The organism is Mucilaginibacter auburnensis (assembly GCF_002797815.1).
In the GTDB taxonomy this organism is placed as follows: Bacteria; Bacteroidota; Bacteroidia; order Sphingobacteriales; family Sphingobacteriaceae; genus Mucilaginibacter; species Mucilaginibacter auburnensis.
This window is the reverse complement of the sequence record NZ_PGFJ01000002.1, coordinates 575,658-691,000: the sequence shown is the minus strand read 5'-3', so window position 1 is coordinate 691,000 and position 115,343 is coordinate 575,658. Positions and strand designations below refer to the sequence as shown.

Annotated in this window: 108 protein-coding genes and 1 tRNA gene (1 of these 109 only partly in view); 59 read left to right on the top strand and 50 right to left on the bottom strand. The window is 41.7% G+C overall.

Features of this window, described 5'->3' with window-relative positions:
* On the bottom strand, window positions 1–687 hold the 5' end (the start) of the coding sequence (gene tamL / locus CLV57_RS13705; protein WP_449560054.1) for a translocation and assembly module lipoprotein TamL. 1,677 nt of this gene lie to the left of the window's left edge; the window shows 687 of its 2,364 coding nt (coding positions 1–687); it begins with the start codon at window positions 685–687; its stop codon lies beyond the left edge, outside the window.
* On the opposite strand from tamL, the gene CLV57_RS13700 reads away from it, so the two are divergent.
* From CLV57_RS13700 to CLV57_RS13690, 3 genes are all read left to right on the top strand, one after another.
* On the top strand, window positions 678–1,436 hold the full coding sequence (locus tag CLV57_RS13700; RefSeq protein ID WP_100341951.1) for a TrmH family RNA methyltransferase: 759 nt from the start codon (window positions 678–680) through the stop codon (window positions 1,434–1,436). The genes tamL and CLV57_RS13700 overlap by 10 nt on opposite strands.
* 26 nt (window positions 1,437–1,462) lie before the next feature.
* Window positions 1,463–1,533, top strand: a tRNA-Cys gene (locus CLV57_RS13695).
* A gap of 36 nt (window positions 1,534–1,569) precedes the next feature.
* Entirely contained in the window at window positions 1,570–1,743 is a 174-nt protein-coding gene (locus CLV57_RS13690) for a spore protein (RefSeq protein ID WP_100341950.1), read from the top strand.
* 137 nt (window positions 1,744–1,880) lie between these two features.
* On the opposite strand, the gene CLV57_RS13685 is transcribed toward CLV57_RS13690, so the two are convergent.
* Complete coding sequence (locus CLV57_RS13685) at window positions 1,881–2,924, bottom strand: quinone-dependent dihydroorotate dehydrogenase (protein WP_100341949.1); 1,044 nt, start codon at window positions 2,922–2,924, stop codon at window positions 1,881–1,883.
* Window positions 2,925–3,051: 127 nt separating this feature from the next.
* Here CLV57_RS13685 and CLV57_RS13680 point away from each other — a divergent pair, with 127 nt between their 5' ends.
* From CLV57_RS13680 to CLV57_RS13640, 9 genes are all read left to right on the top strand, one after another.
* Window positions 3,052–3,813: an SGNH/GDSL hydrolase family protein gene (locus CLV57_RS13680; RefSeq protein WP_100341948.1), complete on the top strand. Its 762-nt coding sequence runs from the start codon at window positions 3,052–3,054 to the stop codon at window positions 3,811–3,813.
* Between the two features lie 6 nt (window positions 3,814–3,819).
* Complete coding sequence (locus CLV57_RS13675; protein ID WP_157799161.1) at window positions 3,820–4,233, top strand: hypothetical protein; 414 nt, start codon at window positions 3,820–3,822, stop codon at window positions 4,231–4,233.
* 55 nt (window positions 4,234–4,288) lie between these two features.
* Complete coding sequence (gene abc-f, locus CLV57_RS13670; protein WP_100341946.1) at window positions 4,289–6,205, top strand: ribosomal protection-like ABC-F family protein; 1,917 nt, start codon at window positions 4,289–4,291, stop codon at window positions 6,203–6,205.
* Window positions 6,206–6,341: 136 nt separating this feature from the next.
* On the top strand, window positions 6,342–6,881 hold the full coding sequence (locus tag CLV57_RS13665) for an AAA family ATPase (RefSeq protein WP_100341945.1): 540 nt from the start codon (window positions 6,342–6,344) through the stop codon (window positions 6,879–6,881).
* 75 nt (window positions 6,882–6,956) lie between these two features.
* Window positions 6,957–7,574: a DKNYY domain-containing protein gene (locus CLV57_RS13660; protein ID WP_169927086.1), complete on the top strand. Its 618-nt coding sequence runs from the start codon at window positions 6,957–6,959 to the stop codon at window positions 7,572–7,574.
* Window positions 7,549–8,844: a type IX secretion system plug protein gene (locus CLV57_RS13655; RefSeq protein ID WP_100341943.1), complete on the top strand. Its 1,296-nt coding sequence runs from the start codon at window positions 7,549–7,551 to the stop codon at window positions 8,842–8,844. Before CLV57_RS13660 ends, CLV57_RS13655 begins: the two co-directional genes overlap by 26 nt.
* A gap of 27 nt (window positions 8,845–8,871) precedes the next feature.
* On the top strand, window positions 8,872–10,542 hold the full coding sequence (locus CLV57_RS13650) for an ArnT family glycosyltransferase (protein ID WP_100341942.1): 1,671 nt from the start codon (window positions 8,872–8,874) through the stop codon (window positions 10,540–10,542).
* A gap of 36 nt (window positions 10,543–10,578) precedes the next feature.
* Window positions 10,579–11,223 carry an HAD family hydrolase gene (locus CLV57_RS13645; protein WP_100341941.1) on the top strand — a complete coding sequence of 215 codons (645 nt, stop codon included), beginning with the start codon at window positions 10,579–10,581 and terminating at the stop codon, window positions 11,221–11,223.
* A gap of 6 nt (window positions 11,224–11,229) precedes the next feature.
* Complete coding sequence (locus CLV57_RS13640) at window positions 11,230–11,889, top strand: MBL fold metallo-hydrolase (protein WP_100341940.1); 660 nt, start codon at window positions 11,230–11,232, stop codon at window positions 11,887–11,889.
* Window positions 11,890–11,893: 4 nt separating this feature from the next.
* Here CLV57_RS13640 and CLV57_RS13635 read toward each other — a convergent pair whose 3' ends face one another.
* The 6 genes from CLV57_RS13635 to CLV57_RS13610 form a co-directional block, all read right to left on the bottom strand.
* The gene (locus CLV57_RS13635) at window positions 11,894–13,324 is read right to left on the bottom strand and encodes a serine hydrolase domain-containing protein (protein ID WP_100341939.1); all 1,431 of its coding nucleotides are present in this window, start codon (window positions 13,322–13,324) and stop codon (window positions 11,894–11,896) included.
* Window positions 13,325–13,855, bottom strand: coding sequence for a hypothetical protein (locus CLV57_RS13630; RefSeq protein WP_100341938.1), 531 nt, complete (start codon window positions 13,853–13,855; stop codon window positions 13,325–13,327).
* Window positions 13,856–13,870: 15 nt separating this feature from the next.
* On the bottom strand, window positions 13,871–14,797 hold the full coding sequence (locus CLV57_RS13625) for an aspartate carbamoyltransferase catalytic subunit (RefSeq protein ID WP_100341937.1): 927 nt from the start codon (window positions 14,795–14,797) through the stop codon (window positions 13,871–13,873).
* A 141-nt stretch (window positions 14,798–14,938) separates the two neighbouring features.
* A complete protein-coding gene (pyrR, locus tag CLV57_RS13620; protein WP_100341936.1) occupies window positions 14,939–15,484 on the bottom strand; it encodes a bifunctional pyr operon transcriptional regulator/uracil phosphoribosyltransferase PyrR in 546 nt (181 codons plus the stop codon).
* A gap of 222 nt (window positions 15,485–15,706) precedes the next feature.
* Window positions 15,707–17,677, bottom strand: coding sequence for a 30S ribosomal protein S1 (gene rpsA, locus CLV57_RS13615; RefSeq protein WP_100341935.1), 1,971 nt, complete (start codon window positions 17,675–17,677; stop codon window positions 15,707–15,709).
* A gap of 165 nt (window positions 17,678–17,842) precedes the next feature.
* Window positions 17,843–18,517: a hypothetical protein gene (locus CLV57_RS13610; RefSeq protein ID WP_100341934.1), complete on the bottom strand. Its 675-nt coding sequence runs from the start codon at window positions 18,515–18,517 to the stop codon at window positions 17,843–17,845.
* 156 nt (window positions 18,518–18,673) lie between these two features.
* Here CLV57_RS13610 and tyrS point away from each other — a divergent pair, with 156 nt between their 5' ends.
* The 3 genes from tyrS to CLV57_RS13595 are packed head-to-tail and all read left to right on the top strand — an operon-like array spanning window position 18,674 to window position 20,956.
* Entirely contained in the window at window positions 18,674–19,957 is a 1,284-nt protein-coding gene (gene tyrS, locus CLV57_RS13605; protein WP_100342854.1) for a tyrosine--tRNA ligase, read from the top strand.
* A 52-nt stretch (window positions 19,958–20,009) separates the two neighbouring features.
* Entirely contained in the window at window positions 20,010–20,501 is a 492-nt protein-coding gene (parS, locus tag CLV57_RS13600; protein WP_100342853.1) for a type II RES/Xre toxin-antitoxin system antitoxin, read from the top strand.
* A gap of 2 nt (window positions 20,502–20,503) precedes the next feature.
* Entirely contained in the window at window positions 20,504–20,956 is a 453-nt protein-coding gene (locus CLV57_RS13595; RefSeq protein WP_100341933.1) for an RES family NAD+ phosphorylase, read from the top strand.
* A 97-nt stretch (window positions 20,957–21,053) separates the two neighbouring features.
* Here the strand turns inward: CLV57_RS13595 and CLV57_RS13590 are convergent, their stop codons facing one another.
* Both CLV57_RS13590 and CLV57_RS13585 read right to left on the bottom strand, forming a co-directional pair.
* Window positions 21,054–21,710, bottom strand: coding sequence for a PH domain-containing protein (locus tag CLV57_RS13590; RefSeq protein WP_245857072.1), 657 nt, complete (start codon window positions 21,708–21,710; stop codon window positions 21,054–21,056).
* Between the two features lie 60 nt (window positions 21,711–21,770).
* Window positions 21,771–22,757: a LuxE/PaaK family acyltransferase gene (locus tag CLV57_RS13585; RefSeq protein WP_100341931.1), complete on the bottom strand. Its 987-nt coding sequence runs from the start codon at window positions 22,755–22,757 to the stop codon at window positions 21,771–21,773.
* 292 nt (window positions 22,758–23,049) lie between these two features.
* Here CLV57_RS13585 and CLV57_RS13580 point away from each other — a divergent pair, with 292 nt between their 5' ends.
* Window positions 23,050–25,509 carry a glycoside hydrolase family 31 protein gene (locus tag CLV57_RS13580; RefSeq protein WP_100341930.1) on the top strand — a complete coding sequence of 820 codons (2,460 nt, stop codon included), beginning with the start codon at window positions 23,050–23,052 and terminating at the stop codon, window positions 25,507–25,509.
* A gap of 125 nt (window positions 25,510–25,634) precedes the next feature.
* Window positions 25,635–27,674: a 1,4-alpha-glucan branching protein GlgB gene (gene glgB, locus CLV57_RS13575; protein WP_100341929.1), complete on the top strand. Its 2,040-nt coding sequence runs from the start codon at window positions 25,635–25,637 to the stop codon at window positions 27,672–27,674.
* A 57-nt stretch (window positions 27,675–27,731) separates the two neighbouring features.
* On the opposite strand, the gene CLV57_RS13570 is transcribed toward glgB, so the two are convergent.
* The 4 genes from CLV57_RS13570 to CLV57_RS13555 form a co-directional block, all read right to left on the bottom strand.
* Window positions 27,732–29,039 carry an NAD(P)/FAD-dependent oxidoreductase gene (locus tag CLV57_RS13570; protein WP_100341928.1) on the bottom strand — a complete coding sequence of 436 codons (1,308 nt, stop codon included), beginning with the start codon at window positions 29,037–29,039 and terminating at the stop codon, window positions 27,732–27,734.
* An 85-nt stretch (window positions 29,040–29,124) separates the two neighbouring features.
* The gene (gene secDF, locus CLV57_RS13565; RefSeq protein ID WP_100341927.1) at window positions 29,125–32,079 is read right to left on the bottom strand and encodes a protein translocase subunit SecDF; all 2,955 of its coding nucleotides are present in this window, start codon (window positions 32,077–32,079) and stop codon (window positions 29,125–29,127) included.
* 113 nt (window positions 32,080–32,192) lie between these two features.
* Window positions 32,193–32,675, bottom strand: coding sequence for a dihydrofolate reductase (locus CLV57_RS13560; protein WP_100341926.1), 483 nt, complete (start codon window positions 32,673–32,675; stop codon window positions 32,193–32,195).
* Window positions 32,676–32,788: 113 nt separating this feature from the next.
* Window positions 32,789–33,583, bottom strand: a complete 795-nt coding sequence (locus CLV57_RS13555) for a thymidylate synthase (RefSeq protein ID WP_100341925.1) — start codon at window positions 33,581–33,583, stop codon at window positions 32,789–32,791.
* Between the two features lie 173 nt (window positions 33,584–33,756).
* Between CLV57_RS13555 and ispE the strand changes: the two genes are divergently transcribed.
* Complete coding sequence (ispE, locus tag CLV57_RS13550) at window positions 33,757–34,560, top strand: 4-(cytidine 5'-diphospho)-2-C-methyl-D-erythritol kinase (protein ID WP_100341924.1); 804 nt, start codon at window positions 33,757–33,759, stop codon at window positions 34,558–34,560.
* Here ispE and CLV57_RS13545 read toward each other — a convergent pair whose 3' ends face one another.
* Window positions 34,561–35,907, bottom strand: a complete 1,347-nt coding sequence (locus tag CLV57_RS13545; RefSeq protein WP_100341923.1) for a PhoH family protein — start codon at window positions 35,905–35,907, stop codon at window positions 34,561–34,563. It lies immediately after the preceding gene.
* A gap of 289 nt (window positions 35,908–36,196) precedes the next feature.
* On the opposite strand from CLV57_RS13545, the gene CLV57_RS13540 reads away from it, so the two are divergent.
* The 3 genes from CLV57_RS13540 to CLV57_RS13530 all read left to right on the top strand — a co-directional run bounded on the left by CLV57_RS13540 (window position 36,197) and on the right by CLV57_RS13530 (window position 38,370).
* The gene (locus tag CLV57_RS13540; RefSeq protein WP_100341922.1) at window positions 36,197–36,505 is read left to right on the top strand and encodes a hypothetical protein; all 309 of its coding nucleotides are present in this window, start codon (window positions 36,197–36,199) and stop codon (window positions 36,503–36,505) included.
* An 88-nt stretch (window positions 36,506–36,593) separates the two neighbouring features.
* Window positions 36,594–37,430 carry an SDR family NAD(P)-dependent oxidoreductase gene (locus CLV57_RS13535; protein ID WP_100341921.1) on the top strand — a complete coding sequence of 279 codons (837 nt, stop codon included), beginning with the start codon at window positions 36,594–36,596 and terminating at the stop codon, window positions 37,428–37,430.
* Window positions 37,431–37,449: 19 nt separating this feature from the next.
* The gene (locus CLV57_RS13530; protein WP_100341920.1) at window positions 37,450–38,370 is read left to right on the top strand and encodes a helix-turn-helix domain-containing protein; all 921 of its coding nucleotides are present in this window, start codon (window positions 37,450–37,452) and stop codon (window positions 38,368–38,370) included.
* 132 nt (window positions 38,371–38,502) lie between these two features.
* Here the strand turns inward: CLV57_RS13530 and CLV57_RS13525 are convergent, their stop codons facing one another.
* Window positions 38,503–39,054 carry a hypothetical protein gene (locus CLV57_RS13525; protein WP_100341919.1) on the bottom strand — a complete coding sequence of 184 codons (552 nt, stop codon included), beginning with the start codon at window positions 39,052–39,054 and terminating at the stop codon, window positions 38,503–38,505.
* A 108-nt stretch (window positions 39,055–39,162) separates the two neighbouring features.
* Window positions 39,163–39,624, bottom strand: coding sequence for an Lrp/AsnC family transcriptional regulator (locus tag CLV57_RS13520; protein WP_100341918.1), 462 nt, complete (start codon window positions 39,622–39,624; stop codon window positions 39,163–39,165).
* Between the two features lie 173 nt (window positions 39,625–39,797).
* Here CLV57_RS13520 and metE point away from each other — a divergent pair, with 173 nt between their 5' ends.
* Both metE and CLV57_RS13510 read left to right on the top strand, forming a co-directional pair.
* Entirely contained in the window at window positions 39,798–42,089 is a 2,292-nt protein-coding gene (gene metE, locus CLV57_RS13515) for a 5-methyltetrahydropteroyltriglutamate--homocysteine S-methyltransferase (RefSeq protein WP_100341917.1), read from the top strand.
* A 130-nt stretch (window positions 42,090–42,219) separates the two neighbouring features.
* Window positions 42,220–42,795, top strand: a complete 576-nt coding sequence (locus CLV57_RS13510) for a hypothetical protein (protein ID WP_100341916.1) — start codon at window positions 42,220–42,222, stop codon at window positions 42,793–42,795.
* Here the strand turns inward: CLV57_RS13510 and CLV57_RS13505 are convergent.
* Window positions 42,792–43,430: a tetratricopeptide repeat protein gene (locus CLV57_RS13505; RefSeq protein ID WP_100341915.1), complete on the bottom strand. Its 639-nt coding sequence runs from the start codon at window positions 43,428–43,430 to the stop codon at window positions 42,792–42,794. The genes CLV57_RS13510 and CLV57_RS13505 overlap by 4 nt on opposite strands.
* Before the next feature lie 319 nt (window positions 43,431–43,749).
* On the opposite strand from CLV57_RS13505, the gene lon reads away from it, so the two are divergent.
* The gene (lon, locus tag CLV57_RS13500; RefSeq protein ID WP_245857070.1) at window positions 43,750–46,251 is read left to right on the top strand and encodes an endopeptidase La; all 2,502 of its coding nucleotides are present in this window, start codon (window positions 43,750–43,752) and stop codon (window positions 46,249–46,251) included.
* A gap of 63 nt (window positions 46,252–46,314) precedes the next feature.
* Entirely contained in the window at window positions 46,315–47,280 is a 966-nt protein-coding gene (locus CLV57_RS13495; protein WP_100341914.1) for a lipid A deacylase LpxR family protein, read from the top strand.
* On the opposite strand, the gene arfB is transcribed toward CLV57_RS13495, so the two are convergent.
* On the bottom strand, window positions 47,277–47,687 hold the full coding sequence (gene arfB / locus CLV57_RS13490) for an alternative ribosome rescue aminoacyl-tRNA hydrolase ArfB (protein WP_100341913.1): 411 nt from the start codon (window positions 47,685–47,687) through the stop codon (window positions 47,277–47,279). The genes CLV57_RS13495 and arfB overlap by 4 nt on opposite strands.
* A 114-nt stretch (window positions 47,688–47,801) precedes the next feature.
* Between arfB and cmk the strand changes: the two genes are divergently transcribed.
* A complete protein-coding gene (gene cmk / locus CLV57_RS13485) occupies window positions 47,802–48,476 on the top strand; it encodes a (d)CMP kinase (RefSeq protein WP_100341912.1) in 675 nt (224 codons plus the stop codon).
* 4 nt (window positions 48,477–48,480) lie between these two features.
* Here the strand turns inward: cmk and CLV57_RS13480 are convergent, their stop codons facing one another.
* Together CLV57_RS13480 and CLV57_RS13475 are read right to left on the bottom strand one after the other, a co-directional pair.
* Entirely contained in the window at window positions 48,481–49,278 is a 798-nt protein-coding gene (locus CLV57_RS13480) for a hypothetical protein (RefSeq protein WP_100341911.1), read from the bottom strand.
* Window positions 49,279–49,356: 78 nt separating this feature from the next.
* Window positions 49,357–50,004, bottom strand: a complete 648-nt coding sequence (locus CLV57_RS13475) for a TetR/AcrR family transcriptional regulator (RefSeq protein ID WP_211290075.1) — start codon at window positions 50,002–50,004, stop codon at window positions 49,357–49,359.
* Between the two features lie 229 nt (window positions 50,005–50,233).
* On the opposite strand from CLV57_RS13475, the gene gatB reads away from it, so the two are divergent.
* The 3 genes from gatB (at window position 50,234) to CLV57_RS13460 (ending at window position 53,609) form a co-directional block, all read left to right on the top strand.
* Window positions 50,234–51,700, top strand: a complete 1,467-nt coding sequence (gene gatB / locus CLV57_RS13470) for an Asp-tRNA(Asn)/Glu-tRNA(Gln) amidotransferase subunit GatB (RefSeq protein ID WP_100341909.1) — start codon at window positions 50,234–50,236, stop codon at window positions 51,698–51,700.
* Window positions 51,697–52,824 (top strand): TlpA disulfide reductase family protein, encoded by a 1,128-nt coding sequence (locus CLV57_RS13465; RefSeq protein ID WP_100341908.1) that lies wholly within the window; start codon window positions 51,697–51,699, stop codon window positions 52,822–52,824. The genes gatB and CLV57_RS13465 overlap by 4 nt, the downstream gene beginning before the upstream one ends.
* Window positions 52,825–52,919: 95 nt before the next feature.
* A complete protein-coding gene (locus CLV57_RS13460) occupies window positions 52,920–53,609 on the top strand; it encodes a response regulator transcription factor (RefSeq protein WP_100341907.1) in 690 nt (229 codons plus the stop codon).
* A 59-nt stretch (window positions 53,610–53,668) separates the two neighbouring features.
* Here the strand turns inward: CLV57_RS13460 and CLV57_RS13455 are convergent, their stop codons facing one another.
* Entirely contained in the window at window positions 53,669–54,166 is a 498-nt protein-coding gene (locus CLV57_RS13455) for a hypothetical protein (protein WP_100341906.1), read from the bottom strand.
* Between the two features lie 152 nt (window positions 54,167–54,318).
* Here CLV57_RS13455 and CLV57_RS13450 point away from each other — a divergent pair, with 152 nt between their 5' ends.
* Window positions 54,319–55,044 carry an RluA family pseudouridine synthase gene (locus CLV57_RS13450; RefSeq protein ID WP_100341905.1) on the top strand — a complete coding sequence of 242 codons (726 nt, stop codon included), beginning with the start codon at window positions 54,319–54,321 and terminating at the stop codon, window positions 55,042–55,044.
* A 238-nt stretch (window positions 55,045–55,282) separates the two neighbouring features.
* On the opposite strand, the gene CLV57_RS13445 is transcribed toward CLV57_RS13450, so the two are convergent.
* The 7 genes from CLV57_RS13445 to lpdA all read right to left on the bottom strand — a co-directional run bounded on the left by CLV57_RS13445 (window position 55,283) and on the right by lpdA (window position 61,230).
* Window positions 55,283–56,071 (bottom strand): PhzF family phenazine biosynthesis protein, encoded by a 789-nt coding sequence (locus CLV57_RS13445; RefSeq protein WP_100341904.1) that lies wholly within the window; start codon window positions 56,069–56,071, stop codon window positions 55,283–55,285.
* Between the two features lie 11 nt (window positions 56,072–56,082).
* Window positions 56,083–56,739, bottom strand: a complete 657-nt coding sequence (locus CLV57_RS13440; RefSeq protein ID WP_100341903.1) for an ATP-binding cassette domain-containing protein — start codon at window positions 56,737–56,739, stop codon at window positions 56,083–56,085.
* A complete protein-coding gene (locus CLV57_RS13435) occupies window positions 56,727–57,047 on the bottom strand; it encodes a hypothetical protein (RefSeq protein ID WP_169927085.1) in 321 nt (106 codons plus the stop codon). The genes CLV57_RS13440 and CLV57_RS13435 overlap by 13 nt, the downstream gene beginning before the upstream one ends.
* Before the next feature lie 16 nt (window positions 57,048–57,063).
* Window positions 57,064–57,807, bottom strand: coding sequence for a deoxyribonuclease V (gene nfi, locus CLV57_RS13430; protein ID WP_245857066.1), 744 nt, complete (start codon window positions 57,805–57,807; stop codon window positions 57,064–57,066).
* A 67-nt stretch (window positions 57,808–57,874) separates the two neighbouring features.
* Window positions 57,875–58,735 carry a sigma-70 family RNA polymerase sigma factor gene (locus tag CLV57_RS13425; RefSeq protein WP_100341901.1) on the bottom strand — a complete coding sequence of 287 codons (861 nt, stop codon included), beginning with the start codon at window positions 58,733–58,735 and terminating at the stop codon, window positions 57,875–57,877.
* Window positions 58,736–58,873: 138 nt separating this feature from the next.
* Window positions 58,874–59,719 (bottom strand): MBL fold metallo-hydrolase, encoded by an 846-nt coding sequence (locus tag CLV57_RS13420; protein WP_100342850.1) that lies wholly within the window; start codon window positions 59,717–59,719, stop codon window positions 58,874–58,876.
* A 119-nt stretch (window positions 59,720–59,838) separates the two neighbouring features.
* A complete protein-coding gene (gene lpdA, locus CLV57_RS13415) occupies window positions 59,839–61,230 on the bottom strand; it encodes a dihydrolipoyl dehydrogenase (RefSeq protein ID WP_100341900.1) in 1,392 nt (463 codons plus the stop codon).
* A gap of 339 nt (window positions 61,231–61,569) precedes the next feature.
* On the opposite strand from lpdA, the gene CLV57_RS13410 reads away from it, so the two are divergent.
* Window positions 61,570–64,938: a TonB-dependent receptor gene (locus CLV57_RS13410; protein WP_100341899.1), complete on the top strand. Its 3,369-nt coding sequence runs from the start codon at window positions 61,570–61,572 to the stop codon at window positions 64,936–64,938.
* Between the two features lie 38 nt (window positions 64,939–64,976).
* Window positions 64,977–65,546, top strand: a complete 570-nt coding sequence (locus CLV57_RS13405; RefSeq protein ID WP_100341898.1) for a hypothetical protein — start codon at window positions 64,977–64,979, stop codon at window positions 65,544–65,546.
* Between the two features lie 65 nt (window positions 65,547–65,611).
* Here CLV57_RS13405 and CLV57_RS13400 read toward each other — a convergent pair whose 3' ends face one another.
* Window positions 65,612–66,304, bottom strand: a complete 693-nt coding sequence (locus tag CLV57_RS13400) for a sterol desaturase family protein (protein ID WP_100341897.1) — start codon at window positions 66,302–66,304, stop codon at window positions 65,612–65,614.
* 8 nt (window positions 66,305–66,312) lie between these two features.
* Window positions 66,313–67,494, bottom strand: a complete 1,182-nt coding sequence (locus CLV57_RS13395; protein ID WP_100341896.1) for an AIR synthase related protein — start codon at window positions 67,492–67,494, stop codon at window positions 66,313–66,315.
* Between the two features lie 61 nt (window positions 67,495–67,555).
* On the opposite strand from CLV57_RS13395, the gene CLV57_RS13390 reads away from it, so the two are divergent.
* Window positions 67,556–68,962, top strand: a complete 1,407-nt coding sequence (locus CLV57_RS13390) for a chloride channel protein (RefSeq protein WP_100341895.1) — start codon at window positions 67,556–67,558, stop codon at window positions 68,960–68,962.
* A gap of 36 nt (window positions 68,963–68,998) precedes the next feature.
* Here CLV57_RS13390 and CLV57_RS13385 read toward each other — a convergent pair whose 3' ends face one another.
* Window positions 68,999–71,173 carry a glutamine synthetase III family protein gene (locus CLV57_RS13385; protein WP_100341894.1) on the bottom strand — a complete coding sequence of 725 codons (2,175 nt, stop codon included), beginning with the start codon at window positions 71,171–71,173 and terminating at the stop codon, window positions 68,999–69,001.
* 566 nt (window positions 71,174–71,739) lie between these two features.
* Here CLV57_RS13385 and CLV57_RS13380 point away from each other — a divergent pair.
* From CLV57_RS13380 to CLV57_RS13325, 12 genes are all read left to right on the top strand, one after another.
* Window positions 71,740–72,831, top strand: a complete 1,092-nt coding sequence (locus CLV57_RS13380) for an outer membrane beta-barrel protein (protein ID WP_100341893.1) — start codon at window positions 71,740–71,742, stop codon at window positions 72,829–72,831.
* 70 nt (window positions 72,832–72,901) lie between these two features.
* Window positions 72,902–73,492: a DUF4468 domain-containing protein gene (locus CLV57_RS13375; RefSeq protein ID WP_157799159.1), complete on the top strand. Its 591-nt coding sequence runs from the start codon at window positions 72,902–72,904 to the stop codon at window positions 73,490–73,492.
* 357 nt (window positions 73,493–73,849) lie between these two features.
* Entirely contained in the window at window positions 73,850–74,677 is an 828-nt protein-coding gene (locus tag CLV57_RS13370; protein WP_157799158.1) for an energy transducer TonB, read from the top strand.
* A gap of 362 nt (window positions 74,678–75,039) precedes the next feature.
* Complete coding sequence (gene purL, locus CLV57_RS13365; RefSeq protein ID WP_100342849.1) at window positions 75,040–77,262, top strand: phosphoribosylformylglycinamidine synthase subunit PurL; 2,223 nt, start codon at window positions 75,040–75,042, stop codon at window positions 77,260–77,262.
* A complete protein-coding gene (gloA2, locus tag CLV57_RS13360) occupies window positions 77,259–77,651 on the top strand; it encodes an SMU1112c/YaeR family gloxylase I-like metalloprotein (RefSeq protein ID WP_100341890.1) in 393 nt (130 codons plus the stop codon). The genes purL and gloA2 overlap by 4 nt, the downstream gene beginning before the upstream one ends.
* Before the next feature lie 142 nt (window positions 77,652–77,793).
* Window positions 77,794–78,417 (top strand): hypothetical protein, encoded by a 624-nt coding sequence (locus tag CLV57_RS13355; protein WP_100341889.1) that lies wholly within the window; start codon window positions 77,794–77,796, stop codon window positions 78,415–78,417.
* A 4-nt stretch (window positions 78,418–78,421) separates the two neighbouring features.
* Window positions 78,422–79,621, top strand: a complete 1,200-nt coding sequence (locus CLV57_RS13350; RefSeq protein WP_100341888.1) for a beta-ketoacyl-[acyl-carrier-protein] synthase family protein — start codon at window positions 78,422–78,424, stop codon at window positions 79,619–79,621.
* A gap of 1 nt (window position 79,622) precedes the next feature.
* The gene (locus CLV57_RS13345; protein ID WP_211290074.1) at window positions 79,623–80,681 is read left to right on the top strand and encodes a beta-ketoacyl synthase chain length factor; all 1,059 of its coding nucleotides are present in this window, start codon (window positions 79,623–79,625) and stop codon (window positions 80,679–80,681) included.
* A 1-nt stretch (window position 80,682) separates the two neighbouring features.
* Window positions 80,683–81,039 (top strand): hotdog family protein, encoded by a 357-nt coding sequence (locus CLV57_RS13340; protein ID WP_100341887.1) that lies wholly within the window; start codon window positions 80,683–80,685, stop codon window positions 81,037–81,039.
* A gap of 200 nt (window positions 81,040–81,239) precedes the next feature.
* Window positions 81,240–81,902 (top strand): response regulator transcription factor, encoded by a 663-nt coding sequence (locus CLV57_RS13335; RefSeq protein ID WP_100341886.1) that lies wholly within the window; start codon window positions 81,240–81,242, stop codon window positions 81,900–81,902.
* 133 nt (window positions 81,903–82,035) lie between these two features.
* Complete coding sequence (locus CLV57_RS13330; RefSeq protein ID WP_100341885.1) at window positions 82,036–83,235, top strand: PAS domain-containing sensor histidine kinase; 1,200 nt, start codon at window positions 82,036–82,038, stop codon at window positions 83,233–83,235.
* A 143-nt stretch (window positions 83,236–83,378) separates the two neighbouring features.
* Window positions 83,379–84,029 carry a response regulator gene (locus tag CLV57_RS13325; RefSeq protein WP_100341884.1) on the top strand — a complete coding sequence of 217 codons (651 nt, stop codon included), beginning with the start codon at window positions 83,379–83,381 and terminating at the stop codon, window positions 84,027–84,029.
* Here CLV57_RS13325 and CLV57_RS13320 read toward each other — a convergent pair.
* Window positions 84,007–84,372 carry a single-stranded DNA-binding protein gene (locus CLV57_RS13320; RefSeq protein ID WP_100341883.1) on the bottom strand — a complete coding sequence of 122 codons (366 nt, stop codon included), beginning with the start codon at window positions 84,370–84,372 and terminating at the stop codon, window positions 84,007–84,009. The two genes, CLV57_RS13325 and CLV57_RS13320, sit on opposite strands and share 23 nt — an antisense overlap.
* A gap of 286 nt (window positions 84,373–84,658) precedes the next feature.
* Window positions 84,659–85,309, bottom strand: coding sequence for a response regulator transcription factor (locus CLV57_RS13315; RefSeq protein WP_100342847.1), 651 nt, complete (start codon window positions 85,307–85,309; stop codon window positions 84,659–84,661).
* 371 nt (window positions 85,310–85,680) lie between these two features.
* Here CLV57_RS13315 and CLV57_RS13310 point away from each other — a divergent pair, with 371 nt between their 5' ends.
* The 3 genes from CLV57_RS13310 to CLV57_RS13300 all read left to right on the top strand — a co-directional run bounded on the left by CLV57_RS13310 (window position 85,681) and on the right by CLV57_RS13300 (window position 91,647).
* Window positions 85,681–86,067: a hypothetical protein gene (locus CLV57_RS13310; RefSeq protein ID WP_100341882.1), complete on the top strand. Its 387-nt coding sequence runs from the start codon at window positions 85,681–85,683 to the stop codon at window positions 86,065–86,067.
* A gap of 92 nt (window positions 86,068–86,159) precedes the next feature.
* Entirely contained in the window at window positions 86,160–90,512 is a 4,353-nt protein-coding gene (locus tag CLV57_RS13305; protein ID WP_100341881.1) for a CusA/CzcA family heavy metal efflux RND transporter, read from the top strand.
* Window position 90,513: 1 nt separating this feature from the next.
* Window positions 90,514–91,647, top strand: a complete 1,134-nt coding sequence (locus CLV57_RS13300) for an efflux RND transporter periplasmic adaptor subunit (RefSeq protein ID WP_100341880.1) — start codon at window positions 90,514–90,516, stop codon at window positions 91,645–91,647.
* A gap of 64 nt (window positions 91,648–91,711) precedes the next feature.
* On the opposite strand, the gene CLV57_RS13295 is transcribed toward CLV57_RS13300, so the two are convergent.
* A complete protein-coding gene (locus CLV57_RS13295) occupies window positions 91,712–92,866 on the bottom strand; it encodes a PQQ-dependent sugar dehydrogenase (RefSeq protein ID WP_245857062.1) in 1,155 nt (384 codons plus the stop codon).
* A 210-nt stretch (window positions 92,867–93,076) separates the two neighbouring features.
* Between CLV57_RS13295 and CLV57_RS13290 the strand changes: the two genes are divergently transcribed.
* Both CLV57_RS13290 and CLV57_RS13285 read left to right on the top strand, forming a co-directional pair.
* Window positions 93,077–93,832 carry a TerC family protein gene (locus tag CLV57_RS13290; RefSeq protein WP_100341879.1) on the top strand — a complete coding sequence of 252 codons (756 nt, stop codon included), beginning with the start codon at window positions 93,077–93,079 and terminating at the stop codon, window positions 93,830–93,832.
* A 49-nt stretch (window positions 93,833–93,881) separates the two neighbouring features.
* A complete protein-coding gene (locus CLV57_RS13285) occupies window positions 93,882–94,223 on the top strand; it encodes a hypothetical protein (protein WP_100341878.1) in 342 nt (113 codons plus the stop codon).
* Here CLV57_RS13285 and CLV57_RS13280 read toward each other — a convergent pair whose 3' ends face one another.
* From CLV57_RS13280 to CLV57_RS13270, 3 genes are read right to left on the bottom strand one after another with little or no spacing between them, the layout of a single operon-like run.
* On the bottom strand, window positions 94,224–95,696 hold the full coding sequence (locus tag CLV57_RS13280; RefSeq protein ID WP_245857060.1) for a COG3014 family protein: 1,473 nt from the start codon (window positions 95,694–95,696) through the stop codon (window positions 94,224–94,226).
* Window positions 95,697–96,290, bottom strand: coding sequence for a penicillin-binding protein activator LpoB (locus CLV57_RS13275; RefSeq protein WP_100341877.1), 594 nt, complete (start codon window positions 96,288–96,290; stop codon window positions 95,697–95,699).
* 42 nt (window positions 96,291–96,332) lie between these two features.
* The gene (locus CLV57_RS13270) at window positions 96,333–96,746 is read right to left on the bottom strand and encodes a hypothetical protein (protein ID WP_100341876.1); all 414 of its coding nucleotides are present in this window, start codon (window positions 96,744–96,746) and stop codon (window positions 96,333–96,335) included.
* A 215-nt stretch (window positions 96,747–96,961) separates the two neighbouring features.
* On the opposite strand from CLV57_RS13270, the gene CLV57_RS13265 reads away from it, so the two are divergent.
* Window positions 96,962–97,768 carry a mechanosensitive ion channel family protein gene (locus tag CLV57_RS13265; RefSeq protein ID WP_100341875.1) on the top strand — a complete coding sequence of 269 codons (807 nt, stop codon included), beginning with the start codon at window positions 96,962–96,964 and terminating at the stop codon, window positions 97,766–97,768.
* Window positions 97,769–97,824: 56 nt separating this feature from the next.
* Here CLV57_RS13265 and CLV57_RS13260 read toward each other — a convergent pair whose 3' ends face one another.
* Entirely contained in the window at window positions 97,825–98,895 is a 1,071-nt protein-coding gene (locus CLV57_RS13260; RefSeq protein ID WP_100341874.1) for a PAS domain-containing sensor histidine kinase, read from the bottom strand.
* A 734-nt stretch (window positions 98,896–99,629) separates the two neighbouring features.
* Complete coding sequence (locus tag CLV57_RS13250; protein WP_100341872.1) at window positions 99,630–99,872, bottom strand: hypothetical protein; 243 nt, start codon at window positions 99,870–99,872, stop codon at window positions 99,630–99,632.
* Window positions 99,873–100,103: 231 nt separating this feature from the next.
* Between CLV57_RS13250 and CLV57_RS13245 the strand changes: the two genes are divergently transcribed.
* A complete protein-coding gene (locus tag CLV57_RS13245) occupies window positions 100,104–100,898 on the top strand; it encodes a hypothetical protein (protein ID WP_100341871.1) in 795 nt (264 codons plus the stop codon).
* A 73-nt stretch (window positions 100,899–100,971) separates the two neighbouring features.
* On the opposite strand, the gene CLV57_RS13240 is transcribed toward CLV57_RS13245, so the two are convergent.
* The 8 genes from CLV57_RS13240 to CLV57_RS13205 all read right to left on the bottom strand — a co-directional run bounded on the left by CLV57_RS13240 (window position 100,972) and on the right by CLV57_RS13205 (window position 107,334).
* Entirely contained in the window at window positions 100,972–101,235 is a 264-nt protein-coding gene (locus tag CLV57_RS13240; RefSeq protein ID WP_100341870.1) for a phosphopantetheine-binding protein, read from the bottom strand.
* Between the two features lie 7 nt (window positions 101,236–101,242).
* On the bottom strand, window positions 101,243–102,523 hold the full coding sequence (locus tag CLV57_RS13235; RefSeq protein WP_100341869.1) for an ABC transporter permease: 1,281 nt from the start codon (window positions 102,521–102,523) through the stop codon (window positions 101,243–101,245).
* The gene (locus CLV57_RS13230; RefSeq protein ID WP_100341868.1) at window positions 102,523–103,275 is read right to left on the bottom strand and encodes an ABC transporter ATP-binding protein; all 753 of its coding nucleotides are present in this window, start codon (window positions 103,273–103,275) and stop codon (window positions 102,523–102,525) included. Before CLV57_RS13230 ends, CLV57_RS13235 begins: the two co-directional genes overlap by 1 nt.
* Window positions 103,266–104,279 carry a BtrH N-terminal domain-containing protein gene (locus CLV57_RS13225; protein ID WP_100341867.1) on the bottom strand — a complete coding sequence of 338 codons (1,014 nt, stop codon included), beginning with the start codon at window positions 104,277–104,279 and terminating at the stop codon, window positions 103,266–103,268. Before CLV57_RS13225 ends, CLV57_RS13230 begins: the two co-directional genes overlap by 10 nt.
* Complete coding sequence (locus tag CLV57_RS13220) at window positions 104,269–104,676, bottom strand: hypothetical protein (protein ID WP_100341866.1); 408 nt, start codon at window positions 104,674–104,676, stop codon at window positions 104,269–104,271. Before CLV57_RS13220 ends, CLV57_RS13225 begins: the two co-directional genes overlap by 11 nt.
* Window positions 104,677–104,785: 109 nt before the next feature.
* The gene (locus CLV57_RS13215) at window positions 104,786–105,925 is read right to left on the bottom strand and encodes a beta-ketoacyl-ACP synthase III (RefSeq protein ID WP_100341865.1); all 1,140 of its coding nucleotides are present in this window, start codon (window positions 105,923–105,925) and stop codon (window positions 104,786–104,788) included.
* Between the two features lie 10 nt (window positions 105,926–105,935).
* Entirely contained in the window at window positions 105,936–106,835 is a 900-nt protein-coding gene (locus CLV57_RS13210) for a hypothetical protein (RefSeq protein ID WP_100341864.1), read from the bottom strand.
* Between the two features lies 1 nt (window position 106,836).
* The gene (locus tag CLV57_RS13205; protein ID WP_100341863.1) at window positions 106,837–107,334 is read right to left on the bottom strand and encodes a hypothetical protein; all 498 of its coding nucleotides are present in this window, start codon (window positions 107,332–107,334) and stop codon (window positions 106,837–106,839) included.
* 120 nt (window positions 107,335–107,454) lie between these two features.
* Here CLV57_RS13205 and CLV57_RS13200 point away from each other — a divergent pair, with 120 nt between their 5' ends.
* The 5 genes from CLV57_RS13200 to CLV57_RS13180 all read left to right on the top strand — a co-directional run bounded on the left by CLV57_RS13200 (window position 107,455) and on the right by CLV57_RS13180 (window position 111,297).
* Complete coding sequence (locus CLV57_RS13200; protein WP_100341862.1) at window positions 107,455–108,252, top strand: SDR family oxidoreductase; 798 nt, start codon at window positions 107,455–107,457, stop codon at window positions 108,250–108,252.
* A 99-nt stretch (window positions 108,253–108,351) separates the two neighbouring features.
* On the top strand, window positions 108,352–108,822 hold the full coding sequence (locus tag CLV57_RS13195; protein WP_100341861.1) for a 3-hydroxyacyl-ACP dehydratase FabZ family protein: 471 nt from the start codon (window positions 108,352–108,354) through the stop codon (window positions 108,820–108,822).
* Entirely contained in the window at window positions 108,819–110,090 is a 1,272-nt protein-coding gene (locus tag CLV57_RS13190; protein ID WP_100341860.1) for a beta-ketoacyl-[acyl-carrier-protein] synthase family protein, read from the top strand. The genes CLV57_RS13195 and CLV57_RS13190 overlap by 4 nt, the downstream gene beginning before the upstream one ends.
* Window positions 110,090–110,347 carry an acyl carrier protein gene (locus CLV57_RS13185; protein ID WP_211290073.1) on the top strand — a complete coding sequence of 86 codons (258 nt, stop codon included), beginning with the start codon at window positions 110,090–110,092 and terminating at the stop codon, window positions 110,345–110,347. The genes CLV57_RS13190 and CLV57_RS13185 overlap by 1 nt, the downstream gene beginning before the upstream one ends.
* 131 nt (window positions 110,348–110,478) lie before the next feature.
* On the top strand, window positions 110,479–111,297 hold the full coding sequence (locus CLV57_RS13180; RefSeq protein WP_157799156.1) for a DOMON domain-containing protein: 819 nt from the start codon (window positions 110,479–110,481) through the stop codon (window positions 111,295–111,297).
* Window positions 111,298–111,300: 3 nt separating this feature from the next.
* Here CLV57_RS13180 and CLV57_RS13175 read toward each other — a convergent pair whose 3' ends face one another.
* Window positions 111,301–113,202 carry an OmpA family protein gene (locus tag CLV57_RS13175; protein WP_245857057.1) on the bottom strand — a complete coding sequence of 634 codons (1,902 nt, stop codon included), beginning with the start codon at window positions 113,200–113,202 and terminating at the stop codon, window positions 111,301–111,303.
* Window positions 113,203–113,243: 41 nt separating this feature from the next.
* Complete coding sequence (locus CLV57_RS13170; protein WP_100341857.1) at window positions 113,244–113,867, bottom strand: 7-carboxy-7-deazaguanine synthase QueE; 624 nt, start codon at window positions 113,865–113,867, stop codon at window positions 113,244–113,246.
* A 259-nt stretch (window positions 113,868–114,126) separates the two neighbouring features.
* Here CLV57_RS13170 and CLV57_RS13165 point away from each other — a divergent pair, with 259 nt between their 5' ends.
* Together CLV57_RS13165 and CLV57_RS13160 are read left to right on the top strand one after the other, a co-directional pair.
* Window positions 114,127–114,894, top strand: coding sequence for a hypothetical protein (locus tag CLV57_RS13165; protein ID WP_100341856.1), 768 nt, complete (start codon window positions 114,127–114,129; stop codon window positions 114,892–114,894).
* A gap of 2 nt (window positions 114,895–114,896) precedes the next feature.
* Window positions 114,897–115,235: a Rieske (2Fe-2S) protein gene (locus CLV57_RS13160; RefSeq protein WP_100341855.1), complete on the top strand. Its 339-nt coding sequence runs from the start codon at window positions 114,897–114,899 to the stop codon at window positions 115,233–115,235.
* Window positions 115,236–115,343: the final 108 nt, after the last annotated feature.

Below are 115,343 nucleotides of genomic sequence, written 5' to 3'. Positions count from 1 at the left end.
ATCAGCCGGATTATCAATGATCATTTTTAAGTCAACTACGCTGTTGTTAAAGGTAGAGTCATAAGTAAAGTTGATGTACTGGCGATAAAAGTCATAATACCCGTTACGCTTCATTACCTGGTAAAAAGCATCGCGGTTATAGGCTACACTATCAAGATCAAAACGTCCGCCGGGGCGCAGGTGGGAAAATTCGGGTGAGGATGAGCGAAATAAAGAACGGACTTTTCCGTCAGGTATGCTGTCGCTTAATTTGCGTATTCTGAATAGCGGTCCCTGGTTGGTGATAAAAACCAGTTCTGCTTTTTTCTTTTTTATAACGATGCTGTCTGTTACCTGTGCTTTTAAATAACCCTTGGTTTGGATGAATTTTTCTATCTGCATGCGCGAAAATTCAACCAGGTTACTGTCTAAAATAGACGGCGGTTCGCCAATTTTTCTTTTTCCGTTTTTACTGAACCAGTAGTAGAACTGCAGGTTTACAACGCTGTTGGGTTGTTGCTGTTTATCAACGTAATTAGCCGCAGCCTCGCTAAATTCCTTGTCCATTCCCTTGATGGTGATTTTACGTACGAGGGACTGGTTAGGGCCAAGCTTTCGGGTTAAACTACATCCGGTAACAATAAAGAGCAGAAGAATACTTAATATTGTAAAGCGACAAAGGTTTGTTTTTATAATATATGCTTTCAAAGTCCCGGATCAGTTTATTACAATCATTACAACAAAAAAAATTCCGCAAACAGCATGGCGTGTTTTTGGTTGAGGGCTATAAATCTGTTATTGAATTTGTTAATTCAGCCTATCAAATTGAGGCAATTTACTACTCACCTGCAAGCGGCTCAAAATTGAGCAAATTATTGCACAATAAAAACACCGCCGAAGTATCATTAACCATTCTGGAGAAAATAAGTTCTTTAAAAACAGCACCAGATGTTGTGGCAGTAGTTAAAATACCCGATTGGGACAATTTAAAGCCGGTTTCGCTAAAAAATAAATTTTCATTGGCATTGGATGGAGTGCAGGACCCGGGCAACATGGGTACCATTATCCGCACGGCAGATTGGTATGGAATACAGGATATTATTTGCTCAGAAGATACTGTTGACGTTTATAACCCTAAAGTGGTGCAAGCTACCATGGGTTCGCTTTCGAGAATAAATTTAAGGTACACTGATTTAGCCTCTGTTTTAACCGATGCCCAAATGCCGGTTTACGGTGCTTTGCTTAATGGAGAAAATATATACTCAACCACCTTTGCATCTGAAGGACTGGTTGTTATGGGTAACGAAGGTAATGGCTTACGGCCTGAAATTACGCGTTTAGTAACCGAGGCTATTACCATACCACGCGTTGGTGAGGCCGAATCATTGAATGTAGCCATAGCTACTGCAATTTTTTGTTCAGAAATAAGCAGAAATAAATTGGCAGGCAATAAATAATTGCTATTTTTGCACTCCTTTAAAAGGGTCGGATGGCCGAGTGGCTAGGCAGAGGTCTGCAAAACCTCCTACAGCGGTTCGAATCCGCTTCCGACCTCAAGGTTAAAAATATTCAATAAATTAAAGAATCGTCATGGGCGTAACTCGTTTAAAAAGAAAAGACAGAAGAAATAAAACTTTCTCAAGACTGGAAGTTCAATTCTTAAAAAATGCAACTAACCTGGAGTTTGGTAGCCGTTCATTCGAGCCAAAAAAGAGCCAGATAGCAAAAAACAATGAAGCCTTAGCTATTGCAGCAGGTAAATAATTGTTAAAAAGATTGTGATTAAAAGCCTTACCGGAAAACGGTGAGGCTTTTTTTGTTGGCATTGTGTGAACTAGGAGTGTAAGATTTAAGGAATAATCCTAAAATTATAATAATCTTATAAATCTTAGTTCAGACAATCATAGTTCAGACAGTATTTTTTTATTGATCTCTTTGATCAACCCTGGCCCTTCATAAATAAAACCGGTATATAACTGTACCAATGACGCACCGGCTTTTATTTTCTCCAAAGCATCATCACCTGAGTGTATACCACCTACACCAATGATAGGGAAGGAGCGGTTAGACTTATCAGCAAGGTAGCGGATAACTTCAGTTGAGCGGCTGTTTAACAAAGCACCACTTAAACCACCGGCTTCGGTTTTTAAATCTTCATTTGTTAAGCCCGATTTATCAATAGTAGTATTGGTGGCAATTATACCGGCGATTTTAGTTTCCTGTACAATTTCTACAATATCGTCCAGTTGTTCGTTGGTTAGGTCAGGGGCAATTTTGAGTAGTATTGGTCTGCTAATGCCGTTTTTATTGTTGCGTTGTTGAAGGGTATTCAATATGTTCATTAGCGGCTCTTTTTCCTGCAAGGCACGTAAACCGGGGGTATTAGGAGAGCTTACATTCACCACAAAGTAATCAACCACATCAAACAAGCGGTCAAAGCATTTTATGTAATCGCTTACAGCTTCTTCATTCGGGGTGTCTTTATTTTTACCAATGTTTCCACCAATGATTAAACCTTTTTGTGCTTCAGGTTGATTTTTACGGTAGGTAGCAATGCGAGAGGCCAACACATCAACCCCCAAGTTGTTGAAACCCATTCGGTTAATAATAGCCTTATCGTTCGGACTACGAAACATTCTCGGCTTAGGGTTGCCCGGTTGCGGTAACGGGGTAACTGTACCCAGCTCAACAAAGCCGAAGCCAAGGTTAGCCATTTCGCTGATCACCTCGCCATTTTTATCAAATCCGGCCGCCAATCCTACAGGGTTGTTAAACGTAAGGCCAAAAACCTCTCTTTTTAATTGGTCATCCCGCAGGTCCCACAATGCACGACTCAACTTGCTGCCACCGGGAAAGCGGTTAAAGCGTTTTAGGTTGCGCGTTACAAAATAGTGAACATTCTCGGGGTCAAACTGAAAAAGGATGGGTTTAATGAGTTGGTACATGGCCGCAAAGTTAGCAGTTTTGCTGGTTCATAGTTCATGGTTGGTAGTTCATGGCGCTTTGTTATTTTGTTTTTTGCAAAGTGGCAAATCATTATATTAGACAACCAATTACTATTAACCAAAAATTATGAACCAAAACAGTAGCCGTCGTAACTTTTTAAAAACAGCGTCAGTGGGTGCCATTGGTGCTATCAGCATCCCGCAAATTGTATCAGCAGCTATGGCAACAGCGCCAAAGGGCAAGAAAGTAACTATCCAAAAAGGTGATGTTATACTATTCCAGGGCGATTCTATTACCGACTCGGGTCGTAATAAAACTACCATGACCGCAAACACTGCATCAGCGTTAGGCAATGGCTATGCTCTGATGGCAGCTGGCGAACTGTTGCTTAAACATCCAGAAAAGGACCTTAAGATATATAACAAAGGTATAAGCGGTAACAAAGTGTATCAACTGGCCGAGCGCTGGGATGCCGACGCGCTAAGCCTTAAACCTAACATCCTGAGCATCCACATAGGGGTAAACGATTACTGGCATACCATTACCAACGGTTATAAAGGAACCATTGATACTTATATAGCCGATTATAAAAAATTACTCGACCGTACAAAAGCTGCTTTACCTAATGTTAAGTTCATTATCTGTGAGCCTTTTGGTGTGTTGGGCGTAAGGTTTGTTGAGCAAAACTGGTACCCAACTTTTGATCTTTTCCGTAAGGCGGCTCGCGATATTGCCGTGGAGTACGATGCTCCGTTTGTACCCTATCAGGCGGCCTTTGATGCTGCGCTTAAGCAGGCTCCTGCCGCTTACTGGACCGGCGACGGCGTACATCCATCAGTAGCCGGTGCAGCCCTAATGGCACAAACCTGGCTGGAAGCTGTTAAGTAGATTAATATGTATAGAGTTATCATATTATTGTTAATGATCATTTCTTTTCCACAGGAAAAGCAGGCTTTACCTGATTTGGTTGGTAAATGGAAGGTCGAATCATTAAATATGGCCCAAGGTGCCTCCAAAACCAATCAAAAAGAAAAAGCAATAATTTATAATCAATTTGTTAAATATTTCTCAAATGCAACTTTTGAGTTTAAGGCCGATTACCATTGCTTTACATCAGTAAAAATGCCTGAAATGCCGCTGATTACTTACTGGAAGTATAACGCTACGAAGAACCAGGTAGAGTTAAAAACAGCAAAAAATGATGATTCTTTAATAATGGCATTCGAGATCATAGAAAAAAATGGCGATGTTTTTTTTGCTATGTCTGATGCTCCTTTAGTAATGAAAATGCGTAGGTTAAGCAATTAAAGATATAATCTTACTGTTTTTAAGCGAAGCTTAAAAACAGTACCTTTGCGCCCAAATGATTGCTATAAATAATTTAACGTTCGAGATTGGTGCGCGGGCGTTGTATGATGAGGCTAACTGGCACATCAAACCCGGAGAGAAAATTGGATTGATCGGCGCTAACGGAACCGGAAAAACCACACTTTTAAGAATAATTACCGGCGAGTATAAGCCAACATCGGGCACGGTATCAATGGCTAAGGACCTTACCATGGGCTACCTTAACCAGGATCTGTTATCGTACTCGTCTGATAAAACTATTGTGCATGTGGCCATGGAAGCTTTTGAGCGCCAGAACCAGTTGCATGATGAGATAGAAACTTTGCTAAAAAAGCTGGAAACAGATTACAGCGAAGATATTTTACATAAGCTAAGCGACAAGCAAAGCGAGTTTGAAGCGCTTGATGGCTATAACATAGAGTACAAAGCCCGCGAGATCTTAGCAGGTTTGGGCTTTAGCGATGAAGATTGCCAACGCAAGCTAAGCACCTTTTCGGGTGGTTGGCGTATGCGGGTAATGTTGGCCAAGATACTTTTACAGGCACCGGATATTTTATTGCTGGATGAGCCTACCAACCACCTCGACTTACCATCTATTCAATGGCTGGAAGATTATTTGAAAGCTTTTCAGGGCGCCATTATTATTGTTTCGCACGATAGGTGGTTCCTGGATAAAGTAATTAACCGCACGGTGGAGTCGCGCAAAGGTAAGTTAACCGTTTACGCGGGTAACTATACTTTTTATTTGGAAGAGAAAGCCCTGCGCGCAGAGATACAACGTGGCGAATTTAAAAACCAGCAATCAAAAATTAAGCAGGAAGAACGCTTGATTGAGCGTTTCCGCGCTAAGGCCTCCAAAGCAAAAATGGCGCAGTCGCGTATTAAAATGCTTGACAAAATGGAGCGTGTGGAAGATGTGGATGATGATAATCCCGAGGTTAACTTCAGCTTCAGATTCAGCAAGCAATCGGGCCGGCATGTTGTTACATTAGAGCATATCACCAAAAAATATCCTGCTATTGACATTTTAGATGATGCCGAAGCGGTTATTGAAAAAGGCGACAAAATTGCGCTGATAGGTGCCAACGGTAAAGGTAAATCAACATTATTACGTATTGTTGCAGGTGCCGATAAAGATTTTGCAGGTAACGCCATAACCGGGCATAACGTAACCCAAACCTTCTTTGCGCAGCACCAGTTGGAATCATTGCACCTGGAAAACCAGATATTACAAGAACTGCAAGCCTTTGCGCCTAAACATACCGATACGGAGCTTCGCTCTATTTTAGGATCGTTCCTCTTTACAGGTGATGATGTATTTAAAAAGATCAAAGTATTATCGGGTGGTGAAAAATCGCGTGTGGCTTTAGCTAAGGCCTTAACTGCCGATGCTAACTTTTTAGTACTGGATGAGCCAACCAACCACCTGGATATGGCTTCGGTGAACATTTTGATACAAGCCTTGCAACAGTATGAAGGTACGGTGATTGTTGTTTCGCACGACAGGTATTTCCTTGACAATGTGGCTAACAAGATCTGGTTTATTGAAAATCAGAAAATAAAACAATATCCGGGGACTTATCAGGAGTATGATGAATGGGCATCAAAACGTAAGTTAGAGCCTAAAGCTGCAATACCTCAACAAAAAAAGGAAGAGAAAAAACCGGAGCCTGTTAAACAGGTGCCAACTGAAAATAAGCACCAGCAGTTGAAAAAACTGAACCAGGATCTTGGTAAAATGGAACAGCAGATTGCTGAGCTTGAAAAGGTGGTAAAAGACTTTGAAGCCAAGCTGGCCGACGATAAAATATACAATGACAGCGCCAAACTGAAAGAAACTAATGCTGCCTACAGCCAGAAACAAGCCGAACTGAAACAACAACAGCAGGCCTGGGAAACATTGGCAGAACAGATAATGGAACTGGAAGGGTAGTAGTTTTACTTCTGATTTTTTTTGTCATCCTGAACGCAGTGAAGGATCTTATAAGTATTGCAACTAAACGCTGTGTTAGTCGCTTTTATAAGATCCTTCACTGCGTTCAGGATGACATTTTTTTAAACTTACCATTATGAAAATTCACATCATGGGTGCATCATGCGCCGGTTCAACAACTTTAGGTAATACGCTGGCTAAGAGGTTGGGATATACTTACCTGGATACTGACGCTTATTACTTTGTGCCCTCGGAAATACCTTTCTCCGTAAAGCGTGAACCAACCGAACGCATTGCCATGATGAAGACCGATTTTGAAGGGAATGAGAATGTTATAGTTGGCGGCTCATTGGTAAGCTGGGGCGATGATTGGTTTAGCAAATTTGACCTCGTGGTGTTTCTTTACCTACCTCATGATATCCGAATGGCCCGCCTTCATGCCCGCGAGGTTGAGCGCTACGGCGACAAAATATTTAACGATCCATATCGCGCAATGCAATACCAGCAATTTACAGCCTGGGCTAAAGGTTATGATGATAACACAACCAATGGACGTAACCTTGGTGTACATTTAGATTGGTTAAGCAAAGTAACATGCCCTGTTTTAAAGATTGAGGGTGATACGACTGTGGAAGAAAGGATTGAGCGGGTGATGAGCCTATTAAAAGTAAGCTAAGCGTCATGCCGGATTTGGAAGCCAAATTTATATATTAGGTAGTAAATTATTTAGACATTATTGTTATTACAATATTTGAAAAACTATACGATATTTTTCGGATTGTTATTGACATCCCTCTTGATTGGTTGTAGGCAGGGGTATGTTGTTGAAAACGGTCATGTATTTTATGAGTATTGGAACGAAGTATCGGGGCAAAACAAGAAACTTTTAGAGAAAGCTGATGCAGGAACATTTCAAAAGATTGACTTTGATTGCGGCTGTAGTTTTACCTTTGGTAAGGATAAAAAGTCAGTATACATAGATGGAAAGCAAATAGAGAACATTGACCCCAATTCGTTTAAGTTTATAGGTAATTACACATTTGCGGACAAAGATTCGGTTTACTTTTTTGGCTTTTACAATGATTTAAACGAATGTGCTATCAAAGGAGTGTCACCTAATAAAATTACATTGTTGAAGTATCCTTGGTCTAAATCAGGTAAAATCTTAATACACGGAAATGATACCATCCATGTTGGTGATATTGAAGAATTCATTCCTGTTGATGAAGATTGGGGTAAAACAAAGAAGAAGGTTATAAATAAAAATAAAATCCTTATAGGCGCAGATCCGGCGACATTTGAGGTCATCAACAGCTATTCAGGCAAGGACAAATATCACGTTTATGAGTTTGGGAAAATTAAAGAATAAGTATTTTTATATACTGATTAGTTTCACGGGATGCATAATTTCAATTTTCTCGTTTGGTAATACGTTCGCCCAAACACCCTATATCAACAATGTTTTCAACCCCGCTATAAAAAGTGTTGAGTTTTACAATACTGCACAGGTCGGCGCGTTCCCTGTAATCGATCTTAATTCTGCAGAGCAGCTATTGCTTGCTTTTGATGACCTGCGCGGTAGTTACCATAACTATTATTACACCTTGGAGCACTGCGACCATAAATGGAACTCATCTAATCTTTCTGTTGGTTTTTACATGCAGGGTTATCAGGATGATCGCATTATTGATTATCAATACTCCACCAATACCATGCGTAAATACACGCATTATGAGGTGAAATTTCCTAACGAAAATATTAAGCCTAAAATATCAGGCAATTACATCCTCAAGGTTTATGAGGATGGCGATCAAAGTAAAATGATACTTACCCGTCGCTTTTTTATTTTAGGGAGTAAGGTTGGCGTTGGTGCCGATGTGGTTACGCCTAACTTAACCCAGCTAAGGCAAACCGGACAAAAAGTTAATGTGCAGATCAATTACGGTGGCCTGGTGGTGCAAAATCCCAACTCAGATATGCGGGTGGTGGTGATGCAAAATGAACGCCCTGAAACGGTACAGATCAATATTCCGCCTACCTATGTACGTAACGGACAATTGATTTATAATGATATTAACCTCAATAACTTTGCCGGGCGTAACGAGTTTAGGCGATTTGATACCCGTACACTTAAAGTTAATTCGGAGCGCATCGGTCGCATTTACAGAGACACTTCATACGCGGTAGTTTTACTGATAGATCCTGTTAGAAACAGCCCTGACTACTTGTTCCAGTTTGATAATGATGGCAGGTTTTACATCCTTAACCAGGATGGTAACGATGCCCGTCGTGATGGCGATTATACGTACGTTTACTTTAATTTAGCTGCAGGGAGTTTACCTTCTCAGGGTTCAGTGCATATTATTGGGAAATTTAATGATTACTGTATTGACGAACGCAGCAAACTCGAATTTGATGCCGCGGTTAACAGGTATTTTATCAAACTATTGTTAAAACAGGGTGTTTACGATTACGAATATACCTGGGTTGACAACGCTGGCAAAGCCGACGATATACCCGTTGAAGGCAGCCATTTTGAAACACAGAACGAATACCAGGTATTGGTGTATTACCGCCCGCCAAGTGCCCGTTGGGATGAGCTGGTAGGCTACCGTTTGCTCAACACTGCCAAAAAGTAGCGTAAACTGTTTACCTTTGGTTAAACAATGAACCGCGCAAACCCCATAATTGATAAGCAATGGCTGTACCTTTTAATAGGTGTTGCGGTTGTTATCAATTTAACAGGCATGTTCATTCCCATAATGGGTCCGGACGGTGCGCTGTATGCCACCATAGCCAAAACCATGGTGTTGCGTAATAATTATGTCGAGCTTTTTTACAACGGTACCGACTGGCTGGATAAGCCGCATTTCCCATTTTGGTTAACCGCGTTTTCTTTCAAGCTTTTTGGGTTTACAACAATTGCCTACAAGCTGCCTGCTCTGCTTGTTATGCTGATGGGAGCTGCTTACACTTATCTGTTTGGTAAGCGTTTGTATAACGAGCAAATAGCTTTGTGGGCGGTGTTGATATTGCTTACTGCACAGCACATTGTTTTATCTAACATGGATGTGCGTGCCGAGCCGTACTTAACCGGATTGATCATAGCATCCGTTTATCATTTTTATCGGGCTCAAAAAGGAAACTACCTACAATTAGTTTTAGGCTGCTTGTTTGCAGCCTGCGCGGTGATGACGAAAGGTATGTTTGCGCTCGTGCCTATTTGCGGAGCCATTGCAGGGCATTTATTTATTACAAGACAATGGAAACAGCTGTTTAACCTGAAATGGTTATTGGCTTTTGTATTGATACTTGTCTTTATTGTACCCGAGCTGTATTGCCTGTACGTGCAATTTGATGCGCATCCGGAGAAAGTAGTATTTGGTACAACACATGTCTCAGGTATCAGGTTCTTTTTTTGGGATAGCCAGTTCGGCAGGTTTTTTAATACCGGTCCTATAAAGGGTCATGGCGATCCCTTCTTTTTTGTGCATACTTCGCTTTGGGCCTTTTTGCCATGGTCGCTTTTGTTGTTTGCAGCCATTTTCCAAGTCATTAAAAAAGGCATCAGGCTACCTTTTCGCACGGAATGGTATTGCCTGAGCGGTGCCATGCTTACTTTTTTGCTTTTCTCGGCGTCCAGCTTTCAGCTTCCGCATTATTTAAATATCGTTTTTCCGTTTTTTGCTATCCTGACCGCGCAATACCTGTATCAGCTACATAACCGCCAAAGCATTAAGACGGTTAAAGTAACCCAAACCATCGTCATAATTCTTATGCTGTTGGTGATAGCGGCCTTGCACTATTTCTATCAGCCCGAAACTTTTAACGCGGTTACAGGGGTATTTATGCTTGCTATTTTAGGGTTAGCGTTTTTGCTTCCGCAGCGGGTGAGCAGAGGAGATATGGCGCAGGTAGTAATACGCACGGCAATGATCTCGTTTGTTATCAACTTGTATATTAACCAAGTGTTCTACAAATCGCTTTTAAAATATCAGGCCGGGAGTGAGGCTGCCATGTGGATTAATCAAAATAATCCTCAAAAATTGTCGGTTATACAGCTTACTGATGATATAACTACGCCCTTTGAGTTCTATATTGATGGAGAAGCCAACACATTGAATACAGATCAGCTGCAACAGGTCAAAAACAAACCTTACATCCTTTACGGCAACAAGGCCATTATTGACGAATTGGCTGCAACGGGCTACGAGGTTAAACCACTTAAAAGCTTTGAAAAATATTGGATAAGCAGGCTGAAGCCGTCTTTTTTGAATAAAGCAACGCGGGATAAAGAACTGTCCGAAATGCAGGTGGCGATAGTAACCCCTAAATGACAGTGGCAAAAAAATAAAACCCTACCTTTGCCGCCTATGAATACATCTTTGAAAAATATTTACGATAGCATAATTTTTGATCTTGACGGTACCCTTTGGGATAGCACCGGCGTTGTTGCCGAAGCATGGCAGGCCGCTAAAAATGAGGTTGATTTTATAAACGAAGATATAACTGCCGATATGGTGAAAGGCATTACCGGTATGACCTATAAAGCCATTTTTGAAAAGCTTTTCCCTTACTTAACCGACGAAAAACGCGAAGAATATAAAGCCATAGCCGCTAAATACGAATTGGAGGTTCTGCACACCAAAGGCGGACAACTTTACCCACGGTTAGAAGAAACGCTGCAATATCTTGTTCAAAAGTACAAACTGTTCATTGTGAGCAATTGCCAAAGTGGTTACATTGAGGTTTTCTTCAAAACCAGCGGATTAAAAAAGTATTTTCAGGGTCACCAGTGTTATGGCACCAAAAACGCGCCAAAAGCAGAGAATATAAAAGATATAGTGAATGATCACGGTTTGAAAGCGCCCGTTTACGTTGGCGACACCATGGGTGACTATAACGCCGCTGTTGGCGCCGGTGTGCCTTTTATTTTCGCTGCGTATGGTTTTGGCAAGGTAGAAGAGGGGCAGGTTGCAACACTTACGCAGGTGAGTGATCTGACAGAACTGGTATAACTCATTATGAAAATATCTAAGTATCTCCATTCCTGTTTGATATTTGAGCTGGACGGTTACAAACTGTTGTTTGACCCGGGCAAATTCAGTTTTGCTGAAGGTTTGGTAAGGCCGGAAATGTTTGCTGATGTTGATGCTGTCATCATTACCCATATTCACCTCGACCATTTAGATATTGAAATCGTAAAACAGATTGTCCAACTGAGTAATGCGCCTGTTTATACCAACGCGCACGTAGGTGGGGAGCTTAGTAAAGCGGGAATATCGCACACTATTTGGACCGATGGTCTCTATCAGCTTGGCACTTTTAAACTACAAGCCATCACAGTAAAGCACGAGCTGATATTGGATAATCCTTTACCGCAGATGACAGGCTTTATCATTAACGATAAAGTGCTGCATCCGGTTGATTCTATGGAGGAAAGTTTGTTGCAGTATAAGGGAATTGAACTTTTGCTGATGGTGACCATGGCGCCATTCACCAACGAATTGCGTATTACAGATTTTGCCGACCGCCTTCAACCCAAACAGATATTGCCTGTTCATGATGGCTACGCAAAGGACTTTTTTATTGAGCAACGCTACGCTGCCTATAAAAAACACTTTGAGCAACGCGGTATTCAGTTTAACGGCGTTTACAAAGTTGGAGATAGCGTAACGTTGTAAACGGCTACTGTAGCTTCTTGATCAATTCGGCACCCAACGCATCGGTGCTTTCTGCCGCGTTAGCTAATACAATTACCGCCAGATTCTTTTCTTTATTAAAAGCCATAAAGCTGCTGCTGCCATAAGTGCCGCCGTTATGAAACGTATAGTCAACACCGCCAATTTTTATAATGTGCCAGCCTAATCCAATTTTGGTATCGGTGCTTGTGTAGGTTATTTGGTGTGTAAGGTCAAAAGCTTTTGACAGTTTGCCTTGACCTTTTACCATGTTGGCCTTTACGTAGGTTGCGAGGTCGCTTACCGAGGAGCGTAAAGCTCCGCAGGCTGCTAATGCGTCAAAATCCCAGGCGGCAGTCATTTCACCATTATCGTCATAAACAGTAGTGAAGCGGTCGTTTTGGATGCGGGACAAGTGTTGAGCTGTATTTTTCATCTGCAAGGGCGTACAGATAACTTCCTGCGCCATCCGCTCATAAGGCTTACCACTTATCTTTTCTAATACAATGCCTAATAAACCCACGCCCAAATTAGAGTAAGCATAAGTTTTACCGGGATCGGTATTTAAACGGCATCGCTTTAAATAGCTGTAGAGTAATTGCTTTGTGTAATTTTTATAGGGATTCTCCCTGTCATATGGCGTTTGAGAACCATAATTTTCGGGTAGCCGTGGTAAGCCTGAAGTATGGTTGCTTAAAGTTTGCAACGTAATATTTTTCAATTGCGGATTAGCAGCTACCGAGTCTGGTAGGTATTTAGTTATCGGGTCGGTCAGTTTTGCTTTACCTTCATTTACATACCAGGCCAGTAAAGTAGCTGTAAAGGTTTTGGTTATTGACCCTATCTCAAAAATGGTATTGCCGGTAGGCAGTTTTTTATTGCCTTTGGCAGTTTCGCCATAATTGTAAATATTCAGAACGCCATCTTTTATTATACCAATACTCAAGCCAACGGTGTTAGCTTTTTGGATGTATTCGCGGGCGGCGGTATCAACTTTTTTATCTGCAAGGGTAGCCAGTTTATTGTCAGTAGCCGCGTGGTCAATTTTTTTTATGGAGTTGTCTTTGTAGGGTTGAAAAAGAAAAACCTCAATTTTATCAAATTGATCAAGACTTAAAAGCAACTGCAAAGTAACAGCCTCAAATTGTAGTTTGTAAGTGGCCAAACTATTGTTTTGGAAACTGATAAGTGTGGATGTTTTGATACTCCCCAACGGAAAAAGCTGCTGTACACATACTTGCTGAAACGCAACCGGACTAAGCGCCGCTCTGAATTTATCTCCAGTTAAAGCATATATGCCGTTTGCATTTTTTAATGCGAAGTTTTGCTTTACCAGCGTAAGTACCGAATCTGTTTTTTGAAGCTGACGATTTTGGGCAGCTAACTTAATGCTAACTACAGCTACTATAAAAAGCGTCAAGATCCATTTTTTACCCATTTACAGCAGCTCTTTTACAGTTGAAAAATGTTGGTTTAATGGGTCTGTCAGGCTGAAAAATCTTTTTTCGTTAACATTCCATCTAAACCTGAACAAGGTTATACCCAATGCAGCACCAGCCAAATAATTTAAACCAATAAATCTGAACATGTCGGCAGGTTCTGCAAAAAGCGCGGTTATAGATTTTTGCATTATAAACATGCTAACTATGCTTGTTAATACCGATAATCCTGCGCCGCATATAATTCCACCGTCGCTAATAGCGTAATTCCAGACACCTTTTTGGCGGGTTGTTTCCCACTCTTTAACAAATTGGATGTTTGCGGCATCTTCTCTGGTAAGTCCTTTAGCTTTTAGCCGTGTTTCAAAATCTATGTCCTTCTTGTAGTTATTATATCCGCTTATAATATTAAACGCGATAACCGCAAGGAGCAGCAACTTTTGATCATAGCCACAAATGAAAGCAATGATGATACATGATAGGATGAGTGCCCGATAGTTGTTTTTTACATATAGCAGAAACGCGTCCATTCAATTCGAGCGTATTTAAGCAGGTGTTTGTCCCGCCAGCAAGTAAAGCACTGCCATACGCACAGCCACACCGTTTTCAACCTGGTCTAATATAATAGATTGTTTGCTATCGGCCACGTCGCTGGTTATTTCCACACCGCGGTTAATAGGGCCGGGGTGCATAACGGTGATCTCTTTATCCAGCGAATCTAATATCTGTTTATTCAGACCGTAAAGCATGGTGTACTCGCGCAGCGATGGAAAGTATTTAATATCCTGGCGTTCTAACTGTATGCGTAACATATTGGCTACATCGCACCAGTTTAGCGCTTTCATCAGGTTATGTTCTACTTTAACGCCGAGTGAGCCAATATATTTTGGTATAAGAGTAGTAGGTCCGCAAACCATTACCTCAGCGCCTAATTGTTTAAGACAAAGTATGTTTGACAGGGCAACACGCGAATGAAGAATATCGCCTACTATTACTATTTTTTTTCCTGCTACATCGCCATATTTTTCACGGATAGAGAAAGCATCCAACAAAGCCTGCGTAGGGTGCTCATGCGCGCCATCGCCTGCATTTACAATTTGTGCCTTTACATGTTTGGAAAGGAAGATGCCGGCACCGGCGTAGGGGTGGCGCATTACCACCATATCCACCTTCATGGCCAGTATGTTATTTACGGTATCAATCAACGTTTCGCCTTTGCTTACTGATGATGAAGAAGCTGCAAAGTTAACGGTATCGGCCGATAGTCTCTTTTGTGCTAACTCGAATGATAAACGTGTACGTGTAGAGTTTTCAAAAAATATGTTGGCGATGGTTACATCGCGCAATGAAGGAACTTTTTTTATCGGTCGGTTTAAAACCGATTTAAAGGTGTCGGCAGTTTCAAATATCAGTTGAATATCTGCTTCGTTTAAATCTTTAATACCGAGTAAGTGCCTTGTGCTTAGTCCCATATTTTATTTCGAATTTTGGATGTTCGATTTCGGATTATTAAGTTGTATGTTGTCATGCCTAATTTGTTTCGGCACCTTGGTTTTGTTATCAGATTCAGCCTTGTTCGAAATCCGAAATCGAACATCCGAAATCCGATATTTTTATTTCTGCTCCGACAAAAGTACTATCTTGTCTTCGCCATCTGTTTCTTTCCAGCTTACCACCACTTTCTGTGATGCGATAGAGTCAACTTCAATGCCTACATAATCTGCCGACACTGGTATGTGTCGCGAGTATCTGCGGTCAACCAAGGTCAGTAATTCCACCTTTTCGGGGCGACCAAAAGCCAGCATGGCATCCATGGCGGCGCGAATGGTGCGGCCGGTCCACAACACATCGTCCATCATGATTACCTTTTTACCTTCTATGATAAAATCAATTTTAGTTTGATTAGGCACCAATGGCGATTCACGGCGACGGAAGTCATCACGATAAAAGGTGATGTCGAGATCGCCTTGTAAAATGGTGCTTTCCGGGAGTATTTTGCGTAGCTCTTCGGCAACACGTTTGGCTAAATAAATGCCCCGTGGCTGAATACCAATTAAAACTGAGCCGGAAAAGTCGTTATGGTTTTCAATTAACTGACGACACAGCCGCTGAATAGTGATCTGAAATTTTTTACCGTCGAGCAGTGTTAGATTTTGCATCGTATGGGTGGATTTGGGCAAAGGTAATAATTTTAGAGATTAGTTGAATGGTGATCAGAGATTAGTTAGTGATTGGATTGCTCACTATTGTAATCTAAACCAAATACACGGCAATTAGCATAGAACTTGACAACTGTTTTTGGTCAATTTTCAGGACGTGGCATCAATAAAAAAAGCCCTGCCAATTGCTCGGCAGGGCTTTGTAAAAACTATGGTTAAAGCTTAGTTAGCTTCTTCTTCTGATTTTTTGTCAGCAGATTTTTTTGCTGCTGCTTTAGTTTCAGCGCCTTCCATTTGCTCTTTCAACTGTGCTAATACGCTCAGATCACCTAAAGTTGATTTCTCAACAGAATCTTTCACTTTTTTCACAGCGTTGGTAGCAGCTTTAGCTTCTTTTTTGCGGTTCTCAAAGTCTTGAACACGGGCTTCAGCACGAGCTTCTTCCCATATACGTGAGTGAGAGATCACAATACGTTTGCTGTCTTTGTTAAATTCAATGATCTTGAATTCAGCAACGTCATCAGCTTTAACGCTTTTGCCGTCTTCTTTAACCAGGTGCTTGGTTGGCACAAAGCCTTCAACACCATAAGGTAAAGCAACAATAGCACCTTTATCAGTTACTTTTAATACGGTACCTTCATGAATTGAATCAAGAGTGAAGATAGTTTCAAAAGTATCCCAAGGGTTTTCTTCTAATTGTTTGTGGCCTAAGCTTAATTTGCGGTTTTCAATATCCAGCTCTAAAACAACCACGTTTAGTTTTTCACCAACTTTAGTGAACTCGTTAGGGTGGTTAACTTTTTTAGACCATGAAAGGTCAGAGATATGGATCAGGCCGTCAATTCCGTCTTCCAGTTCAACAAACACACCAAAGTTAGTCATGTTTTTAACTGTAGCAACGTGCTGAGTACCTACTGCGTATTTCTCGCCTGCGTTTTGCCAAGGATCAGGGGTTAATTGCTTAATGCCTAATGACATTTTGCGCTCGTCGCGGTCAAGTGTTAACACTTGTGCTTCAATCTCGTCACCAACTTTCAGGAATTCCTGAGGGTTACGCAGATTTTGTGACCATGACATTTCTGATACGTGGATCAAACCTTCAACACCCGGAATGATCTCTAAGAACGCTCCGTAATCAGCAACTGTTACGATGCGGCCTTTAACTTTAGAGCCAATTTGGATAGACTCGTCAAGCGATTGCCAAGGGTGTGGAGTAAGTTGTTTTAAACCAAGAGCGATACGTTTTTTCTCATCATCAAAGTCAAGTACAACAACGTTGATTTTTTGATCCAATGATAAAACTTCGCGCGGATGCTCAATGCGGCCCCATGAAATATCAGTAATGTGAAGTAAGCCGTCAACACCACCAAGGTCAATGAATACACCAAAGTCGGTAATGTTTTTAACTGTACCTTCCAATACCTGACCTTTTTCAAGTTTGGCAACAATTTCAGTTTTTTGATTTTCCAGGTCGTCTTCAATAAGCACTTTGTGAGATACCACAACGTTTTTGAATTCGTGGTTGATTTTAACAACTTTGAATTCCATAGTTTTACCTACGTAAACATCGTAATCACGAATAGGCTTAATATCAATTTGAGAGCCTGGTAAGAAGGCTTCTACGCCCATTATATCAACAATCAAACCACCTTTAGTTCTGCTCTTAACAAAACCGGTGATAATTTCGTCGTTATCCAGTGCAGAATTAATTTTCTCCCATGATTTTTGAGTTTTAGCGCGTTTACGAGAAAGTACTAACTGACCGTTAGCATCTTCTTGCGACTCTACAAAAACGTCAACTTTGTCACCAACTTTAAGATCTGGTGTATCACGGAATTCAGAAACAGATACTAAACCGTCAGATTTAAATCCAACGTTCAATACTACATCCTTGTTGTTAACACTTACAACAGTACCGGTGATGATTTCGCCTTTAGTGATAGAGCTGAAAGTTCCATCATAAAGTTTTTCAAATTTTTCACGGTCGCTGTCGCTGTAGTTACCAAATTTTTTGTCGTCAGCGTCCCAGTCAAAATCTGCGTCTGGTGCTGTAGCGATTTGAGATTTGATGTCTTCGATCGATATTAAATCAGCTTCTGATTCAATCGTCTCTTTTTCTGCGTTAGCAGTTGCTGTACCCAGCTCTGCTTCTTTAGCTTTTAATTCTTTTTCTGCTTCTTGTTTTTTTGCCATTAAATAATTTTTCTCCTTTTTCCCAACCTTAATTGGGACTGCAAAGGTAGAACTATAATTCAATCCAAAAAAATTTAATTTGAGTTTATTGGCTGATTTTTAAGGTTTTTTGCGTGTTAATAACCATTTAACAACCGCTTATTACTAACCTGTATCAAAACGCTGCTAAATTGTATCCATTTTCTTAGTTATCTCACTAAAAATCAGCATGAAGTCTGTGAGTAAAGTAGTTCGGTAATTTTCAATAATTTCGGTCATGCCTGCTTCATGTTGAGGGGTGAAAGGATCTTGCCATACCCGCATACATATACGTTTAAGGGCATAGGTTATCTGGCCAGGCTCAGCGTAAGTGTGTAAATATTGGTCTTTTTTAAATTTTTCAAAATACCTTAAAAATATCGATGGATCTTTCAATCCGGCCATACCAAAAAAATGTTCAAGCGCGCTGTGGGTGCAACTGCTTAGGTGCGCGTAAAAACTGTCTACAGATAACTTGCCCGTAGTTATCAATAAATTATCAAGGATCAGCTCTACCGCAATATGTCCCAAAAAAAACGGCTTTACAGGCGAACCCTGTATGGCGGGTAACAGCTCCTTCTTTAATTGATGGCTGTGGGTTTTAAAAAAATCAGATGAATGAAAATGTCTGTCCACCTCCAGGTGTTTGTTCCATCCGGCTATCAGGCTGTTTACATTCTGATTATTGGGATGCTGGAGCTTTTCAGGGTGAAGTACTATGGTTTTGTCCGCGTTTTTTAACAGATCAGGCAAAACTGTGCCTAATATAAAGTAGCAGTCGGTAACGTTTCGGTCAAAGTAATAATGCGATAAAAAATTCATAAGTAAAACCCAGGGGGATGGTTTGCCTTTAAAGCTACAAAAAAATGCCGTATACCCCTAAATGGTTACATATATTTCAATCATTTAAGGGAATGTATAAATCTGTTATCTTTGGCGTCCCGATGGTAGATGCGGGAAGTAAATAAGATACACGAAATGAATTTTGTAGAAGAACTACGCTGGCGCGGCATGCTGCATGATATTATGCCCGGAACCGAAGAATTGTTAAATAAAGGTATGGTTTCCGGGTATATTGGTTTTGATCCAACTGCCGATTCGCTGCACGTGGGACACTTAACCCAGATCATGACGCTGATCCATTTTCAACGCGCGGGCCACAGGCCTTTTGCTTTGGTTGGTGGTGCTACCGGTATGGTTGGTGATCCCTCAGGCAAATCTGCCGAGCGTAATTTACTGTCAGAAGAGGTACTTCAAAAAAACCTCGAAGGCGTTAAGGAGCAGCTTAAAAAGTTTTTGAATTTTGACGGCGGCGCCAACAGTGCTAAAATGGTTAACAATTACGACTGGTTTAAGGATTTTACTTTCCTTGATTTTATCCGCGATGTAGGCAAGCACATTACTGTTAACTACATGATGGCTAAAGACTCGGTAAAAAAGCGTTTAGAGGGTGAAACGGGTATGTCTTTCACGGAATTTACCTACCAGTTGGTTCAGGGTTATGATTTTTATTATTTGTGGAAGCATGAGAACTGCGCTTTACAAATGGGTGGCAGTGACCAATGGGGTAACATTGTTACAGGTACCGAACTGGTACGCCGTAAAGGGGCTGGCGAAGCTTTCGCGCTTACCACGCAATTAATTAAAAAGGCTGATGGTACTAAATTTGGCAAAAGCGAGGGTGGTAACATCTGGCTTGATCGGGCTAAAACATCGCCTTATAAATTTTACCAGTTCTGGTTAAACACCAGCGACGATGATGCTAAATCATACATCCGCATATTTACCCTATTTGATGAAGAAACTATAAAAGCTTTAGAGGCCGAGCAGGATGCAGCACCGCATCAGCGTGCTATACAAAAGGCTTTAGCTAAAGATATTACCATACGCGTGCATAGCGAAGCTGAATACGAAAAGGCCATCAAATCATCAGAGTTTTTGTTTGGCAATACCGGTGTTGAGTTTTTAAATGAGTTAAATGATGACGAGGTGTTAGGCATATTTGAAGGAGTACCTAATTTCAATGTATCGCTTACCGAACTGCAAGAAGGCATTAATGTGGTTGACTTGTTAGCTGCTAACACTGCTGTTTTCCCTTCCAAAGGCGAGGCTAAAAAAATGATACAGGGTGGTGGTGCTGCTATTAATAAAGCCAAGATAGCATCTGTTGATTCTACCTACAGTGCTGACAGCCTGATTAATGGTAAGTTTTTAGTTGTTCAAAAAGGAAAGAAAAATTATTTCTTAATAGTTGCCGAATAATTTTGAAATGCGACAAATTGGTATTAAATTTGGACGAATGTCTGAAATTAATATGAAAAAGTATTCAAAAGAAACACAAACTACAACTGTTGCGGAGCCAATGGTGGCTTATGCTGTACAGCCAAATCTGTTTGCAACGGTTTTTGGGGGCTCGGGTAAAAATGCTTTTGGAGCAAGTAGTTTTGATATGCTTACTTTAAGCAGGCAGGGTTTACCCAAAAGCGGTTTAATGGCTTTGGCTAAAAAAATATCGCTTACCCTTCAAGAGTTTGCCAATATAATGCACATTTCTGAGCGTACACTGCAACGTTATGATGATGATGCCATCATCAAGGTTGAATACGCCGAGAAAGCAGTTGAGTTGGCGCGCCTGTATACCCGTGGTGAGGAAGTTTTCGGCTCTTTAGATAAATTTAAAACCTGGATGAAAACCCCACTGCATGCTTTTAAAGGTGAGGCTCCGGTTTCTCTTTTGGATACCTCTATAGGTTTTGATATGGTTTTTAAAGAGTTGGGCCGTATTGAGCACGGTATTTTTGCTTAATAATGATACTTTACCGGCTTTGTAAATGCGTTTACGCTGATGATCTTAGCGGTAACGGTGCCCGCTTGTATGGTGGCCGGTGGAACAGTGAGGGGAGGGCTATGCTTTACACGGCATCGTCAAGGTCATTAGCGGTTTTGGAGGCATTGGTTCATTTAAGCCCTACCAATATGCCCGATGATTTTTGTATGCTCACCATAGAGGCGCCTGATGATTACACCATACTCGATGTTGAAACCTTACCAAAAGATTGGCGGGAGTATCCTGAAAAACAGATATTAAAACAAACCGGTAATAACTTTTTGAAAGAAGCTAAACACCTGTTATTACAGGTACCCTCGGCTTTGGTTAGTGAGGAGTTTAATTACTTGCTTAACCCTATGCATCCTAACGCATCATCTGTTAAAACTATAAGTAAACGAGCGTTTAGCTTTGATGAGCGGTTATTGAGTTGATCTTAAACATTCTTTGCTATTGCTAATAATGATAAGGTGATATAAAAGCAAAGGGTTGGAATTTTTCCAACCCTTTGCTTTCGTAATTTTTCATTAACTAAAAATCGCTTAAGAGATCTAACTTTTTAGCGTTGTATTCTTCCTGAGATATCAAACCATTCTCAAACAAAACTTTTAGCTTTTTTAATTTCTCGGTAAGCTCGTCAGGTTTAGAAGTTTCAACAGGTGCGGGCGGTGGTGCAACAGGTGCCGGCTGCTCAACAACGGGTGCGGCATGCACAACCGTAGCGGCAACAGGCTGCGACGGCGTTTCAAATTGCACAGAACCCGATTGTGCACGTTTTTCTTCCAGTTCGCGTAAACGGCGTGCTTCGCGCTCTGCTTCTTTGCGCTCCTGTGAATATTGATACAATTTGCGCGCCTGTACTTTAGGCAAATAATCAACGCCCATTTCAGCACCGTTGGTGGTGCGTACGCTAAAAATGGCACCTATTATTTCTTCTTTGGTGTGCACATCAACTATATCCTTCCAAACAAAATCAACAAATTTTATGGAAAGACCCAGGTTGGCAGGTGTAAAGAACAAAACGCGTTTATTGGTTATAGCAATACAATCAGGCAGTAAATTAACCAAAGGTTTTTTTTGAACTGCAATGTAAATTATCTCCTCGCCGGTGGTTAACAGGTCGGTAAGGCGCAGATAAACTTTTTCAACCGCTTTTGGATCTTGTTCATCGTTCAAAAATTTTTCCATCATAATAGGATACGTATTTGCGGCTAAATTAAATAAAATCTGTTAGTTGTACATTAAGTTTTAAGCTATCAACAAATTGCAACCGCGTATATCTGAGTTGTCAAAACGGCCTAATACTTCAAACTCGCCTTCAGCATGCAGTTTGCCCAGATCCTGCGTAGCAATAAATGAGCATGAGTTAATATTGGCAAGGTCAATTACATTGATGCCACCTGTTTTGTTTGAAGGGATGAGACTCAGCGGATCGTTGGTATCTCTTATCAGTATCTTCATCCATGGCGGGCATGCAAATAGGCCATCTCCTTTAGAGTAAGCCTGAGATAGCAGCTCAGTCATCCCATATTCCGAATGGATTTGTTCAACACCAAAACCATTGCATAATATATTGTGCAGTTCTTCGCGTATCATTTCTTTACGGCGGCCTTTCATGCCGCCGGTTTCCATTATAATCAATTCCGGAAAGTTCAATTGATAGGCTTCAACAAAATCAAGCAGCGCAAATGTTACGCCGATAAGCAAGGTAGGCTTACCAGCGCGTTGTTGCTTTAGCAATTGTTGATATAACTCTTCATGATTATATAAATAAAAACCACTATAGGGATTGCAAGAACCTTTTATGAGATCAGCAGCCATATATATTAATGACGAGCCTTCACGCTCTAAATAGGAGGGTAGCAGCGCCAGAACAGTGTAGTTTTTGATGTTGCCATAGAATAACTCAAAGGCATTTCTGAAACTTTCTTCATACCAGCTTACATCGCTGACATAATGCCTGCTGGTTATCATGCCGGTAGTACCCGAACTGGTGAAAACAGTATCGGCATCTTTATCGTCGCTTTTTACCGTATGGTTTTTGAAAAAGCTTATCGGTAAAAATGGTATCTGTTCTACCTGCTGAATTTTTGAAGAATCAACGCTTAAGCCTCTAATAAAATCGCTGTAAACTTGACAATGGTTAGCCTGATATTTAAATACCTGCAAAGCAGCTCGCTCAAATTGAACCGCATTGCTTATTGAAAATATTTCTTCCAGACCTGGTTTCATCATGATGCAAAGGTAAAATTAAAAGCTGAGCAATAGTTGAAAGATAGGTTGCCGAAAAAGTTGAAATAATGTAACCTTAACGTGCTGTTAACCGTTTTTAGATATAAAAGAATGTGAAAATTTTAGAAATGAGCGGTAATTTTTAAAACCCTGTTAATTTTTAAAAATTCATCCAATTTATAGTTGTGCGATAGCTTATTTGTGCGATAAAAATCGTTTATTAGCTGTTGAAACAGGTTGTTGATTACCCGTTTTTAACTTTTACGGGCTATATCATCAGTTTTTTAATTTTTATATGGAAGAGAACACTAAAGATCCGGAAATTGAGCCAACCAACGTTGTAGCTGATGAAGAAGAAGATTTTAAGCACGTCAATAACCCGGTAATAGGTTTAAAACCTATACAAAAAAAATACCTCGGTACGGCCAATAGCTGTCTGCAGCAAACCAATAAATTTTACTTTACTGATGGCGATGCCAAAGTTGAGGTTGTTGTTGTAACCGATCAGATCATCCGGGTGAGGCTTGCTCCGCATGGCGTATTTTTGGATGAATTTTCATACGCCGTACCGAAGTTGGAACAAAAAACCACTGAGTTTGCCTTGTTTGAAGATGAAAATGAGTTCAGGGTATCAACCAATGTGGTAAACTGCCACATCCGTAAAGCAGATTTCTTTATTTCCTTCTCTGATGCCGAGCATCATATTACCAGTTCGGATGCTGTATCCATGCACTGGGAAGAGAACGTATCTTTTGGAGGTTATTACGTATTCTGTACCAAAACATGTGCTCCGCAGGAAAGCTTTTTTGGTTTAGGAGATAAAGCTACAGAACTTAACTTACGCGGCAAGCGCTTTGTTAACTGGAACACTGATGCTTATTCATTTCAGTGGAACCAGGATCCTATTTACCGCACCATTCCATTTTACATCAGCGTAAACGAGAATATTGCTCACGGCATTTTCTTTGACAATACTTACAAATCGCATTTTGACTTTGGTAAAGAACAAAATGACCATACCAGTTTTTGGGCGGATGGTGGCGAGCTGAGATATTACTATATCCACGGTCCGCATATGATGGATGTGGTTAAAAATTATCACCTGCTTACAGGTACCCATGCTATGCCGCCAATGTGGGCCTTTGGTTATCACCAATGCCGTTGGAGCTACTATCCTGAAGCTAAGGTGAGGGCAATTGCCAAAACTTTCCGTGAGCAGCAAATACCTTGCGACGCCATCTATTTAGATATAGATTACATGGATGGCTACCGTTGCTTTACCTGGAACAAAAAGTATTTCCCGGATCCGAAGAAGATGGTAAAAGAACTATCTGATGATGGATTTAAAACGGTAGTTATTATTGACCCTGGGATTCGCGTAGATGATAACTATTGGGTATTTAAAGAAGGCAAAGAGAAAAACTATTTCTGCCGCCGAAGCGATGATTACTTTATGGAGGGCCATGTGTGGCCGGGCCGTTGCCAGTTTCCGGATTTTACAAACCCGGAGGTACGTGAATGGTGGGGCGGTTTGTTCCAGGGCTTAGTTGAAGCCGGCGTAGCGGGTGTTTGGAATGATATGAACGAACCTGCTGTGTTTGGTACCGGTACTTTCCCTGATGACGTTCGTCATCAGTACGACGGGCACCGCGGATCGCACCGTAAGGCGCACAATGTTTATGGTATGCAAATGGTACGCGCCACTTACGAGGGGTTGCGCAACATCATGAAAAATAAGCGTCCGTTCACTATTACAAGGGCAGGCTATTCTGGTGTGCAGCGTTACACATCTGTTTGGACAGGCGATAACGTAGCCACCTGGGAGCATCTAAAATTAGGTAACATACAATTACAGCGTTTATCTATATCAGGCATACCGTTTTGTGGTACTGATATTGGTGGCTTTAGCGGTGAACCAGACGGAGAACTGTTTACGCGTTGGATTCAAATAGGCACTTTTGCACCATTTATGCGCGCGCACTCTGCCGGAGATACTAAAGAACGCGAGCCATGGAGCTTTGGCGAGCCGTATACTTCTATCAACCGTAAGTTTATTGAGTTGAGGTATCGCTTAATGCCTTATTTCTACTCAACATTCTGGGAGCATCACCGTTATGGTTTCCCTATATTGCGCCCTATAGTTATGCAGGAGCAAGGAGAGTATAGCAATCACTACCGTCAGGATGAGTTTAAGTATGGCGATAAACTGTTAGTATGCCCGGTATTAGAACCCGGACAAAAAAGCCGCAAGCTGTACCTACACAAAGGCCAATGGTATAACTTCTGGACAAATGAGATAGTAGAAGGTGGAAAAGAGATCGAAGTGGAAACGCCTTTAGACACTATACCATTGTTTGTTAAAGCAGGTGCTGTATTGCCAGAATATCCGGTAATGCAGTATGTGGGCGAAAAGGAAATTGAAGAAGTAATACTCAACGTTTACTTTAACGATATAGAGACCAATTCCTTCTTCTTTGAAGATTACGGCGAAACTTTTGCCTATGAGCAGGATATTTATTCTGAAAAGAAATTTGCAGTGCGTGGCAGTGTGATCAATTTTGTTATTGAGCAAAGCATGGAAGGTTTATACACGCCGCGTTATGAAACCTATCAGTTCAACGTATTTGGCTTGCCGTTTACGCCAACCAAAATTATGGCTGATGATAAGCCAATAACCGAGTTTACTATCAATGAAAACAAGGTGCTTGAATTTCAAACGAATAAGAAGTTTAAGAAGATAGAAATTGCAGTGTAAACTGTCATAACCCCGGCCAAAACCGGGGTTATTTTTTTTATCATAAACATGCATCACCCTTAAATGTTGAATAATGATATATTTGACATTATTCAATTTCCTAAATTCCCGTAAGGGCAACTCATATGGCTAAAAGATCCGTTAAAAAGGACGCAGAAATTCCCGCATCAAAACCTGTTAAAACAACTAAACCCAAAGCCACTAAAGCTATTAAACCAGTTAGTGAGAACTTGCCGGAGCAACAACCGCAACAGCTTTTAGCAGTTGAGCCTTACAGCCGTTTTACTGATTTTGACGTTTCACTTTTTCAATCGGGTAAACACTACAAACTATACGAAAAATTTGGTTCGCATGTGGTAGAGCATAAGGGCGTTATTGGAACGTATTTCGCTGTATGGGCGCCTAACGCGCAATATATATCGGTTATGGCCAACTTTAATGGCTGGAACAAAGGCTCGCATCCGCTGCATGTAAGGTGGGATGGTTCGGGTATATGGGAAGGCTTTATTCCGAATGTTGGCGTTGGCGAGGTTTATAAGTATTTCATCAAATCATCAAGCGGAGAGGAGTTAGAAAAAAGCGACCCGTTTGCTTTACGCTGGGAAGTACCACCGCTTACCGGCTCAATAGTGGCAGATACTTACCACGAATGGCAGGATGAATTATGGATGTATACCCGCCATAAGCACAATAACCTGGCGCAGCCATATTCGGTTTATGAAGTGCATTTGGGTTCGTGGGCGCGTAATTGGGAAAGCCCTGATGAATTTTATACTTATGAGCAGTTAATTGATAAATTGGTGCCTTACGTTAAAGAGCTTGGCTTTACGCACGTAGAGTTTATGCCTTTGGCAGAGCACCCATACTATCCAAGCTGGGGCTACCAGGTAAGCGGATATTTTGCGGCTTCTGCCCGCTACGGTACGCCACAGCAATTAATGCGACTAATAGAAGCCTTTCACCGCGAGGGCATTGGTGTGATAATGGATTGGGTTCCATCGCATTTTCCGGGAGATATACATGCATTGTACAGGTTTGATGGTACACATTTATATGAGCATGCCGATCCGCGCAAGGGTTACCACCCTGATTGGAAATCGTACATCTTCAATTACGGACGTAATGAGGTGCGCTCATTTTTGATCAGTAATGCTATTTTCTGGCTGGACAGATATCATATTGACGGTTTGCGTGTAGACGCAGTTGCATCTATGTTATACCTTGATTATTCCCGTAATCACGGTGAGTGGGAGCCTAATATGTTTGGTGGTAACGAAAACCTGGAAGCTATTTCTTTCCTGAAAGATTTCAACGAAGCGTGCTACAGCCACTTCCCTGATGTGCAAACCATAGCAGAAGAATCAACCTCTTTCCATGGTGTTAGTCGCCCGGTGTTTCTGGGAGGCTTGGGTTTTGGCATGAAATGGATGATGGGCTGGATGCACGATACCATCAAGTACTTTCATGAAGATCCAATTAACCGGAAATATCATCATAACCAGTTAACGTTTAGTTTGATATACGCTTTTACTGAGAACTTTATGCTGCCATTCTCGCATGACGAAGTGGTTTATGGTAAGGGTTCCATGCTGCGTAAAATGCCGGGCGATGAGTGGCAGCAATTTGCCAACCTCCGTTTGGTTTATAGCTATATGTTTACGCATCCGGGAGCGAAACTGTTATTTATGGGCAGTGAATTTGGTCAGGGAGATGAATGGAACTATCAGCACTCTTTACCATGGCATTTATTGGAATATCCTAATCATGCAGGTATAAAAGAAGCTGTTAAGGCACTGAACACGCTTTATAAAAACGAGCCGGCTTTGTATGAAAAGCAATTCAGCGGTGACGGCTTTGAATGGATTGATGGTGGTAACGTTAATGACTCTATTGTTGTTTACTCCCGTAAAGGAAATAACCCGGAAGATGATGTGGTAGTTATTTTAAACATGACACCTGTTGTGCGCGAAAACTACAGGGTAGGAGTGCCTGACGCCGGTAACTGGCAGGAAATTTTCAATTCAGACGAGATTGGTTTTTGGGGCAGTGGTGTGAACAACAAAGGCGTTACATGCAGCGAAGCCGTAAACTGGCATGGCAGAGAGAACAGTATAAACATTACATTACCACCCTTGGCGGCGAGCGTATTCAAGAGGGTAAAATAAAAAAAGAAACGTCATGCCGAATATATTCGGCATGACGTTAATACATATTTGATTAAGTTAATCAGCTACCGATACCTGCTCATCTTTCTTAGACAATTCTTCCCGTTTAAATCCGCGAATGATTAACCTGGTGCCGCCGTTGTTACTAAAGTAGCTACCCACCCAGTTGACAAATACCACTACCTTATTGCGGAAGCCAAGCAATGAAATAAGGTGTACAAACATCCAGATCAGCCAGGCAAAAAAGCCCTGGAACTTAAGCTTTCCTAAATCGGCTATTGCCTTATTCCTTCCGATTGTAGCTAATGAGCCTTTATCATTATACTCAAATATTTCTGTTTGCTCGCCTCTTAAAATATGAACAATGTTTTTTGCAGCATGCTTACCTTGCTGAATAGCTACCTGAGCTACTCCGGGATGTCCCTTGGGAGTTTTTTCGGTTATCATAGCCGCAACGTCGCCAATGGCAAAAATGTTATTATAGCCATTAATACGTAACGTGCCGTCAACACGTATTCTGTTGCCTCTTTCTAAATGTTCTTTATTCACACCTTCAGGCACAACCCCCATCACGCCGGCAGACCATATCACGTTTTTGGTACGTATTATTTTACCGCCCTCAAATTTGATCTCGTTGCCATCGTAGCTTTCCACTTTCATATTTAACAATACTTCCACACCCATTCCGGTCAGGAAATCTTTGGCAGCGCTTGAGCCCTCGTCAGAGAAAGGTCCTAATACCTTTGGCAGAAAGTCAACCAGGTAAACCTTCATTTCCTCTTTTTGAAGCTCGGGGTAGTCCTTGGTCAAAATATGGTTTCTAAGCTCTGCAAGCGATCCTGCCAGCTCAACACCTGTTGGGCCGGCACCAACCAGAACAAATGATAACAGCGCTTCCCTATCATCTTTATTAGTTGTTCTTACGGCTTCCTCTAAGTTCTGCAACATCAAATACCTAAGGTTCAACGCTTCGGGTATTGATTTCATTGGCATAGCATAGCGCTCAATTTCTTTGTTGCCGAAAAAATTGGTGGTTGAACCGGTGGCTATCACCAAATAATCGTACTTAATATCACCTATAGTTGTAAAAAGTGTACTGTATTCTGTATCAACGCCCGAAACTTCAGCAATACGGAACCGGAAGTTTTTCTGATCACTAAAGTTTTTACGTAAGGAGAAGGCTATTGATTCGGCTTCCAGACTACCGGTAGCAACCTGGTAGAGCAGCGGTTGAAATGTGTGATAATTGTGCTTGTCCAGCATAAGCACTTCAACAGGAGCATCGGCCAGGTTCTTTGCTACCTGCAGGCCGCCAAAGCCGCCGCCAATGATTACTACTAACGGGAATTTTGATGTGTTTTCCATAGTAAGGATGTGTGTGATTTAAGTATAACAAAAAAGGCTCCAAATATTCTTCGGAGCCTTTTTTAATGTTCATTGATCGTCAGTTTTATCTGAGATCTTTCTTTCCGAAGTCAACTATAACCGGTGTAGCAACGCAGATGGACGAGTAAGTACCGAACATGATACCTATCAATAACGCAAACGAGAAGCCACGGATAACGTCTCCGCCGAATAAGAACAGAACGATCAACACGAACAATACGGTCAAGGCTGTAATAATAGTACGGCTTAATGTGCTGTTGATAGCTGTATTGATCACCTCTTCCGGGTTATCAGCTTTAGAGTGGTGCAGGCCAATAAACTCACGGATACGGTCTAACACAACCACGGTGTCATTAATTGAGTAACCAATAACTGTCAATATTGCAGCTATGAAAGCCTGGTCTATTTCAAGGAACGGAATTACGTTTTTAAACAATGAGAAAAATGATAATACCAATAAGGCATCGTGAGCAGTTGCTACTAATGCACCTAAGCTGTATTGCCATTTGCGGAAACGGATCAATATATAAGCCGCAATTACTAATATGGCAAATACCACTGTCCATACAGCTGATTTTTTCAGACCGTCAGCAATAGTTGCTTCAACTTTTTGAGAGCTCACTATGTCTTTTTTAGACATCTGCGTAACTTCTTTTTTGTTAAGAGTAGAGATCAATGTCTGCTCCACCTTAGCATCAGTAGTCGGCAGGTTTTCTTCGATCAGATAGTTAGTTGTAACGCTGATCTTATCAGTACCGTAGGTTTTAACCTGCGTACCACGACCTAACACATCCTCAACAGTTTCACGAACGTCTTCTACAGTTGCGTTTTTATTCTGGAAGTGGATAACATAGGTACGGCCACCCTGGAAGTCAACACCATAGTTAAAGCCCTGGGTAAACATTGATACAAAACCTGCAGCAATGAATATTAATGAAACGGCGTAGAATTTTCTACGGTTTTTAACAAACGCGAAATTGGCGTTTTTAAATGTATGCGCGCTCCAAGGGTTTGAAAATTTGATATCGCTGCCTTTGTCTAACAACCACTCAAATATGATACGGGATATCAATAAAGAGCAGAACAATGAGGTGATAATACCGATCATTAACGTAGTTGCGAAACCCTGGATTGGACCGCTACCGAACACAAACAGTATTAAACCGGTTAAGAAGGTACTAATGTTGGAGTCAAGGATGGATGAAAGCGCGTGTTTAAAACCATCGCTTACCGCTAAACGTAATGATTTACCTAATGCTAATTCTTCACGAACGCGCTCATAGATCAGTACGTTAGCATCTACCGCCATACCCAAGGTTAATACGATACCGGCAATACCAGGCAACGTTAATACCGCGTGTAAGCTGGTTAAAACACCCATCAGGAAGAATACGTTAACTACCACTGCCATTACAGCTACAGTACCTGCGCGGTTGTAGTAAGCTATCATGAACACCAACACCACAACCAGGCCCAGCACGCATGACATTAAACCATCATTGATAGACTGCTGACCTAATGATGGACCTACCACGTCTTCACCAACAATGCGGGCAGGAGCATCTAAACGGCCAGCTTTTAATACGTTGGCTAAGTCTTTGGTGTCATCAACAGTAAAGGTTCCTGATATGGAAGAAATACCGCCCGAAATTTCGTTTTGTACAGTTGGAGCAGAATATACGTTGTCATCCAAAACAATTGCTATTGCTTTTTTAGGAGTTGCAGCAGCTGCATCGGCTGTAATAATGCGCCATTTTTGCGCACCGGCAGCGTTCATGGTCATTTCCACTTCCGGGTTACCACGCTGGTCGGTTACGTTTCTGGCATCGTTGATCACGTCGCCGGAAAGAACAGGGCCGTTCTCTGCACCGGTAAGTTTAATAGCGTATAACTCAAACTGCTTGGTTTTTTCGCGAGGCTTAACGCTCCATAAAAACTTCATGTTTCTTGGAATACTGTTTTTAACCTCGGGGCTGCGTAAATAAGCGTTTACTTTAGCAGTATCTTTTTGTAAAGCAATACCTGCAAGCGGGCCTGGCATTAACTGCGGCTGACCTGATGCATCAGAGTAAACCGGCGGACTAAGCACGCTCATTAAAGGGTGCTCATTAGCAAGTTTTGATCTTAAAGCAGTTGCAGAAGTATCTTTGCTGTTTTTTTGAACTTTATTGATCAATGCTAAACCATCTTTCTTAGCTGTATCTGCAGCTGCAGCGGTTTCGCTTTTTGCAGTATCTTTAGTAGTAGCTTTGGTTTTAGCAGCTAATATATTATCAATGCTTGTTAGCAATGGATATACTTCCTGGCTCTGGTAAGTTTCGTAGAACTCCAGTTTGGCAGTACCCGATAATAGCTTACGTACACGTGCCGGATCTTTAACACCCGGAAGCTCGATCAAAATACGGTTAGTTTTTTTCTCTAATGAGATGTTAGGCTGAGTTACACCGAACTGGTCAATACGTGTATTTAATACGGTGTAAGACTGTTGAACAGCTGTTTCAGCTTCTGCTTTCAGGTATTTTTCAACTTCGCTGTTTGAAGCGTTGTATTTCAGGTTAGCCTGGTTGTCTTTTGTTGAGAAAATAGCAGCTAACTTACCGTTAGGATTAAGTTTTTCGTACTCGCTAACAAACAGTGTAATGTAGTCTGTTTGGCTGGTTTTCATAGCGTTGGTTGCATTAACCAGCGCCTGATTGAATACCGGGTCAGGATTGTTGTTTGACAATCCTTTAACTACTTCCTGCAGAGAGATCTGCATGGTTACGTTCATACCACCTTTAAGATCCAGACCAAGCGCAAGCTCGTTTTCCAGACAGTATTGGTAAGTATGGCCAAGCAACGGATAAACAGGTTGAGTTGAAATAGAATCCAGATAGGCTTTTTCTACGGCAGTATCACCTTTGGCATATAAACGGGCATCGTTTTCAACCTTATGAGCTACCCACGTAAACGAAAGCTGGTATATACAGGCTAAAGCTAATATAACAGCAAAAAATTTAATAACCCCTTTTCCTTGCATTGTGGTATTTGTATATAATTAATTAGTTTATAGCGTTTTTAACAAGACGGCAAATCTAACAAAATTTTATTACCGTAAAATTTTAAATTGAAACAAAATAAGTTGTATGGATGTTACCTGCGCTCAAGCGTAATAAAGGAGTAAGCATACTTGTGTTTTTCATCAGATTGATGATCTTCACGCTCGGTTTCTGTCCAATTATTTCCCTCTATTTCAGGAAAATAAGTATCTGCATCAAAGTCGTGGTGAACAATGGTGAGGTAAATACGATCTGTAACCGGCATTGCCATTTTGTAAATTTCGGCTCCGCCAACAATAAACACTTCCTGCTCGGTTTTGCATAAGTCCACAGCCTCATCAAGCGAATTTACCACCTCGCAACCTTCAATGTTTATTTTTTGGCGTGTGATAATAATATTGCGTCGATTAGGCAGCGGTTTACCAACAGAATCATAAGTTTTGCGGCCCATTATTACGGTGCCCCCTGTTGTGATGTTTTTAAAATGTTTAAGGTCGTTAGGTAAGTGCCATAACAGCTTATTATCCTTGCCAATAGCATGGTTTTGAGCAATAGCTACAACTATGGTGATGGTCATTAAGCAAATATATAATTATAATTAATGTCTGAACTAAGACTTGTGTGGTTAGGTTTTAGAATGAAGTTGCATTGATGTCATTCTTTCAATCCTGAAATTCAATGTTCAAACAGTTACACTGCCACCGCGCCTTTAATATGCGGCCACGGGTCATAATTCTCCAAAGTAAAATCTTCAAATTTAAAATCGAAGATATCTTTCACATCCGGATTGATCCTCATGGTTGGCAATGGGCGTGGCGCACGGCTTAGTTGCAGGCGGGTTTGGTCCAAGTGGTTATTATATAGGTGTGCATCGCCAAAAGTATGGATGAAATCGCCCGGTTCCAGGTTACATACCTGCGCTACCATCATGGTTAACAAGGCATATGATGCTATATTAAATGGTACACCTAAAAATATATCGGCACTGCGCTGATACAACTGACAAGATAATTTACCATCGGCAACATAAAACTGAAATAGCGAATGGCAGGGCGGCAGAGCCATTTGATTCACATCTGCCACGTTCCAGGCCGATACAATGATGCGGCGGGAATCGGGATTGTTTTTTATCTGGTGAATGATCTGTTTGATCTGATCAATGCTTCCGCCATCGGGTGTTGGCCATGAGCGCCACTGATAGCCGTATACTGGACCTAAATTTCCATCGGCATCGGCCCATTCATCCCAAATACGAACGCCGTTATCCTTCAAATATTTGATATTGGTATCGCCCTGCAAAAACCAGATCAACTCATGGATGATTGATTTGAGGTGAAGCTTTTTAGTGGTAACCAATGGAAAACCTTCCTGCAGGTTAAAACGCATCTGATAACCAAACACGCTTATGGTGCCGGTGCCGGTACGGTCGTGTTTTTGCGTTCCGTTTTCCATAACGTGGCGCATCAGGTCGAGATACTGTTTCATTTTTTAATTAGTGAATTAGTGATTGAGTGAATTAGTGATTGGTGCTTAGCTGGTTAGAAAGAAAGCCTTTCGCCTTTAACCTTTTACCTATCATCTCGTATAAAACGCAAATAAAAATAAACTATTTTTGGTATCCTACGGATGTTTAAAAATAACAGCCGTGTTAGTCATTTATGATATTATTCCCCAACGCAAAAATTAACATCGGCTTAAATATAACAGAGCGCCGCCCGGATGGTTACCATAACCTCGAAACCATATTCTACCCCATTAAAATAAATGATGCGCTGGAAGTGGTAGAAAGCGACGAGCTAACTTTTACATCATCGGGCTTGGACATTCCGGGCGATATGGAGGATAACCTGTGCGTTAAGGGCTACCATCTGTTGAAAAAGGACTTTGACCTGCCGCCTGTTGCCATCCATCTGCATAAACATATACCCATCGGCGCAGGTTTGGGTGGAGGGTCATCTGACGCAGCTTTTTTTATCAAGCTGATGAACCAGAAATTTGAACTGGGCCTCAGCATTGAACAACAACAAAACTACGCCCGCATTTTAGGGGCCGACTGCGCGTTTTTCATAGAGAATAAACCTGTGTTCGCGTTTGAGAAGGGCGATGAGTTTGAAAGCATAAAACTGGACCTGTCTGCCTACCATATTGTATTGGTGATGCCACCTGTGCATGTATCAACCGGTGAGGCTTACCGAGGGGTGCAACCTGCACCGGTTAAAGAATCGTTATATGATTTGATTACAGAGCCTGTAGCTAACTGGCGGAAACATATCAAAAATGATTTTGAGGCTAACATATTTAAAAACCATGTTACCATACGTGGTGTGAAGGCGGCTCTATACGAAGCCGGCGCGCTTTACGCTGCCATGAGCGGCAGTGGCGCATCCGTATTTGGTATATTTGAGCAACAACCTGACCTGTCGCATCTGGAAGCAGACAACGAGGTGTTTTACGGCGTTTAACTACAGCAGATCGTTAGCAAGATTGGCCAACTCGCTGCGCTCGCCTTTTTGCAGGGTGATGTGCGCATATAGCGGGTGGCCCTTGGCCTTATCTATCAGGTAGGAGAGGCCGTTACTCTCGGCATCCAGATAAGGTGTATCTATCTGGTAAATATCGCCCGTGAATACAAATTTGCTGTTCTCTCCTGCGCGGGATATAATGGTTTTTACCTCGTGCGGGGTAAGGTTCTGCGCCTCGTCAACTATAAAAAATATTTTGCTCAACGTACGACCTCGGATAAATGCCAACGGCGCGATAGATATTTTATCATTAGCCACTAACTCGTCCAGTTTGGCCTGCATTTTTTCATCATCAGCAAACTGATCTTTTATAAACTTGAGATTATCCCAAATGGGGGCCATGTAAGGGTCAACTTTGGATTTTACATCACCAGGTAAAAAGCCTATATCCTTATTGCTCAATGGAACAATGGGGCGGGTAATAAATATCTGGCGGTAATACTTACGCTGTTCCAGTGCTCCGGCCAGTGCCAGCAGGGTTTTGCCCGTGCCCGCGTTACCTTGTATGGTTACCAGTTTAATATCAGGATTAAGCAGCGCATGTATGGCAAAAGACTGCTCGGGGTTTTTAGGGGAGATATTAAAAATAGGCTGCTCGGTTATGCGCTCCAACTGTTGCAGCCTACTGTTGTAAAATACGGCCACATCACTCTTTTTACTTTGCAATGTATAAAAGTGGTTGCCTGTGTAACCTAACGCTACCACATCGGCATGGAGGGTGTTTTGTTTTTTAAGTTGGTTGATGATGTTGTCGGTGGCTTGCACGCGGGTTTTGCCGCTATACAGTTCTTCCACGTTCTTTACCTTGCCGGTCTCGTAATCTTCTGCATTGAGGTTGAGTGATTTGGCTTTCAACCTAAGACAAATATCTTTTGACACCAATACTACCTTTTTGTTGGGATACTCCTGCTGCAAACCAAGGGCGGCGTTGAGTATGCGGTGGTCGGCTTTGTCTGTGCCGAAAATGGTGATGGCATCATCTGTTAAATGCGGTGGGTCAACCACTACCTTGAAACTGCCTTTATTATGGCCGCCAAGCGGTTGCCAGTGGTTGATCAGATCCTTGCGGAACAACTCGTCAATTAAACGTATAAAGCTGCGGGCTTCAAAGTTGCGGGTATCATTGCCGCTCTTCTTGTCATCCAGCTCCTCCAGCACCTGTATGGGAATGGCCACATCATGCTCCTGAAAGTTTTGAAAAGCGCTATGGTCATACAGTATGACAGAAGTATCCAGCACAAAAATCTTCATTCTGCCGTTAGGCTTGCTTTTATCGTCTTTTTGCATTTCACTAAATTAATAAAGATTAGTGATTAAAGCGCGAAGATTGGTCAATGTGGCGTTGGCGCTGTTACACAAAAATAGATGTAATGTTGTAACAGCCGTAATAGGTTTATCTGTTAAGAATTTAAATTTCAGTTAGTTAAAAATTCGACCTGTAACGCCATGCAACAACTTTTAAGTAAGTAAATTTATGTGTGGGTTGTGTATTTGTAATTCATTGTCAATGTGTTGTGAAAAGTGCAATTTTATAGTGGCGCATGTAACATAAAACCCTCGCCATTGTCAAAATAGCATGATAATCATCGTTCCCTTTTTATGGTATGAAGGCATGGCGCTTTATCCCTTCATCTTGTTAAAGAGGCGCGAACTTGCAAGTAACCCCAGTGTTATACGGCATGAACAGATACATCTGGCGCAACAAAAGGAAATGCTCATTCTTCCTTTTTACGTGGTTTATCTGTTATGCTATTTATATAACCTCTGTCGTTTCCGCAACCATTACGAGGCATATAAACAAATACCGTTTGAGCGTGAAGCTTACAAGTATGAAGCAGAACCTGAGTATTTACATAAACGCAGGTTTTGGGCCTGGGTGAGATAACAATCCTCAATTCGGCTACGCTTACCCTCAATCTGGCTACATCCGCTGCCGCTAACTTGCCCACCTTTGTTTTATAAAAAAAACAATTATGGAAAAGCAAAATAAAGTATGGTTCATTACCGGCGCATCTCGCGGTTTTGGACGTGTTTGGGCTGAAGCAGCCCTGCAACGTGGCGACAAGGTAGCAGCTACCGCACGTAAAATAGAAAGCATATCGGCCTTAAAAGACCAGTATGGCGACAATGTATTATTACTTGAACTGGATGTAACCAACCATGCACAGGTAAAAGAGGCGGTTGAAAAAGCGCATGCGCTTTTTGGCCGCTTAGATATTATTTTGAACAATGCGGGTTACTCACTGGTAGGCACCATTGAAGAGGGCAGCGCCGAAGAGATCCGCGCGCTTTATGAAACCAATGTTTTAGGCCCTGTTGCGGTTATACAAGCCGCGCTGCCGCTCTTAAGACAACAAGGTTATGGGCATATAATGGGTACGTCAAGCAATGTGGGCATTGTTACCATACCGGTTATTGGTTATTACAGCTCGTCAAAATGGGCATTTGAGGCTATTTACGAAAGTTTGGCAGCCGAAGTTAAACAGTTTAATATTAAGGTAACTGTTATTGAGCCGGGTGCATATGCCACAGAGTTTGGTAGCCAGGATTCTTTAAAATTTACTTCTCCGCTGGATGTTTATACCGATTTTAAAACAGAATTCTTTGGCCATTTGAGAGAGATGGAACAAGGCGACCCGGCTGCCACACCACAGGCTTTGTTTAAAATGGTTGATAGCGAAAATCCGCCGTTAAGGTTTAACCTGGGCAGCCATAACCTGCCGCTTACACGTAAAACCTATGCCGAGCGTTTAGCCGAATGGGAAGCCTGGGACGAGGTATCAGCATCGGCTCAGGGAAATACCAAATAAAAATTAAGTACATTTAAACATGAAAAAAGCAGAAAGCCGCCTTCTAAAAGTTGAGTCGTTGTCTGATGCGCACCGCGCCTTTGGTTTACCGCAGCCTAAGCATCCGCTTATTAGTTTGCTTAACGGTGAACACACCCATATTGATATCTCTAAAATTCCTGAACAGCATGTTTTGGGTTTTTATAAAATATCCTACAAGCCACAACTAAAAGGGCGCATAAAGTACGGACAAGGCTATTATGACTTTGATGAAGGCGGCTTGCTCTTTGCATCACCCGGACAAATAATTGGTGGCCCTTTTGATGACGAAACCGTATGCTCTGAGTACACGCTAATTATTCACCCCGATTTCCTTTTAGGATATCCGCTGGCTAAGAACATTAAAAATTACGGTTTCTTTTCGTATTCGGCTAACGAAGCGCTTCATATATCTGAAAGTGAAAAGGAAATTATCATGTCTATCTTCAAAAACATTGAAGCCGAGATAGAGAGCAGGATAGATGATTTTAGTCAGGATGTAATGATAGCGCAAATTGAGTTGCTGCTTAACTATGCCAACCGGTTTTACAAGCGACAGTTCCTCACCCGTAAATCGGTAAACAATAACCTGTTGCAAAAAATGGAGGAGCTGTTAGATGAACATTTTAACAACGAGGCTGCATTAACCGCAGGTATACCTTCGGTTCAGCAACTGGCAGAAAAGCTCAACCTGTCGCCAAGCTATTTAAGCGACATGCTGCGCACCCATACCGGCCAAAATGCGCAACAGCACATTCATAATAAATTGATAGAAAAGGCAAAGGAGCGACTGTCAACCACCAATTTATCCGTAAGCGAAGTAGCTTACGCGTTAGGCTTTGAGCATCCGCAATCATTCAGTAAGCTGTTTAAAACAAAGACCAATTTATCGCCGCTGGAGTTCAGGAAGGCGTTTAATTGAATTGATATACAGTTCTATATAAACCTATGCCAATAGAGGGAACAGAGAAAATGTCGGTCCGGTGTTTTAAAATGCCGGACCAACTTATTTATTCTCTATGTAATTGCCCCAACTTTCTTTATTGGTTCTTCCTCAATACTTCATCTCAGCTACAAAACCAGCAAGCATGTTCTCGTAGCTGTTTTTTGGTCCGCTTATATTGATTTGCCGGTTGTTAAAAATATCGGTTGATGCAGTAATAACGGTAGTGGTGTTATGCGCAACATCTCTTATCTCGGTTTTTTTTGCGCCAAAAATGTCTACAGACCGGGTGATGGAACCTAATAGTTGCCCGTTAGTACCAGTTATTTTTACAGTTTCAGCACCAAAAATATCTTTGGTTTTTTGAAGCTCCAATAATGTTAGTCCCTGGCGGTTGGTAACTGTGGTTACTTTATCGCCGAATATGTTTTTTGATCTTTTCACAGAAAGTAACACCCCACCGGACGGTTTACTGTAGGTTTTCACCTGATCGCCAAAAATATTTGTGCCTATGCTGATATTGGCGTATTCACTGTCTTCGCCTAATGCGCAGTTCCATACATAATTGTCAAAAGCGGTTGATGCACTTGCAGAAGCATCAATATTTTGAGCATTGACAGTTACGGTAAAGAAAAGCAGGATAATGGCGATGCAGGCTTTCATAGCAAACGGTTTGTTGTGGTTGTGCTGGTTTGACGTTTATTATCCTGAAGGTTTAAGCGGAGGATTTATTTTTGCTTAATAACGCAGGTTGGGCCTTGCACCCGATCCTCACAAATTAATATTGTGCGTATTCTTATTCTCGCACATAACAAACGTACTGTGCGTGCTTCCAATGCTGGTTACCGAACCTAATTTGTTAAAAACAAAATCCTGGTAGTGTTTCATATCCCGGGCGTAAACTTTCAGCAGAAAATCAAAATCGCCAGATATGTTATAGCACTCCGTTACCTCGTCCAGTTTCATTATATCGCTCACAAAATCATGTCCAATGCTTTTGTCGTGCTGCTTGAGTTTAATGTTGCAAAAAATTATCAGTCCGTAGTTGAGTTTTTCGGCATCTATTAAAGCAATATATTTTTTAATGTAGCCGCCTGCCTTTAATCTTTTCACCCGTTCAAAAACTGGGGAAGGCGACAGGTTAACCTTTGCAGCCATCTCTTTTATGGTGATCTCGGAGTCATTACCTAATAATTTTAACAGCGCTTTATCGGTTTCGTCTAATTCTTCCATGAAATATTTTTCTGTTTACGCAGATTTATTTAGTTGACTATAGTAAATAATTCTGTAATTTTTTTTAAAAAAAGATTTAAATGCCTAAATAAAAATAAATAAAAGCATTAAAATCTGTATAAATAGTTTTGCGAAGATAAATAATATAGGATCAAAAAACACTACCAATTTAAATGCTTACGCAAAACTTGGGTTACCCACGCATAGGTAGCCAACGACAATTAAAAAAAGCCTGCGAACAATTTTGGGCAGGCAAACTTGAACTACGCGACCTGAAAGAAGTTGCCCGAAAGATAAAAGAAGATAACTGGCAAACGCAGTTGGACGCAGGTATAGACCTGATACCATGTAACGATTTTAGCTTTTACGACCATGTGCTGGATACCAGCCTGATGTTAGGCGTTATTCCGCAACGCTATCAACCGGTGCTTTCGCAGGTTAAAACCAATAATGAGGTTGACCTGTATTTTGCTATGGCGCGCGGCTATCAAAAAAACGGACTGGACATTACCGCCATGGAAATGACCAAATGGCTGGATACCAACTACCATTATATTGTGCCCGAGTTTACTGCCAAACAGCAGTTTACTTTATTTAACGAGAATGTTATTGGCGAATATGTAAACGCGCATAAAATTGTTGGCGACAAAGCTAAACCGGTTTTGGTTGGCCCTGTGAGCTATTTGTTATTGGGTAAAGAAAAAGAAGCGGGCTTTGAGCGGATCGACCTCATAAAAAAACTGGTACCGGTTTATATAGAGATCATTAATCGCTTAAAAAAGCAAGGTGCTGAGTGGATACAGTTAGATGAACCCTGTCTGGCACTTGATCTTACTAAAAAAGAGCAGGAAGCTTTTGAATGGGCCTATCGCGCCATTGCTAACCGCGTAAGCGGGGTAAAACTTTTGGTTGCAACTTATTTTGAAGCAGTGCTTGATAATACCGCATTAGCTGTTAACCTGCCTGTTGCCGCATTACATATTGATTTGGTGCGCGCGCCGGAACAACTGGATGATGTGTTAGCGCTAATTCCTGATAATCTTGTTCTTTCATTAGGTATTGTTGATGGCCGTAATGTTTGGAAGAACGATTACGAAGCATCGTTGAATTTAATAAACAAGGCGGTTGAAAAGTTAAGCAGCAACCGTGTTATCATTGCTCCATCGTGCTCTTTATTGCATAGCCCGATTGACCTTGATCTGGAAACCAATATAGACCCTGAGATAAAAAACTGGATGGCGTTTGCTCGTCAAAAGCTACATGAGGTGGTGGATCTGAAGCATATTGCGCAAGGAGATTTAAGCAGGTTGGAGGCTAATAAAATAGCAATTGCAGGTCGCCGTACATCTCAAAAAGTACACAGGCAAGAAGTTCAAAACAGGGTGGCTGCTATTACAGATACAGACGCTACACGTGATGCTGATTTTTCTACCCGCCAGCAATTGCAGCGAGACCGTTTTAATTTGCCGCTGTTCCCTACAACTACCATTGGCTCTTTCCCGCAAACAGATGATATACGCTTGTTGCGTGCGCGTTTAAAAAAGGGGGAACTCAGCCTTAAAGAATATGAAGAGCAAATAGAAAAAGCCACCATTGAAGTTATCCGCTGGCAGGAGGAGATTGACCTTGACGTTTTGGTTCATGGCGAGTTTGAACGTAACGATATGGTTGAGTACTTCGGCGAACAGTTAGATGGCTTTTTGTTCACCAAAAATGGTTGGGTGCAAAGCTATGGCAGTCGTTGCGTTAAGCCACCTGTTATTTACGGTGATGTAAGTCGCCCCAACGACATGACTGTACGCTGGACTAAGTTTGCCGCCGAACAAACCAAAAAACAAATGAAAGGCATGCTTACCGGGCCGGTAACTATTCTGCAATGGTCGTTTGTGCGGAATGACCAACCACGCGAACTTACTACCAACCAGATAGCGCTTGCTATTCGGGATGAGGTTTTAGCTTTAGAGAAAGCGGGAGTGGGTATTATTCAAATTGACGAAGCCGCCATACGCGAAGGTTTACCATTGCGCAAGGCTAAACGCGCGGCCTACTTAACCTGGGCGGTGAACGCTTTCAGGTTAACCGCCGGCGGTGTGCAAAACCAAACACAGATCCACACGCACATGTGCTACAGCGAGTTTAATGATATTATTGAGCACATTGCCGCAATGGATGCTGACGTGATCACTATTGAAACTTCGCGCTCGCAAATGGAACTTTTACAGGCCTTTGCTCATTTTAAATATCCTAATGAGATTGGTCCGGGGGTATATGATATTCACTCTCCACGTGTGCCTTCAACAGAAGAGATGTCTGCCTTATTGACAAAAGCGGCTGAGCTGTTGCCTGCACAGCACCTGTGGGTTAACCCTGACTGTGGCCTTAAAACCCGTAAATGGCCCGAAACAAAATCAGCGCTCGTTAACATGGTGGCCGCAGCTAAACAAGCCCGGGAAGTTTTATTATAGTATATCAATTGGTGATTCTCTTCTCCGGGTAAGGTGGGAGGGAATCACCTGATTTTATATGTGGTCTGTACTTCAATCATAAAATATGCGCCCGATTATTATTGTTATGATTAGATTTGGTGATTGAAGTATGACTAAACAACCGTTATATAAATATACTAAAGTAAAAGCACCGCTACCGGTGGCGCTTTTTTCAATTGTTGCAATTTTGGCCTTTCTACCATCCTGCAAACCCGAAAACTTAAAAGAGGGCGCGCAAAAGGAATATTTTGACCTAAAAGGCTATTTTGAAAAGAATATTGCGCAACTCAAGGGTCAGCATAAAAAAATAAGTAAAACTGTTGTACACAATGGCGTGAGCGAGACGCGGGACGTGGAAGTAAACAATTGGGAAGCGGAATTAGGTGCTTTTACTGAGTCGGACATTAATAAGCCTGCCTGGAGTGGCATTTATACAAAAAAGGATAGCGCTGGCGCTATAGTTTATACGGCAACCGACCTCGACCTGAAAACCCGTAGGATTATAATTGACAAAACCTCGCAGGGAAAAATACAACACATTTTTATTTACAACGAGGTAAACAATGCTCTATACAATACCCGCGAAGAACTAAACTATTATCCTGATTCCGTTTATTCCATCAATAAATACCAAAAGGTAAAGTTACTGGGAGCAAACACCTACAAAATTACCGGTAAGTTTTAGTGATGCAGTGTACTGACAGTGGAAGTTGAAAGCTTGTCTTTGGTAAACTCCATTATCGAAGCAATATCAGAACGACCCGGATCAGAATCTAAAACCTTTTGCAGATCGCCCATTGCTGCTCTTAATGAGTTAAGTCCGCGTGTTCTGTCAAATTGTTTTCCTGCCGTTTCAAGTTTAAATACACCGTAATCGCGGTATGCAATGGCCCTGTTTTGATAAAAGCTGGCGATTTTAGCGTCGCTTGGGCTTAATGTGATAGCTTTCGTAAAGTCAACTATTGCACCCAGTAAAAATTTTTCTTTGTCGGCCAATACCTGGCTCCCTTTGCCTGAGCGGTACTTTGCCAATGCACGGTAGTAATAAGCCGAAGCATCATTAGGGGTAATGGAAATCTCTTTGGTAAATGTTGCTATAGATTTTGCCAGATTATCGCTATGGTAATAAGAATACCCTAACATCCACAAAGCATTGGCGTTGGTTGAATCAATTAAACAGCCCTTCTCCAATTGCCTTATGGCAGCTTTAAAGTTACCATCAATATAAGCTTGCTGACCTAACTTAAAATAGGCATTTTGCGCAGCTGCATGCTCAATTGAAGAGAAGATCAGAAAAGATGTAATTACCGCTAACCTCATTTACAAACAACTGTGGTGTAAGCAACAGTATACAAATAACTTGCAATTGTATAAATTATTATCAGATGGTGCAATTTTATTTAAAAACAACTGTTTTTTTTAATAACAAGTTTTTCACACCGTGCCTGACTTTTTTGCATATGGAACCCAAAACGGCAAAAAATGTTTTTGTGTTGTAAATAACATGTATTCAGTTTAGTACATGTCAATTATCTAATATTGGGTATATTGGCATATTAGTTGAAACATACGTGTACATAATTTTAATTACGTATGTCAGTAGTTTATGGCGGTTTATGCGCCGTGAAATACTGACAATATGACGTTTAAACAGAAAGGTCCCCTGATGAGTTTTGATCCGTTTGATTTTAAGAATGCGATGCCGGTTATAAATGAAGATTCTGAGTTTTTCCCGCTCATGTCGTCAGAAGATGAGGAGGAAATGAATAATGAGCAGGTTCCTGATGCATTACCCATCTTACCTTTACGCAATACCGTTTTGTTTCCAGGTGTTGTTATCCCTATAACGGTTGGCAGAGACAAATCAATAAAGCTGATACGCGATGCCAATAAAGGTACGCGTATGATAGGTGTTGCCGCCCAAAAAGATGTAGCTGTTGAAGATCCTACATTTGAGCAATTACACCAGGTGGGAACGGTTGCTGTTATTATAAAAATGCTGCAAATGCCTGATGGTAACACTACCGTTATTTTACAGGGCAAAAAGCGTTTTTATTTAAAAGAAGAGGTACAAACCGAGCCTTACATAAAAGCAACTATTGAGCCTTTTAAGGAAGTTAAACCTAAAGAGGATAAAGAATACAAGGCCATGATATCGTCAATTAAAGACATGGCCATGAATATCATACAGCTATCGCCGAATATTCCGAGTGAGGCAGGTATAGCTATCCGTAACATTGAGAGTAATTCTTTCCTGATCAATTTCATATCGTCAAACATGAACGCCGATATGTCAGTTAAGCAGGGATTGCTTGAAGTTGCCAACCGCAGGGAAATGGCCAACCAGGTGTTGGGCCATTTAACTACAGAACTGCAAATGCTGGAGTTGAAAAATCAGATACAAACCCGCGTGAGGGTGGATCTGGATAAGCAGCAACGCGATTACTTTTTAAACCAACAACTTAAAACCATTCAGGAAGAACTGGGAGGTAATACCCCTGATCTGGAGCTCGAAAACCTGCGTGAGCGTGGCGCCAAAAAGAAATGGGACGTTGAGGTAAAAAAACATTTCAATAAGGAACTGGAAAAACTGGCGCGTATTAATCCGGCAGCTGCTGATTATTCTGTTCAGATCAATTACCTGGAGCTGTTACTTGACCTTCCATGGAACGAGTTCACCAAAGATAATTTTGACCTTAAGCGGGCCGAAAAGGTTTTGGATAAAGACCATTTTGGCTTAGATAAAGTAAAACAGCGTATTATTGAGTACCTGGCCGTGCTAAAGCTAAAGCACGATATGAAAGCGCCTATACTTTGTTTGGTTGGGCCTCCGGGTGTTGGTAAAACTTCACTGGGTAAATCAATTGCAAAAGCATTAGGCCGCAAATACGTACGTATGGCTTTAGGTGGTATTCGCGACGAAGCCGAAATACGTGGCCACCGTAAAACTTATATAGGCGCTATGCCGGGCCGTATAATCCAGTCGGTAAAAAAGGCCGGAGCAGCTAATCCTGTTTTTATTTTAGATGAGATTGATAAAGTTGGCAGCGATTTCCGAGGCGATCCATCGTCGGCATTATTAGAGGTGCTTGACCCGGAGCAGAACAATTCTTTTTATGACCATTACGTGGAAATGGACTTTGACCTATCTAACGTAATGTTTATTGCAACCGCTAACTCATTAAGTAGTATTCAGCCTGCCTTGTTGGATAGGATGGAGATCATTGAAGTAAACGGTTACACCATTGAAGAAAAGGTAGAAATAGCCAAACAGCACCTGTTGCCTAAACAACGCGAGGCCCACGGACTTAAAACACGAGATGTGGCCATAAAGCCGGACGTGATTGAAAAGATCATTGAAGATTACACGCGCGAATCAGGTGTGCGTGGATTAGAGAAAAAGATAGGTTCTGTGGTACGCGGGGTAGCTAAAAATATTGCTTTGGATGAGATTTATAATCCATCTGTAAGTAAAAAGGATGTTGAGCGCATTTTAGGCGCACCAATATTTGATAAAGACCTTTACGAAAATAATAACAACGCTGGTGTTGTTACAGGTTTAGCCTGGACCTCGGTAGGTGGCGATATTCTATTTATTGAAGCCAGTTTAAGTCCGGGTAAGGGTAAACTTACGCTTACCGGTAGCCTGGGCGACGTAATGAAAGAATCTGCGGTTATAGCTTTGGCTTACCTGCGTGCTCATGCGGCACGCTTTAATATTGACGGCCGCCTGTTTGACCAGTGGGATGTGCATGTTCACGTGCCTGCAGGTGCTACACCAAAAGATGGGCCTTCGGCCGGTATTACCATGCTTACCGCGTTAACGTCTGCTTTTACTCAACGTAAAGTAAAGCAAAATTTAGCCATGACAGGAGAAATCACGCTGCGCGGACGTGTTTTGCCGGTTGGCGGTATTAAGGAAAAAATACTGGCAGCTAAGCGAGCTAATATTAAAGAGATCATCCTGTGCAAGTCAAATCAAAAAGATATACTTGAGATAAAGGAGAGCTACATCAAAGACCTGCAATTTCACTATGTTACCGAAATGCGCGAGGTAATTGAGCTTGCGCTGTTGAACGAAAAAGTTGATGAGCCGCTTGATCTCACCATAAAACAGCCCGTTAAGGCAGAGTTGAATTAAGTATAATTTATACAAAAGCATAAGCCGGAAACCATTCCGGCTTTTTTTTATTTTTGCCCCTTCATGAAATTAAAAATAAAAAGATCAGTCATCACGCTAAGTTTGGTAGTGTGTTCACTTATTGTAAATGCGCAAACATACAGTAGCGAAGCAGGGTTACAAACAGATAACGATTCCTATCTTTTTCAAGGTTCAGACCGTTATTATACTGATGGACTGTTTCTATTTTACAGGCATGCTTTAGCAACAACTAATAATGCCAAGCTACAAAACAAGGTGTTAGGCTTTGAGGTAGGGCAAAAAATATTTAACCCGCAAACAGGTAATATTCCAACTGCTACGGGGGTTGACAGGCCGTTTGCCGGGTATTTATATGCAGGCGCATCATTAAACTTGTTGTATAAAAATGAGAGTAATCTTAAATTAAGTGTACAAACCGGCGTTATTGGTCCGGCGGCTAAGGGCGAGCAGGCTCAGAAATTTGTGCACGACACCTTTGGCTTTTACAGTATAAACGGTTGGAAATACCAGATCCAAAATGCGTTTCAATTAAACTTATCGGCAGAATATAACCGCCTGCTTTATCGTAATGACGAAGGTTTTGATGTTTCAGGCAGCGCTTATGCCAACCTGGGTACCGGTTTTACCGGGGCAGGAGTGGGGCCGCTGTTCCGCTTGGGTAAGCTGGGTAAATTGTTCAACTCTGTGAGTACACAAAGTACCGCCATAACTAAACAAAATGCCGACAAGGATCATAAAGGCGAATTTTTTATTCATTTTAAGCCGCAGTTTAACTATGTTGCCTATGATGCTACTATTGAAGGTGGTTTGTTCAGTAACAAGGAGCCCGGCTCTTTGGAGATCACCGCAAAACCTGTAAGAACCATATTCAGCAACCAGTTAGGCGCATCATATGTTACTAAAAGGTGGGTAATAGATTACACGGCCACTTTCCCAACAAAGGTGGTTAACCCTCAGCGCTACAGCCAGCAATGGGCCAGCATTACCTTAATGTACAGGTTTAACTAAACATCAAAGTTTCTACGGCGACTTTCCTTTTTCTGAGAAATTACTTTTTTGCCGGTGAGCCTTGCTTCTTTAGCCTGCTTGCTAATTTTGGTAGCCTTTCTTATTTTAGGCATGTGCAGCGCACCGGAAAGTAGTGTTGTTAAACGCTCCAGCGCTATTTCTTTGTTTAGTAACTGACTGCGCTCTTCATCGCAAACTACCTGTATGTGCCCATCTTTATTAAAGCGCGATTGCAGTTTTTCTTTAATGCGGATTTTTTCTTCATCGCTGAACAAAACAGAATCATCCACACTAAAAAGTAACTCAACTTTTGTAGATACCTTATTTACATTTTGTCCGCCTTTGCCACCGCTGCGTGATGTTTTGTAGGTCACTTCTTTAGCGAGCGCCTGTTTAGAAAAATTCATATTGGTGTAAAGTTAATAATAGTTGTTTGCCTTAAAGCTTATTATGCATTTTACAGGCAGAATGGTGTTACTTTTAACATTACTGTTGCACAAATTTGCTATATTGGCAGCAAGATGAGCAACAATATTGTAGTAGCCATTGACGGCTATTCTTCATGCGGTAAAAGCACGATGGCTAAGGCATTAGCCAAAGCGCTTCACTTTATTTATGTTGATAGCGGGGCTATGTACAGGGCCGTAGCCTTGTATTTTTTGCGCAACAACGTTGATCTGAAAAATGCAGATCAGGTAAAAGAGGCGTTAAAAAATGTTCATCTTAATTTTCACTCTCGGGATTACCAGACGCACATTACCCTGAATGACGAAGAGGTATCTGAAGAGATCAGGCAGATGCATGTATCAGATATGGTAAGCTCTGTAGCAGCATTGCATGATGTGCGTGTTGAAATGGTAAAGCAGCAGCAACGCATGGGTCGCTCAAAAAACGTGGTGATGGATGGCCGCGATATTGGAACCGTTGTATTTCCACATGCTCAGGTTAAAATTTTCATGACTGCTGATCCGAAGATCCGTGCCGAACGCCGCTACAAGGAGCTGGCGCCTAAAAATCCCGAAATTACTTTGGAGGAGGTTTTTGAAAGTCTGGCCCATCGTGATTACCAGGATACCACTCGCGCCGAAAGCCCACTTACACGAGCTGATGACGCTATAATTTTGGATAATACTGATCTTACACCTGAAGAACAGCTGGAATTTGCCATAAGCAAAGTCAAACCGTTCTTAAGTTAGTACTTTAAGCACCCGGTTGATAAACAATTTTAGGTTTGCGTTGCGCTATAAGCGGTTTTCCTTTTAACGCTTGTATCAATACAAATAATGCCAGCAAACCGTACATTGCACTCACCACAATTACAGTTGTAACACTTGTCAGCACGTAAAACGATAGGAGCGGGAGAACTTGCAGCGCGTGCATACCAATAAAGTGCGCAATACGGGTGTCACCATATTTTTTACTCCAGTTTAAAAAGGGTAGTCCTTCTTCACCATCAGGCCCGCCGACGGTATGCGACATGCGGCTGCCCATCAGTCCGCCTTCAAAAGCAAAAATTACAAAAAGAATAATGCCCATGCGTATACCCCAAATGTAGTTAGCTGGCAACATGGGGAGTGGTTCCGTAAAAAACAGGTAACCTATATACCCGGTCCATAAGGTTACAACGCTTATAGCAATACCCATCAAAGCATACATAATGTTATAAAATGGTGTGCTAATGTTAAAATGTGACAGTTGGCCGCGGCCTGCCTGAAATGCAATATAAAACAGCTCAAATGCTAACAAAGCGATGCTTACCCAGGTGTATAGCGCAGTTTTTTCAGGTTTTAAATAGAAAAGCAGCCATCCCATGGTCCAGCAAAAAATGCCGATAGATAGGGCAAATTTTAACGGTTTATACCACGCATTGGTGTTATTTACTTTGATCTGTGATTTTCTGCAGATCAGGAAAAACAGCGCTGCCATAATAAAACATATCAATCCGCTGTAAAATAGCGCACCGTTGCGCATAGCCAATGTGTTAATGAAGTTGGTCATGATGTTAAATGTTATGTTATCTATGATTTATCAATCGTTGTTTTAATATTGAACAATGTTCACTATTGTTCAAAAAAATTATAGCTTTCTCAGCATCATTAAAAATTCTTCTAAAGCTGCATTAACCAGGTTTTCCGGTTCGTTACCATATATGCTTCCAGTCCGTTTGCTTATGTACAAGCTGCACATGCCATGTACCACGCTCCATATCATATAAGTAAGCGGCTCGGCAGTGTGGCCGTTAAAATGCCCTGCTTTTATACAAGCGTTAACGGTGTCTTTTAATGCGCGGAAAGCTGATATGCCTTCGTCCCATTGTTCATGCTCTTTTGAATCCAAAACCTCCATTGGCTCTTTAAGGGTGAACATTAACTCATACATATCCGGGTTTTCCAAGGCGAAAGCTATGTATAAGCGCCCCATAGCCATAAGGCGTTCCATTGGGTGGTTTACGTTTTTTAATACGCTGAATTGTAAACCCAGTTGAGAGAAACCCTGTGTATGTAAGGCATTAAGTATCTCGTTTTTATCCTTGAAATAAAAGTAAACAGTACCCACGCTGTAGTCAATGTTTTTAGCAATAGCGCGTATGGTGGTCTGTTCAACGCCGTTTTCAATAAAGAGTTTCTTGGCGCTCTCCAATATCAGCGAGCGCAATGTTTCTTTTTCCCTTAGTTTTCTTTCGGCAGTACCCATATTTAACTTACTACAAATATAATTGAACATTGTTCAATATTGGTGACTTTTTTTTAATTTATTGATTAGCGGTTGCTATGTACATTTTTAAAAGCTGGTAAAAACGTATGTTTTGTATTCAAAACGCTAATTTTTTACACAAAAAACCGCTTTTTTACTATAAATTACCACCAATTTGGCACCGGTTAAATATTGGTCTATTTAATATTTACTTTATATTTGGCAGGATTAATTAAGTTATTGATCCGAATTTTACAATATGACAGTTCTGGAAAAAACTGTGAGCGAAAAGTACGAGTTAGTAGTAGGGTTAGAAGTTCACGCGCAGTTATCTACTTTAAGTAAAGCATTTTCATCAGATTCGGCGGCATTTGGCGCAGAACCTAACCATCACGTAAGCGCCATATCATTGGGCCATCCCGGTACGCTCCCGCGCATTAACAAGCGCATGGTTGAGTATGCTGTAAAAATGGGTTTGGCCTGCAATTGCACCATCAACCTTAATAATCACTTTGCCCGTAAAAATTACTTTTACGCCGACCTGCCTAAAGGATACCAGATAACTCAGGATATGGAGCCTATTTGCCTGGGTGGTTCGGTAACTGTGAAATTATCAGACGGTAGTACAAAAGAACTTGCCATCCATCACATCCACATGGAAGAGGATGCGGGTAAAAGTATGCATGATAGTGTTTGCGATGACTCGTTCATTGACCTCAATCGCGCAGGTGTACCTTTGTTAGAAATAGTATCTCAGCCTGATATGCGCAGCGCAGAAGAAGCGGGTCAGTATCTTACGGAGATCCGCAAACTGCTCCGCTATCTTGACGTATGCGATGGTAACATGGAGGAAGGCAGTATGCGTTGCGATGCCAATATCTCTGTACGTTTAAAAGGCGCTACCGAATACGGCAACCGTTGCGAGGTAAAGAACCTTAACTCCATCCGCAACGTTCAACGCGCTATTGAGCATGAATTTGAACGCCAGGTGCTTATAGTGGAAGCGGGCGGTTATATTGAGCAAAATACATTGAACTTTAACGCCGATACAGGCGAAACATCAGTTTTACGTACCAAGGAGATGGCGAACGATTACCGTTATTTCCCTGAGCCCGATCTGATGCCTTTGGTATTGGATGAGGCATACGTAGAGCACATCAGGCAATCATTACCCGCCTTACCGCATCAGTTGTATAAAAAGTATACTGATGAGTTAGGTTTAAACGAGTACGACGCCTCTGTTATCACCGCTGATAAAGAACTGGCTTTTTATTTTGAAGAACTGATAAAGCATACTGCTAACTATAAAGCTGCTGTACACCTGTTAATGGGGCCGGTAAAATCTCATTTAAATGAAACGGGTTTACACATTAGTGATCTGCCTTTAAAACCGCAGAACCTGGCTGGTATGATCAAACTGATTGATGCCGGATCCATCAATAATACAGTTGCATCGCATAAATTATTACCGGCCTTGCTGGCCTCTCCTGATAAAACAGCTGAGCAGTTGGCTACCGAGTTGAATTTGCTGATAACTGCCGATAGTAATGATGTGAGCGAGTTCATCAGCAAGGCGATAGCTAAATTCCCTGATAAGGTTACCGAATACAAAAAAGGGAAAAAAGGAGTTGTAGGCTTGTTTATGGGCGAGATCATGAAGCTATCAAAAGGCAAGATCGATCCGCAGAAAACCAATCAATTACTGATAAAAGAATTAGAAAAATGAAGTTAACTCATTTTATTTGCCTGTTGGCTTTAGCGTGCGGCTTTTCGGCTTGCGTGCAAAATGCCGACTTTACCATATCGGGCGAAATAAAAAATCCCGGCGATGTAAAAAAGATCTATTTGCTGGAAGCCGGTACCACCCGTGTAACCATCAGCGATTCTGCGAGTCTTGATGAGCAGGGTAAGTTTCAGTTTAAACATTTTACGCCTTATGCCAATTTGTACAAATTGCGTATAGGTGGTTTCTTTTTTGACCTGATAGCTGCTAATGGCGATAAGATTGAGTTTAGTACAGATCTGAAAGATGAAAAGCACCAGTACGATGTTAAAGGCTCTGAAAATTCGGAGAAAATACAGGCGTTCAATCAGATAAGTAACCACTACGGCGAGATCAACACCAAACTTGATGAGCAGTACCAGGCTGAAGTTGAAGCCGCAGGAAAAGAAAGCGAAGCGTTATCAAAGAAATACTTCGGAATGTACAACAAAAACATATCCGACTACAGCAACGCATTGATTGATTTTAAGAATAAGAATGAAACTTCACTGGCTTCTTTCTATGCCATGGTATCTTTAGATAGCATGCGTTATGAAAAAGAGCTAATAGCTTACTCAGAGCAATTAAAGGAGAAAAAATATTTTACAGACAACCCCGGCGTTCAAGCTTTTATAGGCAGAATGGCTGCAGCAAAGCCACTATCTATAGGCCAAAAAGCGCCAGAGTTTATAATAAACGGTCTGGATAACAAACCGGTGAAATTATCAGATTATAAAGGTAAATATGTGATGCTTGATTTCTGGGCCTCATGGTGCGTTCCTTGTCGCCAGGAAAACCCGAACGTGGTAAAGCAGTACAATTTGTATAAGGACAAGGGCTTTGACATACTGGGAATATCATTAGATGAAGACAGAGACCTTTGGAAAAAAGCCATTGACGCTGATAAATTAACATGGAAACATGCTTCAGAATTAAAGAGCTTTGAAGGCAGCACGCCAACGCTTTACCGCGTATATGCTATACCATCTAATTTTATAATTGACCCTCAGGGAATTATAGTCGCAAAAAATATTACAGGCAGTGATCTTGAAGAATTTTTAAAGAGAACATTTAGCAAGGCTCAATAAAATGTTAAAATAAGGTAGTATTTAACAATTTGTTAATATTGAATTAACCATAATCTTCTTTTAAGCTTATACTTTTACTCAAAAATTAATAGTTAATGAGCAACACTACCAAACAGAAGATACTTATTGTTGATGACGAACCGGATATTTTAGAGCTGATAGAATATAATCTCAAAAAAGAAGGTTATCAGGTTTATCTGGCTCACAATGGTCAGGAAGCCGTTGCTGAAGCTAAACGTACATTACCCGATCTGATAGTTTTGGATATTATGATGCCTAAGATGGATGGTATTGAAGCCTGCCGTATTATGCGCACCATGCCGGAGTTTAAAAATACCTTTATGGTATTCTTAACTGCCCGCAGCGAAGAATATTCAGAAATTGCCGGTTTTAACGTAGGCGCTGATGATTATATAGCTAAGCCCATTAAGCCACGCGCTTTGGTTAGCCGTATTAACGCTATATTACGCCGTAACGCTCCTGTTGAGGATGTTGCTGATAACAAACTGGAAATTGGCGGGTTGGTGATCGATCGCGAAGCCTACCTCGTTTATAAAGGTGGCGAAAAGGTGGTATTGGCCAAGAAAGAATTTGAGCTACTTTATTTACTGGCCTCAAAACCCGGTAAAGTATATACCCGCGAGGTGATCCTGAAAAATATTTGGGAAGACTCGGTAGTAGTAACCAATCGTACTATTGACGTGCACATCAGAAAACTACGCGAAAAACTGGGAGACGACGTGGTGTCAACCGTTAAAGGTGTAGGCTACAAATTTGAAGCATAACAAAACAACAAAGGCTCCTCAGTTTATCGGGAGCCTTTGTTATTATATAAGCAAATTGCTTATAATATTGGTTTGCGTTTAGCCGCAGGTTTTTTAGCCGTTGTGCTTTTTGCTGTGCTGGTTTTAGCAGGTGCAGTTTCGGCCTTAATAGCTTTTAATTTAGCATCGGCTTTCTTGTTCAGATCATCGGCGGTTTTTTTAGCCTTGCTTGTCACGGCTTTAGCTTTGTCGTCAGCTTTAGCTTTTAATTCCTTAATCTCGCCATCCGCTTTAGCTTTTATTACAGCTACCTTAGCTTTTGTTGCTTTAGTTACACTTTTAGTTTTTGAAGCAACGCTGTCTGCCGCTTTTTTTACAGATGCTTTAGCAGTTGTAGCTTTACGGGTTGCCGCTCGTTTTTTAGGAGCAACTGCTTTTTTAACATCGTCAAACTTTTCTTCTACAACTTCTTTAACGTCTTCGGCTGTATCTGTTGTGCCTTCCCAAAGGCTTTCAATTGTTTCTTTAACCTTCTCAAAAAATCCCTTTTCTTCAGGTTTGTCGTCTTTATAACTCATGTTTTTATGTATAGGTATAATTGCAGATAACAACTATTGGGCCAAAGTTTTGTTTTACAAGTGTTTAAAACCCTGCGTTATACACTAAGCCGGGTCAAGCGATAATTAAAAACTCATAAAATAACCGTATTTTTGCCGCCTTATAAAAACGCATGAAGATACCCAAGTTTGCCGACCTGATTTTGTTTGAAGATGATGACCTGATTGTGATCAACAAGCCGGCATTTATAAGTTCGTTAGATGAGCGTGGCGACGGCAGTAGCGACATTAGCATTTTGCGTATGGCCAAGGCTTATAGCGACGATGCACAGATATGCCACCGCCTGGATAAGGAAACATCAGGTGCGTTGATCATCGCTAAAAATCCGGAGGCATACCGTTCGGTATCCATGCAATTTGAGAAGCGTCAGGTTAATAAAGTATATCATGCGGTTATTGATGGTACCCATGTTTTTGATAACCTGCTGGTTGATCTGCCTATACTCAACGTAGGTAAAGGCACAGTAACTATTAGCAGACAAGAGGGTAAACGTGCCGAAACCTGGTTCCAGTCGCTTAAATATTTTAAGCATTATACTTTGGTAGAGTGTAAGCCGGTTACAGGCCGTATGCACCAGATCCGTATACATTTAGCTACACAGCGTGCGTCAATAGCGGGCGATGAAATGTACAAAGGCAAGCCTGTTTATTTATCGGCTATTAAGCGAAAATACCACTTAGGTAAAGAGCAGGAGGAGCTGCCTATTATGAAACGTTTTGCCTTGCATGCCTACCAGGTTACTTTTAAGGTGGTAAATGGTACAGAAGTTACTATTAATGCGCCATACCCGAAGGATTTTGAAACGCTGCTGAAGTTGCTGGAGAAGTTTGATAGTTAGAGATTAGTTGACTGGTGATTAGAGATTAGTTGACTGGTGATTAGAAATTAGTGCTATCTCTAAATCCTGTGTCATTTCGAGGAGCGAAGAGGAGGTAGTGCGAGGGCGCGAAAGAGAAATGACAAAACAATGGATAATATCCTAATCACAAGTTAACTAATCTCAATTTAACTAATCTCAAGTTAACTAATCTCAATTTAACTAATCTCAATTTAACTAATCTCAATTTAACTAATCTCTAATCAACTACTATACTCCCCCTCAAATAGGTAACCGCTTTTCCGCTCATTAAAACGCGCTCGCCTTTTAATTCGCACCAGAGTTCGCCTTTGCGGGCCGAAAGCTGGTAGGCGTGTAACTTATCTTTTCCGAATACTTTGGCCCAGTAGGGGATGAGGTTACAATGTGCCGAACCAGTAACAGGGTCTTCGGGAATGCCTGCGCCGGGTGCAAAAAAGCGTGACACAAAATCAGAATTTTTACCGGGAGCCGTAACTATAATGCCAACGGTATCCATTTTAGATAAAGCAAACATATCCGGTGTTAGTTCAGCTATTTCCTCTTCGCTGTCATAAACCACAAAATAATCTCTTGAACGAAGTATAGCTGTAGGTTCGCTGCCTCCTAACGCCTCAATCAAACCATTAGGCGTTTCAATTGGTATTGGCGGGCGCGATGGGAAATCCATGGTGTATTTATCGCCATCACGTTTTACTGTGAGTGTGCCGGCTTTAACGGTCTCAAAGTTGATCACGTCCGCGCCATATGCCAATTCTGTAAACAATATATGTGCAGCCGCAAGTGTAGCGTGACCACATAGATCAATCTCATACTCGGGGGTAAACCAACGCAGTAAATAGCCTGTGTTATTCTTTACAAAGAATGCCGTTTCGGCCAGGTTATTCTCTTTAGCAATTTGCTGCATCGTTTCATCGGGCAGCCATTCGGTTAACGGACAAACGGCCGCGGGGTTGCCGCCAAACAGCTTATCGGTAAAAGCATCAGCCTGATAAATAGGTATGGTCATAATTTTTGAGCTTATGTACCACTAATGTAGCGATAAACCGCTAACTCGTCAATGTTTGTAATGGGTTTGGTGCTGCCCTCGGTTAACAAAATAATGCGGTCGCTTACATCCAGAACGTTTTGATATTGATGATCGGTAATGATGATGCCTTTAGTTTTACTAACCGTTTTAATTATGGTTTTAAAGTACTCGCATTGAATAGGTGTAACATGCGTAAACGGTTCATCCAGTAAAATAAAATCGGCTTTACTGTAAAGGATCATCAGCATCTCCAGCTGACGCAATTCTCCGCCCGAAAGTTCTTCGGGCTTTTTATGAGCGTGGTTTTTGTAAATGCTTTGATTATTAAACTCATCCCAATATTGTTCGCTTACTATTTTTGTAGCCAGCGTTTTTATGCTGATGCCACGTGGTAAATAGTTATGTTGGGGCAGGTAAGCTATTTTGTTGTTGATATAGCCTTTCTTAACAAATTCGTTGTCGATACTTACATACTTATATCCCGGTGTAAGTCTACCGAAAATTATTTTTAACAGCGATGACTTGCCACTTCCGTTTCGCCCCAGCAAGCCCACCACTTCGCCTTGTTTGCATTCCAGGTAAACGTCCTGCAATATTTTACGCAGATCAAACGCCAATTGTACACTGTCAACTTTTAAAACTGCCATACTTTAGATATTATTGATCCTAAAATTGTTATCGCGATGCAGATCAGAATGTCTGCTGCTAACGCTGCAATCGCTACATGTCGCATATGATATCCGGCATTGCGATAATAAAAATGACTCTGCTTGTATTGGTAATTGTTTAGCCCTATTGCTGATGATATTCCCACAATTTTGGCTAACAGGAAGCTGGCGGCATTTGGCGTTAGTCCGTTCAATGCCATAAAGCCTAAGGCCGTACAAGTAAATATTAAATTATAAATAATGATTGACCTGTAAAACAGAAACGTGATAGAAATAAAGCGTCGCAAGTGATTTGATTGGTTTTCAATCAAACATATTTGTTTGTGAATTATTGTCTCCGGCTTCAACTCTAATTTTATTGACCAGGTTGTGTGCCTGGCGGGTGGGTTCGGGTATTCGGTAACCGCGTATACAGTTTTTAATAATTTCTACGCTTTGTTCCATGCTTACCTTATGACCAGGCGATATGTATATTGGATTGCAATTGCGTTTGCTGCGCAGCGCTATGCCTACTAGCTCGCTTTTATCAAACATGGGGCTTTGCGCAAACGGTTGATCGATCGGTTCCTCGAAACGTCCCCAAAGGCGGCTTTTAGCGCTACCTATGGTTGGGACATCCGCAATCAACCCGAAATGTGTTGCAATGCCTGTGCGGCGTTCATGAGCTGTACCTTGACCATCAAGCACTAACAAGTCGGGTTTGGTTTTAAGATTTTGCCAGGCTTCCAGTAACGCCGGCACTTCTCTAAATGCTAACAAACCTGAAATATAAGGGAATTTTGTTTTACCAACGGCGGTGGAAGTGCCAATTACTTTCAAATCAGGATAAGAAAACACAACAATGCCAGCATAAACAACATCCGAATATTTATTGAAGGAAATATCTGCTCCGGCAATGTTAGTAATTTGCTTTTCAAGCGGACAAATATTGATTTGTTTCCTCAATTCGTGCTGATAGGCAATGGCCTGGGCTGGAGTGAGGTGTTCGTATTCGGATGGATGCATGTATTGATTACCTAAACGCTGGGCGCATTGTTTTAGTACCAACAAAAAAAGCCGCTCCAAACTGGAACGGCTCTAAATTCTTGCTTCTTAACTCTTTGTTTTAAAAAGCTTATCCAAGGTATGATTTCAGGATCTTGCTTCTTGAAGTATGACGAAGACGTTGCAACGCTTTATCTTTTATTTGGCGTACACGTTCGCGGGTAAGGTTAAATTTCTCACCGATCTCTTCCAGAGAAAGTGGATGGTTAGTGCCTAAACCGAAAAACAATACGATTATCTCGCGCTCGCGTTCTGTTAAAGTTGATAGGGAGCGTTTAATTTCTTCTGATAACGATTCATTGATCAGGATAGAGTCGGTATTCGGCTCAGCGTTCTCTAATACGTCTAACAAAGTGTTTTCTTCACCCTGAACAAAAGGAGCATCCATTGATACATGGCGACCTGAGTTACTTAAGGTATCAGATATCTTGTCAACCGTAGTTTCCAGCATATCAGCCAGCTCTTCAGGTGACGGCTCACGCTCGTACTCCTGCTCTAATTTAGAGAAAGCCTTGCTGATCTTGCTCAATGAACCTACCTGATTCAACGGCAAACGAACGATACGTGATTGCTCAGCGATAGCTTGCAAAATAGACTGGCGGATCCACCATACAGCGTATGAAATGAATTTGAAACCTTTGGTTTCGTCAAAACGCTTTGCAGCTTTGATCAAGCCCAGGTTACCTTCGTTAATAAGGTCACCAAGGGTAAGTCCCTGATTTTGATATTGTTTGGCTACCGACACCACGAAACGCAGGTTGGTTTTGGTTAAACGCTCAAGCGCAGCCTGATCGCCCTCCCTTATTTTTTGTGCTAATATTACTTCTTCTTCGGCAGTTATCAGGTCAACTTTACCAATTTCGTGTAAGTATTTGTCGAGCGATTGCGACTCACGGTTGGTAATGGATTGGGTTATTTTGAGTTGTCTCATTTATTATAAACCTCGATTCTTTTATTATTAGAATTGAACGGGCAAAGGTATGAAAAGTTTAGCCTATTTTTGCTACTAAATAAAATATTACATTTTATTCATAATCAGGTGATAATTGCATGATTTTTGTGGTTTAGATCATACTTCGCTCAGCCTGAAAATCTCATCCGCACGAATTCCTTTATCTGTATTTTTTAAAGTGCAGCATTCATTGACCGAATCATGCTCAAAATACAAAATATAATTGTTTTCAAGTGCCTCATTTAAAATTGCTTTCTTTTCATTGAGTGTTTTCATCGGGAACATATCATATCCCATTACATAAGCTAACGGCAAATGCCCTATGGATGGTATAAGATCGGCCATATATAACATTTGCCGGCCTTTGTAGTTTATTTGTGGCAGCATCTGCGCTTCGGTGTGGCCGTAAACAAAACGCACTTTAACATGGTCTGTAAATGTTACTCCATCCTTGCCATCAATAAACTTTAGCTGACCGCTGTCCTGTATAGGCAAAATGTTTTCTTTTAAAAACGATGCTTTTTCGCGTTCGTTAGGATTTATGGCCCAATCCCAATGTTGGGCGTTACTCCAGTAGGTAGCGTTTTTAAAGGTAGGAGTGAGGGTTTCGCCAATACGTTCAACGGCGCCGCCCACATGGTCAAAATGCAGGTGCGTTAAAAACACATCGGTAATATCATCTCGATGGAAACCATGGGCGGCCAATGAGCTATCCAGTGTGTTGGACCTATCCGGATAATAAAAGCTGAAAAATTTATCGCTTTGCTTATTGCCCATGCCGGTATCAACCAGTATCAATCTGTTGCCTTCTTCAATCAGCAAACAACGCATAGCCCACGTGCAAAGGTTATTCTCATCGGCCGGATTGGTTTTGCTCCAGATGGTTTTAGGCACCACACCAAACATAGCGCCGCCATCAAGTTTAAAAGTGCCGGTGTCTATTGTGTATAGCTTTGGGTTCATTTTTTGTCCATAGACCATGGTTGATAGTCCATGGTTGTTGAGTTAAACTTAAACAAAAAAGTCGATGGTCCAAAGCAAACTACTATGGACCATCGACTATAAAATATTGACTGCGCAGCTTACAAATGTATACACTCGCCGTATGCTTCGGCGGCGGCTTCCATTATGGCTTCGCTCATGGTTGGGTGCGGGTGTACCGTTTTGATCAACTCATGACCGGTAGTTTCCAGTTTGCGTGCTGATACGATCTCGGCTATCATCTCGGTAACGTTAGCGCCTAACATGTGAGCGCCTAACAATTCGCCGTATTTAGCATCAAATACCAGTTTAACAAAACCGTCTTTTACGCCGGCAGCGCTGGCTTTGCCTGATGCAGAGAATGGGAATTTGCCTACCTTAACTTCATATCCGGCTTCTTTAGCAGCCTTTTCGGTGTAACCTACTGATGCTACCTCTGGGCTGCAATACGTACAACCCGGAATATTATTATAATCAAGCGGCTGTGGATGATGGCCTGCAATTTTCTCAACGCAGATTATACCTTCTGCAGATGCTACGTGAGCCAATGCCTGACCTTTTACAATATCGCCAATGGCGTAAACGCCTTCAATATTGGTTTTGTAGAAATCGTCAACTAAAACTTTACCTTTTTCTGTTTTAACACCAACTTCTTCTAAGCCTATACCCTCAATATTGGTAGAGATACCCACTGCTGATAGCACGATCTCGGCTTCAATAACCTGGTTGCCTGAAGCTGTTTTTACGTTTACTTTGCAAAGATCGCCGCTGGTATCAACAGACTCAACATTTGAGCCGGTCATGATCTCAATACCTTGCTTTTTTAATATACGTGCAAGGCCTTTTGAAACCTCTTCGTCCTCCAAAGGAACTATATTATCAAGGTATTCAACAACAGTAACTTTAGTGCCTATTGAGTTGTAGAAATAAGCAAACTCAATACCTATAGCGCCCGAGCCAACAACTACCATTGATTTAGGTTGTTTAGGCAATACCATAGCCTGACGGTAGCCAATAACCTTAACGTTGTCTTGTTTAAGGTTGGGCAACTCGCGCGAACGGCCGCCGGTAGCTAATATGATGTTTTTAGCCGTATATTCTTTAACGGCGCCATCAGTACCTTTAACTTCAATAACGCCTTTTGCTTTGAGCTTGCCAAAGCCGTTTATAACGTCAATTTTGTTTTTCTTCATTAAAAACTGTACACCTTTGCTCATACCATCAGCAACAGAGCGGCTACGTTTAACAACAGCTTCAAAATCAACTTCGCCTGGTGTATTTATTTTAATGCCGTAATCGGCAGCATGATTGATGTATTCAAAAACCTGGGCGCTCTTTAATAAAGCTTTGGTAGGTATACAACCCCAGTTAAGGCAAATGCCACCCAGAGATTCTTTTTCAACTACAGCGGTTTTTAAACCAAGTTGGGAAGCACGTATGGCAGCTACATAACCACCGGGACCGCTCCCTATAACAATTACATCGTAGTTCATATCAGCGTATGTTCTTTTTAAAATTTATGAAAGCCAAAGCTAAATAAAAGGCCTGAAAGCAAAAAACCACTTGTATCATTAATTTATCATTAAAGCGCTATAATGTCTACCTGTAACATGGATTAACTCAATGTTAAAAAAGTTGATTTTGGTATGAGAATTTCATTATATAGGTCATATTTTTTCGGGACTTACGTCATTAGTTGTTAAATGTTGATAAATACATAATCATTTTTAAAAATAATTAACATTGATTTAATATAACGGATTATGTAAGCACTTATCTTTGTGCCGGTTTAGTCATCTCATTATTTTTCATTAAAGAACAAAAAACACAGCATGAGAAAATTTTTACTTTTATTAATTGCCGCTGTTTTTACTACTGCCGCAGCCTTTGCGCAGGTTACTACCAGTAGTATGACAGGTACGGTTAAAGACAACAAAGGCGTTGCTTTGCCGGGCGCTACAATTAAAGCAATACATGAGCCATCGGGAACGGTTTATGCGGTTGCAACCAACAATGATGGTTATTACAATATTCCCGGTATGCGTGTAGGAGGTCCTTACACAGTTGAGGTTACCTTCATTAGCTTTTCCAAGCAAACTTACACAGGTATCACCTTACAGTTAGGTCAGTCTTACATATTAAATGCTGAACTATCTGAAACCGGTACCGAACTTAAAACGGTTAACATTACCGGTACAAAAAGAATTGTTACGGCTAAATTAGGTGCAAGTACCAACATTAACCGTACACAATTATCTACTTTACCTACGTTTTCGCGTAGCGTTACAGATTTTACCCGTTTAACGCCTCAGGCTAACGGTGGTAGCTTCGCCGGTCGTGATGCACGCTATAACAGTATTACTGTTGACGGTGCTAACCTGAATAACACTTTCGGTACATCAAATGACCTGTTACCAGGTGGCGGCGCACAACCAGTTTCAATAGAAGCTTATGACGAAATCTCGGTAAACATTGCTCCGTTTGACGTTCGTCAGTCGGGCTTTACCGGTGCGGGTATCTACGCAACTACAAAAAGCGGTACCAACACATTCCACGGATCAGTTTACGGTTTCTACAGAGACCAATCATTTAACGGTACCCGTGTTGGCGACTTTGATCTGAGTTCACAAAATGCTAAAGCAACTTCTAAAACTTACGGTGTTACCTTAGGCGGCCCAATAATTAAAAACAAATTATTCTTCTTCGGTAATTACGAGCACGAGGTTGCTACAACTCCTGGTATTAACTTTTCACCTACTGGTGGTTCGGGTTTAGGTACCGTTGCGGCTACTCCGGTTGGCGATCTTCAAAAAGTTTCAGAATACCTTAAAAATAAATTTGGCTACGAAACCGGCGGTTATGATAACTTCCCGGCCTTCCAGCCAAAAAACACCAAAGCTTTAATTCGTTTTGACTACAACATTAACGATAAAAACAAGCTGACAGTTAAATACAGCTACTTAAAAGCTACAAGTGATCAAACCGTTAATAACTCAAGCACACCTAACAACGCTGCTTATACCTTTACGGGTGCTAACGGCTCGCCATCTACACGTGCAAGCGGTGGTTTGGTTAACAACCGTTACAGCAACAGGTCTATCGCGTTTGAGAACTCTAACTACGGTTTCTTAAATACTGTGCATACCGGTACAGCCGAGTTAAACAGTACTATCAATTCAAAAATGTCAAACCAATTGCTGGTAACCTTTAAAAAGTATGGCAATCCGCGTACTACAAAAGGAACTACTTTTCCAACAATTGACATTTACAATGGCGCGGGCGATAACTACATAACTGCAGGTTCTGACCCTTACACCAAATACAACGAGGTTATTGATAACACCACTACTTTGTATGATAACTTTACCTACTATGCAGGTAAACACACTTTAACCGGTGGTATCAGCTATGAGTATCAAAAAGTGGGTAATGCCTTTATGCCAGGTGCTGCGGGTTCATATATCTACAACAGCCTTGATGATTTCCTGAATGACAGGGCTCCGGTACAGTTTACTTATAACTATTCATTGCTTCCTGGTCAGGACAAAGTTTTCTCTGCAAACCTTCGCATCGGAACCATCAGCCTTTATGCTCAGGATGAATATAACGTAAGCCCTAACTTTAAATTTACTTACGGCTTACGTGCTGATAAGTCTATTTATCTGGAAAATCCGGTTGAGAACCCTCAGTTAAGTGCTTTGCAGTTTCCTGATCCTAACTCAAACACAGGTGCTTTAATGACCTACAATTCAGGCCAATGGCCTAAATCAGTATGGATGCTTTCACCTCGTGTAGGTTTCCGTGCAAGCTTGTTAAGCGACAAATCATTAGTATTACGTGGTGGTATGGGTATATTTAGCGGCCGCGTACCTTACGTGTTCTTAACCAACCTGCCTTCAAACAGCGGTATGTACAACTTTGGTGGTGTGGCAACAGCTGCTCAGCTTGCCAACATTAAATTGGTACAAGATCCAAGCACTTATGCCAACCTGTTCCCGCAATCAGCAGGTACTGCTTATCAGTCGGCCAGTGTTGTTATTGACAAAAACTTTAAATTCCCTCAAATATTCAGAGTTAACTTAGGTATTGATAAAAACTTAGGTAATGGTTACTCTGCTACATTTGAAGCTTTATACAGCAAAGACATCAATGCAGTGCGTATGCGTAACGTTAACCTGAAAAACCCTACAGGTACTATTCAGGAAGGCGATTACACCCGTGCTCGTTACGTAGGTACAGGTTCTGCAACAACAGCTAACGGCTTTACAAGCGTTTCTGTAACTGCTCAGGATCGTAACATTTATCCAAACAACCCGGCGCTGTCTGTAATAGCGTTAGAGAACACTAACCAAGGTTACGCTGCATCATTAACTGCGCAATTAAACAAAACATTTGAAAACGGCTTTAATGCTTCGGTAGCTTATACCTACACTGTTGCTAAAGAAGCGTTCTCAACTGTTGGTACTACTGCAACCAACGTTTGGACCTCAACTTCTAACGTTGGAACTTCAAATGACGTAGAATTGGGTAACACAGCCTTTGTTATTCCTCACCGTATAGTAGGTTCGATATCTTACAAGTTCAACTATCTTAACCATGGTTCAACTTCAGTAGGTTTATTCTACCAGGGATCTGCTCAAGCTTCAGTTAACGGTGGTTACAGCTACACTATTCAAGGTGACCTGAACGGTGATGGTAACGCATCTACAGATTTGATGTACATTCCAAGAAAAGCAAGCGAAATTACTTTCCTGCCGTACACTCAAACAGTTAACGGTGTAGCATACACTTACACTGCACAACAGCAACAAGCCGCTTTTGAGCAATTCATCAACAACACGCCTTACCTTAAAGATCGCAGAGGTAAATACGCAGAAAGAAATGGTTCTTACTTACCATGGTATAACCGTATTGATGCTGATGTTAAACAAGAGTTTTACATTATGGCAGGTGGTCAAAAACACACCCTGCAGATCAGTGCTACTGTAATTAACCTGCCAAACCTTTTAAACAGCGCGTGGGGCATACAAAAACAAACCACTACCATGCAGCCACTTGCGCTTGTAGGTGTTGATGCAGCCGGTAACCCTGCTTACAACATGCGTCAGTTAAACGGCCAGTTAATTAATACGCCTTTCCAGAATATTAATACAACAGGTACAACATGGAGCGCTTTATTAGGTGCCAGATACAGCTTCTAATAACAAGTGTTTAATTGGAAATATTAAAAGAAACTAAAATGAAAAAATATATAACCATCGTTTTTATGACATTGTTAACATCGGCGATGTTTTCATGTAAAAAAGATGCAGATGTTGCCGGCACAGAGGCAAAACTCCCGGCCATTCAATTAAGCAGCTTAGGATATAACCAGGTTGGTCCGTTCACTATTGCAGCTGCAAGTGCAACTCCAACAACTCCCGCTACAGTTGCTACCGTTTTACAATTGTATTTCGGTGCTACCACTACAGGTGTTAAGTCAGGTAAATTTACAGTTGAATTTTTTGAAGGCACATCTATATCGGCAACTGCTGTACCTGTTAAAACGGTTACATTTAGCAGCTGGACCGGTTACGATGACACTTCTGACCCAACAAAAAAACCTACCCCGGTTTTAAACCACAGCATTAACTATACTTTGCAATCAACTACTTATGAGAAAACGCAGGTGTATGGTGGTAACATGCTTATCAAATTAGGTTTGCTTGGTTTAACAGCAGGTAAAACTTATTCTGTTAGAGCTACAGCTTATTCTGAAGATGGTAAAACTTCGGTTTTAAGCCAAACCTCATTCTTTAAAACCATATAACTTTAAGTTATACTATAAAACAAGAAGGCCTCCCGGATTTCCGGGAGGCTTTATTGTTTTATATGTTACCTCTCTTTATAAGTATGGAATAAACGATCCCAAAGGTTGGTGTAAAAACCGAAATTGTAATTTACATCGGTATGATGATCATGATGAAATGTTGGTGTGCCGATATATTTAAGCCACGCGCTGTTCCTGAATTTGTAGGGTAAGGGTTCAAAACCCAAATGTCCGGCAATGCCAAATACAACATTTAAGGTTAAGTACAGTATTACAGCCCAAAAGTTGAATGTGTACACGTAAATCACAATTAGCCACAATAAACCAAAGCTAACCGTCTCTAACGGATGAAGTACAAAGAGATCAATCGGTATCGGATCGTGATAAATGTGATGGAACCTGTGGATATATTTATAGGCAACAGACCTATGTATAGCCAGGTGAAATATATACATGGCTAAATCCATAGCCAGAAAAAGAAGTATGGTGTCAAATATAAGCCACCAGCTTAAATCAAAATCAAATTGTATAACACCGTGCTGCCAAAGTTTAAACCCCGTAAACGTAATTAACGTGTTAATGCAGTTGGTAACAATGCAGGTAAGTATTTCTTTGTATGAAGCCGGCTTAACCGGATGTTTGCACAACTTAATGGTAAGCCAGCCTGCAAATAGCGCAATGCCTGTTACTATAAAATTTTCTGCCAGAAAAATCATCAGTAAAGTAAATGATGATTGCTCTGACAGAAAATTAAGCATAAGGCTATTTAGTTATATATAAACTCGCCAAACTCAGAATTTATCGTAACCTGTTTTTTGTCAGCAGCCTCAACGCGACCAATAATTTGCGCGTCAATACCAAAGCTTTTTGATATAGCTATAAGTTCGTCTGCAATGTTGGGTTGAACGTAAAGCTCCATGCGGTGGCCCATATTAAATACCTTGTACATTTCCTGCCAGCTGGTTTTTGATTCTTCCTGTATCAATCTGAATAATGGCGGAATAGGGAACAGGTTATCTTTAATAACATGTACATTATCAACAAAGTGTAGCACCTTAGTTTGTGCCCCACCGCTGCAATGCACCATTCCATGTACCTGGCTGCGATAGTTGTCTAATATTTGTTTGATAACCGGGGCGTAGGTACGTGTTGGCGATAATACCAGCTTTCCTGCTGTAACGCTTTGGCCGTTGCCAATATCAACCACATCGGTTAGTTGCTTACTGCCAGAAAATATCAGATCAAAAGGAACCGCCGGATCATAACTTTCAGGGTATTGATTAGCTATGGTTTTATTGAATACATCGTGTCTTGCAGATGTTAGTCCATTTGAGCCCATGCCGCCATTGTACTCACGCTCATATGTTGCCTGTCCGTACGATGCCAAACCTACTATCACATCGCCCGGCTGTATGTTATGGTTGCTCACCACATCTTCACGTTTCATGCGGCAGGTAACGGTTGAATCAACAATAATGGTGCGTACCAGATCGCCAACATCAGCAGTTTCTCCTCCGGTTGAATAAATGCCTATACCCGCTGCGCGCAGGTCGGCCAAAATTTCTTCGGTGCCGTTAATAATGGCTGCAATAACTTCACCCGGTATCAGGTTTTTGTTTCTGCCGATGGTAGATGATAACAATATGTTATCAATAGCGCCAACGCAAAGCAGATCGTCAAGATTCATGATGATAGCATCTTGCGCAATTCCTTTCCAAACAGAAATGTCGCCGGTTTCGCGCCAGTAGGTATAAGCCAATGATGATTTGGTTCCGGCACCGTCAGCATGCATAATGTTACAAAACTGCTCATCGCCGGTTAAAATATCCGGAACTATTTTACAGAATGCTTTCGGGAAAAGGCCTTTGTCAATATTTTTTATAGCGTTGTGTACATCATCTTTTGAGGCAGAGACACCTCTTTGATCGTATCGTTGCGAAGAAGTCATGGGCAAATATACTGCTAAAAATAGTTTACGCGTTTAAAAATTAAGTAGTTTTGCAATTCCTATGGAACTTCCCGTCATTATTAAAAACAGCGGTGCCCGCGTAAGGGCGCATTTAAAAGCGTCGTACGACAGGCTTAACAACGAGCAACTCCGGCGTAATATTTTACAGGCTGTGCCCTTTTGGATAGCCTCTGTAATTACCGGTCTGATAGCTGTTATTTATGCCAAATTGTTTTCAATGGCTGAGGGGGTAACCCACTTCATTTTTACGTATGATGCATGGCTGATATTTATTGTTTCGCCTGTTTGTTTTGTAATAGCATGGTGGATGGTGAAAAAATACGCGCCTTATGCGCGGGGGAGCGGCATTCCACAGGTGGCGGCGGCGCTTGAAATGAGCACCCCGCGAAATGAGAAATTGGTTGACAAGCTTTTAAGTGTCCGTATAATTGTTGTTAAACTATTTTCGAGTTTAATTATGGCTATGGGCGGGGCGGCAGTAGGTAGGGAGGGCCCAACCATACAAATTGCGGCATCTGTTTTCAGAAAGATCAACAATAATTTACCGGCATGGTGGCCTAAAATTGCTAAAAGTAATGTTATAGTAGCCGGTGCTGCAGCAGGTTTGGCGGCGGCATTTAACACCCCTTTAGGTGGGATCGTATTCGCGATTGAAGAACTGACCAAAACGCATTTCAGCTATTTTAAAACAGCTATATTTTCATCGGTAATTATTGCAGGCTTAACCGCGCAAGGCATAATTGGCCCGTACTTGTACCTAGGTTATCCCGCTATAGGTGGTTTGTCGGGCTTTATTTTAGTAGATGTTGTTTTGGTAGCCTTGCTTGCAGGTTTGGGTGGAAGCGCAATGACCAAAATTATATTAGGAATTTTTGCATGGAAGCGCAAACTGCGCACTACCTATCAAATGATAGCATTTGCCGCTGTATGCGCTTTGCTTTTGGCAGCATTAGCTTATTTTATTGACAGGGGTACCATGGGCTCTGGTAAGGAGCTAATGGAACGTACTCTTTTCACTACCGATAAGCACGTTGAATGGTATACGCCTTTATTGCGAATAATAGGGCCGCTTTTATCATTTACCACAGGCGGAGCTGGTGGCGTTTTTGCTCCGGCGCTTAGTGCAGGGGCTGCCATCGGCGCAATGGTGTCGGGTTGGTTTACTTTAGCCGGGCCAGATACAAACTTGCTTATACTGGCGGGTATGGTTGCTTTTCTTACAGGTGTAACCAGGTCGCCTTTTACATCTGCCATATTGGTGCTTGAAATGACTGATCGCCACAATGTTATATTCCACCTGATATTGGCCGGGATGGTTGCAAGCTTAGTGTCATTGCTAATTGATAAACACTCCTTTTATGATCATATGAAGAATATGTACATACGAGAGTTAGAAGCAGAACCTAAAGAGCCGGTGGCTGCACCACCCAAGCCGGCTGACATATAAAAGCAAAACGCCCCAAAAAGGGGCGTTTTTTTGTTCTTATTTAACAAACAGTAGCTCTCTGAATTTTGGCAGTGGCCATATCGAATCGTCAACTATTTGTTCCAGTTTATCTACATGGTAGCGAATAGGCTGGAAGAAACTTTTTACTTTTTCGTCATAAGCAATGGCTTTCTCGCGCACATCCTCAATCTTGTTAGCCTTTTTACGCTCGTCAACCATTTGCTCAACGTTGGTTTTGATGAAATTAATGTGTTCAGCAAGTTGATTGATAATATCTATTTGTACTTTATAGGTTGAAGCATCTAAGCCCAGGTCCTTCAGTCCACGCGCATTTTCAATTAATTTTGACTGGTACGCTAAAGCAGCTGGAATAATGATGTTAACAACCATATCACCAATTACACGTGCTTCAATTTGCAGCTTTTTGTAAAAGCTTTCCAGCAATATCTCATGTCTCGCATGCGCTTCACGACGGGTATATACGCCGGTTTCGGCAAACAATATTTCAGATTTTTCTGTAACCATGGCGTCAAGCGCCTTTGGTGTAGTACGTATATTGGCTAAACCGCGTGCTTCGGCTTCTTTTTCCCATTCATCACTGTAACCATTGCCCTCAAAGCGGATAGATTTTGACTCTTTAATATACTTTTTTAGCACCATTAATAAAGCCAAATCCTTTTTCTCGCCTTTTTTAAGGATTTTATCTACATCATACTTGAACTTTTTAAGCTGATCAGCCACTATAGTGTTCAATACCGTCATCGGGCTGGCCGAGTTAGCTGACGAACCTACAGCGCGCAACTCAAATTTATTGCCGGTAAAGGCAAAAGGAGAGGTGCGGTTACGGTCAGTATTGTCTTTTAATATTTGTGGTATTTTAGGAATACCCTGCCATAGCAAGGCATCGTCTTTTATTTTTTTGCTGATGCGTGAGGTTTCAATCTCATCCAGCAGGTCGGTTAGTTGCGAACCCAGGAAAATAGAAATAATAGCAGGCGGAGCCTCATTAGCGCCCAGGCGATGATCGTTGTTTACGGATGCAATTGATGCGCGTAACAGATCTGCATGTTCGTAAACCGCTTTGATAGTATTTACAAAGAAGGTAAGGAACATCAGGTTGTTTTTAGGCGTTTTTCCCGGCGATAACAAGTTTTTACCGGTGTTAGTGATCATTGACCAGTTGTTGTGCTTGCCCGAGCCGTTAATGCCTGCGTATGGCTTTTCATGTAATAAAACCTGGAAGTTGTGTTTTTTAGCAACACGATCCATGATATCCATCAATAATTGGTTATGATCAATGGCCAGGTTTATTTCCTCATATATAGGTGCGCATTCAAATTGCGAAGGTGCAACCTCATTATGACGGGTCTTTAAAGGTATACCTAATAATAAAGCTTCAGTTTCCATGTCTTGCATAAAGGCGTAAACACGGCTTGGAATAGAACCGAAGTAATGATCTTCCAGTTGCTGGTTTTTTGCAGACATGTGCCCAAATAGAGTGCGACCAGTTAAGTAAAGATCCGGACGGGCATTGAACAGCGCGCTGTCAACCAGAAAATATTCCTGCTCAATACCTAAAGAGGCATTTACTTTTTCAACGCTTTTGTCAAAATAATGGCAAACGTCTACAGCAGCTTTATCAAGCGCGTTCAATGCCTTTAATAAAGGTACCTTATAATCTAATGCTTCGCCTGTGTATGATACAAACACGGTAGGTATACATAAAGTACGCGCCATTAAAAATGCCGGCGAAGATGGGTCCCAGGCAGTATAGCCACGCGCCTCAAAAGTATTACGGATACCGCCGCTTGGGAAACTTGAAGCATCGGGTTCTTGTTGTGCTAAAGCATCGCCTGAGAAAACCTCAATGGCGCCGCCGTCGGCAGTTGGTTCAAAAAAAGCGTCGTGCTTTTCAGCAGTTGTACCTGTTAATGGTTGAAACCAATGCGTATAGTGGGTGGCACCTTTACTAATTGCCCATGATTTCATGGCAGTAGCAACATGTTCTGCCATATCGCGCTGAATAGGTTCACCTTTTTCAATAGCTGTGATGATGCTTTGATAAGCATCTTTTGAAAGATAATCTTTCATTTTTTGCATATCAAAAACGTTGGTGCCATAATAATCTGATATTTTTTGAGAAGGCACTTTTACGTCAGGCGTTGTACGGGTGAGTACGGTTTCCAGTGCGCGGAATCTAATATTGGGCATATTTTATTACGTATTGGTTTTCAAACCAAAATTAGGATTATGATTTAAATAATCACCTAAATTTTAAATGAATAAATTTTTCTGCTAACAAAAACCTTCTTTTTCTGCCATTCAACTTGCCTGTTTTTAATTAAAGCTTATTGATTTTTCTAAAACTTATGTTTAATGATACTTTGATGTGCTTTTTTATTGCTTTTACTCATCTTGAACTTGGTTTTTTAATTTAAATATGATAAAAACATCTTTTGTATGGCGTTTTAGGTAAAATTTGGTGTTTTATTTTGCTATATTTTATATAAATGGAATAAAAGTTAAGTATTGAATGTAACTTTTTTAAAATTTTTTGGCGTTTTTCTTGTTTTTAATAAAACACATCCATACTTTTATGAAAATTTTAATAAAGTAATCTTTTAAATAGAAAATATTTAAAAATAATAGCTTAAATTTTAAATAAATCATTTAAATAGATGCTTTATCGGTACCGGAAAAATTTAAACTTAAGTTGAACACAAAAAAAGAGAACAGTTAAATCAATTTATTAATAGAACACTTATCAAATTATCATCATGAAAAAAATCTTACTTTTATCAATGATCGCTTTTGGGGCACTAACGGTTAAAGCCGACAAAATTGGCGGCACCCGCGAGTTAACCATGGTAGCAGATACCGGCGATACCCCGCTAACCATCTCTGGATCGGTTGATGGTTATTACAAATATGATTTTGCAAAATCAAGCCAGCTGGGTACCAGCTTTGCAACAGACCACAACTCTTTCTCAATTGGTATGGTTGATATTGCATTGAAGAAAACAACCGGTAAAACTTCGTTTGTTGGTGAAATTGCTTTTGGTCCAAGAGGTCAGTACCAGTCAGTGCCTAACGGAGACGGTGTTGCGCTTAACGCAAATAATTCATTTCACATCCAAAACTTATACGTTAACTATGCTGCTACCGACGCGTTAACGTTGACAATGGGTTATATGGGTACATTTGTTGGTTATGAAGTTATAAGTCCTGCCGGTAACTTTAACTACTCAACTTCTTACATGTTCACTAACGGTCCGTTCCAAAATGCCGGTTTCAAAGCTACTTATGCTTTCTCATCTAAAGCAAGCTTAATGGCAGGTGTATTTAATGATGGCTGGAACGTTTACACTTCAATGGGTAAAATTGACAACTTCGGTGCGCAATTATTCGTATCACCTGTTGAAGGTTGGAATGCTTACTTCAACGTATTAACTGGTCCGTCTGCAGGTAGAGAGTTAGACTTCACTACAGCTTACCAAATAACCAGCGCTTTCAAATTAGGTTTGAACGCTGCTGATTACACTTTGCCTTCATCAGCTGGTAAGGGTGGTTTCTCAGGCGTAGCTTTATATCCTCAGTTAGCAGTATCATCTGCGGTAACTTTGGGTTTAAGAGGTGAGTACTTCAAAGTTAAAACAACTGATATTGCAGGTTTCCCTGGATACAGCTATGTACAGGCAGGTACTTCAGTAACTGCTTTAACTGCTACAGCTAACATCAAATCTGGTGGCTTAACTATCATCCCTGAGTTCAGGTTTGATAACGGTTCAGCTAACACCTGGATGAACAAAAGCGGAATGCCAACTAAAAAAGCAGCACAAGCTTTGTTAGCATTTGTATATGCCTTCTAATATTTGATAGGTTTATAAATTGTTTACAAAGGCCACCTCAAAAGGGTGGCTTTTGTTTTATATTTACAATATGAAAAATATAATCTTAGTTATAACAATAGTTGTTTTCAAAGTTACTACGGTATTTGCGCAGGCAGATTCTTTGGTGATAGATGAAAATAATAAATATATATACTACCAGGTTGTAGCGCAGCCGGGTTCATCGGCAGATAGCTTACAGGCCCGTGCCGTTTACTTTGCAAAAAAAGCATTTGCTGATAGTAAGCTGAAATTTAAGAAAAGCGAAAAAGGAACAATAAGGGCTACCGGTGGTGTATTGGTGTCAAAAAAATCGAGCATTGGTTTGCATGAAGATGCCCGCATTGATTATACTATGGTAATAGAGGTAAAAGATAACCGTTATCGTTATTGGTTTACTGATTTTATTATTGTGCCTTATGCCCGCGACCGTTATGCCAACTTTGTACCCGTTAGCGGTAAAAACACGCCGCTTGAAAACGGATTGTCATCGCTTTCAAAAAAAGATTTTGACGGATATACCGCAAAATTATTCGCTACTGTTAAAGATATAGGTAACCGATTAAAAACTTACATGAAAACGCCGGTAGCTCCGGTGAAACAAGAGGTGAAGAAAACAACCATACCTGCTACCAACTGGTAGCATTGCATATTTATAAAAAAGAACAAAAACTAAAGCCCGGTCAAACCGGGCTTTTTTCGTTTAAAAAAACGGTAGCAGATGGGTGATCTGATGAAAAAGAAACATGCATGAGCGCCAAATACGCCGCCAACGCGCATGTTTTTGGTTGATTATTAAACAACAAGTTTAATTGCTAATTTTTAACTGCAACAATATTGCATTTTATTGCAATATTTACAACTAAATATTTAGTTAATTGTTTAAAATGTATTGTTGAGCTATCAATGTTGCAAAAATACTAAAATGCAATTTTGTTGCAACAAGTTGAATTTTGGATGCGTTTTAATAGTAAATTCAATCAATCTAAATTTAAACGTTATGCTTATCTCAAACTTCAATTTATACAAGAGCGAGTGGCTCGATCTTGTATTCGACAAAAGAAACAAAGAATATGGTGCTTACAACATAAGGCAGCACTATGCAGAAAACCTGAGCAAGGCCTTGTTCATTGCAGTAGTAACAATTGTTGGTGGGACACTTGCAGTAGGGGCGGCTATTAAAGTTGAACCAGCCGAAAAAGTCGTAGTAGTTGATTTACCAGTATTGCCTCCGCCGCCTTCATCACAAACTAAGGAAGAGCCGGTAAAGCCTGAATTGGAACAACCTGCAAAAGCTACAACGCCGGTCAAAACTAAAGGTTTTCCGCCGCCTGTAGTAACAAATGAACCTGTGGATACCGAGCCGCCAACTATAGATGAGTTAAAAGACGCTGCGGTTGGACAAGTTGATATAGCCGGACCCAGCACTACTCAAGGGGCGAACCCTGAACCTGTAACAACAACAAGTGGGGGCGGAGGCACTGGAACGGATATAACAGAAAGTTCGGAGCCAGTTAATACTGCCGTATTAAGCGTTATGCCTGCTCCGGTTGGCGGTGATGAAGTCTGGACAAAGTTCCTTAAAAAGAATCTACGTTACCCTGCTTTGGCTGTAGAGGAAGGTAAAGGCGGCAAGGTTTGGATTAGCTTTGTTATTGAAAAGGATGGCACACTTACCGATATAAAGGTAGTACGCGGCCCCGGCTTTGGTATGGATGAAGAAGCGCTGCGCGTGTTAAAAAAAGCACCCGCCTGGACACCCGGCATACAGCATAACAAACCTGTTAGGGTGCAATATACCTTGCCTATCAATTTTGCATTGGAATAGTTTAAAAGATAAAAGGCTTTATATAGGTTAAAGGCGAAAGGTAAAAGGCAAAAGGTTTTACCAGGGTGTGGGCGGATTTTTAGTGAGGTAGGTCCACATCTTTTGCCTTTTACTTTTCTGCTTTTACCTTTTTTAGCGAGGTAGGTCCATATCTTTTACCTTTGTTAGCAAGGTAGGCCGGCACCTTTTACCTTTCTCCTTTTACCTTTGTTAGCAAGGTAGGCCGGCACCTTTTGCCTTTTAACTTTCTCCTTTCTCCTTTTACCTTTGTTAGCAACGCAGGCCCACACCTTTTACCTTTTGCCTTTTACCTTTCACCTTATTTACCTACTTTTGGGCTTCCTTTCAAAAAAAACGTAAAATTGGAGACTCAGGAACTTACCACCGTTGAAACAGCCAAACAATTAGGCTTACTACCCCAGGAATTTGATCGTATAAAAGAAATATTGGGCCGCACGCCTAACTTTACCGAATTGTCTATCTTCTCGGTAATGTGGAGCGAGCACTGCTCTTATAAAAACTCTATCACCTGGTTAAAAACTTTGCCGAAGGATGGTCCGCGTATGCTGGCTAAAGCGGGCGAAGAGAATGCTGGTTTGGTTGATCTGGGCGATGGCATTGGCTGCGCCTTTAAAATTGAATCGCACAATCACCCTTCAGCTTTAGAGCCCTATCAAGGTGCTGCTACCGGTGTAGGTGGTATTAATCGCGATATTTTTACCATGGGTGCACGCCCTATAGCGCAGTTAAATTCATTGCGTTTTGGCGATATTCAGCTGGATAAAACCAAGTGGTTAATAAAAGGCGTTGTAAAAGGCATTAGCCACTACGGTAACGCCTTTGGCATTGCTACCGTGGGCGGCGAGTTGTTTTTTGACGATTGCTATAACGTAAATCCGCTGGTTAATGCTATGTCTGCCGGTATTGTAAAAGCTGGCGAAACCGTATCTGCAACATCATATGGTGTAGGTAACCCGGTTTACATAGTAGGTTCGGCTACCGGTAAAGACGGTATACACGGTGCGGCCTTCGCATCAAAAGATATTACAGAAGACTCTATAAATGATTTGCCGGCTGTACAGGTAGGCGATCCTTTCCAGGAGAAATTATTATTGGAAGCAACGCTTGAAGTAATTAAAACCGGTGCTGTTGTAGGTATGCAGGATATGGGCGCGGCAGGTATTATCTGCTCTAACTCAGAAATGTCTGCCAAAGGCGAGCACGGTATGAAAATAAATCTTGACGCGGTACCAACCCGTCAGGAAAACATGAAACCTTTTGAGATCCTGTTATCAGAATCTCAGGAGCGTATGCTAATTGTGGTACACAAAGGCCGTGAGAAAGAGGTAGAAGCTGTATTTGATAAATGGGATTTGAACTGCGCCATTATTGGTGAGGTGACCGACACTAAACGCCTGCAATATTATGCAAAAGGCGAATTAGTTGCAGATGTACCGGCTGACGACTTAGTATTAGGTGGTGGTGCGCCGGTTTATCAGCGCGAATACCGTGAGCCTGCTTACTATGCCGAAAATCAGAAATTTAAAATTGAAGACGTTGCCGAGCCCGAAAACTTAATTGATGTGGCCGAGCATCTGATATCTCACCCCAATATTGCATCTAAACGTTGGGTGACCGACCAGTATGATTCAATGGTTGGTGTGGCTACTATGACTACCAATCGCCCGTGCGATGCTGCTGTGGTAAACGTGTTAGATACCAACAAAGCTATCGTTTTAACGGTTGATTGTAATTCACGTTATGTATATGCCGATCCGCAAAAAGGTACTGCCATTGCAGTTGCTGAAGCTGCACGTAACATTACCTGCGCAGGCGGCGAGCCGGTTGCTATTACCAACTGCTTAAACTTTGGTAATCCATATAATCCGGAAGTTTACTGGCAGTTTGTAGGCGCTATTAAAGGTATGGGCGAGGCTTGTACCAAATTTGAAACGCCGGTAACCGGTGGTAACGTAAGTTTCTACAACCAGTCATCTGATGAAGGTCCGGTGTTCCCTACGCCAACCATTGGTATGCTGGGTGTAATGGATGATGTGAGCAACATCATGACCGCCGACTTTAAACAACCTGATGACCTGATCTATCTGATAGGCGAATCAGTTAATGATATCGCTTCTTCACAATATTTGGCTTCATGGCATAAAATTCTGGCTGCTCCGGCGCCATATTTTGATCTGGATAAAGAATATGCCATGCACCAGGTTGTAAAGCAATTGATACAGCATAAAGTTATCCAATCAGCGCACGACGTTGCAGACGGTGGCTTGTTTATCGCTTTAACAGAATCGGCCTTGCCTAACGGTTTGGGCTTTGATATCGCATCGGACAGCAGCATCCGTAAAGATGCCTTCCTGTTTGGTGAGGCACAAGGCAGAGTGGTGGTAAGCGTAGCCCCGGCAGATCAGGAACGCTTTGTTGAAATGATGGCTACCAGCGAGGTTGAGTTTAGTTTATTAGGCACTGTTAGCAATGGTTATATGCATGTTGACGAGCAATCGTTCGGTCATATAACCGACGTGAAACTGGTTTACAACAACGTGTTGCACGCTATATTAGGAGAATGATACCGCGGATAAACCGTATTCATCACGTCGCAATTATTTGCTCCGACTATGAAAAATCCAGGCACTTTTATACAAAGGTGCTTGGATTTGTTGTTTTACAGGAAGTTTATCGTGAAGAAAAGCGATCCTACAAATTGGACCTGCAGGTAGGGGAGTTGTATCAGATAGAGCTATTCTCGTTTCCGCAACCACCGCCCCGTCCGTCCCGCCCGGAAGCGGCAGGGCTGCGCCATCTGGCCCTTGAGGTTGATGATATAGATGATGCCGTAGCCGCTGTTAAATGGCATGGTGTACCGGTAGAGGACGTAAGGGTAGATGAGTACACCGGCAAGCGCTTTACTTTCTTTGCCGACCCTGATGGGCTACCCATAGAGTTTTATGAAAAGTAAAACAAAGCGCAATCATTTTGCGTCATTGAGTTTCCACGGGCAGAAAGGTTTGGGAATAATTGAGCGATCAATACCATTAAAATTAACTGTCATGATGGCAGTGTTTGGAAAATAAAATATTAATAATCAGATACTATAGATATTGGATATAAACAATTACATAACATCAAGTTGCAGCATAAGCAATGGGGCTGTTGCGAAAAACCGAGAGTCGGTTTTTGCTCATGAGGCATCAACTCCATCAGATTTTCTGCTTTCCGTTTACCAGAATTTTAATTTAAGCTATCCAAAATTTTATAAAATGGATGTGCTGAGTAAACTGGGATGGCTGGCCGGCGAGGTGCTTTTGATGGATGGCTTTGATAGGGAAGCTTATCAATCCAATGAAGTTGGAATTGTATTAGCTAACGCCAATTCGAGTTTGGATAGCGACATAAGGTATATGAATAGTGTGGCAGATATTCCAAGTCCGGCGCTGTTTGTTTACACTTTGCCTAATATTATGATAGCCGAGATCAGCATCCGAAATAAGTTTAAAGGTGAAGGAGGTTTCTTTATCTCTTCAAAATTTGATGCAGCCTTTATTCAACAGTACGTAGCTAATCTTTTAAATAATAACAAATTAAAGTGCTGCATTTGCGGATGGGTGGATATTTTAGCTGATGACTACAAAGCTGTTTTATACCTGGTAGAAAAAACACAAACAGAAAACGCGGTGTTGTTCTCAGCAAGCCATATGGATAGTATATTTGATGCCGTTAAATAACAGAATGAGTTCAAAGGTTTACATAGCAGGCGTTGGAGTAATATCGGCCATTGGTAATAATGTTGAGGAGAACCTGGCTGCCTTTGAGCGCGGCGCGGCAGGGCAGGCTGAGATAACGCTGCTAAACACAAGGCATAAAGGTGTGCTTCCGGTAGCAGAAGTAAAGTTAAGCAATGAAGAGTTAGCAGAACTCGCCGGTTTGCCTCCCACCACCAGCAGAACAAAAATGATTAGCATGATGGCTGCACGCGAGGCATTGAAAGATGCCGGGCTTGACACTATCGCCGGTTTGCGTAAAGGTTTTGTTTCTGCCAACACGGTTGGTGGTATGGACAAAAGCGAAGATTTTTTTGTTGAGTTTGTTGCTGATCACAACAAAGGCAAGCTGCGTTATATATTCGACCATGAATGTGGAAGCGTAACCGAAGTGGTTGCCGCAAAGCTGGGCCTTACGGATCACATCTCCACCATTAGTACAGCTTGCTCATCATCGGCAAACGCTATATTTTACGGTGCCCGTTTGATAAAAAATGACCTGTTGGACGTTGTTGTTGCAGGAGGTGTAGATTCGCTCACCAAATTCACGCTGAATGGTTTTAATACTTTAATGATACTGGACAAGAACTTTTGCAAGCCTTTTGATGAGCATCGTGAGGGCCTCAATTTGGGCGAAGGCGCTGGTTATGTGGTATTGATATCAGATAAAGTAAAACAACAGTTAAATAAGGCTGTGTATTGTGAGTTAAGTGGTTATAATAACAGTAACGATGCTTATCATCAAACCGCATCATCGCCTGACGGGGTGGGTTCATACATGGCCATGCAGGGAGCTTTGAACAAAGCAGGATTGCAACCGGCAGATATTGACTACATTAATTTGCACGGCACGGGTACACCTAATAATGACGGTGCAGAAGGTACAGCCATCAAACGTTTATTCGGCAATCATTATCCGGCTATGAGTTCAACCAAGGCTTTTACCGGGCACACATTGGGTGCAAGCGGTGGCATTGAGGCGGTATATTCCGTATTGGCCATAAAGCACGGCTTAATATATCCTAACCTGCGTTTTGAAACGCCAATGGAAGGCCTCGATCTGGTGCCGCAAACGCAACTCGAAAAGAATGCTGACATTCAACACGTGCTTTCCAATTCGTTTGGGTTTGGGGGGAATTGTACATCTTTAATTTTTTCGGCCTGCTGATATGAGCATATACATCCGTTCGGCAGCAAGCGTATCTGCCCAAAACACACTGGACAATACACAGTTTTTGGCCAACCCAATGGAATACACAGGCACACGTGTGCCTGTGGTAGATCCTGATTACAAGCAGTACATAGACCCTAAATTAATACGGCGCATGAGCCATGTTATTAAAATGGGAGTAGCAGCTGCGCAGCAATGTTTAAACAATGCGCAGCTGCAAATGCCTGGCGCAATAGTTACAGGCACGGCCCTGGGCTGCCTTGAAGATACTTATGTTTTTCTGAGCAGAATTATTGAGATGGAAGAAGAGATGCTTCCGCCAACGGCCTTTATACAATCTACGCACAACACGGTAGGCGCGCAGGTAGCTTTAATGCTGAAGTGCCACGCCTATAACAACACGTTTGTACATAAAGGCGTATCGTTTGAGAATGCGTTGTTAGATGCCATATTACTCCTCAAGGAGGGCGAGGCAAACGACATACTGGTTGGCGGCATTGATGAACTAACCGATGCCAGTTACATTGTGTTAGAGCGATTGGGCTTGTATCGCCGCAAGCCGGTAAATAATCTTGATCTATTTAGAACGACCGCCAAAGGTAGTATAGGAGGCGAGGGAGCATCTTTTGTGTTGCTATCGGATGAAGCCTCATTGGAAAATTTAGCGCGACTGGTGGCCTTAAAAACGCTGTTTAAGCCACAGGTGCAAATTTCCAATATGATAAACGATTTTTTGGACGAACAAGGTTTAACCACAAATGAGGTTGACGTAGTAATAACCGGCCGTAACGGAGACATACGAAATGATGCTGTTTATGATGTTATACCTGCCATGTTTGAAAACAGCGATATAGCAAATTACAAGCACCTTACCGGCGAATATTCAACAGCCTCGGCTTTTAGTATGTGGCTGGGCGCTAATATTGTAAAGCGCGGTGAGGTACCTATAGCTACCGTTCAACAGAAAGGGAAAGCCAGTACGCCGCCAAAAAATGTGCTGATCTACAACCATTATCAAAATATATATCATTCATTATTGCTACTTTCGGCTTGTTGATATGATAAAACCTGTTTTTGACATACTTACCCTTACCCAAGGCGAAAACAACATAAGCGCAGCATTGGCTATAAATGCCGACAGTCAAATTTTTGACGGTCATTTTCCCGGTCACCCAGTGGTGCCGGGGGCGTGTATGTTGCAGTTGGTTAAAGACCTGCTGTCAGAAACCCTGAGGGTGTCACCAAAAATGTTGAAGGCAGATAACATAAAATTTCTTGGACTTGTACAGCCCGGAGTTGAAGGTCTTAATTTGAATGTCAACTATCAACTAACTGATAGTCAAATTAAATTAGCTGCTACCTTAAGCAGTGCTGATACTACGTACATGAAATTGCAAGGCTCTCTTGCAATTTAAATGACCTAATGCATAAAACAAATCCTGCCATGGGTTGTCTTGTTATAGCCCCTTACAAAGCCGTTTCCTATACTCCATTAGTTGCGTATTAATACCCCGGTGCGCATTTTCAACGTGTTAACCGCAAGTTAAATTGCGTAAAAGCCGCTAAAACTTGCGAATGCAACAATTTGTTATTTAAAAACAATAATTTTTAACTTATGCTTAAAATCTTGGTGATTGAGAATCACAGCATTGTACGCGCCGGTATAAACAGTTTGCTGACGAAGGAAGATGGCTTGCATATAATTGCAAATGCCGAAAGTGCAGGCGAAGCGCTGGACCTGCTTAAGGGCGGTTTAGAGCCAGATGTTATACTGACTGATCTGCACCTGGAAGACAGTTGCGGCATAACCCTCTCCAAAACGCTCAAGCAAGAATACCCTGATATAAAGGTTGTTATTTTAACCATGGAAACAGACGACCGCTACCTATCGCAGGCTTTTAAGGCTGGCGTAGCAGGTTATGTGCTGAAGGAGACTGACTTTGATGAATTACTTTACGGAATACGTAAGGTAGGGCAAAATAAACAGTTTGTTTGCAGTGGAGTAACTTCCAGATTGAGCAAGCGTTTGGCCAATGAACGGGAGTTCAGGCAGCAATCTCCGGTCTCGGTTGATCTATCCAGACGTGAAATGGAAATACTGGCTTTATTAGCTGATGGTTTTACCAATACAGAAATAGCAGATCGCTTATTCACAAGCAGGCGTACGGTAGAAGGGCACAGGCAATCATTACTCAACAAAGCCGGGGTGCGTAATACGCCCGAGCTAATAAAGTTTGCCATGTTAAACGGCTTGCTGGAGTTGTCAACTGTGGGATAAATTTGCCCGCTCATTTAACTATTAGCAATATTGTTGAAAGCTTAAGCCATTTAAACATTACATTTGGCTCTCATTTTTAGTTGCTGTTGCTTTTCAATTGAATTTTTAAGTCAATAAATGGCTACAACTACCAATGAATACAAATCCTGATCTTAAACACCATCCAACCTCAAATAATATACAACAGCCATCCGACTACAACGAGGAGAGTGTTGATTTTGATAAAACTCCTAATGAACCTAATAAACGTAAGCGGCTTGAACAAGAAGTGCTTGAGCGTACCGCTGAGTTAAAGGACAGTCGCAGTTTACTACAGGCAACCTTGGACAGTTCCCCCGAAATGATACAGGTATTTAAGGCTGTGCGCAATAATCAGGGTCTAATTGTTGACTTTATCTGGGTATTGAATAATGCATCGGCCGAGGCAGTTTATGGAGATGTTATAGGCAAAAGCCTGTTAGAGAATAACCCCGGGGTTATACAGGAAGGTATAGTAGAACGGTTTATAACTGTTATTGATACCGGAATACCCCTGCAATATGAGCAGCGGTATGTACACGAACAGTTTAATGGATGGTTCTACCAATCAGTAGTTAAACTGGATGATGGTGTTGCTACCAGCACACTTGATATAACCCACAGAAAAGAAACCGAGGAACGACTGCGCGCCCTTGAAGCTGGCCAGCAACAGGAAATTTTTAAGGTCACCCTTGCCACCCAGGAGGAAGAACGCAAACGGGTTTCAGAAAGTTTACATAACGGCTTAGGTCAATTACTTTACGGCATCATGATAAGTCTTTCCAACTTAAGCTATGACGCTGCTATTGCTGATCCTGAAGTTTATAAAAAGCACAAACAATATACTGATAAGTTATTGGCGCAGGCCATTCATGAAAGCAGAAGGATATCGCACGAATTAATGCCTTCGGTTTTAGAAGATTTTGGTTTGAGCGCAGCTATAGAAGATGTATGCAAACAGTTTTCAAACAGCGTGCAAATTAACTGCTCCATCAATATCGGCAATAATAAATTTGACCGTTACCTTGAGCTGGCCATATTCAGGATAACACAGGAGTTGATGACCAATATTATCAAACACTCCAAAGCCACAACTGCATTGCTAAACATTAAAAAACAAGGCAACCGCATTAATATTTTAGTGAGAGATAATGGCGTGGGCATTAATAATGCAGATGAAAGCCAGCAGCGCGGCATTGGTCTGGCTTCCATACGTAACAAGGTAAGTTTATTGCACGGAGTGATAAATATTCAGTCAAAACCGGGCAATGGTACCAGCATTTCCATCGATATTCCCACTACCGATCAACATTAGCGGCTTTTCACCAAAAAGTTTCGGCAAATACATCAATTTTCAGGTATTTGCCGTATTGATATTACTTATCTATTAATCAATTTTTACATTTCGAATTAACCCGAATAAATGTCGGGCTGTAGCTAAAAATTGTTTAATCCATCATGATCAATATTATACTGGCCGACGATCACAACATCGTTAGAAACGGTATTAAAAATTTACTCGAAAAAGAAAGTGGCATACGTATAGCTGGTGAAGCTTTTGACGGTGAACATGTGTTAAAACTTTTGGAAACCGGTACGCAGGCTGATATTATTCTGGCAGACATGAACATGCCCAAACTTGGCGGTATTGAACTGGCCGAAAAGTTAAAAGCCATGGGCAGTACGGTTAAAGTAATGTTGCTTACTGTTCATGATCACCGCAACCATATCATAAAGGCATTCCAATCCGGGGTATCAGCCTATCTGTTCAAAAATATAAGCGCCGAAGAGTTGGTGTTTGCTATAAGGCATGTGGCTGCAGGTAACAGGTATCTGTGTAATGAATTGTCTGAGCGTTTGCTTGACGAGATGTTGACCTCACCATCTTTAAAAGTTAACAATACCACCACCAATATTACTTTTTCCGAACGCGAGATCAGTATACTTAAGCTAATGGTGGAGGGTTACACCAATAAAGAGATTGCCGAGCGGCTGTTTACCAGTAAACGAACGGTGGAGGGGCACAGGCAGGCTATGATCAATAAAACGGGTGTACGTAATACCCCCGCTTTAATTAGATTCGTGCTTAAAAACGGTGTGCTTGACTAAGCTGTGGTTCTGCCTGAGGCGCGGTGATTATATCAACACTTAACGCAACTATCTCGGTTTTATACCGGCGTATCTGCTCTTCATCAACAAACTGCCTGGTTTGTATTTTGCCCTGTATATATACCAGTTCGCCGCGGCGTAGTTGAAGGTCGTTTGCAAGGTGACTGCCTAAGCGGATGTCATGATATTCTTCATGCAGTACATGTTCTGCATTCTTTTTAACTTTTTCGGTAGTGGCAATGGTAAAACACAGCGCTTTTTCACCGGAATCCTGACTCCAAACCGGTTCATTCATTATTTTGCCTAAAAGCAGAACTTTATTAATGGTTGATTGACTTAACATAGATTAGCTGGCTGTTTGGCCGATGTGAGGAAGTTTATACAATTAATAACTTGGTACGTATCAAATAGCTTGGCAAGCGCATGGTTAATTACAACAAGTATGTTGTTATCGTTGTCAATAACGAGCACTTTCTTGTGTTCGCCTACCGTTACCATAATACTGTTTTTTAAAGGTGATTATAATGTAAAGGTAGCTGCAACTATTTTTACAGGGCAGGTACAAATACGCGAATAGGCCTGCGGTAAGTACGCAATTTTTATTACGCTATAATAAATGGAGTTATATGTTAATTGATTATACCGCGTTGCAGCGCGTAGCGAATAAGGGCCGCGGTATTTCGGGTGCCTGTTTTTTCTAACAGAATTTGGCGGTTGCCTTCAATAGTACGTTTGCTGGTAAATAGCTTGTCTGCAATTTCCTGATTGGTTAGTCCATCAGCAACCAGCATCAATACTTCAATTTCGCGGGTGCTGAGCTGAACGGCAGACTCGGTGCCTGATTTTGTAGGTTCAGGTTCTTTTAAGAGTTTATCTAAAAAGCGAAGCGCGAGTTCAGAGCAGATGTAACGCCCGTCAACATGAATATGTCTGAGCGCGAAGATCAGCTCATCTGCACTGATGTTTTTTAGGAGATACCCGCTGGCACCAGCCTGAAAAGCCTCCAAAACATAACGTTCATGATCAAGCATGCTCAAAATAACAATTTTAGGCCTTGCACCTTCGTTGCTAACTTTTTCGCTCATTTCTATACCGCTCATTAATGGCATATTTACATCAGCCATTATAATGTCTGCTTTTAATCCTGTGTTTAAAAGATCTATAACCTCCTGACCGTTCAACGCTTCGCCAATCACCTTCAAATCTTTTTCTTTCTCCAAAAGATTCCGGATGCCATTGCGTACTATGTTATGGTCTTCTGCTAATATGATCCTGATCATGAGGCCGGCGTTTATTATACAACGTGAAATTAAAGGAATAGTGCTAATTTTTTGATTTTTATTAGCGTTCTGTAAAACTCCCAACTAACTTGTGTGTCTGTATAAGTAGATTAAAGGCATTAACGTTGTCTAAACCTACTTCTCAATAAGTGAATTTTAAAAAAAAATCGTTTCACCCGTTTCATTTTCGTTTCACTATTTTTAGTTAAATTATTGTAAGTGAGTTTTTTATGAAAAATATCGTCTCACATCGTCTCACCTTCCCGGTGAGACGATGAAACGGTTTAAGGGTAGCAAAAGCTATGGTGCTCATAAAGAAATTACAATTAAGCTTGGGTTAAATTAATAAGGTTGCTTAACTTTAGGGTCAATTGAAAAAGCTAACGGCCATATTGATACTTGTTGCGTACCTGTTCTCTACAACAGAGCTGCACCAGTTATTGAAACTGCCTATAGTTTTTCAGCACTATAAAGAGCATAAAGCCTGGAACAGCGGCATCTCTTTCCTCGACTTTCTGGATATGCACTACATGCACGGCAGTCCGCATTACGGTGACTACGATGAGGATATGCAATTGCCCTTTAAGTCGTTTGATAAGTGTTTAAGTACCACTATCCCGGTAATAGTTCCTCAAAAAATCAAAATAGCCGTTCATCAGCCTGTCAAGCTCAAAAAACAAATGCGCTTTATGCTAACGGATGATTTTATACCGTCCTTATACCTCTCGCGTATATGGCAACCGCCTAAAGCCTGTTAATAATTTCGTTATTATTTTCCTGTAAACTGCTTCCGGCCTGAGTATGCTGTGCTGTGGCGTGGTTTTAATGTAAATTATTTCAACAGTATTTCATGTTAAATCAAATTATAGCTTTTTCTGTAAAGAACAAGCTTATAATTGGGCTATTTACGTTTGCCCTTATAAGCTTTGGTATTTATGAAGCAACACGGCTCCCCATTGATGCCGTGCCCGATATTACCGATAACCAGGTGCAGGTGATCACCATAGCGCCTTCATTCGGCGCTACCGATATTGAACGCCTGGTTACCTACCCAATTGAGCAGGCCAACAGCAACATTCCCGGCATTAAGGAGATCAGGAGTTTCTCCCGGTTCGGCCTGTCATTAGTTACCATTGTGTTTGATGATAAAACCGATGTTTATTGGGCACGCCAGCAAGTAGCTGAGCGCCTGCAACAGGTGCAAACCCAGATACCCGCAGGCATTGGCACACCCGAGTTGGGTCCGGTTAGTACCGGCCTTGGCGAGATCTACCAATATGTGGTAAGACCCAAAAAAGGATTCGAGAACAAATTCAATGAGACAGACCTCCGCACCATTCAAGATTGGATAGTGCGCAGGCAACTGTTAGGCGTGGAGGGCGTTGCCGAGGTAAGCAGCTTTGGCGGTAAGCTCAAGCAGTACTCCATCGAGGTTGATCCAAATAAACTGCTGGCCTACAACATTACCATTAACGATGTATTCACTGCGCTTGAGCGTAACAATCAAAACACCGGTGGCGCATACATTGAAAAAGGGCCAACAGTGTTATACATTCGGAGTGAGGGTTTGATAGGCAGCATTGATGATATCAACAATACCGTTATCCGCGGTAACCAGGGCGGTGTGCCGCTTTTTATAAAGGATGTGGCTAATGTAAAAACCGGCTTCGCTACTCGTTACGGCGCTATGTGTTACAACGATGAAGGCGAAGTTGCCGGTGCCGTTGTTATGATGCTGAAAGGCGCTAACAGCAGCAAGGTGATCAAAAACGTAAAAGACCGTATAGCGCAAATTCAGAAAACTTTGCCTGATGGCGTGGTGGTTGAGCCGTTCCTCGACCGTACTAAAATGGTAAATAATGCCATCAGTACGGTTGAGCGCAACTTAGCCGAAGGTGCCCTGATTGTGGTATTTGTGCTGGTGGTGTTCCTTGGTAATTTGAGGGCGGGTTTGCTGGTGGCATCGGTTATCCCTCTGGCTATGCTGTTTGCCATTATCATGATGAACATCTTCGGGGTTAGCGGTAACCTGATGAGCCTCGGCGCACTTGATTTTGGATTGATAGTAGATGGAGCGGTTATTATTGTGGAAGCTGTAATGCATCGGCTGAGTCATGGCAAACAATACCTCAAAGCAGACAGCATTGACCAGGAAAATATGGACCGCGAAGTATCTACAGCCGCAGGACGAATGATGAACAGCGCGGTGTTTGGTCAGGTTATTATACTCGTGGTTTACCTGCCTATTTTCGCTTTGGAAGGCATAGAGGGTAAAATGTTCAAACCTATGGCGCAGACCGTGGCCTTTGCGCTGTTGGGTGCTTTCATCTTATCGCTTACCTATATCCCTATGATGAGTTCGGTATTCCTAAGTAAGAAGATAAAGCACAAACCCAATTTGTCCGATAGGATAATGGAAAGGTTGGTAGTGAGCTACCACAATACCCTCGAAAAGGTGATAACCTTTCCGAAAACTTTATTGGCTACCGTTATCGGGTTATTTATTATAGCGGTAATTGTGTTAACCAATTTGGGCGGCGAGTTTATTCCTGCGTTGGAGGAAGGCGACTTTGCTGTTGACACCCGCGTGCTTACCGGCAGCAACCTGAATACCACCATCACCAATACACAAAAGGCCGCGCACATTTTAAAAACGCGCTTCCCTGAGGTAGAGAAAGTGGTAACCAAAATAGGCAGTGGCGAAGTACCCACCGACCCCATGCCGATGGAGGCCAGCGATATGATGGTGATACTAAAACCCAAAAGCGAATGGACATCTGCCAAAAGCTTTAACGAGCTTGCCGAAAAAATGGGCAATGCCCTGCAAGCAGTTCCGGGTGTTACGGCAGGCTTTCAATTTCCTGTTCAAATGCGTTTTAATGAGTTAATGACCGGCGCAAGGCAGGATGTGGTCTGTAAGATCTTCGGTGAAGATCTGGACACACTTGCACGTTATGCTGCCAAGCTGGGAAAAATAGTAAATACGGTTGATGGCACTAAGAACCTGTATGTTGAAACGGTATCGGGCTTGCCACAGATCACCATCAACTATAACCGCAACGCTATAGCGCAATACGGACTGAATATAGAAGATATAAACAGGGTAATTAACACAGCTTTGGCCGGGCAAAGCACCGGCACCCTGTTTGAGGGCGAAAAGCGATTTGATATTGTTGTGCGCATAAGCGGCGAACAAAAAAAGGATGTGCAAGACATTCGAAACCTTTTAATTCCAACCCCACAGGGAACGCAAATACCGCTTTATCAGTTAGCCGACGTTCAGATAAAAGACGGCCCCAACCAGATACAGCGGGAAGATGCCAAGCGCCGCATTATTGTAGGGTTCAATGTTCGCGGGCGCGACGTGGAATCAATTGTGAATGAATTACAGGGCAAGGTTGAGCAAAAGCTTAAACTACCTACCGGATATTACGTAACCTATGGCGGCGCGTTTGAAAACCTAAACGCTGCCAAACAACGTTTAATGGTTGCTGTTCCGGTTTCCTTGCTGCTAATCTTTCTGTTATTGTACTTTGCGTTCAATTCCATTAAACAAGGCTTGCTTATTTATTCTGCCATTCCATTGTCGGCCATTGGGGGCATTTTGTTCCTGGCTTTGCGGGGAATGCCTTTTAGCATTAGCGCAGGCGTTGGTTTTATTGCCTTGTTTGGTGTAGCTGTGTTGAACGGCATTGTATTGATCTCAGAATTTAATAATCTTAAAAAAGAGGGCATGACCGATCTGAAAGAAATAGTACTTACGGGCACACAATCAAGATTACGTCCCGTACTCATGACAGCTTTTGTAGCCTCATTGGGCTTTTTACCTATGGCCATGAGTAACGGAGCCGGCGCTGAGGTACAGCGCCCGTTAGCTACCGTAGTAATAGGCGGTTTGATGATAGCGACCTTCCTTACCTTGTTTGTATTACCTGTTTTATATATGGTGTTTGAAAAAGGTTTTAAAGCAAGTTTGTCAAAAACAGCTGTCACAGTTATAGGTATGCTGATGCTAACCGGTTTGAGCCAGACAGCCAATGCGCAACAGCCCATCACATTGAACGCGGCTATCGATACCGCTCTAAAAAATAACCTATCCGTAAAAAACGAACAATTAAAGGGCAGGTACAGGGAAGCTTTGATCGGTACATCTGCCAATATATCGCAGGCTAACATCTCAACAGAGGTTGGTCAGTTCAATAGTGCTTACACCGATACGCGTATTGGTATATCGCAGTCATTCAGCTTCCCAACGGTGTATAGCAGGCAAAAAGCCGTATTGCAACAGGAGTGGAGGAGCAGCGTGTTAAACGTGGCGGTGAATCAAGCCTTACTTAAAAAGCAGGTGGCGCAGGTTTTTTACACTTTGTTGTTCCTGGAGCAAAAACGACAGTTGCTGTTGTACAATGATAGCCTTTACCGCAACTTCTACCAAAAGTCGGCATTGCGTTTAGAAAAAGGCGAGGCTAACATATTGGAGAAAACCAGCGCAGAAACGTTGTTAGGGCAAATTGAACAACAACTTAATCCGCTGAAAGAGGATGTTGCCATTTTGCAACTGCAGTTTCAGTTGTTGCTTAATTCGGCCACTCCCTACACGCCATTAGCAAATGGTTATAAACTTGGTTTGACCCAATTGGCAGATACAACTGCACTCAGAAGTCACCCTGTACTACAGTTAGCTGAGCAGCAGCAGCAGATCGCCGATGCCTCTTTGAAATTGGAAAAAAGCAAGTTATTGCCGGGCTTATCGGTTGGTTATAATAATATGTCCATCCGTGGCACAGGCGCTGATGACAAAGTTTATACAGGTTCCAATCGTTTTAATTCTGTACAGATAGGCGTAGGAGTTCCCATTTTTGCAGGGGCGCAGAAAGCTCAAATTAAAAGTGCGCAGTTGAATAAGCAAATTGCTCAAGGCAATTATCAACTGGAATTGCAAAATATTTCAGCCGCTTACCGGGAAGCCGTTTTAAGGCATGAAAGATATGTAAAGGCCGTGCAGTATTATGAAGAAAGGGCATTAAAAAATGCCGCGCTTATAACCAACACGGCTAACCAGCAACTGGCAGCAGGCAACATTAATTACCTTGATTGGGTGCAGCTGATCAATCAGGCAACGTCTGTCAAAAATGAATATGTGGATGCTGTACGCAACCTTAATGAAGCAATTATTCAAGTAAACTATTTCAACAGCAAGTAACATGAAACTTATCATAAATTTATTATCATTTACGTTGTTCATATCTGCCTGCGGCGACAAAAAGCCTGCGGTGGAGGAAAAACCTGCTGCTGCAGAAAGCAGCATTGTTACGCTAACTGATGTGCAGCAAAAAAACGCTGGCATAGTAACAGGTAAAATTGAGCAAAAGGAAATATCGTCCGTATTAAAGTTAAACGGACAAATTGATGTGCCACCTCAAAATATGGTGTCTATCAGCGTGCCGTTGGGTGGTTACCTCAAAGCAACCAAGCTTTTGCCGGGGATGCACGTGAACAAGGGTGAGGCCATAGCAACGGTCGAAGACCAGCAATACATTCAGTTACAGCAGGATTATTTAACGGCCAAAGCCCGCATCAGTTACCTGGAAAACGAGTACAAACGCCAGAAGGACCTGAACCAGAGCCGCGCCGCCAGCGATAAGGTGTTTCAGCAAGCTGAAGCAGATTATCATACGCAAAAGGTGCTAATAACATCGCTGGCAGAAAAGTTGCAACTGGTAGGTATAAATGTTTCAAGGATCAACGAATCAAACATCTCGCGCAGCGTAAATATTTATTCGCCTATTAGCGGTTTTGTATCAAAAGTAAATGTGAATATAGGTAAGTACGTTTCGCCTACAGAAGTTATGTTTGAACTGGTGAATCCTACGGATATACATCTGGGTTTAAAGGTGTACGAGAAAGACATCAATAAGCTCTATATCGGCCAAAAGGTAATTGCTTACACCAACAATGAGCCTGATAAAAAGCATGAGGGGGAGATATTGTTGATAGGCCGCGACTTATCACCGGATAGAAACACCGAGGTGCATTGCCATTTTGAAGACTATGATAAAACCCTGGTACCCGGTACTTATATGAATGCAGACGTACAGGTTAAAAATGTACAGGCCGCGGCAGTGCCTAACGATGCTTTGGTAGAGTTTGAAGGCAAGCAATACTTGTACAAAGTAATTGGTAAAAACAGCTACGAAATGACGGAGGTGAACATAGGCGAAGGCGAAAATGGTTACACCGAATTGATCTATCCATCGCCTGCTATTAAAAATGCCACTATTGTTGTAAAGGGCGCTTACTCTTTGTTAATGAAGATGAAAAATAAAGACGAAGAATAATAACAATAAAAAACGCCCGGTGACATCTTCATCGGGCGTTTTTGTTACTGGTAAACGTTAAGCTTTATTGCTTAGCTATCTTATATAATTTTCCGCTATCGGTTCCGGCATAAATAGCGCCGTCTTTACCTGTAGCAATGCAACGCCAGCGTTCATTTTTATCAGCAGCAATTCGTTCTTCGCCAACTACTTTGTTGTTTTGTAAAACCAAACGGGTAATAAACTGACTGCTTAAGCCGCCAATAAATACGTTGTTTTTCCACTCGGCAATGTTACCGGTGTAAAACATCATACAACCCGGAGAGATAACCGGGTCCCAGTAGTATACTGGTTGCACGGTGCCTTCTTTTTGTTGAATACCATCGTAAACTTTTTGCCCGCTATATTCAATGCCGTAAGTAACATAAGGCCAGCCATAATTACCACCGGCTTTAATCAAATTCAGCTCATCACCACCACGCGGACCAAACTCAGACTCCCAAAGATCGCCTGTAACAGGGTTGATTGCAAAACCATCCGGGTTACGGAAACCGTAAGCATATATCTCAGGTTTAGCATCGCCTTTGCCAATAAATGGATTGCCTGCAACAGGTTTACCATCTTTAGTGACATGTATGATCTTGCCTACCGTAGCATTCAGGTCTTGTGCTTTAACACGGATATCATTAGCCATACGGTCGCCCACACTAACAAACAGGTTGCCTTGTTTGTCCCATACTATGCGTGAGCCAAACTGACCGGCTCCTTTATAGCGTGGAGTAGCTTCGTAAATAACTTTTACATCTTCCAGTTTGGTTTCATCGGCAGATAGTTTTCCTTTTGCAACAGCCAAAGTTGCTCCTGTTTCTGTGTTAGGCTGAGCGTAGGTCCAATAAACCATGCGGTTCTTTGTAAAATCAGGATCTATACTTACATCCAACAAACCACCCTGACTGGCAAACTGCACAGGCGGAAAGCCGGTAATGGTTTTTAAAATTTTACCTTCGGTACTTACTATTTGCATATTGCCGGGTTTACCGCTTATCAGCAAGCGTCCGTCTGGCAATACATGAATACCCCATGGCCCGTTCAGTTCCGAGTTGATAACGGTAACTGTGTATGGGGTTTTTGTTTTAACGCTGCCTATGCGGGTTTGGCCGGCAAAGGCGGGTTTGTAATCAGTATTTGCTTTTTTAGTTTCAACCGGTTCGCCGGTTTGAGCCATTACGGTGGCTGTCATTGAGATTAAAACTGCGCTTAATATCAATGGCTTATAAAACTTTGATCTCATAAATAAAGTCGATTTTTGGAATATGGGTGTAAGTTACAACGTTAGTAATTAAATGTGCAAACACAATAATTATATTACACTAACAAAACAGTTAGAAGGGGTAAATGTTTAAGCTAAAACTGTTTCACGCCTTTTAGGTTTGATTTGTATCTTACACACATGGAAATATTTGCGCAGGCCGACTCCTGGATATCACTACTCACCCTTACCGTACTCGAAATTGTTTTAGGTATTGACAACATTGTATTCATCTCTATCCTTACCGATAAACTGCCTAAAGATCAGCAAAAGAAAGGCCGTACAATAGGTTTGGCCGTTGCTATGGTTACAAGGGTATTATTACTACTGTCCATCAGTTGGGTAATGACACTTACCGGAACACTATTTAATGTTGCCGACTGGGTTGGCGTAACCAATGCAACCTGGGTGTCTAATCTGGCCATCTCAGGTCGCGATATTATTTTATTGGTTGGAGGTTTGTTCCTGATCTATAAAAGTACGTCAGAGATACACCACAAACTGGAAGACCATGAAGATAACACTGACGTAGTTAAGAAGCGCTCGTTTTGGGGTACCATTGCGCAAATTGTTGTATTAGATATTGTTTTCTCGCTCGATTCTGTAATTACCGCGGTGGGTATGGCAGACCACATTGAGATCATGATCATAGCTGTTGTTTTAGCAGTAGGGGTAATGCTTTGGGCGGCCGGCGGCATTGCCGATTTTGTGAATAAACACCCAACGGTAAAAATGCTGGCATTGTCTTTCCTTTTGCTGATAGGTGTATCCTTACTGGCCGAAGCTTTAGATCAGCACATACCAAAGGGATACATCTATTTCGCTATGGCATTCTCGGTATTGGTGGAGCTACTTAACCTGAAACTTAAAAAGAAAAAAGCGCCGCCAATGGTTTAGTGGTCAACAAAAGCAAAATTTCTCTGTTGATATAATAAATTAACAACCTATGACTGACAAAGAATTTCGCGAAGAGTACAAACCCTTGCAGGTGCCCGCTCACTTTGATGCTGAAGGAACAATAGAAGATCAAACTTTATATGCTTTGGCCCAGTTAGGCAGCGCCACAGCCGATGAAGTGGTTATTAAGGTAAAAGAGTTGCTGGCTGATGAAAATGCTGAAAAGGATGTTATTGCCGGTGTGCATCATGCCTTAACCGAATGGCATACCAAGGGATTACTGGCCTCAACAACCGAAGAAAATGGTGATCTGCGCTACAACCTGCACAAAATAACTGAAGCCAACGATGGGCATGTAAACCCTGATCTGCTGGCTCCGGGACTGGATTAATTATCTTAAACTGGCGTAGTTATAAAATTGCAGCCGCCCGTTTCCGGTTATTGTAAAGGTTTTAACCTCATCTGCCCCCTGAGGGTTTTTAAGGGTGATCTTTACTGTATTTTCTCCTTTTTTCAGCGGTATACGCGCGTAGGAAATACTCCCCGGTAATGATTGCCAGCTACGGGTATCGGCTTTTTCAGAAAGCAGGCTATAAAGTTGCATGCCATAGCCTAAGCCCTCTAATAATGTATTGGTTTGCCCGTTGCTTTGTTTAGCGCTTTCACGCAGGGTGTATTCAGCAATTTTTTTTACAGCTAAACGCGATAGTACCTTGCCTGCCTCACTCAACATACGTTGTTGTAGCGTCCGGATGGCAATTTCGTTCACGTCTTCTGCACGTTCCAATCCAATTACTCTGGTGGAATCAACTGTTAGGGTAGCGCCTGTGTAGTATGGCTTTTGAGGAATATATTTAGGAAAAGCAGCCCTTAAGCTCTCTATTGATTTTGTGTTTACCCGCCCACGATCGCCGGTGTAATTAAATGGTATCACCCAGCCGCCGGTAGCATCACTGAAAAACAGATCGCCGTTACTATTCCTTACTAAACCAAAATACATATCCACCTGTGTTTTAACAGGAGCCGGGCCATTCTCCCAGAAAAATATTAACTCGCCACCCTCAGGTTTTGGGGCAGGGGTGTAAGTAATGCCAAACATTTTTTCGTATTGATCAGCTTCGGATGTAAAACCGTTCAATTTAGCGGTGCGTATCAAGTCGAGCTTTAAGCCCGATGGCATACCTGTGCCATACCACATTTTATCGTCGCTTTTTAAATAGATCTCGGCGGCGTTGCGGTAGGATATAAAAGCATTGTTTACATCGCCATCGCTTTCGTACAGCATACCCTGCAACATTAATGAAAAAGCATCATTACTGTAGCGGGTGGCTTTATCATTAAACTTATCCTTCTGTTCTTGCGCTTGTAAGGTGATACGGCGTGCTTCAACAATAGCATCCTCTTTTTTACCAAGGTAGATGTAATTGAGCGCTTTGTAGTAGTGGATCATAAATTTCTCTACGTCCTCGCCTTTGTATCGTTGCGACATGGAGTTAACCAACACCCCAACCGCGGCATCGCCTGCGTTAGTTAGTCCGGCTTCCAGTAAAGAATCGGCAGCGTTAAAATAGCCGTTGCTTTTTTCGTACTCATGGTTGAGGTGGCTAATGCGCCCCTTTTCCATTAAAAAAAGCAACTGGTTACGCGGTTTTTTTATGAGGCTGTTTTTATCCAACTGCTGCTCGGCCTCAGCATAATTGCCTGCCTTTACGCTTTTATAATAGGGCAGAACCTGCTCATTGTACGTAGCGCAACCTGATAAAAAGAGCATCAGTGCTATATACGCTGATGCTCCCCAAAAATACTTTTTAAAAAATGTCATTTCAATAGTGAAACTGCCCAAAGCGGCAGGGTAGCGGGCCAATTAGTTTTTAACGTATTTGGCAATTTTCTTTTCGCCTATCCAAACCACTTCGTTGCTTTGAATATCGGTCAACTCCAGATTTACCTGGTAGTAAACCACTTTCTGGCGTTTGTGCGCATCAACAATTGAATTGATAGAGCCTTGCAGTATGTAGTCAGCACCGTTCTCTAAACCAAATTTTTTCATGGTTGATAGGCTGGCATTAGTTTGCTGATCAGCTTTTTCGGCGCGCAGTTCTTCGCGTTTTTTACCACCCTGAACTAATCTCACGCGCTGTGTGTTAATGAATGCGCTTTCTACGTCCTTAATAAAAGTTTCGGCCTCAATGTGTTCGTGGCTTTTGTTGTTAACCAAACCAACAATTACGGTTGGTTTTTTACCCGGATGTGCCTGAGCAAAATTGGCTAACCATGGGCCGGTTAATATTTGGTCGGTAAGCTGCTGTGCCACCATGCGCGAATCGCTGTTATTCCAAGAACCGCTAACATCAATGGTTTCATCGGTGCTTACACGGGTTACCTGACGGGAGCAAGAAGTTACAAATAATGCAGATGCTGAGATAGCAGCAACTACCAAAAGATTATTGAATTTCATATATATGAATTGTAAATTGATGTTTAGATTGAATAAATGTGCTTACCAGCTGTAACCTAAGCCAACGCCCCAGTTATTACCCCAACCGCCCCAACGGTTACCATAGCCACCCCAACCATAGTTACCATAAAAGTTATTGTATGGGTAGTAGCTGCCGTACACACTCCATCCGGGTGAATAGCTGTAATAGCCACCGTACATGCGTTCCTGATGACGCCATTCGCGCCTTTGCTGACGGCGTTCCTCGCGGGCCTGGTACCAGTCGTATGCCTTGTAGGTGTTTTGCGCGGTAGTTCCCTGCAAGCGGTTTACCGAGTCGGCAACATGCAGGTATTTGTTAGCGCTTTCGTGAAAGCGTGGGTTTTGATCGGGTGCCAAAGCGGCTTGCTGTGCAAAAGCTTTGCTTCCAACAATGCCTGCGGCAATAAGAGCGATAATGATGAGGTTACGTTTCATCGGCTTAAAATTATATTCAAAATTACGGGTAAGCAGCAAAATAAACGCCAGTTTTATGTAATTATTTTCAACTGGTTGGCCCGTTTATTAAGTAGACGATAGAACGGTGGCAAACGTTACATTACAAAGCCAATTTCGTAAACTTTAATTTAACGTAAATTCATCATCAATCTTTTTTTACACTTTGTTGTTGTATAGCAAACCAGATAAGCAATATGGCAGAGAAAAAGGAAACATGGACATTAGATAAATTGTACGATCATGCATATGATTGGGTGCTCAACTACGGTCCGAGGCTACTCATTGGTTTAGTTGTTTTATTTATTGGCTTACGGGTTATAGCGTGGATAGTAAACCGCTCGCAGCAGCGCATGCACCAACGTGATGTTGACCCCTCCGTGAAACCTTTCCTGCTGAGTTTGCTGGGCGTGGCATTGCGCATACTATTAGTTATAGGTGTAATGCAGATCATGGGTATACAACTTACCCTATTCACCGCCATAGTAGGTGCTTTTGGTGTAGCTGCGGGTTTAGCGCTGTCAGGCACCTTACAGAATTTTGCAAGTGGTATTTTAATCCTGCTGCTTAAGCCCTTTTCTGTTGGCGATAACATCATCACCCAAGGGCAGGAAGGCACCGTTACCAGTATACAGGTGTTTTACACCATGATAACCACGTTTGACAACCGTTTGGTAATTGTGCCCAACAGCAAACTATCCAACGAGGTGATCATCAATATCACACGCCAGGGCAGCCGCCGATTGGATATTAATATGAAAATACCCAACGCTATTGATATCAGAGAAATTAAAGCCGTAATTAACAAGGCAATTGATGTGAATACGCACGTGTTGGCTACTCCGGAACGAAGAATTGGTATTGGTGAGCTACAAAATGACGGATACTTACTCAGCATTAACGTATGGGTTAATTCCCACGGTTTTCAGGATACAAAACTTGCGGTGCAGGAAGCCGTTTTGCAAGCTGTAAAAGATGCTGGAATTAAATTGCCAGGCATGTAGTGTTACAAAGAAATACTGTTAGCACCTTTTTAGACTTAAAGCATTTACGGGAGTGATTAAAACCCTTTGGGTAAATCAATAAAAAATGAGCTGCCCGCACCTTCCACGCTGTCTACCCAAACCTTGCCGCCGTGCAATTCAACCAATAAATGTATAATAGATAGGCCCATGCCGTAACCTTGTTCTCCATGCAGGCCCGGTCTTTGTGCCCTGGTTCTTTCATCAAACAAAAAGGGTTGTAGATTGGCAGGAATGCCTATGCCATTGTCTTTTACACAAATTTCAACACTGCTGGCTTGCTCACTCAAGATAATCGCAATGTTGCCACCAACCTGAGTGAACTTAATTGCATTAGCTATCAGATTATTAACACATTGTGCAATTTTGAGCATATCCACTACCGCGTACACAGGTACATCCGACCGGATAAATTCAAAATGTTTTCCGGTAACATGCTCGCTGTCTTTGTATTGTTTTACCAGGTCGCCCAGGGTTTTGCTCATGTCGATGCGTTCTTTACGCAAACCAACTTCTGGTGCTTCTAAAAACTCTTTATTCATCAGGTCCTTTATCAGCGTAATATTGCGAGCGCAAAGTTCTTGTATTACCTTTATGTTGGCCAATATATCCTCATTGCCTGTAACAGCCGGGTTTCTTTTTATAGCTGACGCCATCATGTTAATTACACCTACAGGTTCTTTCAAGTCATGTGCTACAACGGCCAGCATAGCATTTTTACGAGCGTTTATTTTATCGGCATAAATAATATTGTTCTTCAGGTCGGTAATGTTGGCTATGTGACCGGCAGCAATTCCGTTTTTTAACAGATAAGCATTCAATTGCAGATATTTATGCCTGTCGCCGGTCTCAATCCTGAATTCAGCCTGTATGCGTTGTGTTTTAACCAATGCCATCAAGGCTTTACGCACATAGTCGCGGTCTTCAGGGTGGATGATCTCCCATAGCGGCTCCACATTTTGCATAACAGTGTTATCGTCTAATCCCGTTAAATTATAAATAGCAGGGCCAATATAAACTATCTTTTTTTGCGCAATATCAAACGCAAAATAACACTCGCGGGCATTATTGCCAAGGGCGCTAAATAAATCATTTTCAGTTAAAACCATAATTGCTTAGCTATACCAACCAATGGTAGTAGCTTTTGTTTTTAAAAAGCTAATCCTGTATAAACATTCTATAAAACAGGTGTTTAGCGATCGAGGCTGGAAAGCCGAGTGGCAGTACAACAAGCTGGCGTAATTAAAATAGCAACTATTGGAGCTACAGAAGCGCTTGTAATATTGATATGTTGGAGAAGGAGAAGTGGTGCTATATAAAATCCCTCCATTGTGAGGGATTTATTAATACAATTAAAGTAGATGCTAATACCACTCTTGTGGGTAATAATATGCAGGGCTACTCTAAATAGATAAGTACCGTACTTCTGTTTAAGCTCATTTCGAATATATTATCTTGATATATTTGAACATATGGGGAAGTTGAAGTTTACAGAACAACCCGGAATGTGCCTTGACCCCAGTAAAACGAAAGCGGTCAATATTAGATGCTTATAAAGCAGACTTGGTGGATATCCTAAAAAAATATGTGCAAGATATTGCCTCATGCAACGGTTATATAGCTATCATCATCGCTCAAAATGGTGATACTTTTAGTTGGTTGCCTGTAACTCTTGGGCGAGATGATCTATTTGCGGGTATATTGGACTATTTGCACTCCGAATATTATTCCGATATATAAGTTTGCTTCATCATCAGGCATTCCAATAATAGCCAATTCAAATCACATGTAAATAGTTTATTTATCCCTCCCTCGGCACATTAGAGAGGCGTAGCACGCCAATCTAAATATTAGTTATATAACTATTCAACTCGCCGCAATGCTCAGCAATAGCAGCTCCTATCTCCTGTGCCAAGTCCTCATTGGTGTTATTCATATTTGATCGCCAAACACCGTTCCGTTTATATAATATAAAGTTTTGATCTTCAATAAAGATCTGATAAACCAGATCTTTAAAGTAAACAGCTTTTCTAACTGTAAAAACAAGTTCGTGGTTTTGGTGTTGTATAGATAATTGGAATTTCATGGGTATTTATTTCCGTCGAAATTACATTGTCGGTTTTCAAACAACACGCGTATTATTACCATTTAAGTTAACGGTTTTTACCCTTTTTAAGGGCCTAACAACCGAAAAGTGTTTGCGTAACAATCGTAATCAACGTGTGTAAATCGGGTATTTACCGGCAAAACTACAAGCTTAACAGTGTGTTATTAAATACTACGGCTTGTTAAAAAGCATTAAGTCCATCTACCATATATGAACGAGTTATTAATTATTACAGACCAAGCAGACCCTACGCATGTAAATGAGTTTGCCTACCAGTTCGCCTTGCAAAATGGCAAGGATATAACCATAGCACAATTACAAAAAACGGTACACGCTACAAGCAGGCAATTGGTACCTATTAATAAACACTTGCACTACAGGCAATTCTCCGCACCTTTTGACGGTTTTGAGGATGCGTTGGAAGATGTTAGCAGCGAGGTGTACATGCCGCGTGTTACCCGTATTGATGCTTCCGGTTTTAACGAGATCGAAATGATAGCGCATATCCGTGAGCAAAATTACGCCTTGGTTATCAATACTGCCAAAAGCAGTCGCCTTGACCTGCAGATCGTATTGAACCAGATCAATTGCCCGCTAATGTTACTGCCCGAAAAGCCGGAACGAAATGAAGTAAAGCGTATGGTTTACCTTACAGATCTGCGATATTGCCAATCGCCGGTGGTAAATAATCTGTCAAAGATGAATGATGTGAGCTTGCTGGTAGCGCATATTTGTATGCAGGGTTTACCGGATCTGGTTCCGTCATACGGCAATCAATTATTCAATGATACCTTGGGGCGATATAAAGACAAATGCAATCTGCTTTTTACCCAGGTGAAAGAAGCCAATATGGTAAAGGTTGTTGATACGTTGGTTAATACCATGAAAGCTGATATGCTGGTTTGCATGAACAGGCAGTATCATTTTGGGCAACTGTTTGGCAACGCTTTACCAAAACGTTTGCCTGTTCAAGTTCCTGTTCCGGTGATGGTTTATCCATGTTAAATGGTAGAATACCCGACTGCTTATTAAAGAAAGCCTGTTTATTGTTCAATAAACAGGCTTTGTTTTCAAGGATTTATTTTGTGCGGTTAGCCTCAACATAATCAGCCATAGTGCTGATGTCTGTCAAAGCCTTGCGGCCTTCTTTAGGGTCATTAATAGTGATGCCGTATTCCTTTTTCAGCAGAACAATTAATTCAAGCGAGTCGATCGAATCCAGACCTAAACCATCACCAAACAAAGGGTCATTGTCTTTAATATCAGCAGGGGTAAGATCTGTTAAGTTTAAAAATTGTATTATTTGTGCTTTAAGTTGCTCTTTTAATGCTTCTTTTTCCATTCGGTAATTATATTAAATTTTTCTTTTTAAGCCCCACGTGTGTTATAAATAATAGCACAAGGCTTATGGTCAATATGGAGAACAGGTTGGTCAGCACATCTGTTAACGATGCGCCTTCCAAAAATATTTTATAGTAAGCCTGTAAACACCAATGCATTGGCGAAAAGTTAGCCAGCGTTTTTGCCAAACCCTGCATAGCAAAGCTTGGCACCATTAAGCCACCAATACAAGCCAGTATCACAATGGATATGGCGCCAAAGCCGTTGGCCTGCTCATGTGTGCCGGCAAATACACCCACGCAAATAGCATAGCTAACCGCGCACCAGCCGGTTACTAAGGTAACTACAAACAATGCCAAAACATCATGCGGTATGTTAAGCGGAGGCAGCCCTATAACAGGGAACAGCCATATGCCCATTGAAAAAATGATAGCGGCCTGTAAAAGCGTTACCACCAGGTAGGTGATCTGTTTAGATAATATGCCTACCATATAATTGGTTGGCAATGTTTTTAAACGGATATAACCACCGCTTATTTTTTCTCGAACTACAGATCCTCCTAACGACACCACTACAAAAAACATAGCGAATATGGTCCATGCCGGTACATTGTGCTGTGCCGCATTGGGTGTGTTGCGGGTGCCATCTTTTGATGTAGGCAACATATTTACCTTACTGTTGGCACTCAGCATTTGTTTTTCCAGCTCTAAAGGCATTTCTTTTTCGTTAGTGTTATAGTAAAGGGTGCGCAGGGTTTGACGGCTCTCCACCAGTTGTAAAGCGCTTTGCAACGCCCCCTGTACCGAAAAGCGTAACGATTCCTGCAAAACAGGGTTGTAATACACCTGCAATGGATCGATCTCCGGTGGCGCTGATGCGGCAGTGCTATCTGCTCCGCCATTAAACTCCGCCATGGCTTTATCTGCCGAATTGGATGCTTTCGCGTTTACCTTTTCGGTAAAATTCTGGGGTATGGTTATGCCCAGCATAGCGTCGGAATCATGCATGTATTGCTGCAGGCTATCAGCGTTTTTTCTTGTAGGGTTAAGCACTTTGAATAAGCCAATATTATCAATGTCTTTGATCAATTGCCTGCCTGCCAAGCCTGTATCTAAATTGCAAACCGCCACCGCAATTTTGCTTTTATTGATGAGTTGAAAGGTGCTGTTTTGAATGCTGGTAACCACCACCACCAAAACTATAGGCATACCCAGCATCAGCGCCAGTCCCACTTTATCGCGCAGCAACACCTTTACGTCTTTTTTTATAGATATCCAGAGCTTAAACATTAGTCGCGCAGGGCCTTTCCGGTTAAGTTAATAAATAGTTCTTCCAAGGTCTCGTGTCTATGCGCTGTCAGTACATCATCAATGTCGCCTTCGGCTATAATTTTGCCTTTATCAACAAAGGCAATATGTGTGCACAGGTCTTCTGCCTCACTTAACTGGTGCGATGTGTAGATAAGTGTAGTGCCCGCATTATTAAGTGTTTGCAGATAGTCTAAAATAGCGTGGCGGGTGTGTACGTCAACACCTACTGTAGGCTCATCTAAGAACAATATTTGCGGGTTGTGCATAACCCCTATGGCCAAATTTACCCTGCGTTTCATTCCGCCCGAGAATTTGCCAACGGCTTTGTGTCTTACATCTTCCAGACTTAATATTTGCAGCAACTCGTCTGTGCGTTGTTGTATCTGTAGTTTATTTAACCCTGCCCAAGCTCCAAAAAACTCCAGGTTTTCCACAGGAGACAGTTCATAGTAAAAAGAAAAATCCTGCGGAACAAAGCCAAATAAGCTATTGGCTTTTTTATTGCGACCAACCTGTTCACCCAATAAGGTAATGCTGCCGCTATCAGCAAGTATTACGCCGGTCATCAGGTTCATTAGTGTTGTTTTGCCTGCACCATTGGGCCCAAACAGGCCAAAGCGTTCACCTTTGGTAATGTTTAGGTTAAGCCCGGAATAGGATATCTTTTCATTACCCGGATACCTGAACCCCATGTTTTCAATAGCCACCGCCAGACCGTTATTTATTGCCATTTTATATTTTTTAAAGCGGTGAATGCCTTTTTTTCCACCTCAGCAACCTCTAACAGGTAATCGCCCATGGTATTGTAATCTTGCTGACTACCCAAGCGGCCCTTGTAAATACCGGCAGCATGCACCGCCGCCTCGCGCCATAAATCGCCGGCGGCAGTAAAATCCTGGGCTATATTTAACAAACCATCCTGTTTGGTGTAAGGGTGCGCTTCCTGCAAAAAAGCTCCGTAAATATAACGAAACCCGCCGCCGCCTGTGCCTATTTCTTCCTGCATTCGCACCAATTGGGCTAAATATAATCCTGCGTCTTTCGGTCCAAGTTTATCGCGCCATTTTTTTATGCGGTTCGCAGTAAATTTGATACCGCTTATTCCGGCTATTGGCCCCGGTATTTGCAGCATATTTTGTACGCCCTTTTTTATACCGCTTATAATGCCGCGCTTGATCTGCTCATCAGTGACCGGTCTGTTTTCTTTAGGATAATAGAGCTGCCCGCGTGGAGCCAAAGCGCCTTTTGCAAAACGCACACGCTCTAACTCGTAAGCGCTTAAGGTGTTGGTGCCTTCCATAACAGGGTCGCTTACCAGGTAGTTGCCATCCTCATTACCAAAAACTATAATGTTATGCGCGTTAAAGTGAAAGCGGTATTCTTTAGGGAAGTAGGGCAGGTAGTAAACGCCTACCTGGCAGCCAACAGGGTTACCTTTGGCCAGTTCATCATTCAAATATTTTTCTGCCGCTTCCCTTGAAAAAAACTTTTTGCGCACAACCGAAATATCCAGGGCCTTGCAGGTGCGGTTGAAAATTAACCCGGGCAAAGTGCGGAATGCAATTACCGGTCCGTTGTTTATTTTTAAAAAGGGTATGTAAGTAAAAAATATACCCGCGCCAATACCAAAGGCCAATGGCTCGGTAATTTGCTTAACGCCATTGTGTTTTAGTAAACTTGTAGTAACGCCATTTTCGCAATGGGCGGCTTGTATGTGGTTAAAATCAAGCGTCATTAAATTTTAAGTTGTGCAGATCGGCAATAGTAACATTAAAAACTTCTGCATATTTCTGCAGCTTTTTTTCGGATAGTGCTTTAAATACGTCGGGCTTTAAATGGCGTTTTACCTGCCATTGCCAAAATCCGGTATAGCCGGCCAGCAATTTTATATCCATTAACCCCTTTTCCATAAAATACAATAGCGGACTTGCCTCACCATTCAAAACTTTTTGACGAGCCGCTTCCGCGCGGTCCTCAATTTCTTCCCAGGCTTTGTCCAGCGCGGTAATTTTTACATCCCAGCCATCACTTAGCTGGGTGGTATAATTGCCGTTTTCGTCCGTAGCATAGCAAACCTCTTTGGTTATTTTACCCAAAGCGCTCATATCCTGCGGAACTTGTTCTTTTTTCATTAGCCCCCTCTAAATCTCCCCTAAAGGGGGAGACTTTTATTGATTACATTGATGATATTATTTTAAAAGAATTTTAAGCCCTCTCCCTTCAGGGGAGGGTTGGGTGAGTCTACACCACCGTCAACATTGCATACATGTACGAGAAGCGTGAGCTTTCAGGCACCAATAGCAATATTTTCTCGCCCTTTTTTAGTTTGTCGCTATGGAACAGTTCGTCTATCATTAAATAGACAGATGCCGCACCAACGTTACCAACAGTATATAAGTTAATGAACCATTTTTCGTAGGGAATGCCACCGCCGTAAATTTCAACCAGATCGTAAATTTTACTCTTGAAGAAATTGCTGGATATATGCGGTAAAAACCAGTCGATATCTTTAGCGGTAAGGCCTTTTTTATCAAATATCTCCTTTATCTTTTTGCCGCCTAACGGTACAATGTTATCGCTAAGCAGGTTAATATCCTGTTTTATGCTGAAAATGGATTTGTTCATTACCTCTTCAGGCGTAAAATCCATAAACCCTTTCAAAGAGCCGTCTGCATTTTTCTCAGCACCCATGTACATACAGGCATCCATTTCATTGGCGTATGATACACCTTCAATCCAATCAATACGAAGACTGATGCCGTCTTTATTCGGTTCATCTTTCAGCATAAAAGCCGAAGCGCCATCCGATAGCATCCAACGTAAAAACTCTTTTTGAAAAGCGATGAACGGGTTAGCGGTCAATTCTTTTAATTTCTGAGCTTCTTCCTCAAAAACATCTGATACCAGCAAGCCCGAAAAACGCTCTGAACCTGTAGCCACAGCCTGTTTCACGTCGCCGGTTTTAACGGCTAAGTAAGCATATTTAAGCGAGTGCATACCCGCGCAGCAAACGCCTGCCGGCGACACTACTTCGGTAGCGCCCATTTCGGGCAACCAGCCATGCGTCATTACACCGTGCGATGGCATCATTTGATCTGGCGATGAAGTACCGCATGACAGCAGTTCAACTTCCTTTATCTTCTCAGGATCGTCTTTAAACAGTTCCTTAACCGCCAGTGCTGTCATCTGTGCGTTGGTATGAGTTGATTTACCGCCTTTTTCTAAAGCGTAGTATCTGTTAGTAATGGCGTTATTACGCAATACTATACTTTTTGATTTTGATGGTTTCCCGTTAATGTAGCCTAAGTATTGCTCCATTTCATCATTAGCAACCGGCTGGTTAGGAAAAAATTTAGAGGTATCTGTAATATAAACGGGCATGCCTGTTATGTTAGTTTAAATTTAAGTAATACTGCTTTCGGGCCCGTTTGCGTTTTGGCGATGTAAACCTGAATAATATGCCGTCAATAGTAACTACTATTGGGGCACCAACAAAAAAAGCAATTAATAAGTAATATTTAAAAGCTCTTATCCATGGTAGCTTGTTTTTTCTTTTGGAAATGAAGTTGGCCCAAACCCTGAATATTTTTCCTGCCACACCTTCAATAACCATCAGGTTATAATTTAAAACCACCGCCTTTTGCGCGTCCAGTTTATCCTGTAAACCGGCCCAACTGTCAGTGTTCAAATGTTCAAGAACGCTTTCACCAAATGCTTTGGTATTTTTAATGTCAGCATCAGAAACACCCGGAGGAGGGAAAATGTTTAGATATTTATCTTTTTTTCCGTGTAGCATCCAATGGAAAATTGTGACAAAACTCACCGGGTTGGGATGTTTGTCTACCAATGCCACGTTGCCAACCAGTTTTGCACCGGCAGTATTAATAAGTTTTTTCACCCTTACAAAAGCGTTCAACCACATGTTGCGGGCGCCGGTTATGGTAATAACAGGCGTGTTTTTTAATACTGCTTTTAACTGCGGTGTTTGCATCAATGAGTTGAACGGAATGCTTGGCGAAAGGAACCATGCCTGGTAACCTAATACCACCAGATCATACTTCTCCTCCTTCAACTCAAAGGGCTGCAATTCGGCAGGAACATCTAACTGGCAATTGGGCATCACACTAAAGAAAGTGTCGCCCGTCCACGGGAAATTAGGTTCATTAACCAACCGCACGCGAACATACTCTACAGATACACCTGCTTCCACCAATGGGGCTGTGAAATTCTCAACTATCTCGCCCAATTGGCCCGATTGCGAGTAATAAATGGCTAAAACTTTTTTACTCATGTTAGCTGAAGTCCTGAGCCTTTAATAGCTTGGAGTTTTTTGTGTAATCTAAAATGGCTTGCTGCACTACCTGCGGTAGGTTTTTATATTCTTTCAGGATAAACTCTTTATCGGCTTCGAGGTCTTTGTTGTATTTAACAATTTTTGGCGCGTGTTCTTGTATGGCTAAGCGCAAAAAATGGTATTCTGTGTTGTCTTTATCGGCCATTATAGCGGTGTCAAACTTAATGCGACCGGCTTTAAAGTGTTTTAACTTTTCGGCTGGTCTCTTTACCAATCCTGCTTTACGCATTAAAAGCGCGCCTTCATAGCCATCTTTATTGGGGGTTGATGATGCCCTGACTACTTCCAGTTCTTTCTCAATAACGTCTAAATCGCCAGACTTCATTGCCTCGTAAAAAGCGCCTTTATCAAACTTTTGCGGTAGTGTTTTAGCGTTTAGGGTAGTAGCTATTAGTGCTAAAACGCAGAAACATATCATCTTAACAGTTTTTACCATTTTACAACTATAAGGTGAGCAAATATAACTATTTATGCAAGGCAGCCTAATATCCGCCGGTTTTGACGAAAATATCAGGATTAAGCTTATTTTAGACGGTTTATTTTTAACTAGGTTTAAGTGCAGAACAATACTAAGCAGTTTTCGGGTTTATGGACGGTTATTTTGGGGGGCTCAAGCGGCTTCGGTTTTGCCACCGCCGAGAAACTAGCCAGCCATGGCATGAACGTGGCTGTGCTGTACCGCGAAATGGGTGCATCAGATAAAATTGTTAAGCAAAAACTGACTGATATAGCAACTACAAATAATGTGGAAATTGAAGCGCATAATATTAATGCGCTTGATGAAACAGTTCGCAATAATTTCATATCTGCTTTTGTTGCCGGCAAAAAAAATAAAGTAAGATTGCTGCTGCACTCCATAGCCCGCGGTAACTTAAAACCCCTGGCTGGCGATGATGGTGGGTTATTATCTGTTGATGATATCCAGTTGACTACTTACGCCATGGCAACCAGTATGCTGGATTGGGCGCGTGATCTGTTAACCGCTGAAGTTTTTTGCGCCGATGCCCGCGTTATTGGTTTAACCAGTGAGGGCTCCCATAAGTATTGGGATGGGTATGCTGCCGTATCAATAGCCAAAGCATCATTAGAAAGTTTAAATACCTACATGGCTGTTGAATTGGCTCCTTACGGACTGAAAACCAATTTAATACAGGCGGGCGTTACAGCTACACCATCGTTAAAACGGATACCCGAAAGCGACCGCCTTATTGAGGGCGCTACACAGCGTAATCCTTTTAAAAGATTAACAAAACCCGATGACGTTGCAAATGTTATATACCTGCTTTGCACAGATGAAGCAGCATGGATAAACGGATCGGTTATACATGTAGACGGGGGAGAACATTGTAGGTAGTCATCAGGCATTGGTCATTAGTCATTCGTAGTCAAGGTCTAATAATCAATAATAAAACAATGACTATTTTCTATACTAATGACAAATGACCACTGACAAATGACTAACAACATATTAAACTATCTTCCTTACAAATCGTCTTTCTTGTTTGTTGATGATATTACATCATTGAACGATGATGGTGTTATTGGTGAATACACGTTAAAGCCGGAGTCGTTTTTTTATGAAGATCACTTTCCGGGTAACCCCGTAACGCCTGGCGTTATTATTACAGAGATAATGGCGCAGATAGGGTTGGTAGTATTGGGTATACACCTGATGTTGGGCGATATAAAAGAACACGAGGGCTTTGAAATGCATGAGGACTCGTTTCCGCTGCTTACGTCAACCAATGTTGATTTTTTTAAAATGGTTTTACCCGGCGAAAAAGTGATCGTAAAATCAAAAAAACAGTATTTCCGGTTCGGAAAATTGAAATGTACAGTAGAAATGCACGATGCAAATTCGGAATTGATAGCAAAAGGTGTATTTTCAGGGGTTATTAAAAATGCTGCAGTTAATAGTAAATGAGTGATCGTCGTGTTGTAATTACGGGTTTGGGTGTTGTAGCGCCAAACGGAAATAATATTCCTGATTTTCTGCAAGCCATACAAAATGGTGTATCGGGTATAAAACACTATCCGGAATACGAAGACCTGAAATTTAATTGCCAGGTAGGAGGTTTTCCGGAGTTTGAATGGGAAGATTTGCGCAATTACATAAGCGAAACCAGCTTATACGGATTAAAAGGCAAGGGCATCGCATTCGGTATAAAGGCCGCTTTAGATGCCTGGACAGACGCCGGTAATGAAATTGTAAGTGAACAAGTACTTTTAGATACCGGCTGTGTTTTTGGCAGCAGCGTTGCCGATACTGATGTTATAAAAAACGCCATCTACCGCGTTGATGCTCACGAATCAAAAAAGTTAGGCTCGCGCGTAGTTGAGCAGATCATGAATAGCGGTGTTACGGCTTATATATCAGGTAGGTTAGGTTTAGGTAACAAAGTAATCAATAACTCGGCCGCCTGTGCTACCGGCACGCAATCCATAATTATGGGTTATGAGTATATTAAATACGGCATGGCCAAACGTATGTTGGTAGGTAGTTGCGAGTTTGTTGACAGGTATGTTTTTGGCGGCTTCGACTCCATGCGCGTGCTATCACGCAAATACAATGATCAGGCTGAGCGCGCGTCGCGCCCCATGAGCGCTTCGGCAGGTGGCTTTGTTCCCGGCTCGGGTGCAGGTGCTCTAATGTTGGAAGAGATGGAATATGCTCTGGCACGTGGCGCTAAAATTTATGGAGAGGTGTTGGGTGGTTCAACCAACTCGGGCGGGCAGCGTAACGGCGGTACCATGACAGCGCCATCATCAGAAGGGGTGATAAGATGCATCCGGGAGGCCATTACAGACTCCGGCATAAGCGCGGATGATATTGATCTGGTTTGTGGGCATTTAACTGCTACCATGGCCGATAAATGGGAGATACAGAACTGGATACAAGCCTTAGGCAGGAGCGGAGATAACTTCCCGCTGGTTAATTCGCTTAAGTCAATGGTAGGGCATTCATTGAGTGCTGCAGGTTCAATTGAAACTGTTGCTGCAGTTTTGCAGTTAAAGTATAACTTTGCGCATCCAAATTTGAACCTGGAAGATCCGATGCCGGAAATTTTAGATGCAATTGGTGCAAACAATTTGCCGGTAACTAAGGTAAACACGCAGATTGACGTAATAGCGAAAGCTAACTTTGGATTTGGCGATGTAAATGCCTGCTTAATATTATCAAAATTTAACTGATGGACAGAAAAGAAATTCTGAATGAATTAAAGAAAGTGTTAACTCCGTATACGGAAGACAAAGCGATGGTGGATGGAATAACGGAAGAAACCGATCTGATAAAAGATCTTAAAATAAATTCTGCCAATCTGGTTGATATAATAATTGATGCCGAAGCTCAATACGACATTGAGATAGATTTTGATGCCGCCGAAAAAATGTACAATGTTGGTAATTGCATTGACGTAATTGCCGAGAAATTAAACAAACACGCCTAAAACTTTTGATTAAGATAATTTGGAAAAAGGTTATCTTACACATTACTTAATCGTTTGCGATTTTATTCTGTATTGTAATGTATGGAAGTTGGCTTTTGATTGGCTATTTTTAAATATCAATTATCAAACCAATGTACAAACTATCTTATCACAGCTACGTCGCCTTATTAATTTGTTCTTTCGTCGTGTCTGGACTACATGCACAGGATGTAATTGCAAAGTACGCACCATCAGGAGTTAAAATAGATGGAATCGCGACTGAATGGCAAGGTTACGAGGAAATCCAAAACGATAAATCTCAGCTTTCGTACTTAATATCATCTGATACCAGCAACTTGTACCTTGTTTTAAAAACTAAGGACAAAAAAAAGCAACAAAATATTTTAGGCGCAGGTTTAACATTTAGCTTAGATCCTAAAGGTAAAAAAAAAGCTACTTTTAGTACAACTTTCCCCTCACCGGATGGTAATGACTTAAGTGATTTTAAAAATTTGGAGACAGCAGGCCTGATGGAAAGAGTTAAAAACTCAGGTATGAGGCAGATCCGTCTACATGGTTTTGATCAGCTACCTGAATACATACCTTCTCAAAAAAACAATCACAATATACAAGCGGCAATAAGTTTTAACGCTGACGGTGAGTTAATTTATGAAGAGTGTATCCCACTAAAGCTTATTGGCTTTGATGGTGTTCAACAAACTCCATGGGCTTTTAATATTAAAGTAAATGGTTTGTATATTAAGACATTCCTTGAACGAAATTTAATAACAACCGAAGTTATTGCTGTGCCTGCCGGAACAAGCGTAGCTTCTGCAAGTAGGGGAGGAAGAGGTACACCAAAGCGTGTAAATCCTGCTGGTAATGCTGATAACCCGGTAAATGCTGAATATAATACGCAGCAATTAACACCTTCTATGGATTTTTGGGGCAAATTTACTTTCCCTAAATGAAATTTACTTCCCGATAATTTTAAATTCTGTCCGACGGTTTTGGCTGCGGCCTTCCTCACTTTCGTTGGTAGCAACCGGTTGTGTTTTGCCGTAGCCTTTATACTCTAGGCGTGAAGCATCTACTTTACTACTAATGAGGAATTGGTAAACCGATTTAGCCCTATTCTCTGAGAGGGTTTGATTCAATGCGTCGTTGCCAACGTTATCTGTATGGCCTGATATTTCGACTTTTACAGTTGGGTTATAAGCTAAGAAATTAACCATTTCCTGTAGCTCCCCGCGCGATTCGGGTTTCAGGTCGTATTTGTTGGTATCAAAGAAAATGTTTTTTAATATTACCTTACTGCCTATCTCAATTGGTTGCAGCGGTACCTGTATATTAAATGGCTTATCAGATTTATAGCCCACTAACGAAAAGTTTTCTGAATAAAACAGATATCCCTTTCGGGATATATTAAGGCCGTAATTTTTATCAGAAGTTAAGGTAGCTAAAAAGTCACCGTCTGTTTCTGAACTGTAATTTTGATAAACGGGCTTACTATCCCGCAAGGCAATAATTTCAACCTGCGACTCCAACGGCTTTTTGTTTTTTGCGTCGAATACAATTCCTTTAACATAAGTAACAGGCTTCGGCTTGAAGTTTGGAGGCATTTTGAAGCTGTAGATGTCAAAACCACCTGCTCCATTTAATTTGTTTGACGAAAAAAAGGCAAAATCTCCGCGCGCAGTTAAACTTAAGCCAGTTTCGTTACCGTTTGAATTGATTGGATAGCCCAGATTTTCCGGTTCCTGCCACTTGCCGTTATTATCTAACCTGCTTACAAACAGATCTTGCCCACCCATGCCCGGCCATCCGTCTGAGCAAAAATAAAGAGTGCTGTCATCCGGATGTATAAAGGGCGATTGCTCGTTGTAGGGCGTATTTACTGTAGGTCCCAAATTTTCCGGTGTGCCCCAACCTTTATTGGTTAACGTTGACTTCCATATATCGTAGCCGCCATAGCCGCCGGCACGGTTACTTACAAAGTAAAGCGTGCGCCCGTCTGAACTGATGGATGGCTGAGACTCCCAGCCTGAAGTATTGATCGGTGCGCCCAGATTAAAAGGTTTGTCCCAATCATTGCCTTTTTTCAGCACTACATAAATATCGCAACGCCCCATACCATCAGGCCGATTACATCCGGTAAAGAACAGATACTTGCCATCGGGAGAAATAGATTCAGAGCCTTCGTTAAAGTTGGGTGTATTGATACGCTCGCTCAGGTAAGAGGCCTTTTGCCAGTTGGTGTCAATTTTATTGCTTTGGTAAAAATCCTCGTTAGCGTTGATCTGGCGGGTAAAAATTATGGTTTTCTCATCAGCAGTTATAACCGGCGAATACTCATCAGCAGGGGTGTTAATAGCCTTGCCAACGTTGATTGGGTTAAATGCCACAGGGCGGCTTAAAGCGTTAATGCTAAACCGGCAATCTTTTATCAGTTTTTCAGCTCTTAATTTGTCTTTGGGTTGTATGCCCGGGTAAGTAAGGTATTTTTCCAGATATTGAAGAGCTTCCTGATATTTAGCCTGGCCAACCTCCAGTTCAGCCAAATTGATGTAAATAGCCCTGTTAAAATCAGGATTAATGGCCAAAACCTTTTTGTACTCATCAATTACGCTAAGCGGATCAAACCGCCGCTGCCGCATAATATCGGCTAATAAAGCATGCGCTTCAGCAAATTGCGCATCTGCCTCTATAGCTTTACGCAGATTGGCAATGGCTTCATCATAAGCAAGGTTGTCTAAATTGTGGTTGCCCTCAACAAAATACTTAATAGCGGTTCTATTGCGCGTAGAATAGTTTTGCTGTGCATAGCTGAAGTACGCAACAAACAGGAGCAAGAATATTGATGCAGCTTTTTTCAACCCTTAACTAATACGACTGTTGTTAACCTAAGTTACAACAATTAAGGGATATTAAGATATTTATGGGTTTGAAGTGATATTTCCCATTTAGGATTGTTCATAACATACTCCACAATAAGTGGCGTCATTTCCTTGTTACGCGACCACTCCGGCTGTAAATACAGTTTGCAGCCTGGTTTTACACGTAAAGCATTTTCTTCGGCAAAAGCAAAGTCCGACTTATTGAAGATGATCACCTTTAGTTCATTGGCAACATCAGCCACCTGTTGCATTGGGGCTTTAAATTTTTTGGGCGATAAACACACCCAATCCCAACTGCCGGATAGCGGGTAAGCACCAGATGTTTCAATAAACGTTTGAATTCCGCTTTGCTGTAAACGCGTGGTCAGGTAATCCAGGTTATAGATCAAAGGCTCGCCACCGGTAACTACAACCGCTTTTGAAGGAAATTGCGACGCATGCTCAACAATCGTGTCCGAAGAGGTTAAGGGGTGTAGTTCTGCATTCCAGCTCTCTTTTACATCGCACCAATGGCATCCCACATCGCAGCCGCCTAAACGTATAAAATATGCAGCTTTGCCGGTGTTAAATCCCTCGCCCTGTATCGTATAAAACTCTTCCATTAAAGGAAGCAATGTGCCATCTTCCGGAACCTGGTGTGCCATAGCGTGCAAAGGTATGTTTTTGAGGTTAAAGGTAAAAGGTTTTAGGGTTAAAGGTAAAAGGCGAAAGGTAAAAGGTGATATTGAAATGATTTAAAGTTTTGAAGTAAAAAACGAAAGGTAAAAGGGGATATTTCTGATTTTGAGGCGAAATGCTTAAGATTAAAGGTAAAAGCTGTTTTACTTTCGCCCTAAAACCTTTTACCTTTCAACTAAATAAATCCTTTATCCTTTCACCTCAATAAGTTATATTTGATTGGATATGAAAAAACGCCTGACCGTCCTGCTTTTTTTTGTAATGCTTGCCTTCAGTTCATGTGTTGATATTGAAGAGGTTTACAATTTTAATGATGATGGTTCCTGCAACGTGGTTTATGATTTTGACATGAGCCGCGCCGTATCTGTTTTTATGAACCTGATGCCAGATTCATTAAAGGCAACGCCTCAGTTCGGGCTGGTGAAAGATACCACGCTTAATTTTTTTAATGCCTTGTCTGACAGTACCCGCCGCAGGCTGAGTGTGAATGAAACGGCCATGGCCATTAACAGCGACCTTAACGTTAATATGAATTTAAATAAAAGTCAGGTCAAATTCAGTATCAGTCATTTAGCAAAAGATCCTGAAGATCTGCAATATTATTTAAACCACCTGTCTAACCTGTCGCTTGATTCCCAGTTCGGCCAGGTTGCCGGGCATCAGGGTTTGTCGGGCGGCATGGGAGTGCAGCCCACCTTGTCGGCAGGTAGAGATTATTATTCTTATAAAGTAACATCTAACAAATTTACCCGCATTATTGACAAGGTTAAATTCACTGCATTTTTAAAGAAAACGCAGTCAGCGCTTTCCGCTGCTAAGGCCATGTTGATTGATATGCCTTATAAAGTTGTGCTTAACTTTGCCCAACCTGTTAAAAAAGTGGATAACCCTAATGCTGTATTGTCTCCCGACAGAAAGCAAGTTACCTTATCCGCCACTATGGACGACGTGATACAAGACCCTAACGTGATGAATTTAAACGTTGAGTTTTAGGCATGGAATGGTACAAAGCATCAGACGCTATTACAGATAAACCACCTTTTATGAAACGGATCAAGGTTAAAGGCAAAAACATCTGTCTTGTTGGATACGGTGGAGATATCTTCGCGGTAAGCAGCACCTGTCCGCATGCAGGGGCTGATCTGAGTGGCGGCTGGTGTAAAGACGGCAAAATTATTTGTCCGTTTCACAGATACGCTTATGATATTAAAACCGGCAAAGGCGACCCCGGCCAAAATGATTACATAGACACTTTTCCGATTGAAATACGTGAAGATGGCGTTTATATTGGCCTGGTTTCGTTTACGGAGACGTTGAAAAACATGTTTAAATAGTAAGAAAAATTGCTTTTCCTATAAAGTAAAGTGTGTTTGAGCATTTTTAAATTTTCAGGTTAGATTTTAGAAACCTTGCAAATATTATTTTTATGTTAATTTATCTTA

Bases quoted from the DNA above. Each gene is read 5' to 3' on its own strand.
- CLV57_RS13580 (WP_100341930.1), top strand. From the start codon at position 23,050: ATGGAAGAGAACACTAAAGATCCGGAAATTGAGCCAACCAACGTTGTA.
- CLV57_RS13330 (WP_100341885.1), top strand. From the start codon at position 82,036: ATGAATACAAATCCTGATCTTAAACACCATCCAACCTCAAATAATATA.
- CLV57_RS13410 (WP_100341899.1), top strand. From the start codon at position 61,570: ATGAGAAAATTTTTACTTTTATTAATTGCCGCTGTTTTTACTACTGCC.
- CLV57_RS13375 (WP_157799159.1), top strand. From the start codon at position 72,902: ATGAAAAATATAATCTTAGTTATAACAATAGTTGTTTTCAAAGTTACT.
- CLV57_RS13325 (WP_100341884.1), top strand. From the start codon at position 83,379: ATGATCAATATTATACTGGCCGACGATCACAACATCGTTAGAAACGGT.
- CLV57_RS13265 (WP_100341875.1), top strand. From the start codon at position 96,962: ATGGCAGAGAAAAAGGAAACATGGACATTAGATAAATTGTACGATCAT.
- tyrS (WP_100342854.1), top strand. From the start codon at position 18,674: ATGAATTTTGTAGAAGAACTACGCTGGCGCGGCATGCTGCATGATATT.
- parS (WP_100342853.1), top strand. From the start codon at position 20,010: ATGAAAAAGTATTCAAAAGAAACACAAACTACAACTGTTGCGGAGCCA.
- CLV57_RS13535 (WP_100341921.1), top strand. From the start codon at position 36,594: ATGGAAAAGCAAAATAAAGTATGGTTCATTACCGGCGCATCTCGCGGT.
- CLV57_RS13240 (WP_100341870.1), bottom strand. From the start codon at position 101,235: ATGGAAAAAGAAGCATTAAAAGAGCAACTTAAAGCACAAATAATACAA.
- CLV57_RS13655 (WP_100341943.1), top strand. From the start codon at position 7,549: ATGAGTTTGGGAAAATTAAAGAATAAGTATTTTTATATACTGATTAGT.
- CLV57_RS13595 (WP_100341933.1), top strand. From the start codon at position 20,504: ATGATACTTTACCGGCTTTGTAAATGCGTTTACGCTGATGATCTTAGC.
- CLV57_RS13390 (WP_100341895.1), top strand. From the start codon at position 67,556: ATGGAACTTCCCGTCATTATTAAAAACAGCGGTGCCCGCGTAAGGGCG.
- CLV57_RS13520 (WP_100341918.1), bottom strand. From the start codon at position 39,624: ATGGAAGAATTAGACGAAACCGATAAAGCGCTGTTAAAATTATTAGGT.
- CLV57_RS13220 (WP_100341866.1), bottom strand. From the start codon at position 104,676: ATGAAAAAAGAACAAGTTCCGCAGGATATGAGCGCTTTGGGTAAAATA.
- CLV57_RS13480 (WP_100341911.1), bottom strand. From the start codon at position 49,278: ATGACCAACTTCATTAACACATTGGCTATGCGCAACGGTGCGCTATTT.
- CLV57_RS13440 (WP_100341903.1), bottom strand. From the start codon at position 56,739: ATGGCAGTTTTAAAAGTTGACAGTGTACAATTGGCGTTTGATCTGCGT.
- cmk (WP_100341912.1), top strand. From the start codon at position 47,802: ATGAGCAACAATATTGTAGTAGCCATTGACGGCTATTCTTCATGCGGT.
- CLV57_RS13260 (WP_100341874.1), bottom strand. From the start codon at position 98,895: ATGGTTTTAACTGAAAATGATTTATTTAGCGCCCTTGGCAATAATGCC.
- CLV57_RS13685 (WP_100341949.1), bottom strand. From the start codon at position 2,924: ATGTACCAACTCATTAAACCCATCCTTTTTCAGTTTGACCCCGAGAAT.
- CLV57_RS13555 (WP_100341925.1), bottom strand. From the start codon at position 33,583: ATGAAACAGTATCTCGACCTGATGCGCCACGTTATGGAAAACGGAACG.
- CLV57_RS13530 (WP_100341920.1), top strand. From the start codon at position 37,450: ATGAAAAAAGCAGAAAGCCGCCTTCTAAAAGTTGAGTCGTTGTCTGAT.
- CLV57_RS13295 (WP_245857062.1), bottom strand. From the start codon at position 92,866: ATGACAGCCACCGTAATGGCTCAAACCGGCGAACCGGTTGAAACTAAA.
- abc-f (WP_100341946.1), top strand. From the start codon at position 4,289: ATGATTGCTATAAATAATTTAACGTTCGAGATTGGTGCGCGGGCGTTG.
- CLV57_RS13275 (WP_100341877.1), bottom strand. From the start codon at position 96,290: ATGAAATTCAATAATCTTTTGGTAGTTGCTGCTATCTCAGCATCTGCA.
- gatB (WP_100341909.1), top strand. From the start codon at position 50,234: ATGACAGTTCTGGAAAAAACTGTGAGCGAAAAGTACGAGTTAGTAGTA.
- CLV57_RS13395 (WP_100341896.1), bottom strand. From the start codon at position 67,494: ATGACTTCTTCGCAACGATACGATCAAAGAGGTGTCTCTGCCTCAAAA.
- CLV57_RS13460 (WP_100341907.1), top strand. From the start codon at position 52,920: ATGAGCAACACTACCAAACAGAAGATACTTATTGTTGATGACGAACCG.
- CLV57_RS13180 (WP_157799156.1), top strand. From the start codon at position 110,479: ATGTACAAACTATCTTATCACAGCTACGTCGCCTTATTAATTTGTTCT.
- CLV57_RS13625 (WP_100341937.1), bottom strand. From the start codon at position 14,797: ATGGGACTAAGCACAAGGCACTTACTCGGTATTAAAGATTTAAACGAA.
- CLV57_RS13185 (WP_211290073.1), top strand. From the start codon at position 110,090: ATGGACAGAAAAGAAATTCTGAATGAATTAAAGAAAGTGTTAACTCCG.
- CLV57_RS13505 (WP_100341915.1), bottom strand. From the start codon at position 43,430: ATGAGGTTAGCGGTAATTACATCTTTTCTGATCTTCTCTTCAATTGAG.
- CLV57_RS13610 (WP_100341934.1), bottom strand. From the start codon at position 18,517: ATGAATTTTTTATCGCATTATTACTTTGACCGAAACGTTACCGACTGC.
- CLV57_RS13345 (WP_211290074.1), top strand. From the start codon at position 79,623: ATGAGCATATACATCCGTTCGGCAGCAAGCGTATCTGCCCAAAACACA.
- CLV57_RS13385 (WP_100341894.1), bottom strand. From the start codon at position 71,173: ATGCCCAATATTAGATTCCGCGCACTGGAAACCGTACTCACCCGTACA.
- CLV57_RS13285 (WP_100341878.1), top strand. From the start codon at position 93,882: ATGACTGACAAAGAATTTCGCGAAGAGTACAAACCCTTGCAGGTGCCC.
- CLV57_RS13380 (WP_100341893.1), top strand. From the start codon at position 71,740: ATGAAAAAAATCTTACTTTTATCAATGATCGCTTTTGGGGCACTAACG.
- CLV57_RS13230 (WP_100341868.1), bottom strand. From the start codon at position 103,275: ATGGCAATAAATAACGGTCTGGCGGTGGCTATTGAAAACATGGGGTTC.
- CLV57_RS13635 (WP_100341939.1), bottom strand. From the start codon at position 13,324: ATGGGTAAAAAATGGATCTTGACGCTTTTTATAGTAGCTGTAGTTAGC.
- CLV57_RS13680 (WP_100341948.1), top strand. From the start codon at position 3,052: ATGAACCAAAACAGTAGCCGTCGTAACTTTTTAAAAACAGCGTCAGTG.
- CLV57_RS13465 (WP_100341908.1), top strand. From the start codon at position 51,697: ATGAAGTTAACTCATTTTATTTGCCTGTTGGCTTTAGCGTGCGGCTTT.
- CLV57_RS13160 (WP_100341855.1), top strand. From the start codon at position 114,897: ATGGAATGGTACAAAGCATCAGACGCTATTACAGATAAACCACCTTTT.
- metE (WP_100341917.1), top strand. From the start codon at position 39,798: ATGCTTACGCAAAACTTGGGTTACCCACGCATAGGTAGCCAACGACAA.
- CLV57_RS13700 (WP_100341951.1), top strand. From the start codon at position 678: ATGCTTTCAAAGTCCCGGATCAGTTTATTACAATCATTACAACAAAAA.
- CLV57_RS13545 (WP_100341923.1), bottom strand. From the start codon at position 35,907: ATGCAAAAAGACGATAAAAGCAAGCCTAACGGCAGAATGAAGATTTTT.
- CLV57_RS13245 (WP_100341871.1), top strand. From the start codon at position 100,104: ATGAACGAGTTATTAATTATTACAGACCAAGCAGACCCTACGCATGTA.
- CLV57_RS13350 (WP_100341888.1), top strand. From the start codon at position 78,422: ATGAGTTCAAAGGTTTACATAGCAGGCGTTGGAGTAATATCGGCCATT.
- CLV57_RS13425 (WP_100341901.1), bottom strand. From the start codon at position 58,735: ATGAGACAACTCAAAATAACCCAATCCATTACCAACCGTGAGTCGCAA.
- CLV57_RS13510 (WP_100341916.1), top strand. From the start codon at position 42,220: ATGACTAAACAACCGTTATATAAATATACTAAAGTAAAAGCACCGCTA.
- CLV57_RS13590 (WP_245857072.1), bottom strand. From the start codon at position 21,710: ATGGAAAAATTTTTGAACGATGAACAAGATCCAAAAGCGGTTGAAAAA.
- lpdA (WP_100341900.1), bottom strand. From the start codon at position 61,230: ATGAACTACGATGTAATTGTTATAGGGAGCGGTCCCGGTGGTTATGTA.
- CLV57_RS13675 (WP_157799161.1), top strand. From the start codon at position 3,820: ATGTATAGAGTTATCATATTATTGTTAATGATCATTTCTTTTCCACAG.
- rpsA (WP_100341935.1), bottom strand. From the start codon at position 17,677: ATGGCAAAAAAACAAGAAGCAGAAAAAGAATTAAAAGCTAAAGAAGCA.
- CLV57_RS13640 (WP_100341940.1), top strand. From the start codon at position 11,230: ATGAAAATATCTAAGTATCTCCATTCCTGTTTGATATTTGAGCTGGAC.
- CLV57_RS13215 (WP_100341865.1), bottom strand. From the start codon at position 105,925: ATGCCCGTTTATATTACAGATACCTCTAAATTTTTTCCTAACCAGCCG.
- CLV57_RS13475 (WP_211290075.1), bottom strand. From the start codon at position 50,004: ATGTTCAATTATATTTGTAGTAAGTTAAATATGGGTACTGCCGAAAGA.
- CLV57_RS13630 (WP_100341938.1), bottom strand. From the start codon at position 13,855: ATGGACGCGTTTCTGCTATATGTAAAAAACAACTATCGGGCACTCATC.
- CLV57_RS13445 (WP_100341904.1), bottom strand. From the start codon at position 56,071: ATGACCATACCTATTTATCAGGCTGATGCTTTTACCGATAAGCTGTTT.
- CLV57_RS13305 (WP_100341881.1), top strand. From the start codon at position 86,160: ATGTTAAATCAAATTATAGCTTTTTCTGTAAAGAACAAGCTTATAATT.
- secDF (WP_100341927.1), bottom strand. From the start codon at position 32,079: ATGCAAGGAAAAGGGGTTATTAAATTTTTTGCTGTTATATTAGCTTTA.
- CLV57_RS13650 (WP_100341942.1), top strand. From the start codon at position 8,872: ATGAACCGCGCAAACCCCATAATTGATAAGCAATGGCTGTACCTTTTA.
- CLV57_RS13165 (WP_100341856.1), top strand. From the start codon at position 114,127: ATGAAAAAACGCCTGACCGTCCTGCTTTTTTTTGTAATGCTTGCCTTC.
- CLV57_RS13665 (WP_100341945.1), top strand. From the start codon at position 6,342: ATGAAAATTCACATCATGGGTGCATCATGCGCCGGTTCAACAACTTTA.
- CLV57_RS13290 (WP_100341879.1), top strand. From the start codon at position 93,077: ATGGAAATATTTGCGCAGGCCGACTCCTGGATATCACTACTCACCCTT.
- CLV57_RS13370 (WP_157799158.1), top strand. From the start codon at position 73,850: ATGCTTATCTCAAACTTCAATTTATACAAGAGCGAGTGGCTCGATCTT.
- CLV57_RS13645 (WP_100341941.1), top strand. From the start codon at position 10,579: ATGAATACATCTTTGAAAAATATTTACGATAGCATAATTTTTGATCTT.
- CLV57_RS13585 (WP_100341931.1), bottom strand. From the start codon at position 22,757: ATGATGAAACCAGGTCTGGAAGAAATATTTTCAATAAGCAATGCGGTT.
- CLV57_RS13250 (WP_100341872.1), bottom strand. From the start codon at position 99,872: ATGAAATTCCAATTATCTATACAACACCAAAACCACGAACTTGTTTTT.
- CLV57_RS13420 (WP_100342850.1), bottom strand. From the start codon at position 59,719: ATGAACCCAAAGCTATACACAATAGACACCGGCACTTTTAAACTTGAT.
- CLV57_RS13450 (WP_100341905.1), top strand. From the start codon at position 54,319: ATGAAGATACCCAAGTTTGCCGACCTGATTTTGTTTGAAGATGATGAC.
- pyrR (WP_100341936.1), bottom strand. From the start codon at position 15,484: ATGCAAAATCTAACACTGCTCGACGGTAAAAAATTTCAGATCACTATT.
- CLV57_RS13300 (WP_100341880.1), top strand. From the start codon at position 90,514: ATGAAACTTATCATAAATTTATTATCATTTACGTTGTTCATATCTGCC.
- ispE (WP_100341924.1), top strand. From the start codon at position 33,757: ATGATATTATTCCCCAACGCAAAAATTAACATCGGCTTAAATATAACA.
- CLV57_RS13400 (WP_100341897.1), bottom strand. From the start codon at position 66,304: ATGCTTAATTTTCTGTCAGAGCAATCATCATTTACTTTACTGATGATT.
- CLV57_RS13170 (WP_100341857.1), bottom strand. From the start codon at position 113,867: ATGGCACACCAGGTTCCGGAAGATGGCACATTGCTTCCTTTAATGGAA.
- gloA2 (WP_100341890.1), top strand. From the start codon at position 77,259: ATGATACCGCGGATAAACCGTATTCATCACGTCGCAATTATTTGCTCC.
- CLV57_RS13205 (WP_100341863.1), bottom strand. From the start codon at position 107,334: ATGGTAAAAACTGTTAAGATGATATGTTTCTGCGTTTTAGCACTAATA.
- CLV57_RS13560 (WP_100341926.1), bottom strand. From the start codon at position 32,675: ATGACCATCACCATAGTTGTAGCTATTGCTCAAAACCATGCTATTGGC.
- CLV57_RS13270 (WP_100341876.1), bottom strand. From the start codon at position 96,746: ATGAAACGTAACCTCATCATTATCGCTCTTATTGCCGCAGGCATTGTT.
- CLV57_RS13690 (WP_100341950.1), top strand. From the start codon at position 1,570: ATGGGCGTAACTCGTTTAAAAAGAAAAGACAGAAGAAATAAAACTTTC.
- CLV57_RS13315 (WP_100342847.1), bottom strand. From the start codon at position 85,309: ATGATCAGGATCATATTAGCAGAAGACCATAACATAGTACGCAATGGC.
- CLV57_RS13320 (WP_100341883.1), bottom strand. From the start codon at position 84,372: ATGTTAAGTCAATCAACCATTAATAAAGTTCTGCTTTTAGGCAAAATA.
- lon (WP_245857070.1), top strand. From the start codon at position 43,750: ATGACGTTTAAACAGAAAGGTCCCCTGATGAGTTTTGATCCGTTTGAT.
- CLV57_RS13540 (WP_100341922.1), top strand. From the start codon at position 36,197: ATGATAATCATCGTTCCCTTTTTATGGTATGAAGGCATGGCGCTTTAT.
- arfB (WP_100341913.1), bottom strand. From the start codon at position 47,687: ATGAATTTTTCTAAACAGGCGCTCGCTAAAGAAGTGACCTACAAAACA.
- CLV57_RS13225 (WP_100341867.1), bottom strand. From the start codon at position 104,279: ATGACGCTTGATTTTAACCACATACAAGCCGCCCATTGCGAAAATGGC.
- CLV57_RS13335 (WP_100341886.1), top strand. From the start codon at position 81,240: ATGCTTAAAATCTTGGTGATTGAGAATCACAGCATTGTACGCGCCGGT.
- CLV57_RS13455 (WP_100341906.1), bottom strand. From the start codon at position 54,166: ATGAGTTATAAAGACGACAAACCTGAAGAAAAGGGATTTTTTGAGAAG.
- glgB (WP_100341929.1), top strand. From the start codon at position 25,635: ATGGCTAAAAGATCCGTTAAAAAGGACGCAGAAATTCCCGCATCAAAA.
- CLV57_RS13195 (WP_100341861.1), top strand. From the start codon at position 108,352: ATGACTAACAACATATTAAACTATCTTCCTTACAAATCGTCTTTCTTG.
- CLV57_RS13570 (WP_100341928.1), bottom strand. From the start codon at position 29,039: ATGGAAAACACATCAAAATTCCCGTTAGTAGTAATCATTGGCGGCGGC.
- CLV57_RS13235 (WP_100341869.1), bottom strand. From the start codon at position 102,523: ATGTTTAAGCTCTGGATATCTATAAAAAAAGACGTAAAGGTGTTGCTG.
- CLV57_RS13190 (WP_100341860.1), top strand. From the start codon at position 108,819: ATGAGTGATCGTCGTGTTGTAATTACGGGTTTGGGTGTTGTAGCGCCA.
- CLV57_RS13495 (WP_100341914.1), top strand. From the start codon at position 46,315: ATGAAATTAAAAATAAAAAGATCAGTCATCACGCTAAGTTTGGTAGTG.
- CLV57_RS13210 (WP_100341864.1), bottom strand. From the start codon at position 106,835: ATGAGTAAAAAAGTTTTAGCCATTTATTACTCGCAATCGGGCCAATTG.
- CLV57_RS13340 (WP_100341887.1), top strand. From the start codon at position 80,683: ATGATAAAACCTGTTTTTGACATACTTACCCTTACCCAAGGCGAAAAC.
- CLV57_RS13405 (WP_100341898.1), top strand. From the start codon at position 64,977: ATGAAAAAATATATAACCATCGTTTTTATGACATTGTTAACATCGGCG.
- CLV57_RS13525 (WP_100341919.1), bottom strand. From the start codon at position 39,054: ATGAAAGCCTGCATCGCCATTATCCTGCTTTTCTTTACCGTAACTGTC.